Origin of the sequence: Duganella sp. Leaf126 (assembly GCF_001423125.1) — a bacterium.
Classification (GTDB): Bacteria; Pseudomonadota; Gammaproteobacteria; order Burkholderiales; family Burkholderiaceae_D; genus Rugamonas.
Genome location: NZ_LMNW01000012.1, coordinates 455456 through 570798, shown reverse-complemented (window position 1 = coordinate 570798; position 115343 = coordinate 455456). Strand labels below are relative to the sequence as shown.

99 protein-coding genes, 1 tRNA gene and 1 pseudogene (2 of these 101 running past the window's edge) are annotated in these 115343 nt (G+C 67.1%); 43 read left to right on the top strand and 58 right to left on the bottom strand.

The window, feature by feature from the left end:
• From ASF61_RS10220 to ASF61_RS10150, 15 genes are all read right to left on the bottom strand, one after another.
• Positions 1–1616: the 5' portion of a PEP-CTERM sorting domain-containing protein gene (locus ASF61_RS10220; RefSeq protein ID WP_156369518.1), read on the bottom strand. Its footprint begins 1099 nt before the window's first position; 1616 of the gene's 2715 nt are visible here — the first part of the coding sequence; it begins with the start codon at positions 1614–1616; its stop codon lies off the left edge, out of view.
• A 115-nt stretch (positions 1617–1731) separates the two neighbouring features.
• Positions 1732–3195, bottom strand: a complete 1464-nt coding sequence (locus tag ASF61_RS22710) for a tetratricopeptide repeat protein (protein ID WP_229205783.1) — start codon at positions 3193–3195, stop codon at positions 1732–1734.
• 3 nt (positions 3196–3198) lie between these two features.
• Positions 3199–4095 (bottom strand): ExeA family protein, encoded by an 897-nt coding sequence (locus ASF61_RS10210; protein ID WP_056154837.1) that lies wholly within the window; start codon positions 4093–4095, stop codon positions 3199–3201.
• 2 nt (positions 4096–4097) lie between these two features.
• Entirely contained in the window at positions 4098–5894 is a 1797-nt protein-coding gene (gene mshL / locus ASF61_RS10205; RefSeq protein WP_056154834.1) for a pilus (MSHA type) biogenesis protein MshL, read from the bottom strand.
• 182 nt (positions 5895–6076) lie between these two features.
• On the bottom strand, positions 6077–6481 hold the full coding sequence (locus ASF61_RS10200) for a hypothetical protein (protein ID WP_056154831.1): 405 nt from the start codon (positions 6479–6481) through the stop codon (positions 6077–6079).
• Positions 6478–7344, bottom strand: a complete 867-nt coding sequence (locus ASF61_RS10195) for a type II secretion system protein M (protein ID WP_056154828.1) — start codon at positions 7342–7344, stop codon at positions 6478–6480. The genes ASF61_RS10200 and ASF61_RS10195 overlap by 4 nt, the downstream gene beginning before the upstream one ends.
• Positions 7341–7982, bottom strand: coding sequence for a PilN domain-containing protein (locus tag ASF61_RS10190; RefSeq protein ID WP_056154826.1), 642 nt, complete (start codon positions 7980–7982; stop codon positions 7341–7343). Before ASF61_RS10190 ends, ASF61_RS10195 begins: the two co-directional genes overlap by 4 nt.
• Positions 7979–8884: a type IV pilus biogenesis protein PilM gene (gene pilM, locus ASF61_RS10185; RefSeq protein WP_307155902.1), complete on the bottom strand. Its 906-nt coding sequence runs from the start codon at positions 8882–8884 to the stop codon at positions 7979–7981. Before pilM ends, ASF61_RS10190 begins: the two co-directional genes overlap by 4 nt.
• A 151-nt stretch (positions 8885–9035) precedes the next feature.
• Positions 9036–9515, bottom strand: coding sequence for a hypothetical protein (locus tag ASF61_RS10180; protein WP_056154819.1), 480 nt, complete (start codon positions 9513–9515; stop codon positions 9036–9038).
• Entirely contained in the window at positions 9512–10459 is a 948-nt protein-coding gene (locus tag ASF61_RS10175) for a type II secretion system protein J (RefSeq protein ID WP_056154816.1), read from the bottom strand. Before ASF61_RS10175 ends, ASF61_RS10180 begins: the two co-directional genes overlap by 4 nt.
• A complete protein-coding gene (locus tag ASF61_RS10170; protein WP_056154813.1) occupies positions 10456–11091 on the bottom strand; it encodes a type II secretion system protein in 636 nt (211 codons plus the stop codon). The genes ASF61_RS10175 and ASF61_RS10170 overlap by 4 nt, the downstream gene beginning before the upstream one ends.
• A complete protein-coding gene (locus tag ASF61_RS10165) occupies positions 11081–11677 on the bottom strand; it encodes a Tfp pilus assembly protein FimT/FimU (RefSeq protein WP_156369517.1) in 597 nt (198 codons plus the stop codon). The genes ASF61_RS10170 and ASF61_RS10165 overlap by 11 nt, the downstream gene beginning before the upstream one ends.
• 30 nt (positions 11678–11707) lie before the next feature.
• Positions 11708–12238: a type II secretion system protein gene (locus ASF61_RS24375; protein ID WP_056154808.1), complete on the bottom strand. Its 531-nt coding sequence runs from the start codon at positions 12236–12238 to the stop codon at positions 11708–11710.
• Between the two features lie 299 nt (positions 12239–12537).
• The gene (locus ASF61_RS10155; protein WP_056154805.1) at positions 12538–13767 is read right to left on the bottom strand and encodes a type II secretion system F family protein; all 1230 of its coding nucleotides are present in this window, start codon (positions 13765–13767) and stop codon (positions 12538–12540) included.
• A gap of 1 nt (position 13768) precedes the next feature.
• Positions 13769–15472 carry a GspE/PulE family protein gene (locus tag ASF61_RS10150; protein WP_056154801.1) on the bottom strand — a complete coding sequence of 568 codons (1704 nt, stop codon included), beginning with the start codon at positions 15470–15472 and terminating at the stop codon, positions 13769–13771.
• A gap of 176 nt (positions 15473–15648) precedes the next feature.
• Here ASF61_RS10150 and ASF61_RS10145 point away from each other — a divergent pair, with 176 nt between their 5' ends.
• The 16 genes from ASF61_RS10145 (at position 15649) to ASF61_RS10065 (ending at position 36920) form a co-directional block, all read left to right on the top strand.
• Positions 15649–16365 (top strand): ABC transporter ATP-binding protein, encoded by a 717-nt coding sequence (locus ASF61_RS10145; RefSeq protein ID WP_056154798.1) that lies wholly within the window; start codon positions 15649–15651, stop codon positions 16363–16365.
• Entirely contained in the window at positions 16365–17345 is a 981-nt protein-coding gene (locus ASF61_RS10140; protein WP_229205782.1) for an ExeA family protein, read from the top strand. The genes ASF61_RS10145 and ASF61_RS10140 overlap by 1 nt, the downstream gene beginning before the upstream one ends.
• A gap of 94 nt (positions 17346–17439) precedes the next feature.
• Positions 17440–19290 carry a pilus (MSHA type) biogenesis protein MshL gene (gene mshL / locus ASF61_RS10135; RefSeq protein WP_056154795.1) on the top strand — a complete coding sequence of 617 codons (1851 nt, stop codon included), beginning with the start codon at positions 17440–17442 and terminating at the stop codon, positions 19288–19290.
• Positions 19287–21284, top strand: a complete 1998-nt coding sequence (locus tag ASF61_RS24370) for a lipopolysaccharide assembly protein LapB (protein WP_304438294.1) — start codon at positions 19287–19289, stop codon at positions 21282–21284. Before mshL (ASF61_RS10135) ends, ASF61_RS24370 begins: the two co-directional genes overlap by 4 nt.
• 5 nt (positions 21285–21289) lie before the next feature.
• Positions 21290–23002: a GspE/PulE family protein gene (locus ASF61_RS10125; protein WP_056154788.1), complete on the top strand. Its 1713-nt coding sequence runs from the start codon at positions 21290–21292 to the stop codon at positions 23000–23002.
• On the top strand, positions 23002–24204 hold the full coding sequence (locus ASF61_RS10120; protein WP_056154783.1) for a type II secretion system F family protein: 1203 nt from the start codon (positions 23002–23004) through the stop codon (positions 24202–24204). The genes ASF61_RS10125 and ASF61_RS10120 overlap by 1 nt, the downstream gene beginning before the upstream one ends.
• A gap of 7 nt (positions 24205–24211) precedes the next feature.
• Complete coding sequence (locus ASF61_RS24365; protein ID WP_200919832.1) at positions 24212–25969, top strand: hypothetical protein; 1758 nt, start codon at positions 24212–24214, stop codon at positions 25967–25969.
• The gene (locus ASF61_RS10105) at positions 25966–26697 is read left to right on the top strand and encodes a hypothetical protein (RefSeq protein ID WP_056154780.1); all 732 of its coding nucleotides are present in this window, start codon (positions 25966–25968) and stop codon (positions 26695–26697) included. Before ASF61_RS24365 ends, ASF61_RS10105 begins: the two co-directional genes overlap by 4 nt.
• A complete protein-coding gene (locus ASF61_RS10100) occupies positions 26694–27689 on the top strand; it encodes a hypothetical protein (protein ID WP_056154777.1) in 996 nt (331 codons plus the stop codon). Before ASF61_RS10105 ends, ASF61_RS10100 begins: the two co-directional genes overlap by 4 nt.
• Positions 27686–28429 carry a hypothetical protein gene (locus ASF61_RS10095; protein WP_056154775.1) on the top strand — a complete coding sequence of 248 codons (744 nt, stop codon included), beginning with the start codon at positions 27686–27688 and terminating at the stop codon, positions 28427–28429. The genes ASF61_RS10100 and ASF61_RS10095 overlap by 4 nt, the downstream gene beginning before the upstream one ends.
• The gene (locus ASF61_RS10090; RefSeq protein WP_056154771.1) at positions 28426–29148 is read left to right on the top strand and encodes a type II secretion system protein; all 723 of its coding nucleotides are present in this window, start codon (positions 28426–28428) and stop codon (positions 29146–29148) included. The genes ASF61_RS10095 and ASF61_RS10090 overlap by 4 nt, the downstream gene beginning before the upstream one ends.
• Positions 29145–29933, top strand: a complete 789-nt coding sequence (locus ASF61_RS10085) for an ABC transporter permease (RefSeq protein ID WP_056154768.1) — start codon at positions 29145–29147, stop codon at positions 29931–29933. The genes ASF61_RS10090 and ASF61_RS10085 overlap by 4 nt, the downstream gene beginning before the upstream one ends.
• Entirely contained in the window at positions 29933–30664 is a 732-nt protein-coding gene (locus ASF61_RS10080) for a hypothetical protein (protein WP_056154765.1), read from the top strand. Before ASF61_RS10085 ends, ASF61_RS10080 begins: the two co-directional genes overlap by 1 nt.
• Positions 30665–30739: 75 nt before the next feature.
• Positions 30740–31318, top strand: a complete 579-nt coding sequence (locus tag ASF61_RS10075) for a prepilin-type N-terminal cleavage/methylation domain-containing protein (RefSeq protein WP_056154762.1) — start codon at positions 30740–30742, stop codon at positions 31316–31318.
• A gap of 80 nt (positions 31319–31398) precedes the next feature.
• Positions 31399–36006, top strand: coding sequence for a PAS domain-containing protein (locus tag ASF61_RS10070; protein ID WP_056154759.1), 4608 nt, complete (start codon positions 31399–31401; stop codon positions 36004–36006).
• Positions 36003–36920 (top strand): diguanylate cyclase domain-containing protein, encoded by a 918-nt coding sequence (locus tag ASF61_RS10065; RefSeq protein ID WP_056154756.1) that lies wholly within the window; start codon positions 36003–36005, stop codon positions 36918–36920. The genes ASF61_RS10070 and ASF61_RS10065 overlap by 4 nt, the downstream gene beginning before the upstream one ends.
• Before the next feature lie 169 nt (positions 36921–37089).
• On the opposite strand, the gene ASF61_RS10060 is transcribed toward ASF61_RS10065, so the two are convergent.
• Both ASF61_RS10060 and ASF61_RS10055 read right to left on the bottom strand, forming a co-directional pair.
• Positions 37090–38244, bottom strand: coding sequence for an acyl-CoA dehydrogenase family protein (locus tag ASF61_RS10060; RefSeq protein ID WP_056154754.1), 1155 nt, complete (start codon positions 38242–38244; stop codon positions 37090–37092).
• Between the two features lie 10 nt (positions 38245–38254).
• Positions 38255–39445, bottom strand: coding sequence for an acyl-CoA dehydrogenase family protein (locus ASF61_RS10055; protein ID WP_056154750.1), 1191 nt, complete (start codon positions 39443–39445; stop codon positions 38255–38257).
• Between the two features lie 259 nt (positions 39446–39704).
• On the opposite strand from ASF61_RS10055, the gene ASF61_RS10050 reads away from it, so the two are divergent.
• Positions 39705–40325 (top strand): PEP-CTERM sorting domain-containing protein, encoded by a 621-nt coding sequence (locus tag ASF61_RS10050; protein ID WP_082491427.1) that lies wholly within the window; start codon positions 39705–39707, stop codon positions 40323–40325.
• A 120-nt stretch (positions 40326–40445) separates the two neighbouring features.
• On the opposite strand, the gene ASF61_RS10045 is transcribed toward ASF61_RS10050, so the two are convergent.
• Positions 40446–42734, bottom strand: a complete 2289-nt coding sequence (locus tag ASF61_RS10045; protein WP_056154743.1) for a carboxy terminal-processing peptidase — start codon at positions 42732–42734, stop codon at positions 40446–40448.
• A 501-nt stretch (positions 42735–43235) separates the two neighbouring features.
• On the opposite strand from ASF61_RS10045, the gene ASF61_RS10040 reads away from it, so the two are divergent.
• The 3 genes from ASF61_RS10040 (at position 43236) to ASF61_RS10030 (ending at position 47396) form a co-directional block, all read left to right on the top strand.
• A complete protein-coding gene (locus ASF61_RS10040; RefSeq protein WP_056154740.1) occupies positions 43236–45275 on the top strand; it encodes a methyl-accepting chemotaxis protein in 2040 nt (679 codons plus the stop codon).
• 134 nt (positions 45276–45409) lie between these two features.
• Positions 45410–45862: a copper chaperone PCu(A)C gene (locus tag ASF61_RS10035; RefSeq protein ID WP_056155457.1), complete on the top strand. Its 453-nt coding sequence runs from the start codon at positions 45410–45412 to the stop codon at positions 45860–45862.
• A gap of 196 nt (positions 45863–46058) precedes the next feature.
• Positions 46059–47396: an MFS transporter gene (locus tag ASF61_RS10030; RefSeq protein ID WP_056154738.1), complete on the top strand. Its 1338-nt coding sequence runs from the start codon at positions 46059–46061 to the stop codon at positions 47394–47396.
• Positions 47397–47417: 21 nt separating this feature from the next.
• Here the strand turns inward: ASF61_RS10030 and ASF61_RS10025 are convergent, their stop codons facing one another.
• The 3 genes from ASF61_RS10025 to ASF61_RS10015 form a co-directional block, all read right to left on the bottom strand.
• On the bottom strand, positions 47418–49550 hold the full coding sequence (locus tag ASF61_RS10025; protein WP_056154734.1) for a TonB-dependent siderophore receptor: 2133 nt from the start codon (positions 49548–49550) through the stop codon (positions 47418–47420).
• A 104-nt stretch (positions 49551–49654) separates the two neighbouring features.
• A complete protein-coding gene (locus ASF61_RS10020) occupies positions 49655–50488 on the bottom strand; it encodes an alpha/beta fold hydrolase (protein WP_200919842.1) in 834 nt (277 codons plus the stop codon).
• Positions 50489–50802: 314 nt separating this feature from the next.
• Positions 50803–51357 (bottom strand): thymidine kinase, encoded by a 555-nt coding sequence (locus tag ASF61_RS10015; protein WP_056154729.1) that lies wholly within the window; start codon positions 51355–51357, stop codon positions 50803–50805.
• Positions 51358–51555: 198 nt separating this feature from the next.
• On the opposite strand from ASF61_RS10015, the gene ASF61_RS10010 reads away from it, so the two are divergent.
• A complete protein-coding gene (locus ASF61_RS10010) occupies positions 51556–51969 on the top strand; it encodes an HNH endonuclease (protein ID WP_056154723.1) in 414 nt (137 codons plus the stop codon).
• Positions 51970–52064: 95 nt separating this feature from the next.
• Here ASF61_RS10010 and ASF61_RS10005 read toward each other — a convergent pair whose 3' ends face one another.
• The 3 genes from ASF61_RS10005 to ASF61_RS09995 all read right to left on the bottom strand — a co-directional run bounded on the left by ASF61_RS10005 (position 52065) and on the right by ASF61_RS09995 (position 55947).
• Positions 52065–54320: a penicillin acylase family protein gene (locus ASF61_RS10005; RefSeq protein ID WP_229205781.1), complete on the bottom strand. Its 2256-nt coding sequence runs from the start codon at positions 54318–54320 to the stop codon at positions 52065–52067.
• Between the two features lie 28 nt (positions 54321–54348).
• Complete coding sequence (locus tag ASF61_RS10000; protein ID WP_056154719.1) at positions 54349–55185, bottom strand: hypothetical protein; 837 nt, start codon at positions 55183–55185, stop codon at positions 54349–54351.
• Between the two features lie 267 nt (positions 55186–55452).
• Entirely contained in the window at positions 55453–55947 is a 495-nt protein-coding gene (locus ASF61_RS09995; protein WP_056155451.1) for an SgcJ/EcaC family oxidoreductase, read from the bottom strand.
• Between the two features lie 155 nt (positions 55948–56102).
• Here ASF61_RS09995 and ASF61_RS09990 point away from each other — a divergent pair, with 155 nt between their 5' ends.
• The 14 genes from ASF61_RS09990 to ASF61_RS09925 all read left to right on the top strand — a co-directional run bounded on the left by ASF61_RS09990 (position 56103) and on the right by ASF61_RS09925 (position 71823).
• On the top strand, positions 56103–56864 hold the full coding sequence (locus ASF61_RS09990; RefSeq protein ID WP_056154716.1) for a LuxR C-terminal-related transcriptional regulator: 762 nt from the start codon (positions 56103–56105) through the stop codon (positions 56862–56864).
• Positions 56861–59290: an ATP-binding protein gene (locus tag ASF61_RS23975; protein ID WP_229205780.1), complete on the top strand. Its 2430-nt coding sequence runs from the start codon at positions 56861–56863 to the stop codon at positions 59288–59290. The genes ASF61_RS09990 and ASF61_RS23975 overlap by 4 nt, the downstream gene beginning before the upstream one ends.
• Positions 59287–59757 (top strand): response regulator, encoded by a 471-nt coding sequence (locus ASF61_RS09980; RefSeq protein WP_056154713.1) that lies wholly within the window; start codon positions 59287–59289, stop codon positions 59755–59757. Before ASF61_RS23975 ends, ASF61_RS09980 begins: the two co-directional genes overlap by 4 nt.
• 185 nt (positions 59758–59942) lie before the next feature.
• Positions 59943–60398: a hypothetical protein gene (locus ASF61_RS09975; RefSeq protein WP_056154710.1), complete on the top strand. Its 456-nt coding sequence runs from the start codon at positions 59943–59945 to the stop codon at positions 60396–60398.
• A 398-nt stretch (positions 60399–60796) separates the two neighbouring features.
• The gene (locus ASF61_RS09970) at positions 60797–63739 is read left to right on the top strand and encodes a TonB-dependent receptor (protein ID WP_082491425.1); all 2943 of its coding nucleotides are present in this window, start codon (positions 60797–60799) and stop codon (positions 63737–63739) included.
• A 130-nt stretch (positions 63740–63869) separates the two neighbouring features.
• A complete protein-coding gene (locus ASF61_RS09965) occupies positions 63870–64757 on the top strand; it encodes a polysaccharide deacetylase family protein (RefSeq protein ID WP_056154704.1) in 888 nt (295 codons plus the stop codon).
• Positions 64758–64942: 185 nt separating this feature from the next.
• The gene (locus ASF61_RS09960; RefSeq protein WP_056154701.1) at positions 64943–65209 is read left to right on the top strand and encodes a hypothetical protein; all 267 of its coding nucleotides are present in this window, start codon (positions 64943–64945) and stop codon (positions 65207–65209) included.
• Between the two features lie 339 nt (positions 65210–65548).
• Positions 65549–66412, top strand: a complete 864-nt coding sequence (locus tag ASF61_RS09955; protein WP_056154698.1) for an STAS domain-containing protein — start codon at positions 65549–65551, stop codon at positions 66410–66412.
• Between the two features lie 7 nt (positions 66413–66419).
• Positions 66420–66770: an STAS domain-containing protein gene (locus tag ASF61_RS09950; protein ID WP_056154695.1), complete on the top strand. Its 351-nt coding sequence runs from the start codon at positions 66420–66422 to the stop codon at positions 66768–66770.
• Positions 66767–67237 carry an anti-sigma regulatory factor gene (locus tag ASF61_RS09945; protein WP_082491423.1) on the top strand — a complete coding sequence of 157 codons (471 nt, stop codon included), beginning with the start codon at positions 66767–66769 and terminating at the stop codon, positions 67235–67237. Before ASF61_RS09950 ends, ASF61_RS09945 begins: the two co-directional genes overlap by 4 nt.
• The gene (locus ASF61_RS09940) at positions 67225–68247 is read left to right on the top strand and encodes a SpoIIE family protein phosphatase (RefSeq protein WP_056154692.1); all 1023 of its coding nucleotides are present in this window, start codon (positions 67225–67227) and stop codon (positions 68245–68247) included. The genes ASF61_RS09945 and ASF61_RS09940 overlap by 13 nt, the downstream gene beginning before the upstream one ends.
• Positions 68244–69611 (top strand): sensor histidine kinase, encoded by a 1368-nt coding sequence (locus ASF61_RS09935; RefSeq protein ID WP_056154690.1) that lies wholly within the window; start codon positions 68244–68246, stop codon positions 69609–69611. Before ASF61_RS09940 ends, ASF61_RS09935 begins: the two co-directional genes overlap by 4 nt.
• Before the next feature lie 33 nt (positions 69612–69644).
• The gene (locus tag ASF61_RS09930; RefSeq protein ID WP_056154687.1) at positions 69645–71600 is read left to right on the top strand and encodes a response regulator; all 1956 of its coding nucleotides are present in this window, start codon (positions 69645–69647) and stop codon (positions 71598–71600) included.
• Positions 71587–71823 (top strand): hypothetical protein, encoded by a 237-nt coding sequence (locus ASF61_RS09925; protein ID WP_056154683.1) that lies wholly within the window; start codon positions 71587–71589, stop codon positions 71821–71823. The genes ASF61_RS09930 and ASF61_RS09925 overlap by 14 nt, the downstream gene beginning before the upstream one ends.
• 21 nt (positions 71824–71844) lie before the next feature.
• On the opposite strand, the gene ASF61_RS09920 is transcribed toward ASF61_RS09925, so the two are convergent.
• From ASF61_RS09920 to ASF61_RS09895, 6 genes are all read right to left on the bottom strand, one after another.
• Positions 71845–74052, bottom strand: a complete 2208-nt coding sequence (locus tag ASF61_RS09920; RefSeq protein ID WP_056154681.1) for an ATP-binding protein — start codon at positions 74050–74052, stop codon at positions 71845–71847.
• Between the two features lie 161 nt (positions 74053–74213).
• Positions 74214–75212, bottom strand: a complete 999-nt coding sequence (gene rfaD, locus ASF61_RS09915) for an ADP-glyceromanno-heptose 6-epimerase (protein WP_056154678.1) — start codon at positions 75210–75212, stop codon at positions 74214–74216.
• Between the two features lie 21 nt (positions 75213–75233).
• The gene (gene waaF / locus ASF61_RS09910) at positions 75234–76298 is read right to left on the bottom strand and encodes a lipopolysaccharide heptosyltransferase II (protein WP_056154675.1); all 1065 of its coding nucleotides are present in this window, start codon (positions 76296–76298) and stop codon (positions 75234–75236) included.
• Positions 76299–76410: 112 nt separating this feature from the next.
• Positions 76411–77667, bottom strand: coding sequence for an MFS transporter (locus ASF61_RS09905; protein ID WP_082491421.1), 1257 nt, complete (start codon positions 77665–77667; stop codon positions 76411–76413).
• A complete protein-coding gene (locus tag ASF61_RS09900; RefSeq protein WP_056154672.1) occupies positions 77664–78914 on the bottom strand; it encodes an SLC13 family permease in 1251 nt (416 codons plus the stop codon). Before ASF61_RS09900 ends, ASF61_RS09905 begins: the two co-directional genes overlap by 4 nt.
• Positions 78915–78925: 11 nt before the next feature.
• Positions 78926–79621: a hypothetical protein gene (locus ASF61_RS09895; RefSeq protein ID WP_056154669.1), complete on the bottom strand. Its 696-nt coding sequence runs from the start codon at positions 79619–79621 to the stop codon at positions 78926–78928.
• A gap of 44 nt (positions 79622–79665) precedes the next feature.
• Between ASF61_RS09895 and ASF61_RS09890 the strand changes: the two genes are divergently transcribed.
• Positions 79666–80241 carry a hypothetical protein gene (locus tag ASF61_RS09890; RefSeq protein ID WP_229205805.1) on the top strand — a complete coding sequence of 192 codons (576 nt, stop codon included), beginning with the start codon at positions 79666–79668 and terminating at the stop codon, positions 80239–80241.
• 146 nt (positions 80242–80387) lie between these two features.
• On the opposite strand, the gene ASF61_RS24560 is transcribed toward ASF61_RS09890, so the two are convergent.
• From ASF61_RS24560 to ASF61_RS09780, 23 genes and pseudogenes are all read right to left on the bottom strand, one after another.
• A complete protein-coding gene (locus tag ASF61_RS24560; protein ID WP_373994539.1) occupies positions 80388–81014 on the bottom strand; it encodes a helix-turn-helix domain-containing protein in 627 nt (208 codons plus the stop codon).
• Positions 81015–81101: 87 nt separating this feature from the next.
• Positions 81102–82418: pseudogene (locus ASF61_RS23235) on the bottom strand (sigma-54-dependent transcriptional regulator); the annotation flags it as partial.
• Positions 82409–83752, bottom strand: a complete 1344-nt coding sequence (locus tag ASF61_RS09880; protein WP_056154662.1) for a PAS domain-containing sensor histidine kinase — start codon at positions 83750–83752, stop codon at positions 82409–82411. The gene ASF61_RS09880 and the pseudogene ASF61_RS23235, both read right to left, overlap by 10 nt.
• A gap of 94 nt (positions 83753–83846) precedes the next feature.
• The gene (locus ASF61_RS09875; protein ID WP_156369515.1) at positions 83847–85016 is read right to left on the bottom strand and encodes a 4'-phosphopantetheinyl transferase superfamily protein; all 1170 of its coding nucleotides are present in this window, start codon (positions 85014–85016) and stop codon (positions 83847–83849) included.
• Positions 85006–86229: a cation:proton antiporter gene (locus tag ASF61_RS09870; RefSeq protein WP_056154655.1), complete on the bottom strand. Its 1224-nt coding sequence runs from the start codon at positions 86227–86229 to the stop codon at positions 85006–85008. The genes ASF61_RS09875 and ASF61_RS09870 overlap by 11 nt, the downstream gene beginning before the upstream one ends.
• Positions 86230–86240: 11 nt before the next feature.
• On the bottom strand, positions 86241–86738 hold the full coding sequence (locus ASF61_RS09865) for a transcription termination/antitermination protein NusG (protein WP_056154653.1): 498 nt from the start codon (positions 86736–86738) through the stop codon (positions 86241–86243).
• Between the two features lie 170 nt (positions 86739–86908).
• Entirely contained in the window at positions 86909–87517 is a 609-nt protein-coding gene (locus tag ASF61_RS09860) for a response regulator transcription factor (protein ID WP_056154650.1), read from the bottom strand.
• Positions 87518–87655: 138 nt separating this feature from the next.
• Positions 87656–88747, bottom strand: coding sequence for an HlyD family secretion protein (locus ASF61_RS09855; protein WP_056154647.1), 1092 nt, complete (start codon positions 88745–88747; stop codon positions 87656–87658).
• On the bottom strand, positions 88744–90288 hold the full coding sequence (locus ASF61_RS09850; protein ID WP_056154644.1) for a DHA2 family efflux MFS transporter permease subunit: 1545 nt from the start codon (positions 90286–90288) through the stop codon (positions 88744–88746). Before ASF61_RS09850 ends, ASF61_RS09855 begins: the two co-directional genes overlap by 4 nt.
• Positions 90285–91265, bottom strand: a complete 981-nt coding sequence (locus ASF61_RS09845) for an acyltransferase domain-containing protein (RefSeq protein ID WP_056154641.1) — start codon at positions 91263–91265, stop codon at positions 90285–90287. The genes ASF61_RS09850 and ASF61_RS09845 overlap by 4 nt, the downstream gene beginning before the upstream one ends.
• On the bottom strand, positions 91262–92167 hold the full coding sequence (locus ASF61_RS09840) for an alpha/beta fold hydrolase (protein WP_056154636.1): 906 nt from the start codon (positions 92165–92167) through the stop codon (positions 91262–91264). Before ASF61_RS09840 ends, ASF61_RS09845 begins: the two co-directional genes overlap by 4 nt.
• Positions 92164–92703 (bottom strand): hypothetical protein, encoded by a 540-nt coding sequence (locus tag ASF61_RS09835; protein ID WP_056154633.1) that lies wholly within the window; start codon positions 92701–92703, stop codon positions 92164–92166. Before ASF61_RS09835 ends, ASF61_RS09840 begins: the two co-directional genes overlap by 4 nt.
• An 8-nt stretch (positions 92704–92711) precedes the next feature.
• Positions 92712–93971, bottom strand: a complete 1260-nt coding sequence (locus tag ASF61_RS09830; RefSeq protein ID WP_056154629.1) for a beta-ketoacyl synthase N-terminal-like domain-containing protein — start codon at positions 93969–93971, stop codon at positions 92712–92714.
• On the bottom strand, positions 93961–94224 hold the full coding sequence (locus ASF61_RS09825) for an acyl carrier protein (protein ID WP_056154626.1): 264 nt from the start codon (positions 94222–94224) through the stop codon (positions 93961–93963). The genes ASF61_RS09830 and ASF61_RS09825 overlap by 11 nt, the downstream gene beginning before the upstream one ends.
• A gap of 20 nt (positions 94225–94244) precedes the next feature.
• A complete protein-coding gene (locus tag ASF61_RS09820) occupies positions 94245–95411 on the bottom strand; it encodes a polyketide synthase (protein ID WP_156369513.1) in 1167 nt (388 codons plus the stop codon).
• A gap of 24 nt (positions 95412–95435) precedes the next feature.
• Positions 95436–96497 carry an ACP S-malonyltransferase gene (fabD, locus tag ASF61_RS09815; RefSeq protein WP_056154620.1) on the bottom strand — a complete coding sequence of 354 codons (1062 nt, stop codon included), beginning with the start codon at positions 96495–96497 and terminating at the stop codon, positions 95436–95438.
• Complete coding sequence (locus ASF61_RS09810; protein ID WP_056154617.1) at positions 96494–97276, bottom strand: enoyl-CoA hydratase/isomerase; 783 nt, start codon at positions 97274–97276, stop codon at positions 96494–96496. The genes fabD and ASF61_RS09810 overlap by 4 nt, the downstream gene beginning before the upstream one ends.
• Complete coding sequence (locus ASF61_RS09805; RefSeq protein ID WP_056154613.1) at positions 97264–98514, bottom strand: hydroxymethylglutaryl-CoA synthase family protein; 1251 nt, start codon at positions 98512–98514, stop codon at positions 97264–97266. The genes ASF61_RS09810 and ASF61_RS09805 overlap by 13 nt, the downstream gene beginning before the upstream one ends.
• Before the next feature lie 2 nt (positions 98515–98516).
• Positions 98517–99992 (bottom strand): PfaD family polyunsaturated fatty acid/polyketide biosynthesis protein, encoded by a 1476-nt coding sequence (locus tag ASF61_RS09800; protein ID WP_082491416.1) that lies wholly within the window; start codon positions 99990–99992, stop codon positions 98517–98519.
• 431 nt (positions 99993–100423) lie between these two features.
• Complete coding sequence (locus ASF61_RS09795; protein ID WP_056154610.1) at positions 100424–101185, bottom strand: SDR family NAD(P)-dependent oxidoreductase; 762 nt, start codon at positions 101183–101185, stop codon at positions 100424–100426.
• Positions 101186–101289: 104 nt separating this feature from the next.
• Positions 101290–102897, bottom strand: coding sequence for a diguanylate cyclase (locus tag ASF61_RS09790; RefSeq protein ID WP_056154606.1), 1608 nt, complete (start codon positions 102895–102897; stop codon positions 101290–101292).
• 255 nt (positions 102898–103152) lie between these two features.
• Positions 103153–103237: transfer RNA gene (locus tag ASF61_RS09785), tRNA-Leu, on the bottom strand.
• Positions 103238–103309: 72 nt separating this feature from the next.
• Positions 103310–103741 carry a hypothetical protein gene (locus ASF61_RS09780; protein ID WP_056155440.1) on the bottom strand — a complete coding sequence of 144 codons (432 nt, stop codon included), beginning with the start codon at positions 103739–103741 and terminating at the stop codon, positions 103310–103312.
• Positions 103742–103860: 119 nt separating this feature from the next.
• Here ASF61_RS09780 and ASF61_RS09775 point away from each other — a divergent pair, with 119 nt between their 5' ends.
• Together ASF61_RS09775 and ASF61_RS09770 are read left to right on the top strand one after the other, a co-directional pair.
• Positions 103861–104613, top strand: coding sequence for a LexA family transcriptional regulator (locus tag ASF61_RS09775; RefSeq protein WP_056154603.1), 753 nt, complete (start codon positions 103861–103863; stop codon positions 104611–104613).
• Entirely contained in the window at positions 104610–104903 is a 294-nt protein-coding gene (locus tag ASF61_RS09770; RefSeq protein ID WP_056154600.1) for a hypothetical protein, read from the top strand. The genes ASF61_RS09775 and ASF61_RS09770 overlap by 4 nt, the downstream gene beginning before the upstream one ends.
• 22 nt (positions 104904–104925) lie before the next feature.
• On the opposite strand, the gene ASF61_RS09765 is transcribed toward ASF61_RS09770, so the two are convergent.
• The 4 genes from ASF61_RS09765 to ASF61_RS09750 form a co-directional block, all read right to left on the bottom strand.
• Positions 104926–106308, bottom strand: coding sequence for a multicopper oxidase family protein (locus tag ASF61_RS09765; RefSeq protein ID WP_056154595.1), 1383 nt, complete (start codon positions 106306–106308; stop codon positions 104926–104928).
• Complete coding sequence (locus ASF61_RS09760; RefSeq protein WP_229205779.1) at positions 106305–107732, bottom strand: TolC family protein; 1428 nt, start codon at positions 107730–107732, stop codon at positions 106305–106307. Before ASF61_RS09760 ends, ASF61_RS09765 begins: the two co-directional genes overlap by 4 nt.
• Positions 107733–107855: 123 nt before the next feature.
• A complete protein-coding gene (locus tag ASF61_RS09755) occupies positions 107856–108431 on the bottom strand; it encodes a hypothetical protein (RefSeq protein ID WP_156369512.1) in 576 nt (191 codons plus the stop codon).
• 73 nt (positions 108432–108504) lie between these two features.
• Positions 108505–108744: a hypothetical protein gene (locus ASF61_RS09750; protein ID WP_056154589.1), complete on the bottom strand. Its 240-nt coding sequence runs from the start codon at positions 108742–108744 to the stop codon at positions 108505–108507.
• A 149-nt stretch (positions 108745–108893) separates the two neighbouring features.
• On the opposite strand from ASF61_RS09750, the gene ASF61_RS09745 reads away from it, so the two are divergent.
• Entirely contained in the window at positions 108894–109739 is an 846-nt protein-coding gene (locus ASF61_RS09745) for an MBL fold metallo-hydrolase (protein ID WP_056155433.1), read from the top strand.
• Between the two features lie 21 nt (positions 109740–109760).
• On the opposite strand, the gene ASF61_RS09740 is transcribed toward ASF61_RS09745, so the two are convergent.
• The gene (locus ASF61_RS09740; RefSeq protein WP_056154586.1) at positions 109761–111209 is read right to left on the bottom strand and encodes a M20/M25/M40 family metallo-hydrolase; all 1449 of its coding nucleotides are present in this window, start codon (positions 111207–111209) and stop codon (positions 109761–109763) included.
• Positions 111210–111340: 131 nt separating this feature from the next.
• Between ASF61_RS09740 and ASF61_RS09735 the strand changes: the two genes are divergently transcribed.
• The 4 genes from ASF61_RS09735 to ASF61_RS09720 form a co-directional block, all read left to right on the top strand.
• A complete protein-coding gene (locus tag ASF61_RS09735) occupies positions 111341–111877 on the top strand; it encodes a GNAT family N-acetyltransferase (RefSeq protein WP_056154585.1) in 537 nt (178 codons plus the stop codon).
• 157 nt (positions 111878–112034) lie between these two features.
• Positions 112035–112520 carry a glycine zipper domain-containing protein gene (locus ASF61_RS09730; RefSeq protein ID WP_056154582.1) on the top strand — a complete coding sequence of 162 codons (486 nt, stop codon included), beginning with the start codon at positions 112035–112037 and terminating at the stop codon, positions 112518–112520.
• A gap of 133 nt (positions 112521–112653) precedes the next feature.
• Complete coding sequence (locus ASF61_RS09725) at positions 112654–113595, top strand: protein phosphatase 2C domain-containing protein (RefSeq protein ID WP_056154580.1); 942 nt, start codon at positions 112654–112656, stop codon at positions 113593–113595.
• Positions 113596–113843: 248 nt separating this feature from the next.
• A protein-coding gene (locus ASF61_RS09720; RefSeq protein WP_082491411.1) for an FHA domain-containing protein crosses the window boundary here: on the top strand, positions 113844–115343 show its 5' portion. Its footprint extends 57 nt past the window's final position; the window shows 1500 of its 1557 coding nt (coding positions 1–1500); it begins with the start codon at positions 113844–113846; its stop codon lies off the right edge, out of view.

The window sequence follows — 115343 nt, the reverse complement described above, 5'->3', positions numbered from 1 at the left end:
GCCTTGCTGCTGGCGAAGATGTCGCCGGCAGCCCGGACGTCGGTCGTGGCGGTGGCCGTCTCGACATGATCGCCACCAAGCGCCACCGAGACGGCGCGCACGGCTGCCGTGCCGGCCGCCACGCCGGCGCGCACGGTGTTGACGACCGTGTTGGCGACGGCCGCACCATAGCGCGGGCCGTTATTGCCGCTGGCCGTGGCCTGCGCCTGCACATCGACCGCCAGGGCGCCGGTGCCCGTCACCGAAGTATTGCTGGTGGCGGACCCGCCGCTGCTCAGGCTTGCGCCCTCGGCGCCGTCGCCGGACAACATCAGGGTGGCCGAGCCGGCGCCGTAGCTGCGCGACGAACGGTAATCGATGCCGGCGCCGCCAGCCGCTTCGGCCGTGCCGCGCACCACGCCGCTGCCGCTCGCGCGCAGCGAGGCCGTGGCGTTGCCGCCGATATCGCCATACCCGCCGGTGGCGGCAACGCGGCCGCCGACTGCCGCGCCGCGCAGGTCGGCGCTGGCATTGGCGCTGCCGCCCCTGCCCGCCACCTGGTAGCTTTCGCCGCCGGCGCCGCCCACCGCGCTCACCAGGACGTCGATGCGGGAACCGCTGCGCGCCGAAGTCAGGGTCAGGCTGCTGGTGGCGGCGCCGCCGTCGCCGTTCGAGACACCGGCAAACGAGGTCGGGGTACCGCCGGCGCCGCCGATGCTGGCGATGTCGAGCGTGAGCGCACTGGCGCCGGCGTCGTCCAGTACCAGGGTGGACACCGCGCGACCGCCACGGACATCGCCGGTCAGCTCCTGGTAGGGCGGGATCGTGCTGACGGCATCATTGCCACCCTGGCCGCCGGTGGCGCGCTGGCTCAGCGTGACGGTACCGCCGACGGTCGTCCCGCGCACTGCATTGGTCAGCGTGGCGTTGCCGCCGCGCCCGCCCCGCCAGGCCACATCGGTGCCGTTACCGCCGGCGCCGCCGGTAGCGACTGCCGAGGCACCGACATTGCCGGTCAGCGAGCTGGCACTGGCGGCAGCGCTGGCCGCACCGCCGACGCCCGCGTAGCCGCCGGCACCGCCGTTGGCATTGCCGCCGATACCGCCCGTGGCCTCGGCCAGCGCGGTGGCGTTGCCGACCGCCGACGTGCGCGCACTGCTGACGGCGGCGCCGCCGCTGCCGCCGTTGCCGTAGGCCGGATTGGCAGGCGTGAAGTTGAAATAGCCGGGCGAGCTGCCGGCATGGCCGCCGTCGCCGCCGAGCGCGCTGGCGCCGGCGTAACCGGTCAGGTCCAGCGTGGTGGCGCTGGCGTTGCCGCCCCTTCCGCCGCTGCCGCCGGTGCCGCTGCCGTTGCCGAATTCATCCGACCCGGGACCGCCCATGCCGCCATCGCCACCGCGCCCGCCGGTAACGCTCAGGCGGTTGTACACGGCGCCGGCATTGCCGGGATTGATGGTCAGCGACTGGCCGCCGGTACCGACGCCGCCGGCTGCACCGGGCGTCGTGGCGTCGGCGCCCTGCCGGCCGGCGGTACCGGTACGGACCACGTCGGCCGCGTAGGCATTGGTCACCGCCAGCGACAGCAGCAGGGGCGTCAGGCCGGCGGTCAGCACCTGCCGGGAAGAGAATTGTTTCATGCTCAGCCTCAATGGTAAATGTTTCGTGACACTATCTTAAAATAATCATCACGATCTTAATATTAAGGCACGACCATGGGTATCACCCAACTCTCCTATTGTTTGACTGGCACTCTCACTGTGGTGCGGAACGCGACAACTGGTCGAGCCGGCGGTCGATGAACGCCAGCAGTTCCGGCGTGATGCCGTTGCCGGTGCGGGCCCGGGTGAACGCTTCGCGCGCTTCGGCCGGACGCTGCGCGGCCTGCAGCGAGATGCCCAGCCCCATCCACCAGACGCCGTTCAGCGGCGACAGTTTCAGCGCTGCCTGGTAGTACTGCACCGCTTCGGCGTGGCGCTGCTCGCGTTGCAGCACGCCGGCCAGGAAACCCTGGTAGTCGGCGTTGGCGCCCGCATAGTGCAGGCTGGTCATCAGGGTTTGCAGTGCCGGGCCGCCGCGCTCGAGCTGCAGCCGCGCCAGGATCATGGCCAGTCCGGGCTGGCGCGGGTCGATGCCCAGCGCCAGACGCAACTGGCGCACGGCGTCGTCAGGCCGGCGGTTTTCCAGCAGCAGCGACACATAGGTCTGGCGTGCGGCATCATTGCGCGGATCGATTTCCAGCGCACGGTCGAGATCGGCCATGGCGGTGCTGACGCGGCCATCCTGCAAGGCTGCCAGGGCACGGCGATAGGTGTTTTCCGCCAGCTGCTTCGGTGTCAACTCGGTTCTGGCAGTGGCCGGAGCGTCGCCTTGGTCGCCATGGTCACTTCCCGGGCGCAGCGGTCGTGCGGCTGCCGGTGCCGTGCCGGTCTGCCCGGCAGCACGCGCTGCCGTGCGCGGCGCGGCGGTATTGCCGACGGCGGGCGGTGCCGTGCGCGGCGTGGCGGTGTTGCCGACGGCAGGCGCTGCCGTGCGCGGCGCGGCGGTGTTGCCTACGGCAGGCGCTGCCGTGCGCGGCGTGGCAGTATTGCCGACGGCGGGCGGTGCCGTGCGCGGCGTGGCGGTGTTGCCGACGGCAGGCGCTGCCGTGAGCGGCGCGGCGGTGTTGCCGACTGCAGTCGCTGCGTTTGCCGATCGTTCCACTGCCGAAGCCGGCGTTGCTGAGGCCGCAGCTGCTCTGCCCTGGCCGTTGCCGGCCGCTGCGCCGGACGATGCTGCGGGCAACTGTGCCGCCGCTGCCGTGTCCGGTGGCGGCACGGTTACGGGCGTCGCACCTGCTGTCGCCGCGGCATCGGCATTCACTGCCGGGCCGGTCTTCGCTTCAGCCTCGACGTCGCGCAGTGGCTGGACAGGCGCAGCAGGCCCGTTGCCATCCACCGCACCGGCGCCAGCGGCCGCCGCCACCGGCACCAGCGGCGTCGCCACCGCCATCACCGACACCGGCTGCGCTGCTGGCGCATGGGCGGCCCGCCAGCCATACCAGCCGGCGACTGCCGCCACGGCCACCACGCCCGCGCCGATGCCGGCCGCCGCCAGCAGGGCCGGACGCCGCTCGCGCTCGGGCGGCGGCACCGCTTTCAGTTCGCGTTGCTGCAAACCGTCTTCGCGGGCGCCGCCACGGGCATCGAGATCCTGCAGCATCTTGTTGATCAGACTCATCGTTCAGCGCCCCGTCAAGGTCCAGGTCAGGCCCGCCGCAGCCGCCAGCACGCCGAGGCCCGCAGCGATCCAGCCCAGCCGCGCCTGGCCGCGCGGCGGCACGGTATCGCGCGCCGCCAGGCTCACGTGGCGCCGCGTTACCTGCTGGCGCCCCTCGCCGAAACACGCCATCAGCGCCTTGTTGGCAATGATGTTGACCAGGCGCGGGATGCCGCCGCTGGCGCCGTACAGCCGCGCCACCGCACCGCGCGTAAACAGGCGGCTGCCATCGTAGCCGGCCACCCGCAGCCGGTGCGCCAGGTAGTAGTCGAGATCGTCGCGCTTGAGCGGTCCCAGGTGGTAGTGGAAGGTGATGCGCTGGGCCAGCTGGCGCACCGTATTGTCCCGCAGCCGCACATTGAGTTCGGGCTGGCCGAACAGGATGATCTGCAGCAGCTTGCGCTTTTCCGTTTCCAGGTTCGACAGCAGGCGCAGCGCTTCCAGGCTTTCCAGTGGAATCGCCTGCGCTTCGTCGAGCAGCAGCAAGACCTGCTGGTTTTGCCGCGCCAGGTCGATCAGGCGGGCCGTGATCGATTTGAGCAGCTGGTGCTGATCGACGTCGCGGTCGAGCGCGATTTCGAGTTCGTCGGCCAGCGCCAGCATCAGCGTACGCGGCTCGAGCAGCGGATTCGGAATGTAGGCGGTCACGAAACCGGCGCCGATGGTGGCGATGAACTTACGGCACAGCAGGGTCTTGCCGGTCCCCACCTCGCCGGTGATCTTGATGAAGCCTTCGCCGCTCTTCGCCGCCACCAGCAAGGTATTCAGCGCTTCCTGCGAATGCGGACTGGTGAAAAAATAACTGGTGTCCGGCGTGATGTTGAACGGGGCTTCACGCAAGCCGAAGTGTCTGGCGTACATGGTCACGGACGCCCTTCGCCGCGGTGCGGATCGAGCGCCTTGATGCGGCGGCTGCTGTCGAGCAGGTCGTGGTTCCAGTCCGACGTCGATTCGATCACGGTCGGCTTGATCAGCACCACCAGCTCGCGCTTCTGCACCACCTCCTCGGACGAGCGGAACAGCGCGCCGACCACCGGCAAGCCGCCGATGCCTGGCACGCCGGAACGGTCCGAGGTGGTCGACTGCCGCATCAGGCCGCCGATCGCGACCACTTGCCCGTTCTGGCCCCGCACGATGCTGTCCATCTCGGACGTCGAGGACGACGCCAGCGGCAGCGACAGGCTGCCCAGCGCCACGCCCAGGTTGACCGCCTTGTTAACGGTCGAAACCTGGCTCACCGACGGGTGGACGTGCAGGATGATGTTGCCGGCGTCGTCGATCTGCGGCGTCACGTCCAGTACCACGCCCGAGAAGAATGGCTGCAGCGTGACGCTCGGCGTGGTGACGCCGGTGCCGTTGGTGTTGCTATTGGTGGTGGTGCTGACGCCGGTGACGAAGAATTCGTCGGTGCCGATCTTGAGCAGCGCCTTCTGGTTATTCAGGGTGGCGATACGCGGGCTCGACAGCACATGCACGGTGCCCTGCCCCTCGAGGAAGGAAATCAGCGCTGCAAAATTGCTGGTCTGGAAAGCCAGCCCGAACAGCGAGCCCATGGCGTCGCTGGCGGCGCCCAGCGCCGAACCCGGTGTGGCGGTAATGCTGCCGTTGTTGACCGACACGCCGGCGTTGTTGGCGCCCAGCGGCGCCAGCGCGGTGCCCGGCTGCACCATGCCGGCAGCGATGCGGCTGTTGGTGCTGAGCTTGCCGAACGCGGCCCAGTTGATGCCGCTCTGGAAGTTGCTGTTCAATTCCACTTCGAGGATCTTGGCCTCCAGGATCACCTGGCGGTCCACCGAGACCTGGGTCGCGCGCAGGTACTCGTCGACGTTGCGCAGCTCGTCGGGCATGGCGCGGATCACGATCACGCCCGACTGCGGGCTGATGGTCACACTGCGGCCATCCTTGCCACTGTCGACGATGGCGTCGAGCGCGGTTTTCAGTTCCAGCCAGAAGTCGCTGGCGGACGTGGTCTGCACGGCGGCGGCGTCGCGCTGACCACGGTTGCCGTTGTTGCCGTTGCTGCCGTCGTTGTTGCTGCCGTTATTCCCGCTGTTGTTGCCGTTGCTCCCCGCATTGTCATAGCCATTGTTGCCGTTGCTACTGCTGCCGCTGTTGCTGGTCCCACTGTTGGCCACCGATGTCGACGACACGCGCAGGCTCGATACGCCCTTGCGGCTGGCCGTCAGGTAGTTGACCTTGAACATCTTAGTCTGCATCGTCAGCGGGCGGATATAGATGCGGGTGCCGTCGATCTTGTAGTCGTAGCCGTACAGCTCGCGCACCGCTTCGAGCGCCTCGAACAGCGTGACATCCTTGAGATTGGCCGTGATGGTGCCGGTCACTTCAGGATTGATCAGCATGTTGTAACGGGTGCCGGCGACGATCGAATTGTAGAACTGCTGCACCGGCACGTTGTTGAACGAGACGTTGAAACGTTCGTCGAGCACCGCGCGCGCCTTCGGCAACTGCGCGCCCAGCTGCGCCACCGGCGGCAGCAGCGCGCTGGCGACAGCGTCGGCCTGGGTCGGCGCCGGCGGCCGGGCCTTGAGCGCGTCATCGACCTCGGCGCCGATCTGGTTGTAGGTGTCGCGCTTGGGCGGCGTCTGGCAGCCAGCCAGTAGCAGCGTGGTCAAGACGACGAGGGACAGGTGCTTGGACATGATCGGTTCAATTCTCTGGTGCGGTACGGGTGGCGCGCTGGCGGCTCGGCGTGGCCTTGCCGGCGCCGGGATACAGTTTTAAGAACATGATCGGTTCAATCCTCTGCTGCGGTATGGGGGCGGGCTGGCGGCTSGGCGTGGCCTTGYCGGCGCCGGGATACAGTTTTAAGAACATGATCGGTTCAATCCTCTGCTGCGGTGTGGGTGGCGCGCTGGCGGCTGGGCGTGGTCTTGCCGGCGCCGGGATACAGTTTCACGACTTGGCGCGTGGGTCCGCGCTGCAGCACGACGTGGTCGCTGCCCACCTGGACCAGGGTCGCGCCATCGATGCGGTCGCCCACGCGCAGCGCCTGGCCGTCGATTACGGCCACCTGGCGACCGTGGTTGCCGTTGAGGACAGACTGCAATTGCGGGCCATGGCGCAGCGGCGCCGGCAGCGCAGGACCGGCGGGCAGGCGCACTTCGAGCGGCGGCCGGGTGGGATCGGCCAGCTGCGCCGCAGCCGGTATGCAGGCGCCGGCCAGCGCCAACATGACGGTCCATGGCACTGCGCTGCCTCGCAACAGGCGCACGGTGGCGCGGCTCATAATGTCATCCATTTTTCATCGAGGCTCAGGGTGGAGAGCGTGAGGGTGAGCGTGGCGCTCGGATACCGGGTGGCGTCAAGGCGCGCGCCGCCCCAGAACAGCTGGGCAGGCAGGGTTTCCAGCGCCTGCATGTAGTCGATCATGTCCAGGTAACTGCCCTGCACAACAATTTCCACGCTATGCCGGTACAGCAGTTCGCGCGGCGCGGTGGTGGCCGCCGCCGCCGCGGCGCCACCCGCTGGCTGCATGCCCGCTTGCACACCGGGCTGCGTACCTGCTGATAGCGCAGCCGCCGTTGTTGCCGTTGCCGGTATCGAGGCGGCGGCGCCCGCTGGCGCAGCTGCGGACGGCGCCATGGCGGGGACAGCCGCTGCCGTGCCTGCCGGCGCCGCGCCCGGCGCAGCGGACGACAGCGGCGAGGCAGCCTGGTTCATGCCGGTCACCGGCAACGTGCGCAGCGACACCAGTTTCAATTTGCCATTACCGCGTAACAGGTGCTCGAGCAGCGGCGCGATCTTCTGCGGCGCCACCAGCCCCTTCTGCACAGCCAGCAAGCTGGCAGTGATGCGGTCGCTGTCGTCGCGCACCTGCTGCAACTGCTGGCGCGACCGTGCATCGGGGTCAGCAACGAAGCCCCGGGCGCGGGCGACGATGTCGGCATCGATATTGCCGATCTGCTGTTGCTGCCGCGCGATGTCGGCCAGCAGCGCGGTTTGCCGGCCGATCAGCGGCTGAACCGCGAAGGTGTACAACAGGAACAGGACCAGGCCGGTTGCCGCCACGAACACCAGCGCCCGCTCACGCAGCGTCATGGCGTCGAGCCGGGTACTCAGCGTGAGCCACAGGCGGTTCAGTCGCTTCACTTGGCTGGCACTCCCGTCGTCTGCAGGCTGAACTGAACATACGGTGCCGCTGCGGCGCCAAGGGCCACTGTGCCGGCAGCGCTCTCGAGCGCCGCGTCGGGACGTGCGATATCGAGGCTGGCAAACGTCTTGCCCTGCATCACGTGCTCGGACTTCAGGCGACCGATGTATTGCGGAATCAGGGCAGGCTGGAGGGCGCGACCCTGGATGCCGATCTCGGCGCCGGCGATGGTCACACCAGTCAGCCACAGACCAGTCACATTCTGGCGCGCAAGCGCTCGAAAATACTCGGCGTAGCCGGCACTGTTGCCCAAGGTCCCCTGCTGCAGGAATTGCGCCACCCGCTGCAGCGACGCCAGTTCAACTTCGGCCTGCGCCAGGTCGGCGGCCAGGGTCGCGCTGTGCTGGCGTGGCGCAAACTGCGCGCTGGCTTGCTGCAGGCGCCGCTCGCGGTCGGCCAGCTGCAGCTTGCTGGTGGCGGCACGCTGCGCCAGCACGTCCACATGGTGGCTGGCGTACCAGGTCATCAGCAGTGTGCCCACCACGATGGCACCGAGCGCCTCGGCCATCGGCCGCGCCGTAAAAATCTTCTTTTGCTTGAGGAAGACCGGATTGAACAGGTTGATCTGCTGGCTCACAGCACCACCTCCTCGTGCCGCAACGCCGCGCCCAGCGTCAGAAAACAGCGGTGTTGCTGCGCAACGTCCTGCAAGGCGGGCACGCGCGATAGATCGAACACGTCTTCAAGGGCCATCGCCTCGACCGGGGTGTACAGGTTGGCGGCGAGGTAGGCGTGCAGGCCGGAGGCGCCGATCGGCGCCAGCAGCAGCTTGTTGACATTGACGTAGTTGAACTGGCGGTCGAAGTGGTCGAGCGAACGTTGCAGTTCGAGCGTGATCTTGTCGAAGCAGATCTGCTGCTGGTCGGTATCCGGCTCCAGCAACTGGGCAATCGTGACGTCGATCCTGCGCGACAGATACAGCTCGCCCTTGAAGGTGATCGTCAGCAGGCCACCGTCGGTGTCGAACGACAGCATGGCCAGGCCGCGGCCCGGCGTTTCCAGCAGCGCCGAAATATTCCGCTGCGCCAGTTCGGGAATATCGATCACGGTCAACGCCAGGTCGCTGTCGGCGAACAGGGCCTGACGCGACTGGATCAGCGCATTGCGGGCAGCCACCACGAACATCGAATGACCGCGCGACATGCCGTTGGCGTCGACAGGAATGTCGACCACATCGATGGTGGCGTCGTCAACATGGAAGTCGAGCATGTCTTTCAGGCGCCAGCGCACGGCGGTTTTCAGTTCGTCCGGCGGCACGTTCGGCGCTTCCACGGTCAGCAGCTGGTACTCGCCGCCGCCCAGCATCGTGCCGAACTGGTAATTGACAAGCTTGGACTCCCTGGCGACACGCTCGAGGGTGGCGACGGTCCTGCTGTCAACCGCCGGGTGGAAGGCGCACAGCCGCACCACCGGCCGGCCCTCGCGCACGCGCTTGACACGGGCGACGCACAGTCCGTCGTGCAGAAAGGCCACGGTCACCCAGCCATCCTTTTTTTTGGTTCTTGTAAAAAATCCCATGCCGGCGCTAGTTCGTCTTAATATCGTTGATTATAGTCAACTTATGCGCCACCTCGGCCTTATTTCACATTCATGCCGTGAAAATACACATTTTTCCGTGCAGCTTGTTTCTTTAAAGCTGCGCGCGTATCGTTCGCTGGATGTAGTCAGCGCTGTTGGTGGGCGCCGGACAGGCCTCGCCCGGCCTCCCGTTGCACGCGGTGACGGTGATGGTGAGACGATTGGCAGTGGGGTCGGTTGCGCCGTTGGACACGCCGTAACCGGGCGCCGCCGCGCACGTAACCGTCGCGGTAAATGTAGACAAGCTGCTGCCGGCAGGCAGCGCGAACGTCATCGGGCTGGCGCAGGACAGCCCGCCGCCTTGCAAGTGGGTGAACAATGCCCACTCCATGCCTGCACGTGCCGCCTGGTACGCGCGCGCGCCCAGTTCATCCTGGACACGCGCACCCTGCTGCGCGGTCGTGAGCGACACCGCCGCCACACCGAGTCCGGCCAGAACCACCAGCAGGAAGATGGCGGTCACCAGCGCCACGCCGGAAGATTTGTGCAGCAAACGCCGCTGCAGTGGTTGGTCCAGTCGACGAGTCTTCATGGCAGATTGTTCACATTGATCTGGTGTGTCAGCGTGACGGTTTCCAGCCTGCCATCGGACCCGGTGCGCCCCAGTGTCAGTGTCAGGCCCACCAGCGCCGACTGGCGGTTGGCATTGCCTGCGACACTGAGCGCGCACGCCACCACGTTGTTGGCCAACAGCACGCCGGCGCCGGCGGCAGGCGTGGTGGGGACGGGACTGAAGACCGGTGCAACCGAACGGGTCAGCGTGCCGGTACCACTGGCGTTGCCGGCACAGCGGAATACGACCGGCTTGCCCACTACCTGGAAACGCTGGTCCGGCGACGTATTCGGCGGCCGCGGCGTGGCCGCGTTGGCTGGCGCCGCAAACGGGTTGGCCACGGGCGAGACGGTGTTGCCGCCGCCGAGGTCCGCCGCCGCAACGCTGGCATACGCGATGGTCTGCAAGCCCGAGGCCATGCTGCTGCCCGTCACCCGCGCCAGGTTGCCGGCGGCGTAGGCGTCGGCATCCTGGAAACCGGCCCCGAGGTTATAGATGGCGATGTAATTCGGGCCTGCCGGCGTCATTGCCGCTGCTGCACCGACCACGCTGAAGCTGGCAGCTGCAGGATCGGTAAAACTGAGCGGCGTGCCGCTGACCGTGTTGTCTTCGACAGACAGGTAGCGGCCGCCGCCGAAGGTAGGAATGAATTCCAGGTACCACGCTCCGTCGCTTGCGGTGAACTGGGCACGCGCGCTGTTGGGCAGACTGGCGCGAATTTCGCGCGCCATGCGCCGCAATGCCAGGTCAGCCACGTCGCTCATCTCGGCGCGGCCCGCGCTGTCGATGTAATTGGCGACCGGGCGTTTGATGAACAGCACCATGGTGCCGGCAATGATGGCGGTCAGCACGATCGCGACGATCGCCTCGACCAGCGTGAAGCCGCGCGCGGCCCGATGGACACGGACACGCCCCCCGGTCATGGCAGCACCTGCGGTGCATAGCGGGTACGGTAGCCATCGAGCCGCACGAAGTCGCCGGCGCCGCTGCCGTAGGTCGTGATGATGGTGATCTGCAGGACGTTGAGCGCACTGGCGCTGGACGTGAGCGCGCTTCCCGCAGGCCCCAGCGGGGCCTGGGCGCCGACGTAATTGAGCGTGACCGTGGAGGTGATCGGCGCCAGCGATGTGTTGCCCATGGTCGCGCCGGTACCGTCCACCCCGAACGGGTTGCCGCTGATATCGCGGTCCACATTGTTGACCGCGAACGTCGCTTGCGGCTGGCCGGCAACGGTAGCATATTCGGCGACGTTGCCGTACGGACGCGTGGCGCCGGCCGCGCGCACCCCCACCTGAACCGGCGTGTTGCAGGCGGCCTGCGTGGTCGCGTCGACCGCGTTCGGATCGGACGATGCGCAGTAAGTGAAGCGCGCCAGCTGTACTTCTTCCATCAGCGCTTCGGCGATCATCAGGGCCTGCTTGCGGCGCAACGGATCGGCGCTGGCAGTGCTGTTGAGATTGAGAACCCCGATCACGCCGGCTGCCGCCACGCCCACGATCACCATGAACAGGATCAGCTCGATAATGGTGACACCACGCGCACGCTCAAAAAACATAGCCGCTTTCCGCTTCGACGTTGAGTGTAACGCGCTGGTTGCCGCTGCTGATGTTGAGGGTGAGCCGGGTAAAGCTGGAGGCGCCGTTGAGCGCGTCGCTGCCGTTGAATGGTCGTCCGGCCGCATCGAAGACGAAAAAGCCGCCTGTCGCCATTTCCGCCCGTGGGGCGCTGCTGGTCACCTGTACCGACAGCGGACTGCCGAGACAGGCCCAGTTGCTGACATAGCGTCCGCTGGCGCGGTCGGTACAAAAGGCGCGGGTGGCAGCGCTGCCGTCGTTGGCGCCGCCCGGGGCCTGGGCCAGGCTGGCCGGTGTGGCGCACGGCGCGGTCGTGGCATTGCCGTCGAAGCAGACGGCAAACCCGCCGGGCGTGGAGCGCACGGTGACCGGACGGTTCTGCGCGATCGCCAGCTTCTGGGCATAGCGGATCAGTGCGGCCACCTGGTCGGCATAGGCGCGGGCCGCGTACACCTGGTGGTCGAAAAAGCGGCTGCCGGCCACCGCGCCGAGCAGGCCGACGATCAGCATCACCGTGATCAGTTCGATCATGGTGAAGCCGGCTGCAGGCGGGCGCCGAGGCGTCAATTCGCGCTCCCGGCGCTCAAGGCGGTCCGCTTACGGGCAGTTGGTGACGCTGGCGTTGTTGGTGATCACCGGCGCCACGTTGGCGGCGGTGGACTGGGCGTAGGTGACCCAGCAAGCGCTGTGGTTGGTGTTATTGGCCGAGCTGGCCAACTGGATCATTATCGTGCCGGCAGGCACTGCCGGGTGGAAGGTGTTGGCGGCAGTGCCTGCAGCGAAGAACTGGTAATCGCGCTGGTTGAGACCGGCCGCAGCGAAGGTGTTGGCATCGGCAGCCGGATAACCGTTGACGATCGATACATCGAGTCCTTCCATCGGCACCGTGCTGGCCGCGGTCAGGCGGCCCATCATCACCTGGCCGCGTGCCATCGAGGTCATCGAGGCCAGTGCGCCGCTGGCGGCGTTCATCGAGGCGGCGCGCGCATCGGCGCCAAGATTGATGAAGCGTGGCAAAGCCGTTGCCGCCAGGATGCCGAGGATCACGATGACGACGATCAGCTCGATCAGGGTGAAACCCGACTGGGCGCCGCGGGCGCGGGTGGCGGACATTGCTTGCTTGTTCATAAAACCTCTCCAAGATCGGATAATGGGTGGAAACGCCGCAGCGGGCGCTCAGCGCTGCGCGGCTTTCAATGGCTGGCTCTGATTGGCGCACTGTTATGTCGGGCGCCGCCCTGCCCGGAACGATACAACCGTCTTTGTTTTCTGTATCGCCAGAGTTGTTGAGCAAGTGCAACAATTCTACCCTGAAATTCGGCTGTTCCGGATGAGAATCGAAAAATGTTTTCAGATGATTTAACAAATACGCGACACTTTTATGGCGTCACTTCAGGCGTCACTCCAGGGGTCACATCAGCAACGTCCTAATGACGCAGCGCCGCCTTGCCCAGATCCCAGATCGGCAGGAAGATCCCGAGCGCCAGCACCAGCACCACGATGCCGAGGCAGACGATCAGGACCGGCTCGATCTGCGCCGATAAGGTCTTGAGCTCGTAATCGACTTCGCGCTCGTACATCTGCGCCACCTCGTCCATCAGGTCGTCGATGGCGCCGCTCTCCTCGCCCACGGCGATCATCTGCAGCACCACGGGCGTGAACACGCCGGCAGCGGCGGCCGTGCGCAGGATGCTGTCGCCGCGTTCCACGCCGTCGCGCATCTGCTCCACGCGCGCCGACAGGTAGGCGTTATCGACGGTCTGCGACACCACGTTGAGCGCCTGCACGATCGGCACGCCGCTGCGCGAGGACAGCGCAAAGCTGCGCGCGAAGCGCGCCAGCGTGGCCTTGAGAATGATCTTGCCGGCCACCGGGATGCGCAGCTTGAACTTGTCCCAGCGATAACGCCCTGCCGTGGTGGCGATCCAGCGCCCGAAGCCGACGCCGCCCGCCACCGTCACCACCGCGATCGCCGGCCAGTAGTGCACCGTGAAATTCGAGGTGGCGATCAGCACCCGCGTCATCAGGGGCAGCTCGGTATTCAGGCTGGCAAACACGCCGGCAAAGGCCGGAATCACGAACATATTGACCACCACCATGGCGGCCGTCATGGCCACCAACACGAAGCTCGGGTAGCGCAGCGCGGTCTTGACCCGCTCGCGCATGTCGCGGTCGAATTCCAGGTGGTCGAACAGGCGTAGGAAAACGTCTTCCAGCCGCCCCGTCATCTCGCCCACGCGCACCATCGACAGGTAGAACGGCGTGAACACGTCCGGGTGACGGCGCATGGCGGCAGACAGTTCGCGCCCGGAGTCGAGCGACTCGCGCAAGTCCTTGATCACCTTGCCGAACGACTTGCTGACGGCCGACTCCTGCAGGCCGGCCAGGCCGCGCATGATGGGCACGCCCGATTTCAGCAGCGTGTACAGCTGGCGGCTGAACAGCTGCACGTCCATCGACGTCACCTTTTTTTCCAGCAGCTTGGCCCACCAGCCTTCGCCGTCGTCGGCAACGATTTTCTGCGTGACGCTGATGTCGATCGGCGTCACGCCGGTGTTGAACAGCTGGTCGGCCACGGCGCCGCTGTCGGGCGCTTCCAGCACGCCCTGCATCAGTTCGCCGCGCGCATTGCGGCCCTTGTAGGCGAAATACGGCACGTCAATCCTCGATCTGGTTGCTGATGCGCATGGCTTCAGCGATGGTGGTACGGCCCTGCACCACCAGCTGCACGGCGTGGCGGCGCAGGGTTTCGCCGGCCATCTGCTGCGCTGCCACCTTGAGGAAGTGCGACGGGTTCGGATCGTTGGCGGCATCGACCACGGCGCGCGTCATTTCCAGCAGTTCGTACACGCCGGTGCGGCCGCGGTAGCCCATGCCGTTGCAATGCGAGCAGCCCTTGCCGTGGAAGTAGCGCCCCATATCGACCTTGTCGTTCATCTCCAGGCTCAGCCACTCGCGTTCGGCCGGGGTCGGCTGGTGCGGCGTGGTGCAGCTCTCGCAGATGGTGCGCACCAGGCGCTGGGCCAGCACCGCCTGCAGCGAACTGCCGACCATGTAGCGCGGCACGCCCATGTCCATCAGCCGCAGTGGCGTGCTGGCGGCGTCGTTGGTGTGCAGCGTGGACAGCACCAGGTGGCCGGTCATGGCGGCGCGCAGGCCGATCTGCGCGGTTTCCTGGTCGCGCATCTCGCCCACCAGCACCACGTCGGGATCCTGGCGCAGCGCCGAGCGCAGCACGCGGGCGAAATCGAGGTCGATCTTCTCGTTGACCTGCACCTGGTTGATGCCGGGCAGCCGGTATTCGACCGGGTCTTCGACCGTGATCAGCTTTTTCTCGACCGAGTTCAGCTCGGCCAGCGCGCAGTACAGCGTGGTGGTCTTGCCGCTGCCGGTGGGGCCGGTCACCAGCACCAGGCCGTTCGGACGCTGGACGATGGCGCGGAATTTTTCCACCAGCGCGCGCGGCATGCCGATCGCATCGAGCCGCAGCTGGGCGCCGCCCTGGTTCAGCAGACGCATCACCACCGATTCGCCATACTGGGTGGGCATGGTCGAGATCCGCACGTCGATGCGCTGGTTGCGCACGCGCACCGCGAAGCGGCCGTCCTGCGGCAGGCGCTTTTCCGAAATATCGAGGTCCGACATCAGCTTCAGGCGCAGCGCCAGCGACGGTGCGATCTTGATGTCGGTCTCGGTCTGCAGGTGCAGCACGCCGTCGATGCGGAAGCGGATCTGCAGCCGCCCTTCCTGCGGCTCGATGTGGATGTCGGAGGCGCGCACCTGGGTGGCGTCGTCGAACACCGACTGCAGCAGCTTGACGATCGGCGCCTCTTCGAGGTTGGGGTTGGCAGCCAGCGCGCCGAAGTCGACCGACACGTCGCCGAGATCCTGCTCCAGCTCGCGCGCCAGGTCGGAAATGTCCTCGGTGCGGCGGTAGATGCGGTCGATGACGGCCAGCACCTCGGTCTCGTTGACCACCGCCAGCTCGATCGGCTGCTTGACGATGCGGGCAATCTCGTCGTACGCGAACAGGTCGGTCGGATCGGAGATGCCGACAAACAGGGTGCCGTTGCGGTCTTCCAGCGCCAGCGCGCGGAAGCGGCGCGCCTGGGTCTCGGGCAGGCGGCGCACGATGTCGGGGTTGATGTTGAAGAACTTCAGGTGCACGTACGGGATGTCGAGCTGGCGCGCCAGCGCATTGGCGATCTGCTCTTCGGTGACATAACCGTTCTCGACGAACACCCGGCCCAGCTTGCGCCCCGTGCGTTTCTGCTCGGTCAAGGCCAGGCCCAGTTGTTCCTCCGACAGCAGCTTTTGCTGCACCAGGATTTCTCCCAGCCTGACTTTCTCCGGCCTTGCCATACCCGCTCCTTGTTAAATCTGCCACGGCATTAATTAGTGCCCCAGGACAACTTGCCAGACATTCTAGACGAGAATGTGACATTTGCGATGAAGAAATACGAAACGATGTCGCATTCCGCGCATGGATACGCTACAGTGTCATTTCGTTTCCCACCGGCTACCATCCTCCCCGCTTCATGACTGAAACCGCCCTGCGCTTCGAGCACGTCGTCAAACGCTATGGCCAGGCCCGCGTACTGCAGGGAGTCGATCTGGCGGTCAAGGCCGGCGACTGTTTCGGTCTGGTCGGTGTCAACGGCGCCGGCAAGACCAGCCTGATCCGGTGTTTGCTCGATTTTTGCGCGCTCGACAGCGGTGACATCGCGATTTTCGGCCAGCCGCACGACCACCCGGACAGCCGCGCCGCGCTGGGCTTCCTGCCGGAACGCTTCATGCCACCGTACTACCTGACCGGGGCCGATTTCATCCGCTACCTGCTGACCCTGCAAGGCTTGCGCTACGACGCCGACGCGGTGGACGCCATGCTCGCCGCGCTCGACCTCGACACGGCGGCGCTGAAGAACACGGTGCGCCATTATTCGAAAGGCATGACGCAAAAGCTGGGCCTGGCCGCCTGCCTGCTGTCGAACAAGCGTTTATATGTGCTGGACGAACCGATGAGCGGACTCGATCCGAAGGCGCGCGCACTGTTAAAAGAGCAATTGCGGGCCTTGCAGCAGCGCGGCAGCACGCTGTTCATCACCTCGCACGCGCTGGCCGATGTGGACGAACTGTGCGACCGCATGGCCATCCTGCATGATGGCGCCATCCGCTACAGCGGCACGCCGGCCGCGTGCCGCGCGCAGTATGGCGCCGCCACCCTGGAACAAGCCTTTTTGGCTTGCATCGCCTGATGGTGACCGCGGCCATGTACCAGCAGCATTTCGGCCTGCGCGAAACGCCGTTCGGCATCACGCCCAATCCGGCATTTTTCTATTCCGGCAACACGCGCGGCGAAATCCTGGACGCGCTGCTGTATGCCGTGTGCCACGGCGAAGGCATCGTCAAGGTCACCGGCGAAGTGGGCGTCGGCAAGACCATGTTGTGCCGGATGCTCGAGCAGCGCCTGCCCGCCCATGTCGAAGTGATCTACCTGGTCAACCCGAACCTGGACGCGGTGGAAGTGCAATACGCGATCGCGGCCGAACTGGGCCTGGCCACGCGCGGCTACCGCGTCGATGAAGTGCAGCGCGCCGTGCATGCGCATCTGATTGCGCGCCACGGCCAGGGCCGCAACGTGGTGCTGCTGGTGGAAGAGGCGCAGGCGATGCCGCTGACGACGCTGGAAGCGATACGCCTGCTGACCAATCTCGAAACGGCCCGCAGCAAGCTGCTGCAGATCGTGCTGTTCGGCCAGCCCGAGCTGGACCGCCACCTCGATCTGCCATCGATGCGGCAGCTCAAGGAGCGCATTACCCACAGCTTCGAGGTGCCGGCCATGGCGCCGGCGCTGGTGGCCGACTTCCTGGCATTCCGGCTGGCGGCCGCCGGCCACGACGGTGCGCCGGTGTTTACCAGCGACGCCGTGCGGCTGATCGCCGACGCCTCGGAAGGCATCGTGCGGCGAATTAACGTGTTGGCCGACAAGGCGCTACTGGCCGCGTTTGCCGACGATGCCGCCACGGTGGAAGCGCGCCACGCCCGCCTGGCGATCGGCGAATCGCCGTACCGCTCTTACCGTTCTAGCCGCTCTCACGGCGGCAGCTGGCCGATCGCCCGCTGGTTCGGCAATGTCCAGCGGCGCACTGTTGCAATCGCGTGCACGCTGAGCCTGTTATTCGCGGCATTTGTGGCGCTTTATTGGAGTGTTCTTGCGAGAGCTTCTGAATTGTAAGATGATGATCGATAAAATTGCAAATTTACAACTTCCTGGCTTACAACTTCCTGATGCGGGCACGCCTGGCAAGTCGGCGGGGCGGAAAGACTCAATGAAAAAACTGGCGTGTTCCCTGATCCCCGCGGCCTGCAGCCTGCTGCTCGGCGCTTGCGCCACCCGTGCGCTGCCGCCCTCCGCCAACCACGTGTCGGAACCGCCGCGCGCAGCAGGGGCGATCCCGGAGCCGGTGCGCCAGAGCGCCATGCTGCCGCCCCCCAAGCCGGCCGCCAAGGTGGAAACTTTCAGCGTCACCGTGCACAAGGTGCCGGTGCAGTCGCTGCTGTTCGCGCTGGCGCGCGATGCGGGCCTCAATGTCGATGTTCATCCTGACATCACCGGCAACGTCACGCTCAACGCGCTCGACCAGACCCTGCCGCAGCTGCTCTCGCGCATTCAGCGCCAGGTGGACATGCGCTACGAAATCAATGGCAGCACCCTGACCGTGCTGCCGGACACGCCAGAATGGCGCAACTACAAGGTCGATTACGTCAACATTGCGCGCAGCACGACCAGCAGCGTCAATATCGCGACCCAGATTTCCACCACCGGCGGCGGCAGCAGCGCCGCGAACCCAGTGGCTGCCGCCACCGCCACCGGCCAGGGCGCGGGCGCAGGCAGCAGTGGCGGCGGCAACAACGCCGCCAACAACCCGAGCAACAACTCGACCACCGTGGTCAACAACCGCTCGGACAACAATTTCTGGTACAGCCTGGAAAAGAATATCCGCGACCTGCTGCGCCCGACCACCATCAATGACAAGCTGATCGATCCGCTGGCACCGGCCGCTGCCAATCCGGCACAAACCAACCAGACTGCCGGCGCCCAGGGCGCCAACAGCCAAAACGCGCCATCGCCGTTCGACGGCGGCGCCTTTGGCGGCAACCGCAACACCACCAATTCGGTGATCGTCAATGCCGAGGGCGGCCTGATCGCCGTGCGCGCGACCAGCCGCCAGCACGAAAAAATCCGCGAATTCCTCGACATCGTGCTCGGCGCGGCCAAGCGGCAAGTGCTGATCGAGGCCACCGTGCTCGAAGTCAAACTCAGTAATAACTACCAGCAGGGCATCAACTGGAACACGTTGTCCGGCGGCAATGTCGGCTTCACCATGCAGCCGATCGGGCAAAGCGGGCTGCCAAGCGGCGTCAACCCCCGCAGCAGTCCCGGCTCGTTCCTGCTGACCTACAACGCAGCGGGCAAGCTCGGCAACCTGTCGGCGGCGATCCAGCTGCTCGAATCGTTCGGCAAGGTCAAAGTGCTGTCGAGTCCGAAAATCAGCGTGATGAACAACCAGACCGCGCTGCTCAAGGTGGTCGATAACAACGTGTTCTTCACGCTCAAGGTGACGCCGGCCGTGCTGGGCACCAACGGCAACCCGATTTCGCAGGCCGTGTACGAGTCCAAGCTCGAAACGGTGCCGGTCGGCTTCGTGATGAGCGTGACGCCGCAGATCGCCGACAACGACGAGGTGACCATCAACGTCCGTCCGACCATCACCCGCATCGTCGGCTACGTCAACGATCCGAACCCGGCGCTGGCCGACGCCAAGGTCGTCAGCCAGGTGCCGGTGATCCAGGCGCGCGAACTGGAATCGCTGATGAAGGTGCCGAGCGGCCAGATCGCCGTGATGGGCGGCCTGATGCAGGACAGCGTGGACAACCGCAAGGATGGCGTGCCTGTGCTGTCGAGCATGCCCGTGATCGGCGACCTGTTCTCCTACCGCAATGAAACCAGCACCAAGACCGAGCTGGTGATCTTCATGCGCCCGATCGTGATCAAGGACGCCAGCGTCAACGGCGATTACAAGGATTACCGCAACCTGCTGCCGGGCCAGCCCGACAACGAACCGTACCCGGTGCCGTCCACCTACCCAGTCCCTACCGCCAAGGCCAACGGATCATGAGCTTGTTAATGCAGGCGCTCAAGAAAGCCGAGCGCGCCAAACAGAATGCCACCGGCGACGTCGAGGTGGACCGTCCGTCACGCGAGTTCGACGAGCTGCTGGCACTGACGCCGGACCCGGCGCCCGCGCCCGCGCCCGGCAACGCTGGCGGGTTCGGGGGCGCAGGGAGTATGGCCGGTGGCGGCGCCTATCCGGTTGCTGCCGGTGCGGCCGGTACCGACGCGCGCTACGGCGCTGCTGGCGCCGATGCTGCCAATGGGGCCGGTGTTGGCAATGGGGCCGGTGGTGCCGGTCCTGGAGTAACGGATCGTGGCAGTGCTGGCGGCAGCGCCGGACTCGGTCACGCTGCTGCCAAAGCTGGCGCTGCCGGCGATCCTGCCGGCGGCGGGCGTGCCGGTGAAGAAGGCGGCGCGGCTGGCAAATCCGCGCTGAGCCTGGACTTCGCTCCCGCGTTCAGCCTGGAGCCGCCAACGTCACCGACCATTGCCGCCGCTGCCAGCGTTGCAGCGCGGCCGATGCCGGATCCGGCGCCGGCCAGCCCGATCCACGATGCGGGCACGGGCTTTACCCTGGCGCCCGACCCGTCCGCGCCCGACGGACCGGGAATGCGGTCCGCGCCTGCCGGCGCGGGACCGGCGTCGTTCCCGCCGGCGGCTGCAGCTGCACCGTACGGCAGCAATGCAGCGCAGGGGGCGACCGCCGGTGCTGCAGACTTCGGACCTGATTTTGCATCCGGTGCCGGTCGCGGTGTCGGACGCGGCGCCGGTGCCACCATTGCATCCGACGTCGCCCTCGATGCGATCACCGGCGAACCGCTGCACGCACGCACAGCAAACCCGGCTGCCGCAGCCGGGCCCCGGCCGGCGCCCGGCGCCAGCCGCAACCAGACCAGTCACGCCGGCAATGACGCTGCGCCCACGCCGCGCCGGCGCGCGCGCCAGGCCGCCAGCGCCGGCGCCGAACCGCCGGGCATGGACCCGGAACGCCTGCGCCTGATCGGCTTGCTGACGGTGCTGGTCCTGATCATCGTCGGCTTCGCCTATTACTACTGGCAAGCGGTGATGGCGCCCGGTGCCGGTGCGCGTCTGCCGCCGGTGGCGATGCCGCCAGCGGGCGCCACCGGCGCCACCGGGTCCGGCGCAGTGCAGATCGTCGGCCCGGCCGACACCGGCAACAGCGCCGACGGCGCAGCGGAGTCCGCCGATCCGTCGGTGGCCGGCATGCTGGCGCCCTCGCCCACGGGCGGCATGAACCGCGCCGCGCGCGACGACCTCGAACGCCGGCTCGAGCGCACCGAGCAGGAACTGGCAGCGACCCGGCAAGCCATCCAGGCGCAGGCCGCCGCGCCGCGCCAGGACCGCTTGCCACCCGTGGCTGCGCCCGACAATACCGACATCCGCGTGGCCCGTACCGTGCAGCCTGCGCGCATCGCTCCGGCCCTGGAAAACGCCTACCAGGCGCTCGGCAGCGGCGACCTGGTCAACGCCCAGCAGCAGTACGAAGCGGCGCTGCGCCAGGATCCGAACAGCCGCGATGCCCTGCTCGGCATGGCAGCGGTGGCATCGCGCCAGAACCAGGGCGCGCAGGCGTCGGCCTACTACCTGCGCCTGCTCGAACTCGACCCGAACGACGCCACCGCCGTCGCCGGCCTGGTGGAGCTGCGCGGCGGCGACGCCGGCCAGAACGAGCGGCGCCTGAAAGCCATTTTGACCGGCAATCCCGACGCGGGCCCGGTGCTGTTCGCACTCGGCAACCTGTATGCGCAGCAAGGCCGCTGGCCCGAAGCGCAGCAGACCTATTTCCGCGCCTACACGGCAGCGCCCGACAATGCCGACTATGCCTACAACCTGGCCATCGGCCTCGACCGCCTGAACCAGGGCCGGCTGGCGCTGACCTATTACCAGCGTGCCCTGGCGCTGGGCCAGGACAAGCCGGTCGCGTTCGACCGCAGCGCACTGCGCCAGCGCATGCATGAACTGAACGGAGCGCACTAGTTTTCATGGCAGAACAAGTCAAACTTCCGCTCGGGAAGCTGCTGATCCAGAAAGGCGTCATCAGCGAAGACCAGCTGCGCATCGCCCTGATCGAGCAAAAGCGCAGCAACGAGCCGCTCGGCAAGCTCTTGATCACGCTCGGCTTCGTCACCGAAGCGACCGTGCGCATGGCGCTGTCGGAGAACCTGAACCAGCAGAGCGCCGACCTGACCAGCCTGGTGGTCGATGCGATCGCGTTGAAACTGATCCCGAAGGAAGTGGCCAAGCGCTACCGCGTATTCCCGATCGTCTACGAGCGCCAGACGGACAACCTGATCCTGGCCATGTCCGACACCAGCAACATCGTCGCGCTCGACCAGATCAGCGCCATGCTGGTCAAGGGCATCACCATCACGCCGCTGCTGGTCAACGAGTCGGACATCTCGCGCGCGATCGACCAGTACTACGGTTTCGAGCTGTCGATCGACGGCATCCTGCACGAGATCGAAACGGGCGAAGTCAATTACGCCAGCCTCGGTTCCACGTCCGACGAGTACAGCCAGCCGATGGTGCGGCTGATCGACGCCATCCTGGCCGACGCCGTGCAGAACGGCGCCTCCGACCTGCACTTCGAGCCAGAACAGTCGTTCTTGCGGATCCGCTACCGCATCGACGGCATCCTGCGCCAGATCCGCAGCCTGCACAAGTCGTACTGGCCGGCCATGGCCGTGCGACTGAAGGTGATGTCGAACATGAACATCGCCGAAACGCGGGCGCCGCAGGATGGCCGCATCTCGATCAAGTTCTCGGGCCGGCAGATCGACTTCCGCGCTTCGGCGCAGCCGACCACGCACGGCGAGAACTTCGTGCTGCGCGTGCTCGACCGCCAGAAAGGCATCGTGCCGCTCGACGGCCTCGGTCTGGGCGAGACGGAACTGAGTCTGCTGAAACTGATGATCGCGCGGCCCGACGGCGTGATCCTGGTGACCGGCCCCACCGGCTCGGGCAAGACCACCACGCTGTACTCGATCCTCAACCACATCAACACCGAGAGCGTCAACATCATGACGCTGGAAGACCCGGTCGAGTACCCGATGAACATGATCCGCCAGACGTCGGTCAACGAGTCGGCCAAGATGGGCTTTGCCGACGGCATCCGCTCGATGATGCGGCAAGACCCGGACGTGATCCTGGTGGGCGAGATCCGCGACCGCGAAACGGCGGAGATGGCGTTTGCCGCCGCCATGACCGGCCACCAGGTGTATTCGACGCTGCACACCAATTCGGCCATCGGCGCGATCCCGCGCCTGCTCGACATCGGCGTGCTGCCCGACATCATGTCCGGCAACATCATCGGCATCATCGCCCAGCGCCTGGTGCGCAGGCTGTGCCCGCACTGCCGCCAACCGCACCTGGCCGACGACATCGAGCGCCAGCTGCTGGGCCTGTCCGAGGACGCGCCGCCGCAGACGCTGTACCGCGCGGTCGGCTGCGAGCGCTGCGCCCACCAAGGTTACAAGGGCCGCATCGCCATCATCGAACTGCTGAAGATGACGGCGGCCCTGGACGAACTGGTGGCGCGCCGCGTGTCGTCGCGCGAGCTGAAAACGGCAGCGGCGGCCGGCGGCTTCCACAGCCTGATCGACGACGGCGTGCGCCGCGTGCTGGAAGGCGTGACCACGCTCGAGGAAGTGGGCCGCGTGGTGGACCTGACCGAACGGCTGGGGGGAATGCGCTGATGCCGCAATACCTGTACCGCGCCATGAACGCAGCCGGCCAGATCCAGCCCGGCAATATGGACGCGTCCAACGAGCCGGACCTGGAACTGCGGCTGCACCGCATGGGCCTGGACCTGATCGACTGCCGCGTCTCGCGCGCGCGGGTGGTGGCGCTCAAGCGCGTGATCACGCGGCGCGACCTGATCAACTTCTGCTTCCACATGGAGCAGCTGACCGGCGCCGGCGTGCCGATCCTGGAGGGCTTGAACGACCTGCGCGAGAGCATCGACCACCCGCGCTTTCGCGAAATGATCACAGGCCTGATCGAAAACATCGAAGGCGGCCTGCAGCTGTCGGCCGCCATGGCCGCCTACCCGGAAGTGTTCGACCACACGTTTACCAGCCTGGTGATGGCCGGGGAACAGAGCGGCAAGCTGACCGAGGTGTTCAAGAACCTGTCGGAAAGCCTGAAGTGGCAGGACGAGCTGGCGTCGCAGACGCGCAAGATCGTCATGTATCCGGCTGCGGTCGGGCTGTTCGTCACCGGCGTGACCTTCTTCCTGATGATCTACCTGGTGCCGCAGCTGACCAGCTTTGTCAAAAACATGGGCAACACGCTGCCGCTGCACACCAGGGCGCTGATCTGGGTGTCCGGCATCTTCATCGATTACTGGTACCTGATCGTGGCGCTGCCGGTCGTCGGCTACCTCGGCCTGCGCGCCTGGCTGGCGCGCAGCGAGCAGGCGCGCTACATCGCCGACGGCGCCAGGCTGCGCGTGTGGCTGATCGGCCCCGTGCTGCACAAGATCATGCTGGCGCGCTTTGCCACTTTTTTTGCGATGATGTACGCGTCCGGCATCTCGATCCTCGAATGCCTGCGCCTGTCGGAAGGCATCGTCGGCAACCGCGTGGTGGCGGCCGGCCTGCGCCGCGCCGGCCAGCTGATCTCCGAGGGCCAGGGCATCACGGCGGCGTTCCAGCACACGGGCATCTTCCCGCCGCTGGTGATCCGCATGCTCAAGGTCGGCGAAACCACCGGTGCGCTCGACGGCGCGCTGCGCAATGTCGCCTACTTCTACAACCGCGAAGTCAAGGAGATGATCGAGAAGGTGCAATCGATGATAGAGCCGGCCATGACCGTGATCCTGGGCCTGATGGTGGGCTGGATCATGTTGTCCGTCATGGGTCCGATATACGACACGATCAGCAAGATCCAGACCTGAGGCGCCCGTGCTGAACCGACATGTACTCTATCTGAGCAACGACTTCCTCGGCGCCTGGCGCTGGGAGCGCGGCCGCCTGCTGGGCGGCGCCAGCTTCACCAACGACAGCGCCGGCGTCGATGCGCTGCTCGACCACCTCGACCAGCACCGCAATGTGCCGGTGTACCTGCTGACCGACCTGATCGAGGAGGATTTCCAGCGCGTGCACCTGCCGCACGTGGGCGGCCGCGCCGGCGCCCGGCTCACGCAGCGGCGCCTGCTCCAGCAGTACCGCGAAACGCCGTTCCGCTACCACGAGGTGCAGGGGCGCGAGCCGGACGGCCGGCGCGACGACATCGTTCTGCTGTCGGCGCTGACCAATCCGTCGATCGTGCTGCCGTGGGTGGAGGCGCTGGAACAGGAGCGCATACCGCTGGCCGGCCTGTATTCGACCACGCTGCTGAGCGAGCACCTGGTCAACAAGCTCGGCCTGCGCGATGACCACCTGCTGCTCGTTACCCAGCAGTCGGCCGGCTGGCGCCAGAGCTATTTCCAGCGCGGCCAGCTCAAGTTCTCGCGCCTGACGCCTGCCATCGACCGCGACGGCAACGCCATCGACGTCGGCGCTGAAACGGCCAAGGCCCAGCAATTCCTGACCAGCGTGCGCCTGTTCGCGCGCGGCAGCGTGCTGGAAACCGTGGTGATCGCCCCCGCCGGGCAACTGCCGGCGCTCGACGCCCAGTGCGCGGACGGGCCGGAAACCGCGTTCCGTTTTCTGCCGCTGGCGCAGGTGGCGCAACAGCTGGGCGTGGAAGCGGCTGCGGACGGCGCAGGCGCCGAAGGGACGACCGGCGCACACTGGACGGCCGGGACATTCGGTACGGCCGGGATGGCCGGTGCGGACGGGATGGCCGGTGCGGCCGGTGCAGACGGGATAACCGGGGCAGCCGGAATGACAGGTCCGGCCGGTCCGGCCGGGGCCGATGGTGCAGCCGGCATCCGCCCGGGCAGCGGGCCGCTGGCCGACACCATGCTGCTGGCCCTGCTGGCGAAAACCTGTCCCGCCAGCCACTACACGCTGGGACCGCTGCGGCGCTACTACCAGCTGTGGCTGGCGCGCCGGCGCCTGTATGCGGCCGCCGCCACGGTGGCGGTGGTGGCCGTCTGCGCCATCGCCATCAACCTGTGGCAAGCCTGGGAAGCGCGCGCCGACAGCGCGCGCCTGGCGCAGGAGGCGCAGCAGTTCGACCGCCGCTACAACGCGGTGATGGCGGCCATGCCGCCGCGCGTGACGTCCACCGCCAATATGCGCGCCGCCGTCAACGTCGAGCGCATGCTGGTCACGCAGGGTCCGTCACCGTGGCAGATGGTGGCGATGGTCAGCGCGGCGCTGGAACAGGCGCCGCAGGTGCGCCTGCTGCAGCTGGGCTGGAAAGTCGATCTGCCGGGGCAGCCGGCCAGCGCGCCGGTCGTGGTCGGCAACGGTGGCGCCGGAGCCGGTGCGGCGGGTGCGCCGATGTCGTCGCTGCTGGCCGGGATTCCGGCGCGCCCGCCCCAGTCGCTGCTGCTGGAAGCGGAAATCCTCTCGCCCGAAGACGATTACCGCAACGCTGTCGAGACCATGAACCGGTTCGCGCAACAGCTGGCGCGCCATCCGCGCCTGGTCGTGCAGGTGGACAAACCGCCGATCGACACCCGTTCCACCGTGCGGCTCGACGGCAAGGCGGGCGCCGCCGCCGTCGCGCCGCGCGCCACATTCACCCTGAACCTGGTGTGGAAACCATGAATCCGAATCCCGCCACCGTCACCGCCGCCGGCGCCGCCGCCCGCAAGACGGCCAACAGCGTCGCCCTGCCCTACTGGATCGCCGAGATGGCGCAGATCCGCACTGCCGTGCTGACCGCGCTGGCTGCCGTCGTCATCGGCGCCACGCTGGTGGCGGTCACGCTCGGCAAGCGCCACGATGCCGACGAGGATCTGCGCCATGCGCAGCGCCTGCGCGACGCCGCCCATTCGCGCTACGCCCACGTCGATATCGAAAAGCGCGACATCCGCAATTTCCAGCAGCGCTACCTGGAACTGCGCCAGCGCGGCCTGATCGGCGAAGAGCGCCGGTTGGAATGGGTCGATGCGATCCGCCAGGTACAGGACGAGCTGCAGTTACCGCCGCTGAGCTACCAGATCGAACCGCAGCAGGCGGTGCGCCTGGAAGCGGCGCTGGACCTGGGCGACTACCAGCTGCGCGGCAGCCGCATGCGCCTGCACATGGAATTGCTGCACGAAATGGACCTGTTCGAGTTCCTCGGCGGCCTGCATGCGCGCGGCTTTTTTGCTGCGCAGGATTGCTCGCTGAAGCGGCTGGCGGCAGCGGCCGGCGGGCAGCGCGATCAGGCCGGTGGCGCCGCCGCTGCCGGCGGCAACCTCGGCGTCGATTGCACGCTGAACTGGATCACCATGGTGCCCGCTGCAAGGCCGGCCCAGCCGGTGGCCCTGGCAACCGGGCGCCAGCCATGAGGCGCGCCGTGCTGCTGGCGGCGCTGTGGCTGACCTGGTCCGCGGCCCACGCCCAGAACGGGTTGGGCCGGCTGTTCAACACGCCGCAGGAACGCCAGGCCATCGACGCCGCGCGCAACAGGCCGGCCCCGGCAGCGTCGCAGACGTCCGCTGACGCGGCCTACCCGGCGCCGCCAGTGTTCGCCGGACTGGCCGAGGACGTCCGCACGCCCGCGCCCGGCGCAACGCCCCTGCCGCCCGACGGCCGCGCAGTCCGCCATGCAGCAACCCCAGGCGCCATGCCGTCCGCAACGCGTCAGGGCCAGGCGCCCGACATCGTGCCGGACCTGCCGCCCAATATGCCGCCCGGCATGGAGGCCGAAATGGCCGCCATGGTCCGCGCCGCCCAGCAGCAGGGGACGGGGCAGCAGCAGCCGGCGGCGCAGGCGCAGGCACCGTTGTCCGCGATGCAACAGCCCCACATGCCGCCATCGGCAACAGCAGCTCAGCAGCAGCCGGCGGCGCTGGCGCAGGCACCGTTGTCCGCGATGCAGCAGGCCCAAAGGCAGCCATCGGCCGCAGCGGCTCAGCGGCAGCCGGCGGCGCTGGCGCTGGCGCAGCAGTCCCAGGCATCTCAATCAAACATGGCGACAGATCAGCGGCAATTGATGCCGATGGCGCAATCGTCACAAGCGCAGCCGCAGCAGCCGCAGGTGTCGCAGCAGCAGCAGCAGCAGCAGCGCCCTATCGGGCAGCCGCAACCGTATCCTCAGCCAGCGCAGCAATCGCCGCCGGGCGCCAAGCAGCTGACGATGAACGGCGTGCTGCGCGGCAGTAATGGCCGCAGCACGGTGTGGCTCAATGACACGCCGCAGCGGGGCGCGGCGGTCGCGGTCGGCAAACGCGACGGCAAGGCGGTCACCGTCACCCTGCCGTCCGGCAAGCGCGTGCTGCTGCGGCCGGGCCAGCGCTATGACCTGGCCGACGACCGCGTGAAAGACGTCGGCCAATGATGGCTGCACCGCCTCGCCGTCCGTTTTTGGCGCGCCAGCGCGGTGCCGCCCTGCTGCTGCTCCTGCTGGTGCTGGGGCTGGGGGCGGCGTCGGTCCTGATCGGCATGTTCAGCCAGCCCAAAGGCGACCTGCGCCGCCAGGCGCTGACACGCGCCGCGCTGGCCGACGCCCGTGAAGCGCTGATCGGTTACGCGGTGGTCCATCGCCGGCTGCCACGGCCAGCCGTGTCCGCGCTGGACGGGCGCGAGCGCAACCAGCCGTGCGCCGACGACGCTGCCTGCACCGGCCTGCTGCCGTGGATCACGCTCGGCATCACGCCCGGCGACGGCTGGAACAAGCTGCTGCGTTACAGCGTGTCGCCGGAGTTTGCCAATGGTAATCTCGAGCGCGCGCCCGAAGCCACCAAGACGCTGGTGGACCGCAGCGACGACGGCAGCATGTTCTACCGCGTCGGTTCGGCCGACTGCGTGGTGGACGACCGCTGCGCACCGGCCGTGATCCTGTCCAGCGGCCGCCAGCTGGGCACCAGCCTGGCCGGCATCGAACAGGCCGCTGCAGCAACCGACAACCGCGACGAACAGGCCAACCAGGAGGCGGTGCGCGACTTCATGGCGCGCGCCGCCACCGACGACGCCCGCAGCCCCGGCGGCAGCTTCAGCAACGAACTGGGCTGGGTGCCGCTGCGGCTGATCCGCGACCGCCTGCGCGCCACCGCCCCTGTCACCAAGTCCCCGCAATGAATTCGACCACGCCCCGTCACCACCGTTCCGGCCAGGCCGGCTTTACCATCGTCGAGATCGCCATCGTGCTGCTGGTGGTCGGCCTGATGATCGGCGGCCTGATCGCGCCGCTGTCGTCGCAGCTGGAACAGCGGCGCGTGGCCGACACCCAGCGCGCGATGGAAGAGGCGCGCGAGGCGCTGTTCGGCTTTGCGCTGCGCAACAACTACCTGCCCTGTCCTGCCATTTCCGCCATCGACGGCCGCGAAGACCGCGCCGGCAGCATCTGCAACAAGCGCTATGGCTATCTGCCGTGGGCGACGCTGGGCGTGCAGCGGCTGGACGGCTGGGGCCGCATACTGGCGTACTCGGTCACGCCGGCGTTCGCCAACAGCGTCAGCTTCTTCACGCTGGGCAGCCCGCGCGACATCACGGTGGCCACGCGCGGCCTGGACGGCCAGATCATTCCGGCGTCCGACGCCAACGACATCCCGGCCGTGATCGTGTCGTTCGGCCGCAATGGCTACGGCGCCACCAGCGACCAGAACACGCGCCTGCTCGACGCCGGCATCGGCAACATCGACGAAAAGACCAATCTCGGCGGCGAAGGCGTGGCCTTTGTCAGCCGTCCGGCCAGCACCGATCCGCGCGCGCCCGGCGGCGAATACGACGACCTGGTGCTGTGGATGTCGCCCAACATCCTGTTCAACCGCATGGTCGCGGCGCAGAAGCTGCCATGACGCGTACCCTGAACCGCCGCCACGGCGCAATGACGGTCACGATCGCCCGCTACACGCTGCTCGAAGCGCTGCGCAATCGCCTGCTGTGGCTGCTGATCGCGGCAGCGCTGGGCGCGGTGGGGCTGACCGGCTTTTTACAGGCACTGGCGCTGACCGAGAGCCACCAGCTGCAGGCGGCGCTGCTGGGCGCGGGGCTGCGCCTGGCTGCCGTGTTCCTGGTCGCCACCTTTGTCGTCACCAGCATGGTGCGCGAGGCCAACGACAAGGGCCTGGAACTGCTGCTGGCCCTGCCCATGCCCCGCGCCGTCTACCTCGGCGGCAAGCTGGCCGGTTTCGGCGCCCTGGCGCTGCTGCCGGCGCTGCTGTTCGGCGCCCTGGCGCTGGCGCTGGCGCCGCCCGACCAGGCTGCCTTGTGGGCGTTTTCCCTGTTGTGCGAATGCTGGATCGTGGCGGCGTTTTCGCTGCTGTGCGTGCTGACCTTGCAGCAGGTGCTGCCGGCACTGGCGGCCGCCACCGCGTTTTACCTGATGGCGCGCGCCATCGGCACGCTGCAGCTGATGAAACAGGCAGGCGCCGCCGATGGCGCCGGCCAGCAGCTGCTGGCGGCCGGCATCGACCTGCTCGGCTTGCTGCTGCCGCACCTCGACCGGTTCACCCGCAGCGACTGGCTGGTGTACCACGGCGGCGCCGCAGCCGACCTGCTGACGGTCGGCGTGCAGACCGTGCTGTACGTGGCGCTGCTGGCCGGCGCCGGCCTGTTCGACCTCTACCGCAAGCAACTGTGATGGCAGCCGCCCAGAAACCGCTACACGTGGTGCCGCGCGGCGTCTGGCTGCTGCTGGTGCTGGCTTTGCTGCTACAGGTCGCCTGGCAGGCGGGCCGGCCGCCAGCGCACGCGCACGCGCGCGCGCTGCCGCCGGCGCCGTCGCCAGCCGCCCTGCAGCTGGCCGCGCTCGGCGAACCGGTGGCGCTGGCGCGGCTGACCATGCTGTATGTGCAGGGTTTCGACGAACAGGCCGGGCTCAGCGTGTCATGGCGCGACCTCGACTACGAGACCGTGATCGCCTGGCTGGCGCGCGTGCTGGCGCTCGACCCGCGCGGCCAGTCGCCGCTGCTGGCCGCCAGCCAGGTGTACGGCGCCGTCAGCGACCCGGTCCGCACGCGCCGCATGCTCGATTTCGTCCACGCCCGCTTTGCCGAAGACCCGAACCGGCGCTGGCCCTGGCTGGCGCACGCGGCGCTGGTGGCGCGCCACCGGCTGCATGACCTGCCGCTGGCGCTGTCGTACGCACGCGACATCCGCTTGCACGCCACCGGCCCCGGCGTGCCGGACTGGGCCCAGCAACTCGAGATTTTCGTGCTGGAAGACATGAACGAATGCGACGCCGCCCGCACGCTGATCGGCGGCATGCTGGCCAGCGGCCAGGTCAGCGATCCGCGCGAGCTGGCCTTCCTGGCCCGGCGTCTCGATCAAATCGGTGAGTGTAAGCAACAGAACCGCCCCACCCGGCCCTAGCGCTGCGGTAATATAGTGACCGTGTTGCAGCCTTTACCGCAACCGTTTCAAGCCGATTCAACTAAAGGAATTCCCATGCGTGCGTCCCGTCCCTTGCTCCACCCGACCCGGCAAACCGGCTTCACGCTGGTGGAAATCGCCATCGTGCTGGTCATCATCGGCCTGCTGCTGGGCGGCGTACTCAAGGGGCAAAGCCTGATCGACAGCGCCCGCGTCAAGAACATCATCCAGCAATCGACGTCGCTGACGTCGGCCGTCAACGCCTACCAGGACAAGTTCCGCGCGCTGCCCGGCGACGATGTGCAGGGCACCACCCACGCCCCGGGCGCCACCGGCAACGGCAATGGCGACGGCCAGATCACCGAATACCTGCTGGCGCCGCAACACCTGGCCCTGGCCGGCTTCATCACCGGCTCGTTCAATGGCACCACCGACTTCATGACCAGCGCCCAGGGCGGCGCCGTCTACATCTACAATGACGCCATCGGCGGACGCGGCGGCAACGGCGTGCGCCTCGACAACCTGCCGGACAGCTTCGCGGAACAGATAGACAGCAAGCTCGACGATGGCAAGTTCGACACCGGCTCGGTGCGCGCCACCGCCCCCTACACCAACAACGGCAGCGTGATCCAGCGCACCGCCGTGTTCTTCTGACCCGGGAGTCCGCCGACGCCCGGGCGCGCGGCCACGCTGCCGCGCCGCCGCCCCCGCCACCACCACCAGGAGTGTCGTCCGTGCCACAAAAAGCCCGCCTGCCGTCGATCCGTGCGCAGATCGCCCTGCTGGTGCTGGCCTGTTCGCTGCCGACGACGATCGGCTTCGGCGCCGTGGTGCAACAGTTCTACAGCCGCGAACGCGATGCGCTGATGGAAGACACGCGCAAGGCCGCGCGCATGGTGGCCACCGCCATCGACCGCGACCTGGTGCAGAGCGAAGGGGCGGCCCGGGCGCTGGCGATCTCGCCCAGCATCCGCGACAACGACATGGCTGCGCTGCGGCTGCAGGCCGGCGGCCTGCTGGGACCGCAGTTCCCGGCCTCGCAGTTCCTGCTCAGCGACAGCAGCGGCCAGGTGGCCATGCACATGGGCGCGCCGCTGCCCGACACCTTCAATCCGATCAACAACGCCAGCCGCCTGCAGCCGCTGTTCGACACGGCGCGGCCGCAATTGTCGGTCGTCTACGTGGCCGGCAGCGCCCTGCTGGCGATCGATGTGCCGGTATTCGTCGAGAACCGCGTGGTGTCGGCCGTGACCGCGCTGCTGAAACCGCAGCAGCTCGATCACATCCTGCGCGACGAACGCATCAAGCTGTACCAGACCATGGCACTGTACGACCGCCAGGGCCGGCTGGTGGCGCAGTCGGGAGGACCGCGCCAGCTGCTGGGCCAGGCCGCCGATCCGGCGCTCCGCGCGCGCCTGGCACAGGCGTCCGATGCACTGTTTTCCACCACCGACACCGAGGGCGTGGCGATCTACCAGGGCTACAGCCGCTCGCCGGTCAGCGGCGCCACCGTGGTCATCTCCACGCCGCAGGCCAAGGCGCTGGAAGAGCTGCTGCACGCGGTGACTACCATCGCGCTGATCCTGGCGCTGGTCCTGCTGGCCGGCTTTTCGCTGGCCTGGCTGGTGGGCGGACGGATTGCCCGCTCGGTGCGGGCGCTGGTAGGGCCGGCCGAGGCGCTGGCCGGCGACCGCCCGTTCACGCTGGAGCCGATGACGTTCCGCGAGGCCGACGCCGTGGCCCAGGCCTTCAACGCGCTGGCCGCCGACCTGAAGGCGCACCGGCACGGGCTGGAACAGCTGGTCGGCGAGCGCACCGAGCAGCTCGAGCGCTCGCGCAGCCAGCTCGAAACGCTGTACGCGACCGCTCCCGTCGGTCTCAGCTACGTGGACAACGAGCTGCGCATCATCCGCGTCAACGATTTCCTGGCCCGGGTCACGGGCCAGCCAGTGCTGGCTCACATCGGCCGCCACATCGGCGACATGGTGCGCGACCCGGCCCTGCGGCGCGCGATACTGGCCGACTACCGCACCGTGCTCGACACCGGCCGGCCGCTGGTCGGCGTCGAGCACACGGGCGCCGGCGCCGAGGCCGCCGTGGTCCGGCATTTCGTCGCCAGCTATTATCCGCAGTTCGGCCCGGCCGGCACGGTGACTGCGATCACCGGCCTGCTGCTCGACGTGACCGACCAGAAACGCATTGCAGCGGAACTGCACCGCTCGCAACAATTGCTCGGTTCGGTCGTGGAAAACCTGCCGGCGGTAATTTTCGTCAAGCGCGCCTCGGACCTGCGTTTCGAGATGGTCAACCGCTACGCCGCCGTGCTGGCCGGCCGCAGCAGCGGCGAAGATTTCATCGGCAAGACCGACTTCGATTTCTATCCGCCCGAGCTGGCCGAGCGCTACAACCAAGCCGACCGCGCGGTGCTTGCCTCCAGCGCCAACGAGATCACGGAAATCGCCGAAGAACCGATCGTGGGCGCGCGCGGCGCCACGCGCTACCTGACCACGCGCAAGGTGGCGCTGCGCGACGAGGATGGCGTGGCCACCCACATCCTGGTCCTGGGGATGGACATCACCGAACCCAAGCAGGTCAAGGAAACCTTGCGCGCCACCGTCGCGCAACTGGGCAAGAGCGAGCAATTCCTGCGCACGCTGACCGACAGCCTGCCCGGCATGGTCGCCTACTGGGACGCCGGGCTGCGCTGCCGCTTCGCCAACCGGTATTTCCTCGACTGGTATGGCATGGACCAGCAGCAGATGCTGGGCGCCTTCATGCCGGACGTGATGAAGGAAGCCGCGTATGCCCAGAGCGCCCCCCATGTCCAGCGCGCGCTCGAGGGCGAACCGCAGGGCTTTGCCGGCGAGCTGCACTGGCCGTCGGGGCAGATCGGCTACACCTGGGTCAATTACATTCCGGACGTCGGCGAATTCGGCGAGGTGCGCGGCTTTTTCGTGCTGGTGTCCGACGTGACCGAACTGAAGGAAGCGGAACTGCACCTGCAGGAAGTGAACGAGGAAATGGTGCTGGCGCGCGACCGCGCCGAAGCCGCCAACCGCGCTAAGAGCGAGTTCCTGGCCAATATGAGCCACGAGATCCGCACGCCGATGAACGCCATCATCGGCCTGGCGCGGCTGCTGCAGGAAGCACCGCTGGCGCCGCGCGAACGCGGCTACCTGGACAAGATCCAGGTCGCCACGCAATCGCTGCTGGGCCTGGTCAACGACGTGCTGGAACTGTCGCGCGTGGAAGCGGGCCAGTTGCAGCTCGAACATGCACCGTTCCAGCTGCGCCACATCCTGGACAGCATCAGCGTCCTGATCAGCGGCAGTGCAGCCGACAAGGGCATCGCGCTGGTGTACGACATCGACCCGCACCTGCCTAACGAGCTGGCGGGCGACCCGATGCGGCTGCAGCAGGTGCTGCTCAACCTGCTCAGCAATGCGGTCAAGTTCACTGCCGCCGGCGAAGTCGTGCTGTCGGTGCGCGCCATCGGCGGCGGCCATGACTGGCAGGCCGGGCGCGCCATCCTGCTCGAGTTCAGCGTGCGCGATACCGGCATCGGCATCCCGCTGGCCCAGCAGGAACATATTTTCGCTACCTTCTCCCAAGCCGACAGCAGCACCAGCCGCAAATTCGGCGGCGTGGGCCTGGGCCTGGCCATCTGTCGCCAGCTGGCCGACATGATGGGTGGCGCGGTGCACGTGCGCAGCGAGGTGGGCCACGGCGCCGAATTCCTGTTCACCTGCCCGCTCGAATGCACGGCGCCGCCGCAGCCGCCGGAGGTGCCGGCAGCAGCCCAGGGCATGACGGTGCTGGTCGCCGACGCCAATCCCGGCGTCCGCGGCGCGATCGCTGCCGCCTGCCACTGGCTGGGCTGGCAGGTCGACGAAGCGGCCGACGCCGGCCAGCTGCGCGCCATGCTGGCCGGTGGCCGCGACGACGGCCTGCCGTACGAACTGCTGCTGCTCGACCGCGATCTGCCGGGTCTGGACGGCGACCTGCCCGGCGCGCTGGCGCCCGCGCCGCTAGCCGACGCGGCAATCCGACGGGCGGTGCCGCCGATCCTGCCGCCGATCGTGCCGCCAATACTGCTGATGGTGTCCGAGCACGAGGCGGCGACGGTGCTGCGCGACCTCGACGGCAGCGGTGCGGCGGGGGTGCTGTCCAAGCCGGTCAGCCCGCACCGCCTGCTCGACCGCATCCGCGCGCTGATGTCGGGCGACCATGGCGACGGCGCCAGCGCCAGCGTGCCGCCGTCGCCGCTGAACGGCCGGCTGGCCGGCATGCGCATCCTGCTGGTCGAAGACAACGAGATCAACCAGGAAGTGGCGCAGTACATGCTGCTGCACGCGGGCGCCAGCGTGGACCTGGTCGGCAACGGCCAGCTGGCGGTCCAGCGATTGCTGGCCGACGCCAGCCGCTACGACGTGGTCCTGATGGACGTGCAGATGCCGGTGATGAACGGTTACGACGCCACCGTCGCCATCCGCGCCGCCGGCCTGACGCTGCCGGTGGTGGCCATGACCGCCAACGTGATGGAGGAGGACCGCCAGCGCGCAGCCGACGTCGGCATGGATGCCCACGTGGCCAAGCCGGTCGATGTCGAAATGCTGATCGCCCTGCTGCGCGACCTGGCGCCGCACGCGGCCGGGCCGGCGGCGCCCACCGCCACCGTGGCCGCCGCACCGGTGGCACCGGCTGCCTACGCGCTGCCGCCGGACCTGCCCGGCATCGATCTGGACACGGCGCTGGCCCGCATGGGCGGCAACTTCGATGCGCTGGCGGCGCTGCTCAAGCGCTTCGAGCGCACCCAGGGCGACGCGGTGCTGGCCGTGCGCGCCGCGCTGGTGGCCGGCGAGGATCAGACGGCCCGGCAACTGCTGCACCGGCTGCGCGGGGTGGCCGCCAATCTCGGTGCCAACGAGGTGGCGCGCATGGCCGCGCAGGTCGAATGCGCCCTGCACGCCAACCACGCCGACAGCGCCGTGCACGCCGCGCTGGACCAGCTGGCGACGGCGCTGGCGGTGGTGGCGGACGGCATCCGGTTGCTGAACGTGGACGAACAAATTATTCCATATAGCAACACCGATCGTGCCGAGTTGGTGCAAAAACTGGCGCACTTACAAAGTTTGCTTCAAAATAACAACTTAAAGGCATTGGAAGACTTCGCAGCGCTGCGTCCCGCCCTCGCAGACATGGAGCACGCCGTTCCGCTGGCGCAGGCTGTCGACAACCTGGACTTCGACGCGGCCGCCGCGCTGGTGCACGCGATAATGCAAGGGGTGCAGGGGAAGACCGACGGTGAGGCCGCAATGAAGCAGCGAAAGGATAATGCATGAGCTGGACCGATCTGGCCCGCAACGGACGGATCCTGGTGGTCGATGACGCCATGGAGAACATCCAGGTCCTGCACCAGGCGCTGCGCGACGAGCACGAAGTGCTGTTCGCGCTGTCCGGCGAGAAGGCGCTTGAAGTGGCGCTGGCCCAGCAGCCGGACCTGATCCTGCTCGACGCCATCATGCCCGGCATGGACGGTTACGCCGTCTGCGCCGCGCTGGACGCTTCGCCGCGGCTGCGGGACATCCCGATCATCTTCGTGACCGCCTTGAACCAGCCCGAGGACGAGACCCGGGCCCTGGAAGCGGGCGCCGTCGATTTCATCAGCAAGCCGTTCAATGTGGCCGTGGTGCGGGCCCGCGTGCGCAGCCAGCTCACCATCAAGCGCCAGGCCGACGCCATGCGCGAGCTGAGCCTGACCGACGGCCTGACCGGCGTCGCCAACCGCCGCCACTTCAACGACCGTATGGAATCCGAATGGCGCCGCTGCGCGCGCGCCAACCTGCCGCTGTCGCTGATCATGATCGACATCGACCACTTCAAGCTGTACAACGACCGGTACGGCCATCAGGCCGGCGACCTGTGCCTGCAACAGGTGAGCGCCGCCATGAAACGCTGCGCCGCCCGCCCGCAGGACCTGCTGGCCCGCTACGGCGGCGAAGAATTCATCCTGCTGCTGCCGCAGGAGGGCCGCGACGGCGCCGAAGCGGTGGCCCAGCGCATCCAGGACGAGGTGCGCAAGCTGGCCATTCCCCACGAACCCTCGTCCACCGCCGCCACCGTCAGCATCAGCATGGGCCTGGCCACCGCCCTGCCGCCGCTCGACCTGCACGAAGCCAACGCCCTGATCCGCACCGCCGACGCCCACCTCTACCAGGCCAAGCAAAGCGGCCGCAACCGGTACCACAACAACTGAACGCCACTTTCCAGATTTCAGTGTCAGATCCTGCCGGCGCGCCCAGTTAAAAGCTTCATCGCCGTCGTCCCCGCGAAGGCGGGTACCGAGGTTCCGCGGGATGCGTCGACTTATCAGCCAACTTGGCCCCCGCCTGCGCAGGGACGACGCTTTTAGGCTGACAAAATCATTATTTTTCGCTTGCCTTCGCGGCATCAGGATCGGCCCCCGAAGCGGTGTAGCGCTCGAGGTGGTGGTCGGTGTCGCCGAGCGTGTGTTCGATGGCGGTCAGGCGTTTGAAGTGGTGCGAGGCGGGCAGTTCGTCAGTGACGCCCATGCCGCCGTGCAGTTGCACCGCCTGCTGGCCGATGAAGCGGGCTGCCTGCCCCACCCTGACCTTGGCGGCCGACAGGATGCGGCGCCGTTCGCGCGGGTCGCCGCAGGACATGCGCGCGCTGGCCAGCATCGCCATCGAGCGTGCCTGCTCGAGGTGGATGTACATGTCGGCCATGCGGTGCTGCAGCGACTGGAAGCTGCCGATCGCCACGCCGAACTGCCGGCGCGTCTTGACGTAGTCGAGGGTGCTGGAAAACAGTGCGTCCATCACGCCCAGCGCCTCGCTGCACAGCAGGCTGACGCCGTGATCGGCGGCCTCGTCGAGCAGGTCGAAGCCGCCGCCGAGCCGGCCCAGCAATGCCGAGGCCGGCACCGCCACGTGGCTGAACTGCACCGTGGCGGCGCGCTGGCCGTCGAGCGTGCGGTAGTCGCGCCGCGTCACGCCGGGCGTGTCGGCCGGCACCACGAACAGACTGATGCCGTTGGCGTCGCGCTGGCTGCCGGCGCTGCGGGCCGAGACGATCAGCGCATCGGCCTGGGCGCCGTGCAGCACCACGGTCTTGGTGCCGTCGATGCGGTAACCCTCGCCGTTGACGGCAGCCAGCGTCTTGATGTCGGCCAGGTCGTAGCGTGCGTGCTTTTCGCCGAGCGCGCAGGCCAGCTTGACGCGGCCTTCGGCCACGTCCTGCAGCAGGTGGTACTGGTTGCCGGCCAGCCTGAGAAAATAGGCGCCCCACACGGTGGCGAAATACGGTTCCACCACCAGGCCGCGGCCCAGTTCCTGCATCACCACCAGCAGGTCGACCGCGTCGCCGTCGAATCCGCCCTGGGCGGCCGGCACCGGCAGCGCCAGCATGCCGAGCTCGGTCAGTGTGTGCCAGGCGTCGTCGGAAACGCCGGCGGCCGACTGCACGATGCGCTGGCGCACCTCGAAGCCGTAGTCCTTGTCGATCCAGCGCCGCAGGGCGTCGCCGTACTGCTGCTGTTCTTCGCTGAAATTGAAGTCCATGCCGTTTCCCTTACAATCCCAGGATCATCTGGGCGATGATGTTTTTCTGGATTTCGTTGCTGCCGCCATAGATCGACGTCTTGCGCATGTTCAGGTAGTTGGCGCCCAGCGCGGCCCCCGTGTCGTCGCCGGTGACCGCATGCTCGCTGTCGCCCTCGAGGTAGGCCGGATCGAACGGCAGCATGTCGGGGCCCAGCACGTCGATCATCAGTTCCGTCAGCCACTGCTGGACTTCGGTGCCGCGTATCTTGAGCAGCGACGCCTCCGGGCCCGGCGCATGGGCGGGCCGCGTGATCACCCGCAGCACCGTGGTTTCCAGCGCCATCAGTTCGATCTCGACGTTGGCCACCTTGCTGGCGAAGACGGGATCGTGCAGCAGCGGCTTGCCGTGCCGCGTGTGCTCCATGGCCAGCTTTTTCAGGAACGCCAGCTCGCGCTTGGAGCGGCCCACGCCAGCGATGCCGGTGCGCTCGTGGCCGAGCAGGTACTTGGCATAGGTCCAGCCCTTGTTCTCCTGGCCCACCAGGTTGTGGGCCGGCACCCGCACGTTCTCGAAGAAGACTTCGTTGACCTCGTGTTCCTCGTCGAGCGTGATAATCGGACGCACCGTGATGCCGGGCGACGTCATGTCGATGAGCAGGAAGGAAATGCCTTCCTGCTTGCGCACGTCCGGGTTGGTGCGCACCAGGCAGAACATCATGTCGGCATGCTGGGCCAGCGTGGTCCAGGTCTTCTGGCCGTTGACGATGTAGACGTCGCCGACGCGCACGGCGCGCGTCTTGAGCGAGGCCAGGTCGGAGCCGGCGCCCGGTTCGGAATAGCCCTGGCACCACCAGTCGTCGCAATTGAGGATGCGCGGCAGGTAGTGGGCTTTCTGGGCCGCACTGCCGAAGGCCATGAGCACGGGCGCCACCATGTTGACGCCGAACGGCAGGATTTGCGGCGTGCCGGCGCGGCCGCATTCTTCTTCCCAGATATGGCGCTGGGTCGGCGTCCAGCCGGGACCGCCGTACTCGACCGGCCAGCCCGGCGCGGACCAGCCCTGGCGCGCGGCGATCTGGTGCCAGCGCACGTAGTCGTTGCGCGTCAGCCGCACGTGGTTGCGCACCTTCTTCTGCAGGTCCGGCGGCAGGTTGGCCGCAAGGAAAGCGCGCACCTTGTCGCGGAACGCCAGGTCTGCCGCCGAATAGCTCAAATCCATGCTGTCTCCGAGGTCTGCATCATTCCATCAATGTACCACTTAGCCGGACTCTGGCGGAGAAACCTTGCATCGGAAACCTTGCATCGATCTAATGCTTCCATTCCTGGCGGAAATTTATGAGCAAAACGATCTGTCGCGTGGCGATCACGCTTGTCCGGACGGTGACCGATTAATGGTTGCCAGTTAACCTGGCCACGGTTATATTGCATCCGTTGCATGACTTCAATGCAAGAATCCCCTCACCGACAGCAGGACCTAGATGATGAACTCCCTGAAAAAATTGGCTGGCGCGGCCGCAGTAGCATGCGCATTGACCGTCGCACCGTTCGCCCACGCGGGCCTGGTCACCTTCGATATCAAGTGGGCCAGCGCGGGCGGCGTCGATGCCGCCTTTGCCGAACTGACGCTCGACTCGACGCTGATCGACACCGCGCCGCTCAGCCCGCGCACGATCGACATCAGCCGCATCGACAACCTGAAGCTGACCGTCAGTGGCGCAAGCGTCGGCAACGGCGTGTTCAGCAAGCAGGACTTCTCGTCGATCCTGTTTTACACGGCAGCGCCGCTGGACTTCCGCCGCAACCTGATCGGGCAGCGCGTGGTGGTCGGCAGCGATCCGCGTAACGATACGACCTATGGCGATGCGGACGGCATCTCGGGCGGCTTCGCCTTCTTTGCCAACCAGATGACCACGCCGAGCGGCCTGCGCCCGTTCGCGCTGATCACCGACCGCACTGCCGAAAATTCGGACTTCCTGACCGTCAGCTCGATCGTGGCGCGCGACGCCGTCTCGGCCGTGCCGGAACCGACCACCTACGCGATGCTGATGGCCGGCCTGGCGCTGGTGGCAGCGCGCGCCCGCCGCAAGAGCCGTCGCTGACACCTCGTCAACACGTCGAGTTCACGCCCGTCAGGTCAGCCTTCTTACATCGACCAGCAACATGACCCATAAAAAAAGCCCCGCGCCAGGTGATGGCGCGGGGCTTTTTTGTGCAGGTGCTTACTTCCCGCTGGTGGTGCTGGCCGCACTGGCCGAGCTCGAATAGCTGGGCGCATACGGCAGCACCCGCGCCGCCATGCGCGCGTCGGCCTTGAGCAAGCCCACCTCGTCGGCCAGCACGTGCACGGCTTCGTTGAGCAGCACGTCCTTGGCGGCCTTGGCCTGCTTTTCCGCCTCCAGCTCGGCCGCCAGCGAACGCTCGGCGCCCTGCAGGCCGTCGTCGGCGCGCAAGGCGCCCTTCATGTCCGTGACCTTCGGTACCGGCGCCGTCTTGCCGTTGGCCGGCTTGGCGGCAATCGCCTTGTTGAGCGCGTCTTTCGGATCAGGCAGCAATACCGGGTCGTCCGCACCCGGCGCTGCCAGCAGGCGCGCCTCGCGCAGCTTGGCGCGCGCTTCCTGTTGTTCGCGCTCCTTGCGGCGCACGGTCTCGTTGAGCGAAATCGCGTTGTCCTTGCGCTGCTTGTTGACCAGGGCAATGTCCTCGGCCAGGTACTGGAAGTCCTTGTCCTTGGCGATGCGGGCCGTGTGCTTCTTATCGAGCACCGGCAGGATGTCCTTGAGGTCGCCGGCCGGGATATAGGTTGCCGGCGTGATCTGGGTCCATGGCAGCGCGTTGTCGTAGCTCGATTCGCCGAACGATTCGGCGTCCGTCATGGTCGGCAGCTTCAGGTCGGGCGTGACGCCGCGCAGCTGGGTGGTGCCGCCATTGATGCGGAAGAACTGCGCGATGGTGAACTTGACCTCGCCGTAGCGCACCTTGTCGTCCTGGGCAAAGCGGTCCAGGCTGAACAGGGTTTGCACGGTGCCCTTGCCGAAGCTCGGTTCGCCGATGATGACGCCGCGGCCATAGTCCTGGATGGCGGCCGCGAAGATCTCGGACGCCGACGCCGAACCACGGTTGATCAGCACGCCCATCGGGCCGTCCCAGGCCATGCCGGCGCGGGTGTCGCTTTCGACTTCCACTTTCTTGTCGGCGCTGCGCTGCATGACGACCGGGCCCTTGTCGATGAACAGGCCGGTCAGCTCGACCGCTTCGTTGAGCGAGCCGCCGCCGTTGTTGCGCAGGTCGATCAGGAGGTTGTCCACCTTGTCTTTCTTGAGCTCGCCCAGCAGCCGTTCGACATCGCGGGTTGCGCTCTTGAAGTCCTTGTCACCCTTGCGGCGCGCCTCGAAGTCCTGGTAGAACGTCGGCAGCGAAATCACGCCCACGCGGCGCTTGGTATTGCCATCCTTGACTTCGTAGATGGTTTTCTTGGCCGACTGCTCTTCCATGCTGATCTTCTGGCGCACCAGCGAGACCACCGTGTGCTTGCCGTCCGGGCCGGCATCGGCCGGAATGATCTCGAGCTTGACCGTGGAATCCTTGGGACCGCGGATCAGCGCCACCACGTCGTCCAGGCGCCAGCCCAGCACTTCGGTCATCGGGCCCTTCTCGTCCTTGGCCACGGCCACGATGCGGTCGCCGACCTTGATCTTGCCCGACAGGCCGGCCGGGCTGCCCGGCACCACTTCGCGCACGACCACGTAGTCGTCGCGGCTTTGCAGCACGCAGCCGATGCCCTCGAGCGACAGGCGCATGGCGATGTCGAAGTTGTCGGCAGCGCGCGGTCCCAGGTAATTGGTGTGCGGCTCGATCGACATGGCGTAGGCGTTCATGAAGATCTGGAACGCGTCTTCGCTGGTGGGCTGGCGCGACGGGCTCAGGTAGCCTTCGTAGCGCTTGTCCAGCGTTTCGCGGATGCTTTTATCGTCCTTGCCGGCCAGCTTCAGGCGCAGCCATTCGTTCTTGACGCGCTTGCGCCACAGTTCCTTCATCTCGGCGTCGCTCTTGACCCAGTCGGCTTTCTCGCGGTCGAGCTGGTAGGTCTCGTCGGAGCCGAATTCGAACTTGCCGTTCTTGACCAGGTCGCGCGCATAGGCGATGCGCTCGCGCATGCGGGTCTGGTACAGGTTGAAGATGGCAAACGGCACGCTGAGATTCTGGCCGTTGATGGCGTCGTCCAGGCGGGTGCGCACGATGGCGTACTGGTTCAGATCGGCCTGCGTGAAAAACAGTTTTTCGGAGTCCAGCGATTTGAAGTAGCGGTCGAAAATCTTTTCCGACATGGCATCGTCCAGCGGCGCTGCCTTGTAATGCAGCTTGGTCAGCACGCGCGACGCCAGCACGGCGGCCTCGGCCTGTCCAACCTGGGGCTTGAGCGGCGCATCTGCCACCTTGTCCGGCACGGCTGCGCCGGCCTGGAATGACAGGGCCGCGATCATGGCCACCAACAGCATTTTTTTCTTCATCGGCTAACTCCGGAATGTTTGGACAGGTACGACAGGCGGTAAAAATAATAAAAGGAAATCGAAGCGACAAAAAAACCACAACTGCATCGCGTGTAATTGTCTCCGCCCTATCGATTCATTTTACAGGATAGCAGTTGGGACACCATACTGTGCAGAAGGAGTTTCCCGGCTGAACCTTAAGCACGACTGAATGGCTGGCGGGAATACGTAGAACTCCTTATTTAACTGCTGCAATATATTATTTAAGTCATTGTTTCTAAGACGAAAACTCACAATGATGGGTGAAAATATGATTGCTTTTAGGAAAACTTCTGCTAAAATAGATCTGACGCATTTCAGCTTTAGTACTTCAGCTTCATGACGACGCCGCCCTTGCCGCCGGTGTTGATCAGCCCGCCTCAACTCGTGAGGCGCTTGTTTTTCCTTGCCTTACGCAGCGCTCCCACACCTTGGGGGCATATTCCGTTTCCGAACGACTAATAAGATCGACTATTACACCCGATGAGTAAATCCCTGATGAATCCCCGCGACTGGGGAGTTGGTACCAAAATCACCGTCTTCACGTTTGCCCTGATCACCGTGATCATGGCCGTGCTGCTGAGCCTGATTAACCTGAGCACGTCTTCCATGCTGGCCGAGCGCGCCCGATCCAATGTCGCCAATTCGCTGCACGGCATCAGCAACACGGTCGAAGTGTTCAACAACGCCATGACCAACGAGGCATCGAGCTTCGCGCGCCTGTTTGCGTCCGAATTCGACGAGGGCAAGTTCACCCTGGACCCGGCACGTACCATCGAAATCGCCGGCAAGCCGACGCCAACCCTGATGCACGGCGACAAGGTCCTCAACCTCAACTTCTCGGTGCCGGACAAGTTCACCAATGAAACCGGCGTGATCGCCACCGTGTTCGCCGCCGACGGCACCGATTTCGTCCGCGTGACGACGTCGCTGAAAAAAGAAAACGGCGACCGCGCTGTCGGCACCAAGCTCGACCTGGCACACCCGAGCTATCCGCTGCTGCGTAACGGCCAGAGCTATATCGGCCTGGCCACGCTGTTCGGCAAGCAGTTCATCACGCAGTACGACCCCATCAAGGATAGCGCCGGCAAGGTGATCGGCGTGCTGTTTATCGGCCTCGACATCTCCAAGAACATGGAAATGCTCAAGCAGAAAATCAAGCAGTACAAGATCGGCGAGACCGGCTACATCTACGTGATCAATGCCGCCAAGGGCGACAAACAGGGCACGGCGCTGGTGCACCCGCGCCGCGAAGGCGACAACCTCATCGACATCAAGAGCACCGACGGTCGCGCCATCATCCGCGACATGCTGGAAGCCAAATCGGGCAGCATGATCTACAACTGGTCCGAAGGCCCCAACCAGGCGGCCCGCGAGAAAATGGTCGAATTCCACACCTTCAAGGACTGGAACTGGCTGATCGTCGGCGGCACCTACACCGATGAAATCACCGGCGAGGCCGTGATGCTGCGCAACCGTTACGCGCTGGTGGGCCTGGCCGCGCTGGCGATCTTTGCCGTGCTGCTGTTCCTGCTGGTACGCAAGGTGGTGTCGCGGCCGCTGGCCCGCGCCGAGCAAGCGGCCGACCGCATCGCCCGCGGCGACCTCGATGTCCACCTGGACATCGACAGCAAGGATGAAATCGGCAAGGTGCTGCAGGCCCTGAACGGCATCAGCAGCAACCTGTCGGGCGTGGTGGGCCAGGTGCGCGCAGGCGCCGAGCAGATCACCACGGCAGCCACCGAGATCTCCAACGGCAACCTCGACCTGTCGAGCCGTACTGAGGAACAGGCGTCCAGCCTCGAACAGACGGCCGCGTCGATGGAAGAGCTGAGCGGCGCCGTGCGCCAGAACGCCGACAACGCTGCCCAGGCCAACCAGATGGCGATGGCCGCGTCCGGCGTGGCAGCACGGGGCGGCGAAGTGGTGGCGCAGGTGGTCGATACGATGGGCTCGATCAACGCATCGTCGCGCAAGATCGTCGACATCATTTCTGTGATCGACGGTATCGCCTTCCAGACCAATATCCTGGCGCTCAATGCGGCCGTGGAAGCGGCGCGCGCCGGCGAACAGGGGCGCGGTTTCGCCGTGGTGGCCTCCGAAGTGCGCAACCTGGCGCAGCGCTCGGCCACGGCCGCCAAGGAAATCAAGGAACTGATCGACGACTCGGTCAGCAAGGTGGACGCCGGCAGCCGCCAGGTGGCCGAGGCGGGCAATACCATCCGCGAGGTGGTCGAGAGCGTGCGCCGCGTGACCGACATCATGGCCGAGATCAGCAGCGCCAGCGACGAGCAGCGCACCGGCATCGGCCAGGTGCACGACGCCATCCACCAGATGGATGAAGTCACGCAGCAAAATGCCGCGCTGGTCGAAGAAGCGGCTGCCGCTGCGGCGGCATTGCAGGACCAGGCCCACGACCTGGTCGAAGTCGTGCGCATCTTCAATCTCGGCAGCAATGCCGGCGCCGTGCACTCGCTGGTGAAGCCGGGCACGAAGTCCCCTTCGCGCCTGGCGCTGAACTAGCCGCCGGTCACACGCGCCGGACCGAGCCGCCCGCGCGCCCGCGCCGGCGGCTTTTTTTCTTTATAATCACGGCAACACCTCATCCACTCACCCGGCCACCACGCGCCCACCGGCTTGCCGCAAGGATTATGACCATGAAAACCATCGCTGCCCTGATTGTCGGTTCCACCCTGCTGGCCAGCCTGCCGGCCTGGTCGCAGGTCACCGTCGATCAGCCCTGGGTGCGCGCCACCGTGGCTGCCCAAAAAGTCACGGGCGCGTTCATGACGCTCACGGCCGACCGCGACAGCCGCCTGGTGGCGGTCAGTTCGCCGGTCGCCGGTGCGGTGGAGATCCATGAAATGAAAATGGCCGGTGACATGATGCGCATGCGCCAGGTGTCCGCCCTGGAACTGCCGGCCGGCAAACCGGTGGCGCTGACCTCGGGCGGCTACCACCTGATGCTGTTCCAGCTCAGGCAGCAACTGAAGGACGGCGACAAGGTACCGCTGGTGCTGGAAGTGGAAAACGCCGCCAGGGTGCGCAGCAACGTCAAGGTCGAGGCGATCGTCAGGCCCCTGGCCGCAGCTGCTCACGCCGACCACTGAATCTGTTTGCACCTCTTCTGCTCATGTCATCATACAACTAAGATAACATGAGAAAACGTTTAACCGCTTGATTTTTAAGGCTTAACTGATTCTTGCGCGCTGCTTTGGTGGAGTGATACTTATTTTAGATATCGAGTTGTATGATGTCTGATATGTGCGATATGATCGGCACATACCGATAAGAAGGAGATCACGCATGGTAACGCAGCAACCACAGGCAACGCGGGTACGCTGGATGATACTGGCCGTATTGTTCGCCGTTACGACGATTAACTACGCCGACCGGTCCACTGTCGGCATAGCCGGCCCGGAGCTGACCCGCGTGCTCGGCCTGGACCCGCTCCAGATGGGCTATGTGTTCTCGGCCTTTTCCTGGTCATACGTGGTAGCGCAGCTGCCGGGTGGCTGGCTGCTCGACCGCTTTGGCACCAAGATCGTGTATTTCTTCAGCATTTTCCTGTGGTCCGTATTCACCATGCTGATGGGCACCGTGGGCTTTCTGACCGGCGCCGCCGCGCTGGTCACGTTGTTCTGCCTGCGGCTGGCCATCGGCGCGGCCGAAGCGCCCTCGTTCCCCGGCAACAGCCGCATGGCCTCGTCATGGTTTCCCACCGCCGAGCGCGGTACAGCAGCAGCCATCTTCAATTCGGCGCAGTATTTCGCCACCGTGCTGTTCAGTCCGCTGATGGGCTGGCTGGTCCATGCCCATGGTTGGGAGAGCGTGTTTTACGTAATGGGCGCACTGGGCATCGTGATGTCGTTCTTCTGGCTCAAGCTAGTTTACGGACCGAAACACCATCCGCGCGCCAACAAGGCCGAGCTCGAGTACATTTCGGCCGGCGGCGCCCTGGTCGACCTCGAAAGCCGGGACAAGAGCGCCGCCGGCGGTGGCATCGACATCTGGTCGGCGATCCGCCAGCTGCTGGGCAGTCGCATGCTGCTGGGCGTATATATCGCCCAGTACTGCATCAATACCCTCACCTATTTCTTCCTGACCTGGTTTCCGATCTACTTGGTCAAGGAGCGTCACATGACGATCCTGAAAGTGGGCCTGGTGGCGGCGCTGCCGGCCTTGGCCGGTTTTCTGGGCGGGGTGCTCGGTGGCGTGATATCGGACCGCCTGATCAAGCGCGGTTACTCGCAATCGAAGGCGCGCAAGCTGCCGATCGTCGGCGGCATGCTGCTGGCGATGACGATGATCGTCTGCAATTACGTCGATGCAGACTGGCTGATCATTACCGTGATGGCGCTGGCGTTTTTCGGCAAGGGCATCGGTGCGCTCGGCTGGGCAGTTGTGGCCGATACGTCGCCGAAAGAAGCCGGCGGCCTCAGTGGCGCGCTGTTCAACAGCTTCGGCAACATCGCCGGGATCACGACCCCGATCGTGATCGGCTACATCCTGCAGACCACCGGTTCCTTCGCCGGCGCGCTGGTGTTCGTCGGCGCCAACGCGGCGTTGGCCATCGTGTGCTATGTGTTCATGGTGGGCGACATCAAGCGTTTCGAGTTCAAGACGCCGGTCACCCGCGCATGATGGCGTAGGCGCCCGGCGCAGTCAGTACCTGTACTGCGCCTTCAGCGTCACCCGGCGCGGTTCACCGGGCGCCACCCACAGCTGCTGGTAGGAACTGGCGTAATACACCTTGTCGAACAGGTTGTCGATGTCGAGCGAGAAGCGCAGCTGGCGCGTGGCGTCCACCGACGACACCAGCTTGGCCGTGGTGTAGGCAGGCAGGCTGAAACTCTGGCTGATCGCGACGTCGCCGTTGCGTTCGCCGACATAGTTGAGGCCGCCGCCGAGCGAGGCGCGCCTGCCGGCCACGCTCAGCTGGCGCACCAGCAACAGGTTGGCGGTGTGCCGGGGTACATTGGCCACCCGGCCGCCCACGGCCAGCACGTTGTCGCGCAGGATGGTGGCGTCGGTGTAGGCGTACGAGAACGACAGCCGCAGCTTGCGCGCCAGCTCGCCTGCCACATCGAGTTCCACGCCCTTGCTGCCGACTTCGCCGGCGGCCAGCGAGAAATTGGTATCGGCCGGGTTCACGGTCAGTACATTCTGCTTCCTGATCGAGTACATGGCCAGCGTGCTGTTCAGCTTGCCATCGGCCGTGTCGAACTTGACGCCCGCCTCGTAGGCGCGGCTGCTCTCCGCCGGAAACGCGTCGTTGCTGATGCTGATGCCGCTGTTGGGCCGGAACGACTTGGCGGCCGACACATACAGCGACAGCTGTTTGTCCGGCTGATACACCAGGCCGGCGCGCGGGCTGGTGGCCCAGATGCGCTGCTGGTTGACCCGCCCGGCCAGCAGCGCGTTGGTGATGCGCTGGCGGTAGGCGTCGCGGCGCACGCCGAGCAGCGCCTTCCACTGCGCGCCCAGATCGACCTGGTCCTGCACGTAGGCGCCGGTGGACCACTGCTGCTCGCGGGTATCGATCGAGCGCGCCAGGTTGGTCGGCTGCGCACCGCCGTACACGGGCTCGTAGATGTCGATGCTGTACGGCGCGGCCGCGCTCGGATTGCGGCGCAGCTGCAGGCGGTCGTCGACGAAGCGGTAGCCATCGACGCCGACCAGCACATTGTGCTGCACGGCGCCGGTGCTCAGCCGGCCAAGTACTTCCAGCCGTCCCGACCAGTCCTGGCCCGAAAAATCGCGGTAGCGGCGCTGGCGCCGCAGGGTGCGGCCGTCGGCCTGCAAGGCCGAGGCCTCGCTGGAAAAGCCGGTGAACCGGCTGCTGCGGTAGGACAGTCCGCTCTGGAGCGACCAGCCCGGCGCGAAGTCGTGCTGCAGGAAGACCTGGTGGCCGGTGGACTTGATGGTCGTGCGGCCATCGCCGGGTTCGCCGAGGAAACGCGATGCCGGTATCAGGCCCAGCACGCCGTTGACCGCGACCACGCCGCGGTCGAGCGCACCGTGCTGCAGCACCTGCTCGATTTCGTACGACAGCGTGGTGGTGTCCGAGATGCGCCAGATCACCGACGGCGACAGCAGGTGATGCTCGTTGCGCACCACGTCGCGGAAACTGTCGCCCTTTTGGTAGGCGCCGTTCAGGCGGTACGCGACATTCTCGCCCAGCGGCCCGGTCAGGTCCACTGCAGTGCGATAGGTGTCGTGACTGCCGATCGACTGCTCCACCATGTACGACGGCTGGAACAGCGGCTTCCTGGTGGTGATGTTGATGATGCCGCCCGGCTCGCCCCGGCCGTACAGCGCGGCAGCCGGTCCCTTGAGGATCTCGATGCTGCTGACATTGGCCGTGTCGCGCTGGCCGTTGTAGCCGCGGCTGGAGCTGAAGCCGTTGACCAGGAAATCGGAACCGTAGCTGGGGTCGCCCGTGAAGCCGCGGATCGCATAGCTGTCCCAGACGCCGCCGAAATTGCTCTGGCGCGCGATGCCGCTGCCCAGGTCGAGCGCATCGGCCAGGCGCGTCACGCCGGCGTCGCCGAGCATGTCCGCGGTCAGCACGCGCGCGGCCTGGGGCAGGTCCTTGAGGTCGGTCTCGGTCTTGGTGGCGCCGGTCGCCGACAGGCTGCGATACGGCTGGCGCGCCGCCACCACATCAACGACATCGCTGACTTCGGGCTGCCGATCAACAGCAGCAGCAGCAGCGTCGAGCGGGCCGGCCACGGCCAGCCAGGGATAGGCGGCGGCCAGGCACACGGCCAGCCGCGAAGGACGAACTACGAACATGAAGGCTCCAGGGATGACATCGCAACAGCGTGGCATTCTACACGGAATGCAACTCAATTGCATTATCGCGCCAGAGCCCTGCCCTCGTCACATGCGCGACGCCATCATGCCTTGAAGAACTTCAGCAAGTCGGCATTGATCACGTCGGCGTGCGTGGTCGGCATGCCGTGCGGGTAGCCCGGGTACGAAATCAGCTTGCCGTTCTTGACCAGCTTGACCGACTTGGCGCCGCTGTTGGCGAAAGGAACGATCTGGTCGTCTTCGCCGTGCAGTACCAGCACCGGCATGTCCAGCGCGCGCAGGTCGTCGCTGAAATCGACCTGGGCGAACTGGAAGATGCAGTCGTACGCCGCCTTGACGCCGCCCATCATGCCCTGGCGCCACCAGTTGGTGCGCATCGCTTCCGACACTTTGGCGCCCGGGCGGTTGAAACCGTAGAACGGCACGGTCAGGTCCATGTAGAACTGCGACCGGTTGAACGCGGTGCCCTTGCGGATATCGTCGAACACGGACAGCGGCACGCCGTCCGGATTGCTGGCCGACTTGACCATGATCGGCGGCACGGCGCTGATCAGGACCACCTTGGTGACCAGGCCCTTGCCGTGCTGGCGCGTGTAGCGCGCCACTTCGCCACCGCCGGTCGAGTGACCGACGTGGATCGCTTTTTTGACCTTCAGCGCGGCGACCAGCTCGGCGGTGTCCGCGCTGTAGGTGTCCATGTCGTTACCCTTGTCGGTCTGGGTGGAACGGCCATGGCCGCGGCGGTCGTGGGCGATCACGCGGTAGCCGTGCTGCAGGAAGAACATCATCTGCGCGTCCCAGTCGTCGGCGCTCAAGGGCCAGCCGTGGTGGAACCACACCACCGGCGCGTCTTTCGGGCCCCAGTCCTTGTAGAAGATCTGGGCGCCGTCCTTGACGGTGACGTAGCCGCTGTCCATGGTGGCGCCGCGCAGCGCTGCAGCACCGGCAGCGGCCGCCGACGACGCCGACGGCAGGGTGGCTGCCACGGCGGCAGCCGCCACGCCGAGGCCGCCGGCGATGGCGGACCGGCGCGAGGTAATGGTGTCGAGAGGGGTAGTTTCGGATTTCACGTCGTGCTCCTGATGGCTGTCATTCGGATGGTGGGGACTGTCCACGCCACGCGTGGACCGACTCCGCCATTGGACACCATCGCACCCTACCTTGTATTCTGTCTTAAGATAGGGCAACTACACCGAGGGGAAGCATGACCGCCAGGCCAGGACCGACGCGGCTAGTTGTAGAAACAGCGTGCGCAGACCTGGCGGTACAGGCTGTTACCGCCGATCAGCACCTGGTCGCCCTCGCGCACGCGCACGCCGTGTTCGTCGGTGCGGATATTCATGGTCGCCTTCTTGCCGCACTTGCAGATGGTCTTGATTTCTTCGAGGCTGTCGGCCAGCGCCAGCAAGGCGGCGGAGCCGGGGAAGGGATTGCCCTGGAAATCGGAGCGCAGGCCGAAGCACATCACGGGCGTGTTGGTCGTGTGCACCCACCAGTGGAGTTGGTGGACTTGCGATACGGTCAGAAATTGCGCTTCGTCGATCAGCACGCACGCGACCTTGACGTCGCGCAGCAGCGCGGCAAAGTCGGTCTCGGCCGTGTAGGTCGTCGCGGTGCTCTTGAGCCCGATGCGCGATGCGATCACGCCGAATCCGTCGCGGCCATCGAGCGCGGACGTGAGCAGCAGCACGTCCATGCCGTTTTCCTTGTAGTTGTGCGCGACTTGCAGCAGGTAGGTGCTTTTGCCGGCGTTCATCGCCGAGTACCTGAAATGTAGACTTGCCATGGGATTCCAATCAACGCGCCGGCCAGCGGCGAAAAAAGTGTGCGCGATTATAAACCCTGGGCACGGGGCGCCGGCCACCGCAGCACCGGCGCCACGACAGCGCCCGGATATAGGGGCGATAACGGCCGGTATTCCGCGCTCGGCCGGTCGCGGTTCGCTGTTACCATGTGATCATCACAACAACCATACCCAGCAACGATGGAAATCGTCTTCCTCATCGCCGGCGTCCTGGCGCTCGGCGTACTGTATTCGGTCACGGTGGCCAGCGCCAAGCCGATTCCCGGCAGCGGCATGTACAAGATCTCGCGCGACGGCCGGGTGCTGATGTGCGCCGGGCCGAAGGTGACGGCGGTGCGCCCCACCCTGTATCCGGACGGCTTGCGCGTCAAGCTGCGCGGCGGCAACCGGACCGGCGAATTCTACGTGCACGAGCTGGTGGCGGAAGTGTACCTGCCCAACCCCCGCGGTTACACGCTGGTGCGCCACAAGGATGGCAATGTGCGCAACAACAACATCGACAACCTCGAGCTGATCGCAGCGCCGCCGGCCGCGCCCGCGACCGCGCCCGATGCTGCGCCGCCGGCGCTGCCCGACAATCTGGTGCAGACCTGAGACGCCGATAAAGGCCGGCAGTTTCGATCCCGGCCCGAGCTCCTGCCCCGGCCCGCAGCCCCGGTTACGCTCCCTCTGCGCCCCGTCTGCGCCGCCTACGGCCGCGCCGCAGGCGACGCCGGCCGGTCCGCAGGCTGGCCCGGATGGTAGCGCCGCTCGAGATGGCGCTCGACATCTTCGCGGTAGAACAGCACTTCCTTGAACTCGCCCCGGGCGAACATTTCGGCCTGGTCGGCGAAATGGGGCGACGCCGGGTCGCCGCTCTGCCCGCCTACGAGGATGCTGCGCGCCTTGATGCGCGGCCCGAACTCCACCACGGCGACAAAACTGTTGCCGCGCTCGCCGTAGATGCGCCGCGTGGTCTGCGGCGACGTCATGCCGTAGGCAGCCAGCGCGCCCCAGTTGGCGGACGCATACGGGATCGGCAGGCTCGGCTTGCTGTCGTCGAACGGCTGCACCAGGTCGCCCGTCAGGCGCTGGTAGCGGTTGATCTCGCCCCACGGCGTCTGCCAGGTGCCGAAGTCCCGGGTGAGCTTGGCGGACGCCCGCACCAGTCCTTCCAGGCGCTGGCGCGGCGTCAGTGCGGCCTGGAGATAGTCGAGCACGAGCACGTCGCGGGTCTTGGCGATTGGGCCGAAGGCGGCCGTCAGATCCTGCGCCCAGTAGATCGCCAGCGAGGTCGGTACCGAATCCAGTGCGTAGCCCAGGTCCCAGCCGCGCAGGGCCGCCATCTGCGGCGCCAGGCCGGCCCGCAGCGGATCGTCGGCCGGCAAGGCGTCGTAGGCGGCGAACAGCGGCGGCAGCAGCGGCTCGAAGGCCGGCAGCGCGGTATCGTAGGCAGCAGCGATCAGGCTGTCGATGGTGAAGTCGCGGCGGTTTTCCATCACCCGCACGGCGTGGATGCCGCGCGGATTTTCCGGGTTCATCGACATATACGCCGGGTAATCGCTGGCCCTGGGACTGTACGGGCCGGCCGCCGTGAACGGCCAGTTGTTGGTGTTATAGATCCAGCCATTCTGCGGATTGAACAGGGTGATGGTCTCCTCGACCTCGTGCAGGCCCTGCCACTCGGTAGCCGGATCGCTGCCATCGACCGGGTGCCGGAAGTCGATGGCCGGATTGCGGCGCGGGATGAAATTGCCGTGGAAATAGGCGATATTGCCGTCTGCATCCGCATACACGGTGTTGTTCGACGAGTTGGTGCGCAAGGTCATCGAGTCGTAGAACTCCTGGTAGTTGCGCGCCTTGGTGCGGATGAAGGACTGGGTCAGCGCCTTGCTCGGCTCGTTCATCAGGCGCACGGCGATCCACTTGCCGTCCCTGGCCCGCACGATCGGGCCATGGTGGCTGTAGTACACGGTCACGGTCTTGCTGGCCATGCCCTGGGCCGTCTTGTACGGCAGCACGATATCGACCGCCTTCAGCGGCCGCTGCTCGGCGCCGTACTGGTAATAATACTGCCCGTCCCTGTCGATGATGGTTTCCAGGTATTCGTCGATGACATCGCCGCCGCCGGACGTATGCATCCAGCCTACGCGGTCGTTGAATCCCTGGTACACGAAGAACTGTCCCCAGGTCACGGCGCCGTAGGCATTCAGGCCCTCGCGGCTGTGCACCTGCACTTCGGGACGGAAATAAAACGACGTGTGCGGGTTGATCATCAACAGCGCATGGCCGTTTTTCGTGATGGCCGGGGCAATGGCGAAGCCGTTGGAGCCGCCCGGCTCGTGGTCCAGGTCGCTGCCTTCGGCGGCCAGCAATACCGGCGCCATCAGCGGGTGGGCGCCGCCGGCATACAAGGCTTCGAGCTGCTTGAGGTCGATGGTTTCGATATCGCCGCCGATGCTGCCCTCGCTGAACGCGAGCGCCATCCACGGCTCGAAATGGGTGATCAGCGCGGGCTTGACGTCGGCGTGGGTGGCCAGGTAATAGTTCAGGCCGTCCGCGAACGCCACCATCAGCTTTTTCAGCAACGCGGGACTTTGCTGGTATTGGGCCTTGAGGAACTCGGGCGTGATGAACAGCTTCATCCGCAAGTCGCGGTACAGTTCGGCCTCACCCTCGACTTCGGCCAGGCGGCCCAGGGCATTGATATAGTTGCGCTCGATGCGGTGGAAGTCGTCTTCGGCCTGCGCGTACAGCAGGCCGAAGACGGCGTCGGCGTCGCTGTGGCCATACACGTGGGGAATGCCCCAGCGGTCGCGCAGGATGGTCACCCGCCTGGCCTGGGCCTGCATGCGGGCCAGGTCGGCGCCGGATGGCGGCGCCGGCACCGGTTTGGCGGCCAGTGCGGCATTGAGCGGAACAAAGCAGATCAAGGCCAGCGTGGCGCGCCATCGGTGAATCGACAAACTCCAGTCAGGATGAGGCCAAAACAGATCAGGCCGACACCAGCTCCGAAATACGCCGCTGCAGCGCGGTGATTTCTTCGAGCAGCGCCGCGTTTTTCTCGCGCAGCGCGGCATTTTCGCGCCGCAGCTCGTCTGCCTCGCCGGGATTGCGATTGTAATCGCGCTCGCCGTCTTCGCGCGCACCCTTGGCTTCCTTGGGCGGTTTGCCGGCCGTGCGCAGCTCGCGCACTTCCTTGGCCGCCTTTTGCAGCTCCTTCTTACCACCAGCGACCGCAGCGATCTGCGCCTCTTCGGGCAGCGAGGCCACGGTGGCGGCGGCATTGATCGAGATCGTGCCCGAACGCACGGCTTCCACCAGCTCCGGCGTGGCGGTCTTCTGGATCTTCTCGATCTGGCTGATGGTGGCGCTCGACAGGCGGGCAGCGCGGGCGATGTCTTCGCGCGAGCTCAGCGGCATGGCAGCCGGCTTCGGTTTCGCCTCGCCGTCGGGCGGTGCAATGGCCGCGTCTTCGGCAGCGGCTTCGGCCGCCAGTTCCAGCGCGCGGGCCCGGACGATTTCCTTCTTGCGCAGCGCCAGCACGCCGCGCTGGTAATCGGAAATGCTGCGGCGCCCCAGGTTGTTGTCGATCATCCACAATTTGACATCGTCGAGATCGCGGAAGCTGGTGTTTTCCACCGCCTTGAACGGAATCCCGTGTTCCTGGCAGATCTGGTAGCGGTTGTGACCGTCCACCAGGATGTCTTGCCACAGGACCAGCGCGTCGCGGCAGCCCTCGGACAGCACGCTGCGCTCCAGTGCTGCGTATTCGGCCTCGGTCAGCGGTTCGATGTAGGCGCGCAGCACGTCGTTGATTTTGATTTGCATGGTTTTCCTTGAGTACAGGCGGCGGCGGGCAAAATGCGCCTGCCAGCTGCGCCACGCGACATGCTACACCATCCGGCGCGCCGGCAAGCGGGGGCCGCTGGCGCGGTCTACCAGGTCGCGCCATGCGCGATGTTGCAGTGCAGCTAAGACTGGCTTAAGAATTGCCCTTTATTATCTCAATCAGTCAAACATGCTTTCTCCAGCTATTGACCAACGGCCCCGGGTGGTTGCTGCCACCGCGGGGCTTTTCTCGTTGTGACGATGCGCTTAGTTGACGGCCACCTCCGGCATGGCAGACGAGTGGTGGTTCAGGATCTTCCAGTCGCCATCGATCTTTTTGTACACATAGGTGTAGCGCGCCTGCACATCGCGCGGTTTGCCGTCGACGGTCAGGCGAAACGTGTACACGCCGGTGTCGAGCGCCGAGTCGGGACCGAGCACGCGGATCTGCCGCATATTGATGGTGCCGACCGGTTTCATCTTGAGGAACTTGGTGAAATAGTCTTCGATGGCGGCCGGCGTGGTGCGCACTTCGTTCGACACGGTCGGCTCCAGCACGCCATCGCTGGCGTACAGGCTGGCGACCTTGGCAGCGTTGCCGGTGGCCAGGGTGGCGTTCCAGCGGTCGAACAGTGCCGCGATCTCCGCTTCCTGGGCATTGGCAGGCGCGGTGGCCACGCCGGTGTACAGCTTCGGCGCGATGTCGGCAACGGCAAAGCTGGTGGTAGCGGCCAGGGCCAGGGCGATCAGGACTTTTTTCATGGTGAACTCCAGGTGGTTGGGAAAGATCGGCAGGCTGCGACTGCCAATGACCGCAGTATGGCCGCCGGGCCCACCGCCAAAATCTGCCGGCCGGGGGTTGCGGCATATGCCGGGCGGCATATAATCGTCGGCATACACATGAAACTGGTTGAACGATGACTACTGCTCCCGTTGACAGCGCCCTCGCCGTACGCACCCGCTACCGTCACAGCGAAAGCAGCGCCGCCCGCTGGCGCCTGCTCACCGACGCGGCCGACGCACTGGCCCGCGACGGCGCCCGTGCCGGCGCCCTGTCCACCGTGCTGTCGAAAGTGCTGGCCTTCCTGTCGCTCGAGGACGGGGTGATGCTGGTGCTCGGTGACGATGCACTGCAGGTTGCGGCCAGCCAGGGCCAGGTGCCGCCCGTCGGTGCGCGCATCGCCCACGCAATGGCGCTGCACACGGTACTGCAACCGGGCCCGGTGGCGCCGCTGGTGCGGCAGGACGTTCCCAGTACGCTGCGCATCGGCCGCGAGCAGCGTGCCGGCCTCGAGGTGCTGGTGCCGCTGTGCGTGGACGGCAGGCACCGCGGCATGCTGGCCCTGTTGAGCAGCGCTGCGGCGCCGCCGCCCCATCCCGACGACCTGCTCACGCTGCAGGCGCTGGCCACCCTGCTGGCAGCCGCGCTGGCCAACCACCAGGCGGCGCCGCGCGTGGGGGCGACCGAGGCGGCGGCCGTGCTCAAGGCGCTGACGCCGCGCGAGCTGCAGATCCTGGCCCTGCTGCCGCAAGGCTGGACCAATGCCGCCATGGGCGCACACCTGGGCATCGCGGCCGGCACGGTGAAGGTGCATGTGGAACGCATCCTGCACAAGCTCGATCTGAACGACCGCACCCAGGCCGCCGTCCGCGCCGCCGACCTGGGGCTGGGATCGTGAGCGCGCCGCAGCGCCCGCACGGGCTGGCCCGGTTCCATCCGCGCCACTGGTCGCTCGGCTTCAAGGGCGGCTCCATCATTGCCGCGTCGCTGCTCCTGCTGCTGGGGTCGGCCGCCACCAGCTACACGCTCGAACGCAACACGGCCGCCGCCACCGCCGACATGCTGCGCACCATGCAGGCGCAGGCCGACATCCAGCGCCTGCACACGCAGATCGCCGAGGCGGCCACGGGCGTGCGCGGCTACCTGCTGACCGGCCGCGACGACTTCCTGGTGCCGTATCACCTGGCGGCCGAACAGCTGCCGGCCACGCTGGCCAGCCTGCAGGCGCGCGCGGTCGATCCCGAGCAGCGCGCCAGCCTGGCGCGCATCACGCCGCTGCTGCGCAGCAAGCTCGAGAGCCTGAACCTGCTGCGCGGCCAGCGCAAAGCCAGCACGGCCGAGCTGCAGCAGCACCTGCTCAGCAGCAAGCAGATCCTCGACCAGCTGCGCAGCGAAATCGGCGTGATGAACGTGCGCGAAGCAGTGCTGGTGGAGCAGCGCACGGCAGCCCTGCAACAGGCGTCGAACCGCAACCTGTGGATGTCGCTGATCGTGATCGGCGCCGGCATGGCCGGCGCGCTGGCCACGCTCACCTTCACCCTGGAACTGGTGCGGCGCGTGCGGCTGGCGGCCGAAAATGCCGAGCGCCTGTCCAACGATCTGCCGCTCAAGCCGACGCCGTCCACCACCGACGAACTGGGCCAGCTGGCCGACCGCCTGCACCAGGCCAGCGTGCTGCTGGCCGGACGGGCGTCCGCAGCGCAGGCCGCCAGCCGCGCCAAGACCGAATTCCTGGCGCGCACCAGCCACGAACTGCGCACCCCGCTCAACGCCATCCTCGGCTACGCGCAGCTGCTCGAAGCGGGACTGCGCGAACCGCGCGCGCGCGAACACGCCGAACATATCCGTCAGGCCGGCCAGCACCTGCTATCGCTGATCAACGAGGTGCTCGATATCGGCCGCATCGAAGCGGGCAAGCTGACCCTGGCCTGCGCGCCGGTCGCGCTGGCGCCGCTGCTCGACGAAGCGATGATGCTGATGGCGCCGCTGGCGCGCCAGCGCGGCGTGCAGCTGTGCCGCGACGATGCCGGTGCGGTTAGTGCTGGTGCTGGTGCTGTTGCTGTTGCTGTTGCTGTTTGTGCTAGTGCCAGTGCTGCTAGTGCTGGCGCCGTTGGTGCCGTTGGTGCCGTTGGTGCCGCAGGTGCTGGTGCGGGTGCTGGTGCGGGTGCCGCTGGTGCTGGTGCTGGTGCTGGTGCTGGTGCTGGTGCTGGTGCTGGTGCTGGTGCTGTTGCCGCTGGTGCTGGTGCCGCTGGTGCTAGTGCTGGTGCTGGTGCTGGTGCTGGTGCCGCTGGTGCTGGTGCTGGTGCTGGTGCTGATGCTGGTGCTGGTGCTGGTGCTGGTGCCGCTGGTGCTGGTACTGGTGCTGGTGCTGGTGCCGCTGGTACTGGTGCTGGTGCTGGTGCAACTTGTGCCGCTGGTGCTGGTGCTGAGTCTGCTGATGCTGCTGGTGCTGCTGGTGTGGCTGGTGTGGCTGGTGCTGCGGGCGTCGCTAGTACTGCGCCAGCGCCCGACCTGGCCCAGGTCGCCGTCATGGCCGACCGCCAGCGCCTGCTGCAGGCGTTGCTGAACCTGCTATCGAACGCCATCAAGTACGGTCCGCGCGAGGGTGCGGTCACCATCATGGTGGCGCTGGACCGGCAGCAGGCCCGCATCGCCATCGACGACAACGGTCCCGGCATCACGCCGTCGCTGCGCAGGCGCCTGTTTGCGCCGTTCGACCGCCTCGGCGCGGAACGCGGCAAGACCGAGGGCGCCGGCCTGGGCCTGGCCGTGTCGAAAGCGCTGATGCAGGCCATGGGCGGCGATGTCGTGCTGGGCGACAAGACCGGACCCGGCAGCCGCTTCGTGCTGACCCTGCCGCTGGCAAGCGCCGAAGCGGCGCCGGCCGCAGACGACATCGATGAACCAAACCAGCCCACCCAGCCGGCACCGCCCGCCGCCCTGCCCGCCGATGCGGCCACCACCCACCACCTGCTGTGCGTCGATGCCGACCCCGCCACCCGCATGCTGGTCGCCACGCTGGCCCGGCGCCGCCCGCACTGGCGGATCAGCGCCGTGGCCGACGCCGCCGCTGCGCTGGCGCAGGCGCAGGCCGACCGGCCCGACCTGGTGCTGCTGGCGGCTAAACTGGACCACCCGGCATGGCGCGCCCTGCCGGCCCGCGTGGTGCTGCTGGGCCCGGCTGCAGGGTCGGCTGCAGGTTCGGCAACAACAGCGGCTGCGCCTGCAGCAAGGGACGCCGGCCGCCAGCCCGACCGGCTCGATCAGCCGCTCGATATCCCGGCGTTCTACGCCCTCCTCGACACGACAGGACACACCCCATGATGGAAAACCAGGTACTCGCCTCGCGCATCCTGATCATCGACGATCAGCCCGCCAACCTGCGGCTGCTGGAAGACATGTTTCTTGCCGAAGGACTGACCCACGTGGTCGGCACCACCGACGCCCGCACCGCGCTCGACCTGTTCACCGCGTTCGACCCCGACCTGATCGTGCTCGACCTGATGATGCCCGACCTCGACGGTTACGCCGTGCTCGAGCGCCTCAAGCGCCGCGGCGATCCTTACGATTTCCGCCCGGTGCTGGTGATCACGGCAGATGCCACGGCCGACGCCAGGCGCCGCGCCCTGTCGCTGGGCGCCAAGGATTTCCTGACCAAGCCGTTCGACACGCTGGAAGCGATGCTGCGCGTGTGGAATCTGCTGGAAACCCGGGTGCTGTACAAGCGGTTGCAGGCGCTGGCGCCGCAAGCCGAACTGGCCCCGCAAAGCTACTGCAGCCGCCTGCCCTGACGCCGCCGCATCCCAGGCACTCATGCTGCGACGCAATAAACAACCCGCCTGCGCGCACGGTTGAACCGGCCCGCTGCGGCAGCCTATGCTATTCTTGCCCCATAAAAATCGCCCGCGCAGCGGCTGCTACCGTTGCCCGGCAAGTTTGGTGCGATGCGCCAAACCAGTTCACCCAGCGAGGTTCTATGGCGACATCCTACAGCTATACCCATGCAGGCCACCACATCGTCTGCACCCCCAAACGCACGGCCGATCACGGTTACTATGCGAGTTTCCGCATCTATCGCGGAACGTCGCCGGCCGGCGACCTGGTCTACGAGCAGTCGTACCCGGCAGCCGAATTCGGCTCGGTCGACGGCGCCAACCGCTATGCCAGGGAAATGGCGACGTACTGGCTCGACCAGTGGCCGATCAAGGGCGCATTCACGCGCAAGCGCGACGGCCGCGCCATCAGCTACCTGGGCACCTACAGCGTCGGCCACGGCGCCGACTGGAACGCCCGCGTCTACTGCGACGGCAACCTGATGGCCACGCCTGGCGGCGCGTTCCAGTACGACATTCTGAGCAATCCCAACATCCACCAGGCAGCCGAACACGTAATACTGGCTTCGATCGAAGACAGCATCGGCACGCCGCGCTGAGTCCCCATCGACGGCAACTGGCGCGTGCTGCGCCAGTGCACCGCTTCGCTTTGTAGCCATACATCCATCGGCAAAATCAGAATTTTTCAGAATTAAATACGACTTAAACCAGGTTCATGCGCAGTGAATGTTCGCTCTCCAGACGGTGCAAAATGCACAGCAACGGAGCATATCTCGTTCATTCTGGTGCATTTACTTTTGAAAATGTTGTATTTCACCGACTTTTATACCAGTTTATTGACAGTATTTTCGGCCCCATGTTTTGATGGCCAGGCAATGCTTTGATCGAGCGATCAATATTGATCACAGGTCAAGTGTGAGCAGGCGACACGCGCCGACCTGGCGCGTTACTCAAAATAAAAGCTCAGGCAGGCAAGAGCTTCACCAAGGGGTATCAGATGTTGAGAAAAACCGTAGTAGCCCATGCGTTGTCGGTCGCCTTCATGGCAATCATTGCGTCTCACGCGATCGTGACGGTGGCCCATGCGCAATCGACCAATGGCAGCGTCTCGGGCAAAGCTGCCGCCGGCAGCGTGGTGGTCATCGAAAACAAGTCGATCGGTGTGTCGCGCACCGTCACTTCCGGCAAGGATGGCATGTATCAGATGTCGCAGATGGCGCCGGGCACCTACACCATCACCGTCAAGCTGCCCAATGGCGCGGAGCAGAGCGATACGGTCGTGATCAATCCGGGCCAGGGCAGCACTGTCAATTTCAGCGATGTGGCGTCGGTGACCGTGTCCGGCTCGCGCGCGGCGCGGATCGACTTCAAATCCCCGGAATCGACCACGGTGCTGAGCAAGGTGGCCATCGACCGCATCCCTGTGACGCGCGACGTGACCGCTGTGGCGCTGCTGGCGCCGGGGGCGACCCGCGGCGACAGCCGCATCGGTCAGACCAACCTGCGCGCCGGCAATGTGCCGTCGCTGGGCGGCGCCTCGCCGGCCGAGAACGTGTATTACATCAACGGCTTTAACGTCACCAATTCCCTGAACGGTGTGGCATTCAACCAGGTGCCGTTCGACGCCATCGGCTCGCAGGAAATCAAGACCGGCGGCTATGGCCCCGAATATGGCCGCTCGCTTGGCGGCGTGCTGTCCGTTACCACCAAGCGCGGCACCAACGAGTGGAAGGGCGGCGCCAATGTCATTTACGCGCCCGACTCGCTGGAGGGCTCCGCGATCTATACCGAACCGACGGTCAAGACCGCCGACGGCAAATACGTGCAACTGAAGCGCCCGGGCGGTACCGACGATCTCCAGGGCAATGTCTGGCTCGGCGGTCCGATCATCAAGGACAAGCTGTTCATCTTCGGCCTGGTACAAGGCGCCGACATCAAGCGCGACACGTACGGCAAGACGCAGCAGGATGTCACCACGTCGAAGTCGCCGAAATACCTACTCAAGGCGGACTGGAACATCAATGACAGCAATACGCTGGAACTGACTGCGTTCAGCGACAAAGCCAAGGACAAGGTCGATACCTGGCAATCGCCCAACGCCTACGCCGAAGGGCGCGGCGACTTTGTCGGTCATGACGAGTACACGACCGGCGGCGAAAACTATATCGCCAAGTACACCACCTGGCTGACCGACGACTTTACCGTGTCCGCGATGTACGGCCTGGGCCGCTACAACCGGAAGTCGAATATCGCCACGTCGGCCTGCCCGATCGTGCAGGACCTGCGCGGCAGCACCACCAACTACGGTTGCCGCACGGCCAGCACCATCACCGATCCGAATGCCAACGACGAACGCAAGGCATTCCGTCTCGACGCCGAATGGACGCTCGGCGACCACGGCCTGCGCTTTGGCCTGGACAGCGAAAAATACAAGGTGGTCGACGGCACGTCCTACTCGGGTGGCATGCTCTACCAGATCAGCACGCTCAACGCCGGTTCCACCGCCATCAATGGCTACCGCAATACCAGCGGCGCGCCTATCGATATCGTGACCAGCCGCGTGTTCGCCAACGGCGGCGCCTTCGAGACCGAGAATGCCGCTTACTACATCGAAGATAACTGGCAGGTCAGCAAGAACGTAGTGACCTCGCTCGGCATCCGCAATGAATCGTTTACCAACAAGAACGCGGTCGGCGCCACCTTCATCGAGGTCAAGAACACCTGGGCCCCACGGCTCGGCCTGACCTGGGACGTGCGCGGCGATTCGCAAACCAAGCTGTTCGCTAACGCCGGCCGCTACTACATCCCGGTCATGTCGAATACCAATGTGCGCCTGTCGGGCGCGGAAACTGATTACCGCGACGTCTACGTGTATGGCGGTTCGCTCGGGACCGACCGCTTCCGCCTACCTGCGCTCGGGACCAAGCTCGGTGATCGCCTGGTGTCGGGCAACGGCGAAGCGGGCGATCCCCGCTCGGTGGTCGACCCCAACATCAAACCGATGTACCAGGACGAATACATCCTCGGCATCCAGCAGGCGCTGGCCAACCGCTGGGTCGTCGGCGCCAAGCTCACGTACCGCAAACTGCAAAGCGTGATGGACGACATGTGCAATGGCACCGGCGCAGCCAGCTGGGCGACGGCAAATGGCTACACGGCCGACCAGGCGGCCATCCTCGGCGACGCCATCGACCATTGCTTCCTGTACAACCCGGGCAAGGACCTGACTGCCAACGTCGATTTCGAGGACGGCAAAGGCCTTACCCAGGTCCGGATTCCCGCATCGGCGCTGGGCTTCCCGAAACCGGAGCGTACCTACAAGTCGCTGGAGCTGACCTTCGAACGCCCATGGGACGGCAAATGGTCGCTGCAGGGTTCCTACGTCATGGCCTTCAGCAAGGGTAACACCGAAGGCTACGTCAAGTCCGACATCGGCCAGGACGACGCCGGTATCAGCCAGGACTGGGATTACCCGGGCCTGATGGAGGGCGCCTACGGCTACCTGCCCAACGACCGCCGCCATACCGTGAAACTGTTCGGCGCCTATCAGGTGGCCGACGAGTGGCGCCTCGGCACCAACCTCGTGGTGCAGTCGGGCCGTCCGAAGAACTGCCTGGGCTACTATAACGGCAACCTCGACACCGTCTCGATCGGCTACGGTTCGGCTTCGTTCTACTGCAACGGCGTGTTCAATCCGCGCGGCTCGCAAGGCCGCCTGGCATGGACCACCGAAGTCGGCGTGCAGGCCAATTACCAGCCGAAATGGCAGAAAGGCCTGACCTTCACGATCGACGCGCTCAACATCTTCAACGAGCGCACCGTTACCTCGATCAACGAGCAGGGCGAAACCGCACTGGGCACCCCGAGCGCGACCTACATGCAGCCGCAGTCATTCCAGAGCGCGCGCAAATTCCGCTTCACGGCAGCCTATGAATTCTAAGCTGCGTTCGCACCGGTCTTGAGCCGAAGCCGCCCCGTCGCCAGACCGGGCGGTTTTTTTTCGGCCAGGCAGCCCGCCCCGACGATAGTTCGGTTAGCATGCGTCTGCCCCGACTACAAGACTGCCACCGATGAAATTCACTGCCACTGTTGTTGCTGCCCTGCTGGTGTCCGGCGCTGCCTGCGCCCAGCATTTCGATGTTGCCGTCACCGTCGATGACCTGCCTGCCCACGGCGAGTTGCCGCCTGGTATGACGCGCCTCGGTATTGCCGAGACCACGCTGCAGGTGTTCCGCCAGCACGGCGTAAAGCAGGCGTATGGCTTCGTCAACGCCGGCAAGCTGGACAACGCGCCCGACGATGCCCGCGTACTTGATGCCTGGCGCGCTGCCGGTCAGCCGCTCGGCAACCACACGGCGACGCACATGGGCCTGTCGCAGGCGCCGTCGCTGGCAGCCTGGCAGGCCGATGTCATCGCCGGCGAAGCGGCAGTGGCGCAGCGCATGCAGGGGCAGGACTGGCACTACCTGCGTCTGCCCTACCTTGACGGTGGCGACCGGTTCGCTGCGGCGATGGCCTTTCTGCGCGCGCGCGGCTACCGCCTGGCCGACGTCAGTCTCTCGTTCGACGACTGGGCTTACGCCGACGCTTACGCGCGCTGCGTCACGCGCGGCGACCAGGCCACCATCGCCGCCATGAAAACCCAGTACCTGGCGGCGGTCGACCGCAGCATCGCGGGCATGAAGGCCGATTCGCAGCGCGTGTACGGCCGCGTGATACCACAAGTGCTGCTGACCCACCTGGGCGGCTGGAGCGCAGTCACCCTGCCGGACGTGCTGCAGCGGCTGGACCGCGCCGGCGCCCGCTATGTCACGCTGCAACAGGCGCAGGCCGACCCGGCCTATGCCGAGCCGCAAGGCGGCACCGTGATCGACCGTACCGCCCACGGTCGCGGGATCAGGCTCGACGTGCAGCCGCCGCCGGAGGGCAGCCTTGATCTCCAGCGCGTTTGCCGCTGAGCCGGGCCATCGGGTTCGCGCGCGCCCGGCGCCTGCTGCCGGGCCGCTTGTTGGCCTTCCCGCCAGGAAAGAATCGATACAGCCGACTTCAGAGTAGTCCTACAGCGAGGCCGCAGGCGCGCCGATAGCGCGCGGGCTGAGGAATGCTTAAAGTGTGGTTCGTTTTACACCAAAAGGAGCTCAACATGAAACAGCATCACGCACCAGCCAAGTTCGCCCTCGCCTTGATCCTGACCGCCGCCGCTGTTACCGGTTGCAAGAAGCAGGAAGTCAATCCGCCAGCACCTGAAGTTGTAGCACCGCCGGCCAATACTGCACCGACCGGTTCGCCACCAGCAGACAGCACCATGCCGCCACCAGCCACCACGCCGCCGGCCGATGGCGCCAGCGGTACCACCACGCCGCCAGCCGGCACCACGCCAGACCCGGCCGCCCCGCCACCAGCGCGTTAAGATTTTCCGCAGCAGGCCGGCCGCAGAGCGCAGCCGGCCTGCTGCCACCGTTTCAAGATCAGGGGATAGCCACCCCTGCTCCCCCGTCTGCTCCCCCGTCTGTTCCCGATCGCTGCCGTGGTTCTCCGGACTGTGCCAAGCTCCGGCAACGTGTCCATTGCATCACCTCCCCTACACCGATTCTCCTGCTGATGTTCCTGTTTTTACCTGGTTTTCCCATGCCGGCGCCGGTTGAAACGTGAAAAACTGACCAGTCTGCACTGCTGCACGATACAGTAAATCGTGGATTTGAATCAATTGTTATACTCGCGGGAAATATCAATCTACACTGGGGAATTGATGAGCTCTAACGACATCGCACGCCGCCTCGGCGCCGTCATACAAGAACACCAACAGCCGATCCTGGACGCCTGGATCGGCCACCTGAGCAGCCTGTCGTTCCGCAAGGATGCTGCCGCTGCCGAACAGCTGCGCCGCCATTGCACCCAGTTGCTGGCGTTGCTGCCGGGCGCCACCGTGGCCGGCGGCACCGACAATATCGAGGGCCGGGCCTGGGATGAAGTGCGCAACCTGCTTGGCGAAATCTCGACCGAGCGCGCCAAGCAGGGCTCGACACCGAGCGAAACCGCGACCTATGTGTTTTCGCTCAAGCAGACGCTGTTCGTGGTGCTGCGCGACGCGCTGGCCGGCGAGCCGGCCGTGCTGGCCCAGGCGCTGTGGGCCGCCACCACCCTGCTCGACCAGCTGGGACTGTACACGGTGGAAGTGTTCCAGAAGAGCCGTGACCAGATCATCGTGCGCCAGCAGCAGGAGTTGCTGGAACTGTCGACGCCGGTCGTCAAGCTGTGGCACGACGTGCTGGCGCTGCCGCTGATCGGCACGCTCGACAGCGCACGCACCCAGGTCGTGATGGAAACGCTGCTGGAGAAAATCGTCGAGACCGGCGCCGCGATCGCCATCATCGACATCACCGGCGTGCCGACCGTCGATACCCTGGTGGCGCAGCACCTGCTCAAGACCATCGCCGCCGCCCGCCTGATGGGCGCCGACTGCATCATTTCCGGCATCCGTCCGCAGATCGCCCAGACCATCGTGCACCTGGGCGTCAACCTGGAAGACGTGGTGACCAAGGCCACCCTGGCCGACGCCTTCGAAGTGGCGCTGTCGCGCGTGGGCGCACGCGTCACCCGCGTCGCCGCCTGAGCCGGCCATGGAACGGATCCCCATCCTGCGCCTCGGCGACCTGCTGCTGGTGTCGATCCAGGTCGATATGCATGACCGCCTGGCCATGACCTTGCAGGACGACCTGACCGCGCGCATCGTCAGCGACCGCGCCAAGGGCGTGCTGATCGATATTTCGTCGCTGGACCTGGTCGATTCCTTTATCGGCCGCATGATCAGCAACACGGCCGCCATGGCGCGCGTGCTCGACGCCCAGACCGTGCTGGTCGGCATGCAGCCTGCCGTCGCCATCACGCTGGTCGAGCTCGGCCTCACCCTGCCCGGCGTGAAAACCGCCCTCAATGTCGAAAAGGGCATGGCCATGCTCGGCAAGCGATGAGCAGCCTGGCCAGCGAAGACATGGTGCGCTTCGGTTCGCCGCTGCTGAGCGAACCGGGCGCGCGCGTGTCCAGCACCATCGTCCTGCCGATCCACACCGACGAACACGTCGTCGGCGTGCGCAAGCTGGTGCGCGAACAGGCGCTCGCGCTGAAATTGAGCCTGGTGGACCAGACCAAGCTGGTGACGGCGGCCAGCGAGCTGGCGCGCAACACCATCAAGTATGGCGGCGGCGGCATGGTGCAGGCGCAAATGCTCGACAGCGGCCTGCGCCAGGGCGTGCGGCTGGTGTTCGCCGACGACGGCCCGGGCATCGCCGATATCGACCAGGCCCTGCGCGACGGCTTCACCAGCGGCGGCGGCATGGGGCTGGGACTGGGCGGCGCCAAGCGCCTGGTCGACGAGTTCGCCATCGATTCCCGCAGCGGAGAAGGTACGGCAGTAGCCATTGTTAAATGGAAAAAATAAACCAATCGGTCGATACCGCCACCTGGATCACGGTCAGCCACGCCAGCGACATCGCAGCCGCCCGCCGCGCCGGCCAGCGCCTGGCCGACCTGGCCCGCTTCGACGAGGTGCGTGCCGGCCAGCTCGCGCTGATCGTCACCGAAGCGGCCACCAATATCCTGAAACACGCGGGCGACGGCGTGATCGTGCTGTCCACCGTCTATGCCGCAGGCCTGCAAGGCATCGACGTGCTGGCCTATGACGCCGGTCCCGGCATCGGCAACCTGGGGCAGGCGCTGCGCGACGGCGCCTCCACCGCCGGCACGGCCGGCAATGGCCTGGGCGCCCTGCTGCGCCTGTCCGACCAGTTCGACGTGTATGCGCCGCGCGGCAAGGGCGCGGTATTTTTCATGCGGCTGTGGCGCACGCCGTCGCCGGACCTGCGCCTCGACTGCGGCGGCCTCGCGCTGCCGCTGGCCGGCGAGACCGCCAACGGCGACGCCTGGGCCGTGGCCCCGGTGCGCGGCCACACCGCGCTGATGATGGTCGATGGCCTCGGTCACGGGCCGGAGGCGGCCAAGGCTGCCGCGGCCGCCATCGCGGCGCTCGAACTGCAACCGGCACTGCGTCCGGCCCGGCAGATCGACGTCTGCCACACGGCGCTGCGCAGTACGCGCGGCGCGGCGCTGGCCATCGCGCTGCATGATGCGGCGGCCGGGCAGCTGCACTTTGCCGGCATCGGCAACATCGCCGCCTGCGTGATCGACGCCGGCGGCCGCCGCCAGCTGGCGTCGTACAACGGCATCGTCGGCCACAATCTGCGCAAGGTGCAGGAATTTACGATCGATTGCGCTGCCGGAGCGCTGGTGGTGCTGGCCACCGACGGCATCGGCACCCAGTGGGATCTGCAGCAGTATCCGGGGCTGGCCGGCTGCGATCCGTCGGTGATCGCGGCCGTGCTGCTGCGCGACTACGCCCGTCCGCGCGACGACGCCAGCGTGCTGGTGTACCGCATACCGGGCGGTGCATGATGAGCGGGCACCGCATCCTGCAGGTCGGCCTCGACAGCGAACCGGACGTGGTGGCGGTGCGCCAGCGCGCGCGCCAGATTTCGGCCCTGCTCGGCTTTGGCGCACAAGACCAGGTGCGGATTGCCACGGCCGTGTCAGAGGTGGCGCGCTGCGCGTCGGCGCGGCTGGCACGCGGCCGTGCCGTATTCACGCTCGAGTCCGGCGCTGCGACCGGCCTGCAGCCGGCCCAGCAACAGCTGGTGGTCACCATCCGCACCGACGACAGCCAGGCACCTGCCACCGACGCCGAAGCGGAATCGCCGCAGGCGCAGCTGGGCAACGCGGTCGCCACGGCGCAGCGGCTGATGGACAGCTGCAGCGTGCACGACACCCCGGGGCAAGGCTTGCAGGTGCAGATGGTCAAGGCCCTGGGGCCGCGCCAGCATCTGGACCGCGACCGCCTGCTGCAGCTGGGCAGCGAGCTGGCGGCCAGCCCGGTGCAGAACACGGTAGCGGAAATGCAGCAGCAAAACCGCGAGCTGGCGGCGGCGCTGGCCGAGCTGCGCGACCGCCAGGAAGACCTGATCGCGCTCACCCACGAACTGGAAGACACCAACCGCGGCGTGGTGGCGCTGTACGCCGAGGTGGAAGAAAAGGCCGAGCGGCTGCGCAAGGCCGACGAGATGAAATCGCGCTTCCTGTCGAATACCAGCCACGAACTGCGCACACCGCTGAGCTCGATCAGGGCGCTGTCCAAGCTGCTGCTCGACCGCATGGACGGCGAGCTGACCGTGGAGCAGGAGCGCCAGGTGCAGTTCATCGCCACCGCCGCCAGCGACCTGTCGGAACTGGTCAACGACCTGCTCGACCTGGCCAAGATCGAGGCCGGCAAGGTGGAGCTGACGGTGGCGCCGATCGATGTCGGCAACCTGTTCTCCGCGCTCAAGGGCATGCTGCGGCCGCTGGCCCACCACGACCACGTGGAACTGGTGTTCGCGCCCCCGCCTCCCGGTCCGCTGCTGCGGTCGGACGAGGGCATGGTGGCGCAGATCCTGCGCAATTTCATCTCGAATGCGCTCAAGTTCACAGAACGCGGGCAGATTTGCGTCGCACTGCGCGAGTGCGGCCTCCCCGGTCATGTTACCTTTGCAGTCAGCGATACCGGCATCGGCATCAGCCCCGACAACCTGCTGCTGATCTTCGAGGAATTTTCGCAGATCGAGCATCCGCTGCAGCGCCAGGTCAAGGGCACGGGCCTCGGCCTGCCGCTGTGCCGCAAGCTGGCGACCTTGCTGGGCGGTTCGGTGGAGGTCGAAAGCGCCAGCGGCAAGGGATCGACCTTTTTCCTGCACCTGCCGCTGGCCGGACCACCACCCCAGCACTGACACGCCCAACCGCCTACCACGAAAGACCGCTCCGTGAGCAATAGTGACATCCTGATCCTCAACGTCGACGACAACGACGGCGCGCGCTATGTCAAGACCCGCATCCTGCAAGGCGCCGGCTTCGAGGTGATCGAGGCGGCCAACGGCACCGACGCGCTGACCATGGCGCGCCGCCTGCGGCCCACGCTGGTGCTGCTCGACGTCAAACTGCCCGACATCAACGGCATCGAAGTCTGCCGCCAGCTCAAGTCCGATCCGGCCACCTGGACCATCCTGGTGCTGCAGACCTCGGCCGCACTGACCGGCCGCGACGACAAGATCCGCGGCCTGGAAGGCGGCGCCGACAATTACCTGGCCGCTCCCATCGAGGCGGACGAGCTGATCGCCAACGTCAACGCCCTGCTGCGGCTGCAACGGGTCCAGGCCGACCTGCGCAACAGCGAGGAGCGCTTCCGCCAGCTGACCGACAATATCGAGGACGTGTTCTGGATGTTCAGCCTCGACGGCAGCGCGCTGCTGTACGTCAGCAACGCCTACGCCGGCATGTGGGGCCGCCAGCCGCAGGCGCTCGAGCGCACGCCCGGCGACTGGCTCGAGGCCATCCACGCCGAGGACCGCGCCCCCGTCGCCGCGCGCTGGCAGCTGGCCGGCGCCGGCGAGCCGTTCGACGAGGAGTACCGCCTGACTCTGGCCGACGGCGGCGTGCGCTGGGTCCGCGACCGCGCCTTCCTGGTGCGCGACGCGGCCAACGTTCCTTACCGCCTGGCCCGCATCACCAGCGACATCACCGAGCGGCGCGACATGGAAGACCGGCTGCATGCGGCCGACGACAACAAGAACGACTTCCTGGCCACGCTGGCGCACGAGCTGCGCAATCCGCTCAGCCCGATCCGCAACGCGGTCGCGCTGATGGGCGAAGCGGCGCCGGACAACGAGGCGCTGCACCGCAAGGCGCGCCAGATCATCGTGCGCCAGGTGGCGCACCTGTCGCGCCTGGTGGACGACCTGCTCGATGTCGCGCGCATTTCGCAGGGCAAGCTCACGCTGCAGCTGCAGCGCACGGAACTGCACGCGGTGGTGGACGTGGCGCTGGAAACGGCGCAGCCGATGCTGGCCTCGCGCCAGCACAGCCTGACCGTGGACGTGCCGCCCGAGCCGATGTGGATCCACGGCGACCCGGTGCGGCTGGCGCAAGCGATCGGCAACCTGCTGCACAACGCCGCCAAGTTCACCAACCGCGGCGGGCAGGTGCGCCTGCAGGTCAAGCTGCTGCCGGACCGGCGCGTCTCGATTGCCGTCCACGACAACGGCATCGGCATCACCTCGTACAACCTGCCGCGCATCTTCCACATGTTCGCGCAGGGCGCCACCGCGCAGGACCGTGCCCATGACGGCCTGGGCATCGGCCTGTCGCTGGTCTCCACACTGGCCAGGATGCACAATGGCAGCGTGCACGCCAGCAGTCCCGGCATCGATCTGGGCAGCAGCTTCGAACTGGTCCTGCCCCTGCTGGTGGACGAACAGGCGGCGGCTGCGCCAGCGCCGCCGCCCGTCGAAGCGGGTCCGGAAGCGCTGGCCGCAGCGCTGCGGCCAGCGCGCAAGCCCGGCGTGCGCCGCCTGCTGCTGGTGGACGACAACGTCGATTCGTCCGAAGTGATGGGCGAGCTGCTGGGCATCCTGGGCCACGACGTGATGCTGGTCCACGACGCCGAGCGGGCACTGGACGTGGCGCGCGACTACCTGCCCGACACCATCATCCTCGACATCGGCATGCCGAAGATCGACGGCTACACCCTGGCGCGCATGCTGCGCGCCGACCCGCTGTTTGCCGGCACCCGGCTGATCGCCCACACCGGCTACGGCGCCGAGCAGGATCGCCGCAAGACGCGCGACGCCGGCTTCGACTTCCACCTGGTCAAACCCGCCAACCTGGACGAACTGGGACGCAGCCTGGGCGCGTTACCGGGCCACGCGCATGAAAAAGAGTGATCTGCTGGCCCGCTTTGCGGTCCACCGCGGGCTGGCGCCAGGTGCGCGCGCAGCGCACGGCGACTTGCTGCAACTGTTCCGCACCGCGTACCCGGCCGCCAGTTTCGACGACTGGGATACCCCGCTCGACGCGGAATGGGCAGAGAGCTTCTTCCTGCGCCACCGCGACGACCCCGAGGTCGACCTGCGCTGGCTGATGGCCGGGCTGTGGCAGGTGAACTAGCCAGACCCGGCTACCGTAACGTTACGCCGGGCCGGCGTCCGGCGCTGCCGGCAGGCGCAGCGTGAAGCGCACGTGCGGCGCCTCGTAGCTGTATTCGATGGTGCCGCCGTGCTCGATCATGATCTGGCGCGCGATGTACAGGCCCAGGCCCATACCGCCCTTGTTGCGCACATTGTTGGCCGACAGCCGCTTGAACGGGTTGTACAGCGTGCGCGCCGTGTCTTCGGGAATCTCGTCGCCAACATTGCGCACGTCCAGCGTCACCCCGCCGGCGTCCTGCAGCAGCCGCACGTCGACCGCTTCGCCGATCTTGCCGTGATGGTAGGCGTTGCTGATCAGGTTGCTCACCACCTGGGCCAGGCGGTCGGCATCGACCGGTGCCAGCACCTGCGCCGGACTGTCGAGGTTGAGCACGATATTCGGCTTGGCGGTACGGAATTCGTCGGCCAGGTCGGTCAGGATGGGGGCCAGGTCGACCGCCGCCACCGGTCCGCGCAGGCGCATGCCGCCGTTGATCATGCTCATGTCGAGCACCTGCGAGATCAGCCGCTCCATGCGTCCGCTCGACGCCTTGATGCGGCGTCCCGCGGTTTCCTGCGACCCGCCGAGCTCGAGCACCGTGGCAGCCATGCTGATCGACTGCAGCGGGTTGCGCAAGTCGTGGCCGAGGATGGCGAACAGCTGGGCGCGGGCGCGGTCGTTCTGTTCGTGACGCGTGATCGAGGCGCGGTGCATTTCGACCAGCAGCTGGCGCGCGATGGCCAGCCGGGTCGGCTCCCACGGTTCGGCCTGGTCCACGACGGTTTCGCGCCATTCGGCAAACGAGCCGCGCGGCGTCAGGCGCGGCCCCAGCGGGCCATGGGCGATCACCTTGTCCGGCTTGCCGCCCCAGCGCACCAGCTCCACCTGTTCTTCGCGCAGCGCCAGCAGCCAGCCGTTGGCGGCGGCGTCATAGCGCAGGCCCAGCAAGCCCACCCATTTGCCGCAGGCCTGCTGCTGCGCAGGCGGCCAGTCGCGGCGCGCGGCGCGTTCGACCACGTCGGTGTCGGCCGCCTGCATCGATTCGACTGCCGCTGCCGCCACGTCGGCCGGCACCGGGCCATGCGTGGCTACCCGCCCGCCGTACATGATGACCAGCGCCCCGGCGCCCAGCGACGCGGCGATTTCGGCAGCGCAGGCCGTGAGCGCGGCAGCCACGTCGTCGGAATGCAGCAGCGATTGCATCACGCGCGTGCGCACCTCGGCCGCCCGCTCGGTGGTGGCGGCGCGCTCGCGCGCTTCCAGCGACTGCACCGACGCCGCCAGCACCTGCGCCATCACGTCGGCCGCCATGCGGATCGCGTACGGCACGCGGCGCGGCGCCATGTGGTGGCAGGCGATCATGCCCCACAGCTTGTTGTTGATGACGATGGAAATGCTCATCGACGCCTGCACGCCCATGTTGCGCAGGTATTCGACGTGGATCGGCGAGACGCTGCGCAGCACGCAATAGCTCATGTCGAGCGGCGCCGCGCCGGCGCGGCCGGTCATCGGCACCGGCGTGTAGCCCATGTCGCCGATCATGCGCAGCGTATTGATGATGTACAGGCGACGGGCCTGGGCGGGAATGTCGCTGGCCGGGTAGCGGCGGCCCAGGTAGGGATCGAGGGTGTCGATGCGCGCTTCGGCCACCACTTCGCCGCTGTCGTCCTGGCGGAAGCGGTACGCCATCACGCGGTCGAAACCGGTAATCTGGCGGATCTGGTCGACGGCCGACTGCAGCAGCGCGGCCACCGACTTTTGCCGTTTCAGGCGCTCGATGGCGGTATGGGCCTTGAGCGCAAACGTGGCCACGCTGGCCGCTTCGCGCTCGCGGCATTCGTATTCGACGATGATCAGGCCCTCGTGGCCGTGCACGATGCAATCGAACTCCTGGCCGCCGACCATGGTTTCCAGCATCGACGCCGGCGCTTCACCGCCGTCGAGGTCGTCCAGGCACTCCTGTATTTTTTCCACCACGTCGGCGTCGAGGCCGAGCTCGTCGGACGAGGCCAGCAGCACCGGCGGCGCCTGCCAGCGCAGGATGGCGGCGGCATTGGCGCTCCACGATACCAGCTGGGCCGCGTTGTTAAACACCAGCAACGCGCCATGCGGCTGTATGCTGCCGGGAATGTGGATCGGTTCGTCGGCGCAGTTTTCGAGCGTGACCGGCACGTCGACAGTACGGATGGAAAAATCAGAGATGGTCATCGGCTTTCGGAGCGAAGGGTGGGCCGTGGACAGCCTGCCTCCGCGGTACGACATTATACCGCCGGCACCTCGCAGCAGAGTGACCGCTCAGCAACAGATGGGCCCGTCCATGCAGTTATTTACGTGCCGCTGAACCAAGCTTGCCAAAGCGTCTAGCCGTGTCAGGCCGGGTTCGCCTTGAGCCAGGCGATGTACGCGGTGACCCCGGCATTGACATCGTGAAACGGCCGGTCGTAACCGATCGCGCGCAGCTTGGCGATGTTGGCCTGGGTGTAGCTCTGGTACTTGCCCTTGAGCTTGTCCGGGAACGCCACGTACTCGAGCAGCCTGTTCTTGACGAGTTCGTCCAGCGTCAGCGCACCCGCTGCCGGCGTCAGGTTGTTCACGACAGCCACGGCGATGTCGTTGAACGGCTGCGCCCGTCCGGTGCCGAGGTTGAAGATGCCGCTCTTGTTCGGGTGGTCGAGGAAGAACAGGTTGACGCTGACGACGTCGTCGATGTACACGAAGTCGCGGGTCTGGGTCCCTGCGGCATAGCCGTCGTAGTCGCCGAACAGCCGCACCTGCCCGTCGGCCAGGAACTGGCGGTACTGGTGCAGCGGCACCGAAGCCATATTACCTTTATGGAATTCACGTGGCCCGTACACGTTGAAGTAACGCAGTCCCACCACCTGCGGTCCGCGGTCGCCGTGGGTGGTCCAGAAGTTGCGCACGTACTGGTCGAACAGGAATTTCGAGTAACCGTACACATTGAGCGGGCGCTCGCCCGCGCGGTCCTCGATAAAGCCTTCCTCGGCGCCGTAGACGGCGGCCGACGACGCATAGATGAACGGAATTTCTTCTTTCTGGCAGAACTGGAACAGGGCCACGCTGTAGCGGAAATTATTGCGCATCATGTACTCGCCATCCATTTCCATGGTGTCCGAGCACGCGCCTTCGTGGAACACGGCCGAGAACTTGCCGGCAAATTCGCCGCGGCCCAGGCGCTCGATGAACTCTTCCTTGCCCATGTAATCGACCACATCGGCATCGACCATGTTGAGGAATTTTTCCGGGCGCTTCAAATTGTCGACCACGAAGATCGCTTCGCCGCCGCGCCGGCTCAGCGCGTGAACGATGTTACTGCCAATAAAACCTGCTCCGCCGGTCACCAAAATCATAGTCTGTCCTGTTCTGAAAAATTATCGGGCCGCCGGCGGCGCGGGCAGCACCGCGTGCAGCGGCGTCCATGCCATGTCTACCGTCAGCTTGTGCATGCAATCCTGGTGGCCCAGCGGGCACACGCGCTGCTGGCACGGTGCGCAATCGAGGTGCAGCCACAGCACCCTGGCGATGTCCGACAGCGGCGGCGTATGGCGCGGGTCGGTCGGGCCGTACAGCGCCACCACCGGGCGTCCGAGCGCGGCAGCGATATGCATCAGGCCCGAATCGTTGGTCACCAGCGCCGCTGCGCTGCCGAGGATGGCCAGCGCGTCCGCCAGCGACGTCGCACCCGCCAGGCTGCGCACGCCGGGCGCGGCCGCCGCGATCTCGTCGCAGACCTCGGCATCCTTGGCCGAACCCATCAGCACGATGGCGATATCGGGCCGCGCCGCCTGCAGCATGCGCGCCAGCCCGGCGAAGTGGCTGCTGGGCCAGCGCTTGGCCGGGCCGAATTCGGCGCCCGGCGCAAATGCGACCAGGGTGGTACCGGGCGCAATGCCGACCCGCGCCAGCGCGGCAGCCTTGTCGGCCTCGCTGATGGTCAGCACCGGGAACGGCACGTCCTGCGGCGCCGTCCTGCTGACCGGGCCGGCCAGGGCGGCATAGAACGGCAGCATCGGCCGCTTGGCGTGCGGGTCGTCGTGGTGCATCACGTTGATCAGGCCATAGCGCATCTCGCCCTTGTAGCCGACCCGTTTCGGGATCTTCGCCATCCACGGGATCAGCGCGAATTTCAGCGTGTTGGGCAGGATGTAGGCTTCGTCGTAGCCGCGCTCGCGCAGCATGCGCGCGTAGGCGCGGCGTTCGGCCCACTGCAGCTTGCCGTGCTTGAACGGCGTTTCGAGCACCTCGCTCACTTCGGCGGCGGCGCGCCACACGGGCGCCACCCAGGCCGGGGCTAGCACGTCGATGCGGCGCTGCGGGTTGGCCGTCTTCAGCGCCCGCAGCAGCGGCTGCGCCATCACGGCGTCGCCGATCCAGTTGGGCGAGATGACCAGCGTGCGCAACTTGCCGGACGACTGCGGTTCGATTGATTTTTCCATAAGTTCCAGAGAGACCGGGCGACCGGCAAACCGGAATTATATATGGAGGACCAGGCGATGGCAGAGCGCCAGCAGATGGCCCGGCATCATCGGGCCGGTTGCCGCCGGCGCCCTACCCCGGCTTGCTGGCGCCGGCCAGCGCCGGCAGCAGCGCCGCCAGCGACAGCAGAGCAAAACTGCCGTGCAGCAGATAGGTCAGCGCGTAGCCGTAATGCGCGACCAGGAAGCCGGCCACCACGTTGCTGGCCGCCGCCCCCACGCCCTGCACCACCATCACCGTTGCCAGCGCCATGTTGAAGTGGCCGCTGCCGCGCGTCATCCGTTCGACCAGGAACGGCGTCAGGATGCCGAGCAGGCCGACGCCGATGCCGTCGAGCAGCTGGACCGGGTAGATCATGGCGAAGTCGGAAAAACTCCAGGCCAGCACGCCCCGTATCGGCAAGCTCAGGACCGCCAGCACGGCAGCCGCGCGCACCCAGTCGCGCCGGATGATGCGCTGCGCCATCAGCGCCGCCGCCAGCGCCGCCAGTTGCGACACCATGGTGATGACGGCGGTGGTCTCGAACGGCCGCTGCATCTGCTTGGCGAACTGCTGGGCGATCAGGCGCGCCAGCGGCGCGTTGCCGAAGTGGAACAACAACAGGGCCACGCTGAGCAGCAGCAGCGACCGGTTCGACACCAGCTCGCGCCATGACGGCGTGGCCTGCGCCGCGCCGTCGGGCGCTGCGGCCAGCCCGCGCGCGGCCGCATGGTCGATGCTGCCCGGCGCGATGGCCAGCGTGGCGACGATGGCGGCGATGGTCGTGATCAGCATCAGCCCCGCCACCCCGGGCAGGCCGAACCAGGCGCTGGCTGCCCAGGTGCCGCCCAGCAGCACCACGTTGCCGGCATGGTTCCAGGACTCGTTCTTGCCCAGCTGACGACCGAAATGCTTCGGCCCCACCAGTCCCAGCGTGATCCCGGTCAGCGCCGGGGCGATCAGCACGCCGGCCAGCGCGGCCAGCGCCTGCGTCACGAACACCACGCCCTTCTGCGGCCAGGCGATGCACATGAAGCTCATGGCAGTAATCAGCGCCACCGGCAGCACGATCATCATGCGCTTGCTGCGGGTGCGGTCGGCAAAGGCGCCGGCCGGCACGCCGGCCGCTAGGCCGATGGCGCCGCCGATCGTGGCCAGCATGCCGAGGTCGATCGGCTGCCAGCCCTTGGTGGTCAGGTAGGCGTCGAGGAACGGTCCCAGGCCGTCGCGCGCGTCGGCCAGGAAGAAATTGAGCAGCGCCAGCGCCCACAGGGTGGCGGCGGCAGGACCGGCATGGGTGCTGCCGGACGGCTGCTGGCTGCCGGCGCGACCGGCCTGCACCGCGCTCATGCCATCACCTGCAACAGCAGCAGCGCGGCCAGCAGGCTGGCCGGCATGACCAGCACCCCGAGCTTGAGGAAGCGCGCACCGCTGAATGCGAGACCTTCGCGGCGCAAGGCGGTCAGCCACAGGATGGTCGCCAGCGAGCCGCTGACGGACAGGTTGGGACCGAGGTCGATGCCGATCAGGGCGGCGGCGCGCAGCGACGGATCGGCCGCCACGTGGTCGAGCGTGGCCGCGCCCAGCAAGCCGGCCGGCAGGTTGTTGAACAGGTTGCAGGAAAACGCCAGCACGACGCCGGCGATGCCGTCGGCCAGCCTCGGCTGCGCCGCCTGCAGGCGCTGCAGCTGGGCGCCGAGCGCTGCCACCACGCCGTGCGCCTGCAACGCTTCGATCAGCACGAACAGACCGGCCACCATCAGCAATACGTCCCACGACAGCGCCCGTACAGGGCCCAGCGGCGACTGCCGCCCGGACACGCTGGCCAGCAGCAAGGCGCCGACACCGGCTGCAAGCGTGACCGGGCCGAGCGGCCAGCGCAGCGCCGAAGCCAGGCCCAGCAGCAGCGCCGTGCCGGCCAGCGCGGCCAGCGTCACGCGCCCGCCCGCCGCCAGCAGCGGCACGTCGACCGTGCTGCGGATCGTTGCCGGCAGATCGGCGCGCAGCCGGTAGTACAGGATGGCGTAGGTCACCACGATGGCTGCGACCGACGGCAGCAGGAACAGCGCCAGCCAGTCGGCCAGGCCCGGCATGTGGGCGCCGAACATCACCAGGTTGGCGGGATTGGACACCGGCAGCACGAAGCTGGCGGCATTGGCCACGAAAGCGCAGAGCAACAGGTAGGGCACCGGCTCGGCATCGACCGCGCGCGCCACCGCGTACACGGCCGGTGTCAGCACCACGGCGGTGGCGTCATTCGACAGCAGCACCGTCACCACGGTGCCGGCCAGATACACCAGCAGGAACAGGCGATGGCCGGAACCGCCGGCGGCGCGCGCCGCGTGGGCGGCCAGCCAGTCGAACACGCCATGGCGGCGTCCCAGTTCCGCCAGCAGCATCATGCCCGCCAAAAACAGGTACACATCGGCGCCGCGCGCCACGCCGGCCAGGGTCTGGGCGGTGTCGATCAGTGCGAATCCGAGCAAGGCGGCGACGGCCAGCCCCGCCCAGACAGCCTCCGGCAAGCGCCAGGGGCGCACGACGATACCCAGCATGGTGATGGCGGTGATGGTCCATAAAATTGCGTTACTCGACATGGGCAGCTCGGTCAGGGTTGGGAAGTGGTAGTCGGTGTCGGGGTGGGTTGGGACAAGACGGAAATCGCTTCGATGGCCAGTCCGGACGCCGCGCGCGTGCCGATGCCGGTGGCGGCAAACGGCTGGCCGGGCGCCAGTTGGGCGTCGACCAGGTCGGGCCGGAAATACACGATGGCGCCATCGGTGAGGATCACGCCGTTGGCGTCGTTGCGTGGGCCGTAGAGGACGGCATCGATCACGCCCCGTACGGTGAACTGCTGGAGCGGCGCCCGCGCCGGCGGTGGCGCCGGTGGCGCGGGCGCGTCATTGCCCGGCTGGTCGACAGCGTTGCCGGACACCAGGTTGATCAGGGCCTGCGCGCGCAGCACGTGGCCGATGGCCGGCTGGCCGAGCGCGCGCACGCGGTCGTCCACGACCACGGTGCGCGCAAGGCGCGCTGCCAGATGGGGCGGCAACAGCACCACCGTCCCCGTGTCGAGCCGCACGCCATTCGGTTCGCCGTAGGGCGTGATCAGGATGCGCTGCACCTTGCCTTCGATGACGGTCAGCGCCGACCTGCTGCCCGGGCCGCCGGGACCGGCCGGCCCGGCAGCTCCGGGAGCGTCGGACAGAAGCGGCGCTGGCGGCGCGGCGCCGGCCACCTGCGCCACGCCGCCCAGCAGCGCCGCCAGCAGCGCTGCTGGCAGGCGGTCACGGATCCACATCATGCACGCCCGCCTCGGTCAGATCTGACCGCCTGCTGGCGGCGGTGGTGGCGGTGGCGCATCGGCGCCGCCCGGTGGCGGTGGCGGCGGCGTACCGGCGCCGGCTGGCGGTGGCATGCCTGCGCCAGGCGGCGGAGGCGCCATACCCGCGCCCGGTGGCGGTGGTGCCATGCCGGCGCCTGGTGGCGGCGGTGGTGTGCCCGCACCCGGTGGCGGTGGCGCCATGCCGGCGCCTGGTGGCGGCGGTGGCGTGCCCGCGCCCGGTGGCGGAGGCGCCATGCCGGCGCCTGGTGGCGGCGGTGGCGTGCCCGCACCAGGTGGCGGTGGTGCCATGCCTGCGCCTGGAGCGGGTGGCGGTGGCGCCATACCGGCGCCCGCTGGTGGAGGCGGTGGCGGCGCTGTCCCGTCACGCGGTGGGGCTGGCGGACGCACGTGCTGGCCGGATGCCGGTGGTGCGGCACGGCGTGGACCGGCAGCGCCCGGTGGTGGTGGCGGTGGCGGCACGTCGGCCTGGGCCAGCAGCGGCGCTGCCGGTGGCTGCGGTGCGGCAAACGCCGCGGCGCTGGCGGCAGACAGCGAGATGGCCAGCATGGCAGGTGTCAGATGACGGAACTTCATGTTGATCTCCTTGTGTTGTGAAAGGTGGGTAGCTATCTCTATGCAGATAGCGTGCCAGGACTTTTTTGCTGCTGCGCGGGGCTGCTACCCCGGTTTCGGCGCCCCGCCTGTCCGTTTTCGTGACACATCGTGTCTCCGTGGCGGACAGGCGTCACCGATCGAGTCCGTATTGCGTCAGTTTTCGGTACAGTTGCTGGCGAGATAGTCCCAGCCGGCGCGCGGCCTGGCTGCGATTGCCATCGCTGGCCGCAATCGCCCGCGCCAGCATGGCCGCTTCCAGCTGCGCTACTGCCTGCTCCAGGCTGCCGTCCCAGTCGATCGCAGGCAACGCGCCCGCCGCGTGTCCAGCGGCACCCGCTGTCGATGAGGCCGGGCCGGCCGTGGTGGAGGCCGGCGCAAGCGACGCGCCGTGGCCCGCCGCCGCAGCGGCAACCGCCGCCGGTCCGGCTGCGCCAGCCGTAACGAATGCCGGCGCAAGCGACGCGCCGTGGCCCGCCGCCGCAGCGGCAACCGCTCCCGGTTCAGCTGCTCCGACCGTGATGAATGCCGGCGCAATCGACCCGCCATGGCCCGCCGCCGCAGCGGCACCCGCCGCCGTCCCGGCTGCGCCGGTCGTGACGAATGCCGGCGCAAGCGACGCGCCGTGGCCCGGCGCCGCGGCGGCACCCGCCGCCGGTCCGGCTGCGCCAGCCGTGACGAATGCCGGCGCAAGCGACGCGCCGTGGCCCGCCGCCGATGCGGCCGGGTCGCCCGGGGTGGAAGGCGGCGCAAGCGACACGCCGTGGACCGGCGCCGTAACCGCACCCGCCGCCGCTCCGGCTGCGCCGGCCGTGACGAATACCGGCGCAAGCGACGCGCCGTGGCCCGCCGCCGCAGCGGCAACCGCCGTCGATCCGGCCGGGGCGTACGTGACGAGTACGGGCGCTACAGACGCGCCATGGCCAGGGGCCGACGCACTGCTATCGGTCGCCGGTGCGGACGCCATCGCCGCCGCACCGGCGGCCATGGACGCGGGCGCCGGTTCGGCGCCGTTGCCGCCGAGGGCCAGGTGCTCGACCTCAATCAGGTCGCCCTCGCTGAGCGCAATGGCGCGCTGGACGGTGTTGCGCAGCTCGCGCACATTGCCCGGCCAGTCATGCGCGCGCAGTGCCGCCAGCGCGGCAGCGGACAGCTGCTTGGTGCGGCCACCTTCACGGCGCAAGAAGTGCGCAATCAGCAACGCGATATCGTCTTGCCGTTCGCGCAGCGGCGGCAGCACGATGGTGATCACCTGCAGGCGGTACAGCAGGTCGGCGCGGAAATTGCCCTCGGCAACTTCGCGCTCGAGATCGCGGTGCGTGGCCGCCACCACGCGCAGATCGACCGGCTGCGCGTGGCGTCCGCCGAGCGGCGTCACCACGCGCTCCTGCAGCACGCGCAGGATCTTGGCCTGGGTCGGCAGCGCCATGTCGCCGATCTCGTCGAGGAACAGGGTGCCGCCATCGGCTTCGCGGAAACGCCCCGGGCGGTCGGCCGTGGCGCCCGAGTAGGCCCCCTTGACGTGGCCGAACAACTCGCTCTCGAGCAGGTCGGCCGGGATCGCCGCGCAATTGACCGCGACGAATGGTCCGCCGGCGCGGCTGCTGTTGCGGTGCAGGGCTTGCGCCACCAGTTCCTTGCCGGTGCCGGTTTCGCCCAGCACCAGCACCGAATTGTCGCTGTCGGCCACCAGGCCGATGCGCTTGAAAATGGCGCGCATCGCTTCGCTGTTGCTGACCATGGTGTCGGCCGGATCGTCCGCCGGCTCGTCGCCGGACACGGGCGGCGCCGACTGGGCGACGGTCCTGGCGCGCAAGGCGCGCTCGAGGGTTTGCGCCAGCGCGCTGCGTCCGATCGGCTTGGTCAGGTGATCGAACGCGCCCAGGCGCATGGCTTCGATGGTATTGGAACCGCTCGCGTAAGCGGTCAGCATGATGCACGGTACGTCGGGCGCGACGCCGGGCGCGGCGCGCAGCAGGGTCAGGCCGTCGTCCCCGGTCAGCCGCAAGTCGACGATGGCGACCGCGATGCCGCCCTCCCCCAGCGCGCGCAGGCCTGCTTCGGCGCTGTCGGCCTGGCGCACGCGGTAGCCGAGGTCTTCCAGCGTCTCGGCCAGCGTGGCGCGAAACGCGGTATCGTCATCGACGATCAGGATCAGTTCCATGGCAGCTCCACCACGATCCGCGTGCCCGGCGCATGGGCGGTGTCCAGCGCCACCGTGCCGCCATGCGCATGCACGACTTCGCGCACCACGGCCAGCCCGAGGCCGGTGCCGCCGGGACGACCCGTCACCAGCGGATCGAACAGGTTGGCCTGCAGGGCCGGCGGCACGCCGCGCCCGTCGTCGGCCACCCACAATCGCAGCACGGCACCGTCGCGCGCCGCGCCCAGCGTCACCTGCCCGCCGGCCGTGGTGTGGGCCAGCGCATTGATCAGCAGGTTGTCGAGCACGCGCGCCATCTGGGCCGGATCGAACAGCGCCACATCGGCACCGGGCCCGGCACCGTCTTCGACAGCGGCGCCGCCGCCATCGAGACCGGCACCCAGCACGAGCACCAGCCGCACATCGAGATCGTCGGCAGCGTCGGCGTGGTCCTGGCGCCGCTGTTCCAGCCAGTCGGCCAGCACCACCGGCACGCGCTGCGGGTGGAAGGGCTGGGTCAGCGCCAGCAGGCTGGCCACCAGGGTTTCCAGGCGCTGCACCTGCAGCAGCGTGGTGCGCAGCGCCGCCTCGGTGCGCGCCGGCCGGCGCTCGGGCGAGGCGGCCAGCGCGTTGTCCACCTTCATGCGGATGGTGCCCAGCGGGTTGCGGATCTCGTGGGCCAGGCCGGCCGCCAGGCTGCCCAGCGCCGCCATCCGCTCGCTGGCGCCGAGCAGGCCGGTCAAGCGCTGCACCTCGCGGCCCCAGCGCGTGAGCAGCACCGCGAACCAGGCGCCCGCCAGCACCAGCGAACACAGCAGCACGCTCACCGCCACCACCAGGTGGTCGATCGCGGTGTCGGCCAGCGTCGCCACGCGCGTGATGGTCCAGCCGGCAACGCCGTCGGCCACCGGGCAGGCGCCGTAGACCACGGCCTCGCGCAAGCCCGGCCGCACGTCCAGCACCGGTCCGGCGCTGGCCAGGGCCCGTTGCGCCAGCGTGCCGATGCGCGGCAGCTCGGCCACCGGCGCGTCGTCCTTGACGCCGCTGCCGTCATAGGTCGGAAACGCGTACGCGTACACGCCGCGCTGGGCCTGCCACAGGCCGCCCTCGACGCCGTTGTCCTCGCGCAGCGCCATATCGACCACGGCGCGCTCGATCGCTTCCGTCTGCGCATCGCCCGCGCCCAGGCGCTGGGCGCCGGCCCGCATGATCTGGCAGATCACGGCCGCGCGGGTACGGGCGTCGGCAATCTGCGCTTCCGAGCCTTGCCGGCCCAGTTGCAGCAGCAGCCAGATCACCAGCACCACCATCGCCGCGATGGCGGCCCACAGCCACGACAGATCGCGTTTCAACATTCCATTCAGCACTATATGTCCTTTAGGCAACCATGCCTGAAGCGCATTATGCCGTGTCGTGGCGGGCACGACAGCACAGTAGCCTGAAAGTAAGTTAACGCTGCGTGGTCAGTTGCACCAGGTGATCGAAGCCGAGGTGGACGACCGTCACCTGCGCTTCGGTACGGCACAGCGCCAGCCGGTACGCGCGGTCGCACGCGAGGTGGGACAGCCGCAAACGGGACGCGGTGCGGCCGCCGCCATCAGGATCCTCATCGAGCGCGATGGCGCCATGGCGATCGACCACGCAAAACGAGGCCAGATCGCGCTGGAAGCCCAGTCCCAGCGCTTTGACGTAGGCCTCCTTGGCAGTCCACAGCAGGAAGAAATAGGCCGCCTGCGCGGCTGCCGGCTGCCGGGCCAGCGCCGCGTACTCGCGCGGGTGGAAAAAGCGCCAGGCCAGTTGCAGGTCACAGGGCCGCAGCTGCTCGACATCGACGCCGACCGCCGCCCGCGACAACGCGCACACCACCTGCCGCCCCGCGTGGGCCAGGTTGAATTCGGGACCACCGGCCTGCAGGCGCGGCTTGCCGAACCGCCCCGTCACCACGCTGGCGCCGTGCGCGGCGCCGCGCAGCCGCAAGCCGTGACGCAGCAGCAGCCGGCCGACCAGGGAGCGCAGCCGGTCGAGCGGCTGGCGCAGGCGGTCGATGCGGGCGATGGTGTCCGCGTCGAGCAAAGCGTCGGCCCGATCGCCGCGATGGTCGGAATAGCCGCGTTGGTCGGAATAGCCGGGGTAGCCGGGGTAGCCGGGGTAGCCGGGGTAGTCGGGGTAGCCGGTGTAGTCGGGGTAGCCGGTGTAGTCGGGGTAGCCGGTGCAGCCGGGGTAGTCGGTGTGGTCGGAATAGTGGGGGTAGCTGGAGTAGTCAGCGTGGTCGAGGTGGCCGCAGTGTTCGGGGTAGCCGGGTTGGCCGGCGTGGCAGCAGTGGTCGAGGCCGGAATGGCCGGAATGGCCGCAAGGGCCGGGATGGCCGTGATGCCCGAGCCGGCAGCGATCGTCGGGCCGACCGGCGCGACCGCAACCAGCCATGGCGCGCGCGCCAGGGGCACGGTGTGGCGCCGGGTCTCGAAAGCCCGGGGGGCGAGCGGCGGTGCAGGCGCCGCGCAGATCTCCGCAGTGGTCTGCAGCGGCTGCGCCAAGCCGGCCGCGCAGCGCTGCTTCCAGCGCCGCCGGATCGCCGTCCGGCAGCGCCGTGCACAGCACCAGGCAGGCGTCAGCGCTCACGCAGCGGCGCGCCCGGCACGGCCGCCAGGGCGCGCGCCGGCATCAGGTGGCTGTTGCGCACCATCGGCAGCGACAGCATGTTGGTCGCCACCGCCATCAGCAGCATGGCCGTGAAGGTCTGGCTCGAAATGATCTGCTTGTCGAGCAGGATGTTAGCGAAGATCAGTTCGATCAGGCCCTTGGTTTGCAGCAGCCAGCCGATCACGCGCGCATCGCCGGCGGGCCAGTCCAGCATCCGCCCCGCCAGCCAGACACCCAGCAACTTCCCGGCAATGCTGGCCACGAGCAGCAGCGCTGCCGCCACGAACACGGTTTCCGCACCGACGGTCCAGGTGGTCTTGAGGCCGGTGCTGAGGAAAAACACCGGCATGAAGGCGAACAGCACCTGGCTGCGCAGGGCGTCCATGCGGGCGCGGTCGAACCAGCCGGCGTCGAGCACCACGCCGGCCAGGAACGCGCCCACCATGTAGTGCAGGCCGGCCCAGTCCGAGACGAAGGCGCACAGCAGCAGCCAGACCAGGCTGGCGTACCAGCGGTCATCCTCGCGCAGGCGCCCCATCAGGCGCCGCACCAGCCACGCGGCCACGCCGAAGCCGCACAGGAACAAGCCCTGGCGGCCGATGCGTTCCCAGTCGAGCAGGATCAGCGCCAGCACGCCCCAGATGGCGAGATCGTCGAAACTGGCGTAGCGCAGCAGGCGCTGCCCCAGCGTGCTGCGCAGGATGCCCAGCTTTTCCAGGAACAGCACCAGGATCGGCAGCGCCGTCACCGCGCAGCCCATGCCCACGCCGGTGACGAACTGCCAGGTATGGGCGCGCGCGCCGATCCAGTCCGACTGCCAGCCGAGCAGCAACAAGGCCACACCTATCCCCAGCAGCAGCGGCGTGACCAGGGCCATGCCGGCCACCACCAGGCTTTCGGCCCGGTGCTGCCAGGCCTGGCGCAAATCGAGTTCGACCCCGGCGATCCAGACGAACACCATCACCGCCCACCAGGCGATGCCGTTCAGCGCCAGCGTCACCGGCGGCGAAAACACAAAGGCGTGGTACGCGGGATACGCCGCACCGAGCACACCGGGACCGAGCAGCACCCCGCCCACGATCTGCACCACCACCAGCGGCGCCACATTGTCCGAATTGAGCAGCCGCCATACGAGATAAGGCGCGGCGAAGATCATCAGCATCGCCAGCAGATAAATTTCGGTAATCGACATGGCGCCGTCCCTCACGCGGCGTTGGCCAGCGGCCGCACGTGCGCCGCGTCGATCTCGACGCTGAGGCCACGGCCGATCAGGTGCAGGTTGATCACCAGCCGGCGCTGGCGCCCGACGCTGACGAACTGGCCCTGCGCATGCTTGAACGGTCCGGCGATCACCTCCATCGGCTGCCCCGCCACCAGGTGCCCGTGCAGGTCGAGCGGCGCGCCGCTGCCGACCATGATGCGGATCGCCTGCACGTCGTTGGCGTGCACCTGGGCGTGGCGTCCGCAACTCATCAGGAGACCGCACGAGCCGCGCACCGTGCGCAGCGCCCCCACCTGCTCGGGGCGCGGCTGCACGAAGATATAGCCGGGGAACAGCGCCGTTTCGGTCGGCCGGGCCGGCGCGCGGTGCCTGGGCAGGTAGCAGTGGATCTGGCGCTGGTGCAGCACTTCCTGCACCACGTTTTCCTGGCGGCTGCGGGTGCGCAGCACCAGCCACGGTTGGGGCGAAGCATCGTACATGGAACCTCCATTGGTCGGTGATGTCGATGCCCATTATCTTTTTGCCGAACTGATAAGAACAGATGGCAAGGGATACCTGTCCGATGGCAGGTGTCTTCCGGCACCATGGCCGGCGGCAGGCGAAAAAAAAGACCCGGTGCAGGGTCTCGTTGCGGTCGCAGCCAGCAGGCTCACTTGGCGGCGGTGCCGTAGCCGCTGTCGCGGATCTTGAGCGCCATCTCGAGCCGCGAACTGACCGAGATCATCCGCATCAGGTCGAAAATATAGTTCTTGACGGTGCCGCTGCTGAGGTTGAGCGTGGTGGCGATCTGCTTGTTCGAGTAGCCGATCAGCAGCAGGTCGACGATGTCGCGCTGGCGCGGCGTCAGCCGCAGCGGTGCCGGCAGACCGGCATCGTGGCCCGTTTCGAAATATTTTTGCCGCGCACAGACGGCGCGGATTGCGGTCGGGATGGCCGTAAAGGCGTGCGCGCGCGAAATGAAACCGTGGGCACCGAGCCGTTCGCACAGGCGCGCCGTCTCGGCGTCCGGCGCGTCGGCGATGACGATACGCGACACCCGCGGATGGTGCTGGCGCAGGTGCCCGAGCAGGGCCAGCCCCGAGTTGTCCGGCATAAGCAGACTGAGCAGAACAAGGTCGGGCGGAGCGGCATCCGCCTGCGCGATGGCGCCGGCGACGGTGTGGACGATATCGACCTGCCAGTCGGCGAAGCTGGCGCGCACCATCTGCGCCAGGCCGCTGGAAATGACGGGATGATGATCGACGATCAGGCAAATCATGGTGCGCACGCCTCGGTGTTCGGATGCCTAGATTGTAACGACAGGCAAAGTTGGAAGAAATAAAAAAGTAGACGGTGCGACAATTTTGCGACCCATAGTAATCACGGCGCTTGACAAGCGCGCCGCGCCACCACTGGCCTAGCGCACGGCAACGCGCGCCGTCACGGACAGCCCCGGCCGCAATTTGGCGAGCCACTGTTCCTGGCCGCCGTCGAGGGCGATCCGTACCGGCACCCGCTGCACGATCTTGGTGAAGTTGCCGGTGCCGGGTTCGAACGGCAGCAAAGAGAACTGGGCGCCGGTGCCGGGCGCAAAGCTCTCGACCGTGCCGCGCAAGGTCTGCCCGCGCAGGGCATCGACCTCGAGCTGCACGGCCTGGCCGGCAAGGATGCGCTCGCTCTGCGTTTCCTTGAAATAGGCCACCACGTACAGCCGTTCGAGCGGCACCAGCGTCATCAGTACCGAACCGGGCTGGACGACATCGCCGCGATGCACCTGCAAGGCGCCCACCGCGCCATCGACCGGCGCCGTGATCACCGCGTGATTCTGCTCCTGGCGCGCCAGCGCCAGCGCGGCGTCGGCGCGGGCCACGCCGGCCTGCGCCTGGGCCAGCGCCGCGCGCAGGCCGGCGCGGCGGGTGCGGGTGAGCGCCAGCTGGCGTTGCGTCACCGCCAGCTGCGCGGTGGTGCGGTCGGCGTCGGCGCGGGCATCCAGCGCGCCGGTGCGCGCCAGTTCCAGTTCGCGCTGGGCCACGGCGCCGGCCAGCGCCAGCCGCTCGTGGCGCGCCTGTTCGGCAGCGGTGCGCGCCACCCGCGCGCGCGCCGCCACGATGCCCGCCTGCACGGTGCCGATCTGCGCCTGCGCCAGGGCTTCCTCGGCATCGAGGCTGGCCAGCGCGGCATGCGCCGCCTGCACATTGGCGCGGGCGCCCAGCAGGTCGGCCTCGGCGGCGCGGGTGCGGGCTGCCAGGTCGTCGGGGTCGAGCCGCAGCAGCGCAGCGCCGGTGCGCACGCGCTGGTGGTCGCGTACCAGCACTTCCAGCACCCTGCCCTTGACCTGCGGCGCGATGCTGGTGTCGTCGGCGCGCAGATAGGCGTCGTCGGTCGATTCGTGGTTGCCGGCAGCGGCCAGCCAGGCCGCGCCGGCGCCGCCGAGCAGCAAGGCTGCCAGCAACGGTGTCAGCGCGCGGCGGCGCCGGGTGGTCGGAAGCGGGGATTCGGTAGCAGTCATGATTCAATCGCGTGAGGGGTGGAAGACGGCGGCGCCGGCCGGCACCAGGGCAACAGCAGCACGGTCGCCAGCAGCAGCCACGCCATCTGGCGGAACACATCGTCGAACGCCAGCACCAGCGCCTGCCGCTGCAGCTGGCGCTCGAACAGCGCCTGCGCGGCCAGCAGCGCCTGGGCGGCGTCGGTGGTATGGGCGGCCAGCGCCAGCCGCACGCCGTCGAGGGCCTGCCGCGCCTGGTCGCCGCGCGCGCCCAGCGCCTCGCCCAGCCGCAGCAGGTGCAGCCGGCCGTGATCCTGCAGCCACGTGTTGACCAGGGCGATGCCGAGCGCGCCGCCCAGGTTGCGCAGCAGGTTGAACAGGCCCGACGCCTCGTGCAGCGCCTCGTCGGCCAGGTCGGCCAGCGCCAGGTTGGCAGCCGGCACCACACACAACATGCCGGCCACGCCGCGCAGCACGTGGGGCCAGAACAGCTCCCTGAAGCCCCAGTCCGGGCCGATGAACGAAAACAGCCACAGGCTGGCGGTAAACAGCAGCACGCCGATCAGCATCACCAGGCGCGGGTCGCAGTGCTTGAGCAGGCGCATGGTCAGCGGTGCGCTGACCAGCATGCCCAGTCCGGTCACGCACACGGTGGTGCCGATATCGAGGCTGTTGAAGCCGCGCACCCGGCCCAGGAAGACCGGCACCAGATAGGTCGCCGCGAAGATCGCCGCGCTGGTGGCCAGCGCCAGCGTACTGGCCAGCACGAAGGTCGGGCGCCGGAACGGCGTCAGCCGCACCACCGGCGTGGCCGAATGCAGCGAACGCTCCACGAACAGCAGGAAGGCCACCAGCGCCACCCACGCCGCCACGGCAATCCCGGTATCGTGGAACCAGTCATGGCGCGGCCCCTCTTCGAGCACGTAATCGAGGCAGCTGAGGAACAGCGCCATGGCCAGCAGGTGCGACCAGTCCAGCGTGCGCAGCAGCGACGGCTGCGCCGTGTCGAAACGGATCAGCATTGCCGACAGCACGGTCACCGCGATGCCGGGCACGATGTTGATGTAGAAAATCCAGCGCCAGCCGATCAGCTCCGTGATCCAGCCGCCGATGGTGGGCCCGGTCACCGGCGCCAGCATGGTGACCACCCCCAGGATGGACGACGCCAGCGCGCGGTCACGGCCCGAGAACAGCAGATAGCCGGTGGCCCACACGGTGGGCACCATGGCGCCGCCGACGAAACCCTGGAACACCCGGAACGCGATCATGGCGTCGATATCCCACGCCAGTCCGCACAGGGCGCTGGCCAGCGTGAACAGCCCGGCCGATGCCGCGAACAGCCAGCGCGTGGACAAGGCCCTGGCCAGGAACCCGGCCAGCGGTATCATCACCAGTTCCGCCATCAGGTAGGCCGTTTGCACCCAGCTGATTTCGTCGGGCGCCGCCGACAGGCCGGCCTGGACGGCGTTGAGCGACGCTGCCACGATCTGGATGTCCACCAGCGCCATGAACTGGCCGAACGCCATCACCGCGAACAGGAACAGGCGGGCACCGCGCGTCATGCTGCAGCCGTCGGCGTGCCGGTGTTTGCCGCCGGTGCCCCGCCACGGCGCGCTGCAGCCAGGTCGAGCACCTGCTGCAGGCGCGCCACATCGCCGCCCCACGGCGACAGGATGCCGTGGATATGCCACTGCGCCGGCAGCTGCGCCATCCCGTGGCGAACCCAGTTGGCCAGCGTGGCCGACGGTCCGACATCGACCAGCACACAGGGCGCCTGCCGGTCCAGCGCCGCCAGCGCGGCCGGAAAATCGAACGGCTGGCGGATCACGTTCCACAGCGTGTCCGCGTGCGGATTGCCGGCGTAGCGCCGCATCCAGTGCCCGTGCATCGGCGCCATCAGGGCGCTGTGGAACGGCACCCGCACCGGCAGCCGGCTGAAGGCCACGCCACGCCCGCGCAACAGCGTTTCCAGATGCTCCAGGTCGTCGCGCCGGCCGCTCAGGACGGTGGCGCTGGCCATGCCCACGCCCGCAATCGAGGCCAGCCGCCGCACCTCGGGATCGCCCGCGCACCACGCGCGCGGCGCCATGGCCGCCAGCATGAAGCCCGGCGCCACGCAGGCCGACGCCCACTGCGCCTGGCGTGCCATCATGTCGAGCGCGATCTCGATGGTGATGCGTCCCGTGAACGCCAGCGCCGCGAATTCGCCGGCGCTCGACGCGATCACCCGGTCCGGATGCAGGCCCCGCTGCCGCAGCACGGTCGCCAGGCAATATTCGATCATCACCACCAGCGGGTGACTGAGGTGGATATCATCGAGCGGCGTGGCCGCTGTCAGCGACCCGTACAGGCGGGCCAGCAGCGACACGCCCTCGCGCCGGGCAAACTGCGCATCGAGGTGCATCATCAGGTTGCGAAAGGCCGGGTCGGCATCGAACAGCGCGCGCCCCATCTGGTAATGCTGCGAGCCCTGGCCGGGGAACAGAAAGACCAGTTCGGGGCAAGGCTCCGTGGAAGGGTATCTGGCGTTGATGGTCATGGATGTTGGAGAAAATCGACGATATGGGCGATCACGCCCGGTTCCTTGAGGATGCGAAAATGTCCGAGCCCGGTGGTGACGTGCAGCCGTGCATGCGGCAGGTGGCGCAGCGTGGCCTCGGTGCACGCCAGCGGAATGTGGCGGTCGTCCGCATCGTGCACGAACAGGCAGGCAGGGTTGCGCGTGGCGCCGTGGTGCGGCAGGCAATGGCGCATCGATTGCTGTGCAAACGGCAGGCCGCCGATGTCCTCGAACCAGCGCTGCAGCAGCGGCTCCACCGCATGCGGCAGCCACAGGTAGTCGGCAAAGGTGCGCAGCGTGGTGGCGATATCGGGATACGGCGCCAGGTAGACGCACTTGTCCACTGCCACATCGGCCTGGTACAGGGCCAGCATGGCGAGGTAGGCGCCGGCCGAGTGGCAGACCACGGCATGCAGCGGGAACGCCTGTTCGGGACGCTTCAACTGCGCCAGTACCTGGCGCAGGTGCGCAACCGAGCGCTGCGAAAACGCGCTGCCGGCCGGCGAGTTGCCGTGGTTGATGGCGTCGAACGCCACCGCGCGATAGCCGGCCTGCGCCAGCGCCGGCGCCAGTGCGCGGAAGCTGGCCGCACTGCCTTGCAGGCCGTGCACCAGCAGCACCGTGGGACCGGCGCCGAAGCTGTAGCCGGCCAGCACCGCATCGCCGCAATCGAAGTCGCGCCGCCGGGCGCCAGCGAGAAAATCCTGCTCGCGCGGCGACAGGCGCCGGCGCGGCGTGTGCGCCAGCAGCTGGCGGAACGCCGTGGCCGCCGCCGCCGGCGCCAGCCTGCCGGCCACCTGGAAGAACAGCCGCAACGGCGCCAGCACCAGCCATGGCAGCTTGACCACCATGGCATTCGGTCGTGTGCGGGCCGCCGTCATGACTCGGCCTCGCGCCGGATCAGGCGCAGGATTTCCTTGCGCACCAGGCCACTGAACGGCTTGATCAGCCACCAGTAGCCGAAGAACGCCAGGCGGCTGCGCGCACCGATGCACAAGACCCGCGTTTCGGTAGCGACTTCCACCCTGCCGGCGTCGAGCTGCCGGAAGCGGAACGCGAATCCCACTTTTTGCGAGGCGCCGGGCAGCGCGTCGCGGAACTGCGCGGCGTGATCGATGCGGCGGATGCGGTTGCCGTCGCCGCCGCGCCAGTAGGCCACCAGGAATTCGGCGGGCCGCCGCTGTGCCAGTTCGGTCCAGTGCATCGCCGAGCAAAACGCGCGCGCGCGCCAGCACCCGCGCGGCAGACCACGCAGCCGGAACAGCAGCACGATCGCGCGCGACTGCGAGAGGTCGACGTTGCGGGCGATGTCGTACACGCGCCCGATGTCGCCGCAGTGCACCACGGTGCGGTAGCGGTGGGCGAACGTGTAGCGCGGCAGGTAATAGTCGAGCAGGCCGGAAGGCGGGGCGGACATGGACGTACTCACAGGCGTTGCCAGCACAAGGCGGAGTTGACGCCGCCGAAGCCGATGCTGATCGTCAAGGCGTGGCGGATCTCGCACGCCTGCGCGCTCTCGCGCACGAAGCGCCATCCGTCCTGTACGGGATGGTCGAGGTTGCGGCACGGGTGCACGCGAGCGGCGCGCATCTGCAGCAGCGTGGCCACCACCTCCACCGCACCGGCGGCCGCCAGTCCGTGACCGGTCAGCGACTTGGTGGTGTTGATGCAGGCGTGCAGCAGGCCGCTCTCGCGCAGCGCCAGCAGCTCGGTGTCGTCGCCGATGGGCGAGCCGCTGGCGTGCGGATTGACATAGTCGATCTGCGCTGCAGTCAGCGCCGAGCGGCGCAGCGCGCGGCGGATGGCGGAGCATTCGCCGCCGAGCGAAGGATTGGGGTGGCGGTTACCGTCCATATTGAACGCGCCGCCGAGACAGCGCGCATACGGCTGCACGCCGCTGCGCCCGCAACCGGCTGCCCGGTCGAAACGTTCGACCACCACTGCGCCACAGGCTTCGCCGTACACGAAACCGGCGCGGTCGCGGTCGAAGGGCCGGCACGCTGCTGCCGGGCTTTCGGCCGCGCCGGACGACGCCATGGCGCCCATCGAACTGAGCGCCTGCAATTCCCAGTACGACAGGTCGGTCAGCGCACCGAGGGCGATGCAGACATCGGCCTGGCCCGAACGCACCGCTTCCACCGCCTGCAGCACCGCCACCTGGCCGCTGGCGGACGCCGCACCCAGCGTGTAGGCAAAGCCGCGGATGCCGAACGCCTCGGTGCACAGCCCGCACAGATCGCTGTCGAGAAACGTGTGGCCATAGGCCGGCGCGATGAACCACGGCTGGCCGGCCTGCGCGGCCTGCGCCAGCACCAGTTCGCGCTGCTGGACATTGCTGCCGCCGACGATCAGGCCGATGCGTTCGGGCCGGACCTGGTCCAGCCGCGCTTCGCGCCATGCCTCGTCCAGCACTGCCAGGGCCGCGCGGGCCGACAACGAGGCGGTCCGCAGCCCCTTGCGCGGCAGGGACGCCGGCAGCTGCAGGTCGGCGATTTCCGCGCCGATGAACGGCGGCTGCGTGTCGTCCGCGCCGTCGTGCGCGGCGCCGGCCGGCAGCTGCCGGCCGGGCCGGCGCAGCACGTCGAACGCGTGGCGCCCTGCGAACAGCGCTTGCTGGAACGCCTGCTTGCCCTGGCCGATGGCGGTTACCACGCCGAGACCGGTCACGACGGCGTCAGGCGACACGTTCGCTCCGTTCGGCCAGCAGCCGGGCCAGCAATTCGGCCAGCTCGCCGATGTTACGCGGCTGCGACAATGCCACCAGCGGCACGCGCAGGGCCAGCGTGGCGGTGGTCAGCATCAGGATTTCGGCGCGGTCGATGGAGTTCGCGCCGAGTTCGCGCAACGAGTCGGCAGCGCCCAGCGGCTTTGCGGCCAGATCGGGCAACACCTCGCGCGCATGCCCGGCAATAATATCGACAATCGCTTGCTGGTCCATGGATTTCCTTTTCATATGAATTAGGCTGAAATGACGGCCATTTCGGGCGAGGTGTAGGTCACTTCCCTGACCTTGATGATGCCGGCGATGCCGGCAGCCGCCTCCAGGTGGCCGATACTGGTCTTGACGCTGCCGATCGCGCACGAGCGGGCCGGCAGCGCCACGCCGTGCGCCTTGGCCTGGCTGGCATAGGCGCGGGTCAGCGCATGCATTTCGATCGGGTCGCCCTTGGGCGTGCCGGTGCCGTGCGCTTCGATGTACTGGATGGCGGCAGGCGACAGCCCGGCATCGCGCAGCGCCAGCTCCACGCAGCGCGCCTGGGCGAACGGATTGGGCGAGGTGACGGTGGCCACCTTGCCGCCGTGGTTGACGGCCACGCCCTTGACCAGGCCATAGACCTTGTCACCATCGTGCAGCGCCTGCTGCAGCGGCTTGAGCATGATCAGGCCCGCACCCTCGCCGCGCACATAGCCGTCCGCGCCTTCGTCGAACGAACGGCACACGCCGCGCGGCGACAGCATGCCAGCCTTTGAGAACGAGATGAAATGGGTGGGGTTGAGCAGCACGCTCACGCCGCCGACCAGCGCGCTCTTGCAGTCGCCGCGGCGCAGCGCATGCACGGCTTCGGCCAGCGCCACCAGCGAACTGGAACAGGCCGTGTCGAACGGAATGCTGGGGCCGCGCAGGTCAAACTCGTACGAAATGCGGTTGGGGATCAGCGTGGTGTGCACGCCGGTGGACATATGCGCTTCGATGGCAGCCGGCGCCCGCTCGACCTGCATCTTGTAATCGAAGTTGCATACGCCCAGGTACACGCCCATGTCGCTGCCGCGCAGACCGGAAGGAGCATAGCCGGCGTCCTCGAAACACGACCATGCCAGTTCCAACATGATGCGCTGCTGCGGGTCCATCAGCTCCGCTTCACGCGGCGAGATGCGGAACAGCGCGGCGTCGAACAGATCGACGCCGGCCATGAAACCGCCCCATTTGCTGACGGTCTTGTTCTCGTCCTCGCGCCTTGGAGAATAATACTGCTGCCAGCGCCAGCGGTCGGCCGGCACTTCGTCCACGCAGAAGCGGCCGTCGCGCTGCGCGCGCCAGAACGCCTCGTAATCGGGCGCGCCGGGCAGGCGGCACGCCATGCCGATGATGGCGATATCGTCGGGGGTATCGGTTAGCACAGACACGTTGGCTCCTTGTGCAGCGTCGGGTCAGACCGGCTGCAATTCATCGAGATCGAAATAGCCCTGGTAGCCGTCCAGGTACACGGCCGGGCGGTGCTGGAACAGCACCACCGCTTCGGTACGCGTGGCCAGGGTGGCCCCGGCCACCATGGCCGAACGCACGCGCGTACCGACCGGGTGCCGCAGGTTCCAGGCGCGCACGCGCTCCCCTGCAGTGGCGGGGCTGCCGATGGCCGGCACCGGACGCGCAGCGCTGCGGATTTTCTTGAGCAGATTGGTCAGCACTTCGCCATGGCCCAGCTCCACCATCTGCTGCCCCGGATCCTGCGCCAGCAGATAGGCCATCGATTCGTGCCAGCGCACCGTCCCCGTGATCTGGCGCGCCAGGTTGGCGGCCACCGCGCCCGGTTGATACGGTTGCGCGGTGACGTTGGCGATCACCGGAATTGCCGGCGCACGGAAATCGAAACTGGCCAGGAATGCCTCGAACTGCTGGCGGGCCGGCTCCATGTAGCGCGAATGGAAAGCGCCGCTGGTATTGAGCGGAACGACGTGGCCGTGGGCTTGCTCGGCCAGGGGCGCGAACGCAGCGACCTGGTCGCGCGCACCGGAAATCACGGTTTGCGACGGCGCGTTGAGGTTGGCGATGTCGATGGCGTCGAGGCCATGCTCGTGCAGGATGGCGGTGATCCGGTCCAGGTCCAGGTTCAGCACTGCGGCCATCGCGCCATCGGCAGCGGCGTGCATCAGCTCCGCGCGCCGGCGCACCAGCCGCAGCCCGGTCTCGAAACTGAACGCGTCGGCAGCCAGCAGGGCATTGAATTCGCCCAGGCTGTGGCCGGCCAGGGCATCGGGCTTGCCGTGGCTGGCCACGTAGTCGTACCACGCCAGGGCGCTGACCACGAAGATGGCGGGCTGCGTATACAGGGTCTGCTTGAGGCGCTGCTGCGGATCGTCGACGCACAGTTCGCGGATCGAGTAGCCGAGCACGTGGTCGGCCTGCGCGGTCAGTTCGGGAAAGCGGTCGAACAGCTGACGGCCCATGCCCTTCGCTTGCGAACCCTGGCCGGGAAATAAACAGGTTTTCATACGACCTCCCAAGGAAATTGGCCGGTGGCGGCGTACCGGGCCAGCTTGTCGTGCATGGCCGGATCGGAAAACAGTTCGGCATTGGCAGCGACGGCCTGCGCACGCGCGGCTTCCACAGCGCCATCGATGCCGGCCAGGTAGTGCTTGTAACGGCGAATGGCGTCGGGCGACAGCAACCGCAGGCGCAGCAGATGCTGGCGCAGCAGATTGCCGCTATTGGCGGTGCTGGCATCGGCCAGTCCCCAGGCCAGCGCCTGGTGCGAGGCAGCCGGCTGCGTCATGACGGTCATGGCATGCGCACGGGCCTTGCCCACACGGTCGATCAGGAACGGCAGCACGCAGGCGGGCATCAGGCCAAACAGCAATTCCGGCAAGGCGAACGTGGCGTCGTCCGCGCACAGCACCAGGTCGCAGGCGGCGACGAAGCCGACGCCGCCTGCGGTGACCTTGCCGCGGACGTGGGCAATGCTGATGAAGGGTCCGCGCTTGAGCTGCAGCCACACGCCGTACAAGGCATCGGCGCTGCGCGCTGCGGCACTGCGGTCGGGCCTCGATTTCGCGGCGTCCTGCAGGTCGGCGCCCATGCAGAACAGGTGCGGCAGTCCTTCCAGCACCACCAGTTTTGCCCATGCCGTGCAGTCGCGCAGCACTGCCCCGCATTCGGCCAGCATGGCGTCGTTGATGGCGTTTTCGGCGTCGGGGCGGTGCAGCTGCAGGTAGCACACCTCGCCCTCGCGGCGCACGATCACGCTCGTGTATGCCCGGTCTAGTTCGCCCATGCGTACTCCCGGTGGTAGTCGCGGATGCGGCGCAGGAACAGCGTGGCGCCCTGCCCGTCCGCGGGCGCCGGTATGTACCGGTCATCGAGCGTGGCGTTGCGGGTGCCGAAGCGCACCACGCCGCCGGCGGCCAGGATGGCGTCGTAGTCGGCCATCGGCAGCCGGTAGCGCTGTTCGAGCCGCCGGCCGATGTCCATGGCGCGCAGGCGCGCCTGCCCTTCCCTGGTAGCGACACCGCTGAAGAATTCCGAGCAGCAGCCGGACCCGTAGGAAAAACAGCCCACGCGTTGCGGCGTGTCGAACTGGCCGTTGGCGATGGTGCTGGCCAGCGACACCATGGCCGCCGCACCCATGGTGTTGCCCACCCGCTGGCAGTAATCGAGGCCCGGCGCCACGCGGCGCGTGAAGTCCAGCTCTATCTCGGCCGGACCGGCGGGCGCCAGCTTGCGCATCAGGCTGCGGTGCGCGCCCTTGACCATGCCGCCGAACGGGGTATGGAAGGCCAGGTAGCGAAACGAATTCGCATAGTCGGCCTCGGGCACGCGCTTGCGGTATTCGCGCCACGCATGCTCGCAGCAGTCGAGATAGGACAGCAGCGACAGGTCGGCGTCGCCGGCCTCGCTGTCGGCCGACGGGCGGCAGGTGTCCATCACCTCGTAGCCGTAGTAGCCGTTGGCGCCGACGTCGATGCGGAATACCTGCGGATCTTCGCCGACCAGCATGGCCACGGCGCCGGCGCCGCCACTCGGTTCGGCAAACGACCAGTCCTGGTCGTGCGTGTCGTCGTCCATCAGGAAACGGCTGATATCGGTGGCCACCACCAGTACCCGCGCGCCGGGCGAGGTCTGGGCCAGGATGAAGTTGACCGCCATCTGCAAGCCGGCCACGCCCGAATAACAGGCGTTTTTCAGCTCGAACAGGCGGCAGTTGCGGTTCAGTCCCAGCAACTGGTGCACATAGGTGCTGAGCGACTTGCCGAAGTCGAACGAGGACTCGGTGCAGGTGATGACCATCTCGATCCGGTCCCGCTCTTGCGGCGAAAGCGCATCGATCAGCGGCTTGGCTGCGTTGACGGCAAAGGTGACCGGATCTTCGTTCGGCAGCGCCACGGTTTTTTCCAGCATCAGCAGATTGTCGAAGCGGGCCAGGTCGAGCTGGCGATGCCGCGCCAGCGCCCGCACATCCACACAGGCGGTACCGGCGTAGACGTTCATCGCCTCTATTCCGACATGGTGCATGGTCATGTTCCTTGTTCGGCAGTGAGCGCGGTCAGACGCGCGAGCATCAGGGCGCCGGCATCGGTCATCAGCTGGCGGCCGATGCGGTCGACGTGACGGGCGCGCCAGTTCTCCAGCGCGGTGCCCTTGACATAGCGGTTGAAGGCGCCGAGCGCCGGGCCGGTGTGGATCTGGTAGTCGACGCGGTGGGCCGTGTCGCCGGTGATGGCCACCCGCATCGAGTGACCGAAGTACCAGCGGAACACCAGCGCCATCTTGTGCTTGGCGCTGGCCTCGGCCTTGGCGAGTTCGTCCTGGCGCCCGCACCCGGCCAGGAAATCGCGCGTCTCGCGCCAGACGTCGGTCAGCGGTTTGCGGAAGTATTTTTCTTCGAGCTGTGCGCGCACGGCGGGCGGCAACTCGTCGAGCGACTCGTACTGGTTGTAGAGCATGTACAGGCGGTTGGCGCGCGCCGGAAAAAATACGCCCTTGCGCAGCACCTGCACCTGCGCGCCCATCTCGAACATGTCGCCGGCCGGGGCATAGGCCGTGTCCTGGATGTCGATATCCTGCAGCAGGTCCTTGACCACGTCGTTGGTGCCTGCCTCCACCGTGCACTGGTTGATGGACCCGGTCAGCACGAAATCGGCGCCCATGATGAAGGCTGCCGCCACCGCCTCCGGCGTGCCGATGCCGCCGGCCAGCCCCACGCGCAGCGCTTGCGGGTCGCATCCGAGTTCGTGGCGCAGCCGCTGGATGGCCGACAGCAGCACCAGCGCCACGCCCTGGTCGGTGTGGCCGCCGGAATCGGCTTCCACGCAGATGTCGCTGGCCATGCTTACGCTGCGCGCCAGCTGCGCCTGCTGCTCGGTCACCAGTCCTTCCGCCAGCAGGCGGGCGACGAGGCGCTCGGGCGCCGGCTGCATGAATTCGCGCGCCACTTCGGGACGCGACAGCTTGGCCAGTATCTTGTTGCGGCAGATGACCGTGCCATCGGGCTGCTGCACCAGGCCTTGCAGCCGGAAGTGCACCAGCGCCGGCGTGACCTGCATGAAGGCCGATGCTTCGATGGCGCACACGCCCAGTTCCAGGTACAGCGCCACGGTGGCACGCTCCATGGCGTCGTCGGCGACCTGGGCGATCAGGTTCATTCCCCAGGCCTGGTGCGGCGCCAGCTGGCTGCGGATGGTGGCGACATCGGCGCGGATCTGGTCCAGACTCATGCCGCCCGTGCCCAGAAAACCGAGCATGCCGGCCCGCCCCATCGCCACCACCAGCTGCGGTGACGCGATGCCGCGGTACATGGCACCAGCCAGGTAGGCATAGCGCAAGCCGTAATCGCGGCGGAACCGGGCGCTGCCCAGGCGCATGGCGATGCGGTCGGCAAGGTAGGCGCTATCGGCGGGGTTGGCGGGGTTGGCCGGATCGTTCGGCACGGCGCGGCGCTGCGGCGCCAGCGTGGAGAGACCGGGCGGATCGTCGAGTGAAAAGGCTTCCATGGACAAGCTCCTGCACACGCGCGGAGGCCGGCGTGGGGGTAGGTTGGACGGGACGAGTGGATGCGCAGCGCTGGCGCGGACTCAGGGGATTACTGGGAGAGGTAAGACAAAGGGGTGTTACGTCGGAATGCTGCAGCGGGAGTACTACAGCGATAACACTACAACGGGAGTACTACCAAGGGATGACTACAGAGGGCCGTTCGCCAAGAAACGAGGTGAAGCCGACACTGCCAAGGGCCGTTGCGCCATCACTGCAGTGTGGCGGGAAACCATGCCGCAGGTTCCACGGCTCCGCCCTTTCGCAAGCTTGCGATAACGGCTATCGTATGCGGGCGACATCGCGGCGTCAAGAACCGATGGGGCCTTGTGTCAAAAAAACAAAATCCCATCGGCGGCATGCCTGGTGCCGGGTTATGGCACCCGACCGGACCTTATTGCGGCGGCTGACCGTTGGACGCCATCAGGCCGGCGTCGACCGGCAGGTTGACGCCGGTGATCAGGCGCGCGTCGTCGCTGGCCAGGAAGGCCATCACGGCAGCGACGCCATCGGGGCCTTCCGGTGCGCCCAGCGGCATGCGTTCGTTGAACTTGGCCACCAGCTCCGCATCCTCCTGCATGTCCTTGGTCATGCCGGTGTCGGTAAAGCTCGGATTGACCGCGTTGACGCGCACGCCGTCCTTGGCCGCATCGAGCGCCATCGCGCGCACCATATTGCTGACGGCGCCCTTCGAGGTGTTATAGGCGAACATCTGCCAGTCGCCGCTGAGGCCCGACACGGACGACGTCATGACGATGGCGCCGCGCGATTTCACCAGTTCGGGCATCGCCGCTTTGGCCATGTGGAAGTAGCCGCCCACGTTGACCGCCATCACGCGGTCGAAATCCTCGGCGCTGGTGTTCATGATGTCGCCTTCGCTGCCGATGCCCGCGTTGTTGATCAGGACGTCGAGCTTGCCGAAGCGCTCGACCGCTGCTTTTACTACCGCGTCTGCGGTGGCGCGGTCGGCGGTGTCGCCGGCGTGGACCAGCACGCGGTCCTGCGGGAATTGGTCGGCAGCGGTTTTCAGGCCGCTCTCGTTAATGTCGAGCATGACGACACTGGCGCCCTCCTCGATGAAGCGACGTACGGCAGCGAGACCCATGCCGGAAGCGGCACCGGTAATGAGCACAGTCTTGTCTTTGAAGCGGTTCATCTGTTTCCTTCCGAAGTGAGAATATGCGGGTGATGCATAGTGTGCCGCAGCGCTGCCGGACACTTTGTGCGCCACACCACAATGCTCGCTTCACTTCTGCCAGTCTAGATCGGCGCCAGCTCCGCGCAGGTGGCTGCACCGGACAACACCACGCGGTTGCGGCCCGCGTTCTTGGCCAGGTACAGCGCTGCGTCGGCTGCGGCCAGCAGCTGGTGGGCCTCGGCGCCGTCATCGGGAAACGCCGCTACGCCGGCAGAAAGGGTCACGCCGGGCGGGCCGCCGCTGGCCGTATGGTCCATGCCGGCGAATTCGATGCGCCAGTCGTTGACGCGCCGGACGGCCGCTTCGGCGCTGCTCGCGCCCATCAGGATCACGAATTCTTCGCCGCCGAACCGGCAGGCCGAATCGGCCGCGCGCGAGCGGTAGGCGAGCAGTCCACCCAGCGCCTTGAGCACCGCGTCGCCGGCGGCGTGGCCATAGGTGTCGTTGATCGCCTTGAAGTGATCGATGTCGATCATCACGACGGTGAAATGCTCGCCCGACCGCGCGGCCTGGCTCACATGCTTTTCCAGCATTTCGTCCAGAAAGCGGCGGTTGAAAAGATTGGTCAGCGGGTCGCGCACGACCTGCTCCTGCAGCTGCCGGCGCATGGCCTCGATCTCCACCAGCTGGTCGCGCAGGCGGCTGTTGGCGTGTTCCAGCGCCAGCGCATTGATTTTCAGGTCGGAGATGTCGCGCACCAGCAGCACATGGCCGAACGGCACGCCGTCGTCGTGCCGGATCGCGAAAATGCGCATTTCCAGGTATCGCCCGTGCGCCAGCTGCAGCTCGAAGCGCGCCGCACCCTCTGCGATGGCTTGCCAGTCGAGCGTGAGCTCGGGCAGCTGCGCATCGAGCGGTTCACCCATGGTGACGTGGTCGGTCCGGGCCAGCAAGGTGGTGACCGCCGGATTGATGTCGACGATGCGGCGCCGCTCGTCCACCACGACATAGCCATCGGGCACCGCAGCCGCCACCTTTTCGCGCGCCACGGTGATCAGGTCCATCAAGCCGCGCCGGAACAAGGCCAGCGACATCAGCGCACCGGTGGAGGCAATGCCCAGCGGCGTCAGGTCCACATTAAACGGCAATAACCGGAAGACGAAGGTGAAGTTGCAGATCAAGGGAAGCAGGATCGCGATCAGGATGTAGGCCGTCTGGCGCCGCAGTAACTGGGTGCTGCGCAAATAAAAGCCGTGCAGGGTGACCATGGCCTTGCCGATCAGCGCATACGAATACATCGCGTGCACCCAGTACACGGGCCCACCGTAAAAGTCGCCGTCTTCGACGCGGCCGCGCCAGTCGCCGAAGAAATAGTCGTGCAATGCCGGATCGGCCACGCAGGTGAGCACGACCACCGGCTCGATCGCCAGCAGCGCCAGATGCCGCCGCTTCAACCTTGTCATCGTTCCGGAAAACGTCAGCGCGAACACCAGCGTGGCAGGCGGCACCAGCACCACGCCGGGGAAGATCAGGCGCGCGCGCAGGAACATCTCCTCGGCTGCAGACAGGTCGGAAAAAGGAATGACAGAGCTGATCAGCCACCAGGCCGAACTGACGAGTATCAGCGTCAGCGCGGGCGCTCCCGAGGCCGCGCGGCGCTGCCAGGAAGTATGCGCCAGCAGCAGCATGGCAAACGCACTGCATGCCAGCAGAAATTTGTAGGCGACCATCTGGCTTCCGGAGTGAATAAGGGGTAACGGGAGTAACCGGTGTCGCGACAGCAGGTCCAATCGGCTCCGTTGCACCCGGCGCGGCCGGCGACCGGTGCGTGTCGCCACTGTAGCACGGCAACTCCCGCACGCAACACCAACCACCCTAAAGTGTTGCCCGGATGCACGTCGGAGGCGTGCAAGGGTGCGCCGGCATCGCGCGCTGTTTTCCCCAGCCCCGCGCTGCATGGCGTCGTCTGAAGTGTAAGTGAAGGCTGGTGCTCCGGGCCGGAATCGAACCGGCACGCCTTGCGGCGGCAGATTTTAAGTCTGCAGTGTCTACCAATTTCACCACCGGAGCACGGCAGCGCGACATTATGACACAAGCGGTGCGCGCCTGCGATATCAACATTGCGGAAAGATCACCACCTGCTCAACCGCGCCGCACGTCGCGCACGACTTCCGCCGCGTCATGCACCAGTTCACCGAGATCCTTGCCGCGCCGGCGCTCCAGCCATAACACCATCGCGCCCAGCGTCCACCACGCTGGCAAGCCTGCCAGCACCATCACCGGGCAAGCCACCGCCACCACGCCCAGCATGGCCGGGGCGCCGTACAACACGGCCAATACCCGGGCCGATTCGAACAACGTTGGCCACCAGCTGTGAAGTGCGACCAATAGCAAGGGGCCCAGCAAGGCGGCGGTGCAGATCGAACAGGCGAAGCGCACCAGTGCCTCGCGACGCGTACGTGGCCACATGAACAGGAACGTGAGCGCGGTGGCAGCTGCGCCAGCTGCCACAGGCACTGTGAGGATCTGGGCCAACGCGCCGGCGCTGAACGGGGTGATGTCGGGAACGGGCATGATGGCTCTCTCTTGAAGGCGGTGAAAAATCTCCGGGTAACAATTGAATAATAGCACCGCTATTATATAAATCAATAGCAAAGCTCGTTATTTATGTTAGTCCATGCTAAAATTCGCTTATGAAACCTACCGCGAAATCACTGGAACCCTGGCAGCTCGACGACGCTGCGCGCCTCAAGCGGCTGCTGGCCGGGCGCAAGCCGAAGATCTCCCAGGCGGAATTCGGCATGCAGTTCGATATCGGCTCGCAAGGGATGGTCTGGCAGTACCTGGCAGGCCGGCGTCCGCTCAACATCAAGGCCGCGACCGCGTTCGCACGGGGCCTGGCCGTTCCTGTCGATGCGTTCAGTCCCACCATTGCCGCGCAGATTGCCGAGGCCTCGCGTTCGGTCGCCGGCATGGAAATGCCGGAAGCGCAGACGGTCACCGACGACGACGACCTGGCGCCGCCGACGGTGCCGATCGAGCTGGTGTCGCTGCATCTGCAGGCAGGCATCGACGGCATCGAAACCGTGCCGCTGTACGAGGAAAATGGCCAGCACCATGTGCCGCGCCAGTGGCTCCAGGAAAACGCGCTGTCGCCGCGCGCCCTGCTGGCCATCAAGATCAAGGGCGAAAGCATGCAGCCCATGATGTACGAAGGCGATATCGCGGTCATCAACACGGTGGACAAGACGCGCAAGGCCGGCGGCGTGTTTGCCATGAACTACAACGGTCAGGCCGTCATCAAGCGGCTGGTCTATCAGCGCCGCGAGTGGTTTCTGGCGTCCGAAAATCCGGCCTTCCGTCCCGAGCCATGCAAAGGTGCGGACTGCTTCGTGATCGGCCGCATCGTACGCTTCGACGCGCGTAACTTCAAGGACCGGCTGTGAGCGATACGACCGAACTGACCGCCGCCATCCTCACCATCGGCCGGCTGACGCTGGCCGTGGTACTGGTGCCCGCCGACAGCACCTACCCGGAACCTGGCGCACGCCTGGTGGCCGAGGCGCAGCGCGTGTTCCCTACCCTGCCGATCATGCTGGTGTCGCCGCGCGAGGGCGGCTTTTCGCGCAGTTACGCGCAGTTCGATACGACCAACCTGGTCGGCGCCATCGACACCGACCGCATCGCATGGCGCCGCTACAGCGCCGTGGCGGATACCAGGCCGGCGCCTTTTTGAGATCCGCAGGTCCGGTCGCCTGCTAATGGTGATGGTGTCCGTCGCCGTCGCGCCGGATGTCGAGCGCATCGGCCGCCGGCCGCCCTGCCGCGCGCTCGGGCGCGCCCGGCGCCCGTGGCGCTGGAGGCGTCTCTCCGGTCCACTCGTAGGCAACCGTGCCTTGCGGATGACGGTACCAGCCGGGATCCCGATAGTCGTTGCGCGCCAGGCCTTCGCGGACCTTGACGGTAGTGAACATGCCGCCCATTTCCAGGTTGCCGAACGGGCCGTCGCCGCTCATCATCGGCAGCGTGTTTTCCGGCAGCGGCATCTTCATGCTGCCCATCGAACCGCCCTTGTCGCCCATGACCATGTAGCCGGGCACCAGCCGGTTGATCTTTTCGGCCACGCCCCGGTGATCGACGCCGATCATGTTCGGCACATCGTGTCCCATGGCGTTCATCGTGTGGTGCGACTTGTGACAGTGGAAGGCCCAGTCGCCGGGCGCATCGGCGACGAATTCGATGGCGCGCATCTGGCCTACGGCGATGTCGGTCGTCACCTCGGGCCAGCGTGCCGACGGTGCCACCCAGCCGCCATCGGTGCCGGTCACTTCGAACCGGTGGCCATGCAGGTGGATCGGGTGATTTGTCATGGTGAGGTTACCGACGCGCACCCGTACGCGGTCGTCCTTGCGCACGACCATCGGATCGATACCGGGAAACGCGCGGCTGTTGAAGGTCCATAAATTAAAGTCGAGCATGGTGTTGACCTTGGGCGTGTAGCTGCCCGGCGCGATGTCGTAGGCGCCGATCAGGAACACGAAGTCGCGGTCCACCGCGTGTTGACGGGGATTCTTCGGATGCGTGATCCAGAAGCCCATCATCCCCATCGCCATCTGCGCCATTTCGTCGGCGTGCGGGTGATACATGAACGTGCCGGCATGGCGCGCTACGAATTCATAGACGAAGGTCTTGCCGGGCTTGATGCCCGGCTGGGTCAGGCCGGTCACGCCATCCATGCCGTTCGGCAGCAGCTGGCCGTGCCAGTGCACGCTGGTGTGCTCGGGCAGCTTGTTGGTGACGAAGATGCGCACGCGGTCGCCCTCCACCACCTCGATGGTCGGGCCGGGACTCTGGCCGTTGTATCCCCACAGGTTGGCCGTCATGCCGGGCGCGATTTCGCGCACCACCGGCTCGGCCACCAGGTGGAACTCCTTGACGCCGTCCTTCATCCGCCACGGCAGCGTCCAGCCGTTGAGCGTGACCACCGGGTTATAGGGACGCCCATTGGGGGGCGCCAACGGCGGCGCGGTGGCGGCAGACGGTTGCACCGGCGCTTCGGGCAGCGACGCCGCACCGGCCTTGCTGACCATGCCGGCGCCGATCAAAGCGGCGCCGCTCAGGAACGATCTGCGGTTGGTCATGGTTGTTCTCCTTGCGTCGATGGATTTGTAGCGGGCGCGGGCAGGCCGGCTTGGCCGCCGAGGGCAGCGTCCAGATTGGCCTGGGCGGTCCAGAAGTCCTGCTGGGCCGCGATGTAGCCGCGCACGGCGCCGGCCTGCTCGCGGGCGTCGGCCAGCAGCTCGAACACGCTGAGCAGCATGCCGTTATAGCGCAGCAGCGTTTCATCGGCCAGTTTTTTACGTGTCGGCAGCACCTGGTCGCGGTAGTGGCGCGCCAGCTCGTAGGCGGCAAGATAGTCGGCATGGCTTTCGCGCGCTTCGCTGCGGGCATGCACTACCGCCTGCGCCAGCCGATTGACCGCCTGCATATACGTTGCTTCTGCGCGTGCCACGCGGGCGCCGCCCCAGTCGAACAGCGGAATCTCGAGCGACAACTCATAGCCGCGGGTATTGGTGGCGCCTGCGCTGTTGGCCACCAGGCCGAGGTCCACCACATTGATGAAGCGCGTGGTATTGGTCAGCCCCAGCGAACTGGCGGTATGGGCCACGTCGAGCCTGGCGGCTTCGATATCGAGCCGCTGGTCGATTGCCAGCTGTTCGACCTGCGCCAGCCGGGCCGGCGCCGCCGGCAGATCCGGCAGTTGCGCCGGCAGCCGGTACGCCGCTTGCGCGCCTGCGAGTCCCATCAGGCGGGCCAGTTTTTCGCGCGCGTTGACGGTGGCCTTGCGCGCCGCAGTGACGTCGGCAACGGTCTGCGCGTGATAAGCCTGTTCGCGCGCGACGTCCATTGCGCTCCAGTTGCCAGCGTCGCGCATGCGCTGCGCCAGTTCGGCACTGGCCTCGGCCGATGCCTGCACCTGCTGCGCATAGTCGGCGCTCTGGCCGGCGGCGACCGCCGCCACCCAGGCGCGGCGCGTCTCGGCGGCCAACCGCACCGCTTCGTTGGCGACCAGCAGCCGGCTTTGCTCGTAGCGGCCTGCCTCGATGCGGCCGGCCAGCGGCGTCGTGATCAGGCCGAGCAGGTTGAACGTCAGCGTGCGTTCGATCTCGATCGCACCGCCACCGTGGCTGCGCTTGAAATCCAGCACCGGGTTCTGCAGGCGGCTGGCCTGCACCAGGTCAGCTTCGGCAATGCCAAGCGACCAGTAGGTCGCCTGCAGGTCGCGGTTGTTGAGCAGCGCGACCTGCACCGCGTCGTCGGCGCTCAGGGGCTGTGCCAGTTTGGCGGCGACGACGGTGGCCAGCGCGCGCGCATCGTCCTCGTTGCGCGGCAGGCGGCCGGCCACGCTGGCCGGTGCGCCGGTGCGCTGTGTGCTGAGCGCAGCAGCGGCGTGGAAGCCGCCATCGCCGGACAGCGATGTGCAGCCCGACAGCAGCAGCACTGCGGCCATCACGACCGGCACGGCAGCTGGCACAGCGACGCCAGGTTTATGCAGACAGATCATGTCTTACACCTCGGTAGTAATTTTATAGACGGTATTGGTAGTCTGCGCATGCGCGTCCCTGATGGGACGGCAATGGCAAGGCCAGGGATACGGTCCGTGGACGGACCTGTGGCGTGGAATGGCTTATGCCTGCGGAGGGCGTTCGGGATGGGCCAGGTGGACGGCCGGGAGATAAGCGGAATATGACGCGATCACGTTCGACACGGCAGGCAGTGCAGGCACGGCCAGTACCGGCGCGGGCAGCGGCGCGCCGGCGATGCAACAGCCGGCGCCGCCGCACTTGGCGCCGTGGGCGTGACTGTCGCTGGGGTGACTGTCGTCAGCTTGCCTTGGGCCGGCATGACTGTCTTCGGCGTGACTGTCTTCGGCGTGACGGTCGTTGACGTAACTGCCTTTGGCGTGACTCCCGTTGGCGTAACTGTTGTTGGCGTAACGATGGCTGGTATTGTCGTGGTTGGCGTACGCGCCCGGGGCCGCACCGTGATCAACGGGGCGGGAAGCCGGTGCCGCCCGTTCGTGCGCCAAGGCCGCCGCGGCCAGCATGGCTGCATGGTCGTGCGGGCCGGCGGGCATGATCATGTGCCCGGCATGCGATGGCGCGGACGGCAGGCAGGCCATCATCGCGGCCGCAGCGTAACCCTGGTAAGGGAATGCCAGCAGCAGACAATACACGACGAGGGAACGAAGGAAGACGGTCATACTGTCATGGTAACACAGCGCCCCGGCATGGAGACCGCGCAGGCCGCCCGGCTGCCGGGGCCGCGCCACAACCCTATGCCAGGCGCACCAGCGGGTTGGCGATGATGTTGTCGATCTGGCGTATGGCCTCTTCGCAGGCGGCGGTGACCGCGTCGTCCTCGCTGTCGCGCACGAACTGCATGGTGGCGCCTTCGAAGACTTCGATACCGTCGGCGTTGGCGCGCTCGATGTCGCAGCTGGCCGTAAACTTGTTGTCGCTGGTCGGCAGGACGGTGGGAACGATCTCCCAGCCCTTGTAGTGAATCTTGTCCATGTATGGCTCCTTTTGATGGCTAAGCAGCCTATCACGAAGGCCGCGCCATGCTGCGCACGGATCGCGCCGACAACAACGTTCCGCTATCGAAAACATGCGGGCGGCGTTCCAACGCAGTTTCCGATATAAATTTTATTATAATGAGCGCCATGAATCCACAGATCCAAGCGTTCTTCGACGCCGCTACCGGCACCGTCACCTATGTCGTCCACGATGGCCGCGACTGCGCCATCATCGACCCGGTGCTCGATTACGATCCCAGGTCGGGCCGCACGGCCACCACGTCGGCCGACGCCGTGGTCGCGTTCGTCCGCGATCACGGGCTGACACCGGTCTGGCTGCTGGAAACCCATGCCCATGCCGACCACCTGTCCGCCGCGCCGTATCTGAAGCAGGTGCTCGGCGGCCGCATTGCCATCGGCAGCCATATCGCCGACGTGCAGCAGGCATTCGCGCGCGTGTTCCCGCAAGCGCCAGGGGTGCGGCGCGAGTTCGATCACCTGATCGCGCCGGACGAGGTGCTGACCATCGGCACCTTGCAGCTGCAGGCGCTGCATGTCCCCGGCCACACGCCGGCCGACCTGGCCTACCGGATCGGCGACGCCGTATTCGTCGGCGACACCCTGTTCATGCCGGATGTGGGCTCGGCCCGCTGCGATTTTCCCGGCGGCTGCGCGGCCACGCTGTACCGCTCTGTGCGGCGGCTGCTGGCGCTGCCGCCGGCGACGCGGCTGTTCATGTGCCACGACTACCCGCCGGCCGGCCGCCCGGCGCGGTGGGAAACCACGGTGGCCGAACAGCGTGCACACAACATCCACATGCACGACGGTGTCACGGAACAGCAGTTCGTCGAGATGCGCACGCGGCGCGATGCCACGCTGCCGATGCCGGTACTGATCCTGCCGGCCATCCAGGTCAACATCAGCGCCGGGCAGTTGCCCGAGGCCGAAGCGAACGGCGTGCGCTATCTGAAAATCCCGCTCGACGCATTTTGAGGCGCGCCGTTACGCTGCTCGTTACTGCGGCTCCACGGTGCGGCCGATATCCTGGTCCATGTTGGCGAGGTACCAGGCCAGCGACGTCATGACGGCGACCTGGCGTTTGAGGTCGGTCGGATCGACCTTGTCGAGCGTGTCGGCGGCCGTGTGGTGGTAATTGAAGTAGGTGGTGAAGTCCACCAGCGGCTGGAACGACGGCACGCCCGCGCGTTCGAGCGGCATGATGTCGGAGCCGGCAGCGGCGTCGCGGCGGTCGAACACGCCGGCGCCGATCTGGTCCAGCGATTTTTGCAGCGGAGCGAAATACTTCACCATCGACGGCCGCACGCTGCCGATGAAACCGAGCGGCCGGCCAGCGCCATTGTCGGACTCGATGGCGGCGAAGTGCTGCGCCAGCTTTTGCTGGTTGATGTCGAAGTATCCCTTGCCGCCGCGTGTGCCGTTTTCCTCGTTCATCCAGGCGATCACGCGGATGGTGCGGCGCGGCTTGAGACCGAGTTTTTGCAGCGTGTCGATCACCGCCATCGCCGCAGTCACGCCGGCGCCGTCGTCATGGGCGCCAGTGGCCAGATCCCAGGAATCGAGGTGGCCCGAGACGACGACCACTTCTTCCGGCTTCTCGGTGCCGGGCAAGTCGGCAATCACGTTGTAGCTGTCGGCATCGGGCAGGTTCTTCGGCGTCAGCGTCAGGTGCATGCGCACCGCGCCGCGCTTGAGCAGGCGTGCTATCAGCATCGCGTCTTCCGCCGTCACGGCCGCCGCCGGAATGCGCTTGTCGTCCGCCATGATGGTGGCGCCCGTGTGCGTGAGGCGGAAATCGGCGCCGCCCACCGAGCGCACCAGCGCAGCGACCGCGCCCAGTTCCTGCGCCAGCCGCGGACCGTTGGTGCGGAAATTGGAGCCGCGTCCATAAGCCTTGCCGGCCTGGCCCGCCTTGGCCATGGCATCGTCGAAGGCGACGTCGAACAGCACGATGCTGCCCTTGACTTCCGCCTTGCGCGCTGCCAGTTCGTCGAAGTCGCGCACCACGATCACCGGCGCCGTCAGGCCCGCCGCCGGTGTGGCACCCGAGCCGCCCAGGGCCGACAGCACCACTTTCTGCGTGATGCCCGACGGCCGTCCGGCGTAGTCGACCAGCTGCGCCTTTTCCTCGCCGCGCACCCAGTGCGGCACCTTTACCGGTTGCAGCGTGACCGTGGCGCCGATCTTGCGCATGGCGGCGGCCACCTGCTCCACGGCAGCGGCAGCGCCTTCGGAACCGGACAGGCGCGGCCCGATCAGATCGGTCATGTCGGCCAGCCGCTCGTAGGCCCAGTCTTCCTTCATCGCACCGTCGCGGATGTGCGCCAGCGTGGCGGGATCGTTGGCGGGCGCCGCCAGCGCGGAGACGGAGGTGGTGAGGCCCGCCGTGGCGATCAGCAGGCTGCTGGCGAGGATGGTCAATGTGGACGGGAAGACGGATTTCATGCGGGCCCTGTAAGAGTGAAAGGATGGCAGGTCAGCGTGCAACCATAACCGATCGTGTCGCCCTTGTCATCCATATTGAATTGTCATGATGCTTGCATTACCATGGCCTTCCACCGCCAGAGGACAGTCTTATGCTCAAGGGTCAGATCTGCATCGTGCGCCACGTGACCGGCACCGACCTCAATATCTTCATCGCGCTGGTCAACGACCTGCCATCGCGCGGCGATTATTTTTCCAGCCATTTCAAGTCGCCCGAGACGCTGCGCAAGGAGTTCCTGCAGCACAGCTTTGTCACCGACGACAGCGAACTGTTCGTGATCGAAGACAGCCTGCATCACATCGTCGGCGTGATCACCCACTTCAAGAGCCGCACGCCAACCACGCGCGAAATCGGCTACCGCCTGTTCGATCCCAAGCTGGCCGGGCGCGGTTACGTCAGCGAGGCATGCCAGCTGCTGATCGACTACCTGTTCCGGGTGCACCAGTATCAACGGCTCGAGCTGCTCACGGCGCCCGAAAACATCGGCTCGGTGCGGGTGGCGCAAAAGTGCGGCTTTACCGCCGAGGGCATACTGCGGCAGAGCTTTTTCCTCAACGGCCGCTTCCAGGACGTGGGCATTTTCAGTCTGCTGCGCCCCGAATGGGAAGCGCGGCGCCAGCAATCCTGACCGTCAGCGCCGCTGACAGCGCGCTTGTAAGTCAATTGTTACAAGCGGTCTTGAATGTAAGCAGGTGTTTAACTGATTGCGTCTTTTTTCCGACGCTTTATAGTGACATCACCGGCAGACGTATCATTCCGATCCGCGCCGCAGCAAGGGGATTACCATGTTGAGCAAAAAATTGATGGGCACCGCGTTACTGGCCGCAGCCGCAGTATCGTCGGCGGCTTACGCAGGCGACCGTGAGTTCAACACGGTGGCCGGCGCTGTGGTCGGCGCTGCCATTGGCAACAGCGCCGGTGGCCGCGACGGCGCCATCGTCGGCGGCCTGGTGGGCGCGGCGGTCGGCAACGGCCTCAGTAGCCGCGACCATTACCGCCGCGACGACCGCTATGTCGAAACCCGCGTGTACTCGCAGCCGGCGCCTGTGTACTACGAAGCGCCAACCACCTATTACGCACCGGCGCCCCGTTACTACGTACCGCCCCCACCGCCACCACGCGTGGTCTACGTGGAACCGCCGCGCCCCGTGTACCGCGAGTACCGCGAAGTGCGCCGCGATTACTACTACGACCGTGGCTACCGCGATTATCGCCACGACCGCCACGACCGCTACGACAGGTACGACCGCTACGACGGCTACCGCCGCTAAGTCTACCGCGTCGTTCGGCAGCCGTCCGCGACTGCCCGCCCGCTCCCGCCTCCCGCTCCCTCGGTGATCGCCGGGAGCGGGCTTTTGCGCTAAGCTGTGGTCTTTCGCCTCCAGCGCCCCGGCGCCGTTCCCGATGACGCGCATTACCGACCTGCTCGATTTCGGCCCGGGCCTTGCGATTGCCGCCCGCAGCCTCGCCAGCATCGCTCCCTCGTACGCGCCGGAAAACCAGGACAACCTGCTGCTGATCGACGCCACCGGCCGCGCCGTCTGCTTGCGCGACCAGGCGCCGGTCAGCGTGCAGGTGGCCGGCTGGCCGGCCGGTCATGTGCGGGTGGCGGTGATGGACGGCATGGGCGGACACGGTCACGGACGCCAGGCTGCCGAAGCCGTGGCGCAGGGCCTGCTGCGCGTGCCTGCCTGCAGCACCCAGGCGCAGCTCGACCGGCAGCTCGACGCCCTGCACCAGAGCTTGCAGCAGCAGTTCCGTCAGGCCGGCGACAGCCTGCGCCGGCCGGGCACCACGCTCACGCTGCTGGAAATCGCACCGGGCCGGGCGCCGCTGCTGTTCCATGTTGGCGACTCGCGCCTCTACGAAATCTCGGTGCTGGCTGCGCGTCCGCTGACGGTGGACCATGTCCCGGCTACCTGCCGTGCCTTGCACGGCCTGCTCGACGAACAGCGCTGGTGGCAGCAGGTGCATGGCGAACACCGGCCGCAGATCTCGCAAGCCTACGTTCTCGGCAACGCCTTGCGCGACCCGCAGGTGCTCGACGATGCGCTGCTGCCGCTCGACGCGCAGCGCCTGCCGCCGTTTCTGCGCGCGCTGAGCGACCGCCGCGCGCTGAGCGTGCGCGACGACGCCTTATACCTGCTGGCGACGGACGGCTTGTGGTCGTGCGGCCGGCCGCTGGAATGGACCGCGCGCTGGCCGGCGCTGCTGGTGCGCCCCGGCCATGCGCCCGATGCCGCGCTCGACGCCCTGTTCGACGACTACGGCGCGCACCCGCCGGCGGCGCTGCAGCTCGACAACGTCACTGCGATCGCGCTGCGGTTCCAGACGCCGGCTGCGTGACAACCTTGATGAAATGGCACGGCGCGCAGCATCAATCCGCCCCCATTCCTGACCACCGCAACGGCTGCCGGCCAGCCATCTGTTGCAGTCCGTCCGCAACAGCCTGCGGCAGGTGGAAATATCGGGGCTGGCTGCAGCTTTGATTGGCAATGTGCGGCGAAACCGCGTAAACTGACGGGTATCCCATCGGTTGGCCAGTCATGAAAAAATGCAGTAATGCCCAGCATCCGCATTGCACTCATTGGGTCATGCCGGGAAATCAAGCTTGCGAAGGCGGCCACGCCCAGGCAGATTCCTCGAGCTACGCCCTGCTGAGCGCTCTGCGCACCACGTGCACCACGCGCTCCGGTTCGCCGGCAGCGGCGGAGGCGGACGCGCATGCTGTTCCAACTACTGCACTTGCCGCCGCCGATGGCTACGCGCGGCCGCTGCAACGCGCCCGCGCCGAGCGCCCGCAGCTGCATATCAGCGGCTTCGACCCGCGGGCGGCCGGCGGCCGGCAAACCCTGAAAATCGAGCTGCGCGGCATGCCCGAAACCTGCGCTCCTCAACTGGCGCTGGCGCTGCAGTCGGAACTGATCCCGCACGGCGCGGCGCGCCAGCAGTTCGTGCGCGCCGTCGGCGGCGACTGGCGCCCCGTGTTCGTCGAGTTCTCGTCGCGCGACAAGGAGCACGGCCAATACCAGATCAGCATCGAGCTACTGAGCCAGCCCGCCGGTCACGGCAGCAGTGCACCGGCCCGCAAGTGGGTGTGCACCTTCGTGATCCTGGTGCCACGCCTCGATGCCACGCTCACCGAGATCCACCGCATCTTCCTCAGCACCCACAAGAACGTGCGGGTGATGGCGGACGATGCGTCCATCGCACGCGTGAGCGCCAGCGGCGGCGACAGCCTCGATATCGACGTCACCGCCCGCAATGCCGGCATCGCCCACCTCGACCTGAGCGCCGCGGCGGGCAAGGTGGACCTGGGCTTTTCCACCATCGCCTGGGATGAAGACCTGATCGAAATCGACATGCCGATGGCCGGCGACGTGCATCCCCACGCCAGCACCGCCGCTTCGCTGGTCAATGCCGCTCCCGAAGCAGGCGCCCAGCGCCAGATCCGCCTGTTCGCGCTCGATGAATGCGTGTTCGGCCGCTTCGAACTGGTCGATCCGGAAGCCCATGCGCTGCTGACCCATTATTCGGCCGACGGCCAGGACACCAACGGCCTGACGCGCCGCCTGTCCGGCCGCCACGCGGTCATCCGCCGCGCCGGCGCCGGATTCGAGATCGAGGATGTATCACGCTACGGCATCCTGCTCGACGGCGTCTGGCCCGGCAAGCACAAGCCGGTCGCGCTGCGGCTCGGCATGCGCATTGAGCTCACTGCCAGCATCAAGGGCGTGGCGCTCCTGCAGGTCACGGCCATCATGCCGCACGGCGTCATCCTGCACCGCATCGACCATGGCGCCAGCGCCGAGTGCTATGTCGTGCTGGCGCCCGACACGCGCCCTGGTTTCCCGCTCAAGGGGTTTGCCGCCGCGCCGCATGCGGCAGCGCTGCCATTGCTGTTCCACGCCGCCGGCGGTTTCTGGCACCTTGACCAGCTGACCGGCCAGGAAACCGCGCTGACGCCCACGGTGTCGCTGGAAAAACTGAGCCGCATGCCGCGCCACAGCCGTTTCGCCAGCGACGCGTATCCCGAGCACTGGATCATCCGCACCAGCGGCAGCGAGGACGACCTTCACCTGGATGCGGGCCAC

Bases quoted from the DNA above. Each gene is read 5' to 3' on its own strand.
- ASF61_RS22710 (WP_229205783.1), bottom strand. From the start codon at position 3,195: ATGAGTCTGATCAACAAGATGCTGCAGGATCTCGATGCCCGTGGCGGC.
- ASF61_RS10210 (WP_056154837.1), bottom strand. From the start codon at position 4,095: ATGTACGCCAGACACTTCGGCTTGCGTGAAGCCCCGTTCAACATCACG.
- mshL (WP_056154834.1), bottom strand. From the start codon at position 5,894: ATGTCCAAGCACCTGTCCCTCGTCGTCTTGACCACGCTGCTACTGGCT.
- ASF61_RS10200 (WP_056154831.1), bottom strand. From the start codon at position 6,481: ATGAGCCGCGCCACCGTGCGCCTGTTGCGAGGCAGCGCAGTGCCATGG.
- ASF61_RS10180 (WP_056154819.1), bottom strand. From the start codon at position 9,515: ATGAAGACTCGTCGACTGGACCAACCACTGCAGCGGCGTTTGCTGCAC.
- ASF61_RS10175 (WP_056154816.1), bottom strand. From the start codon at position 10,459: ATGACCGGGGGGCGTGTCCGTGTCCATCGGGCCGCGCGCGGCTTCACG.
- ASF61_RS10170 (WP_056154813.1), bottom strand. From the start codon at position 11,091: ATGTTTTTTGAGCGTGCGCGTGGTGTCACCATTATCGAGCTGATCCTG.
- ASF61_RS24375 (WP_056154808.1), bottom strand. From the start codon at position 12,238: ATGAACAAGCAAGCAATGTCCGCCACCCGCGCCCGCGGCGCCCAGTCG.
- ASF61_RS10150 (WP_056154801.1), bottom strand. From the start codon at position 15,472: ATGGCAAGGCCGGAGAAAGTCAGGCTGGGAGAAATCCTGGTGCAGCAA.
- ASF61_RS10145 (WP_056154798.1), top strand. From the start codon at position 15,649: ATGACTGAAACCGCCCTGCGCTTCGAGCACGTCGTCAAACGCTATGGC.
- ASF61_RS10140 (WP_229205782.1), top strand. From the start codon at position 16,365: ATGGTGACCGCGGCCATGTACCAGCAGCATTTCGGCCTGCGCGAAACG.
- mshL (WP_056154795.1), top strand. From the start codon at position 17,440: ATGAAAAAACTGGCGTGTTCCCTGATCCCCGCGGCCTGCAGCCTGCTG.
- ASF61_RS24370 (WP_304438294.1), top strand. From the start codon at position 19,287: ATGAGCTTGTTAATGCAGGCGCTCAAGAAAGCCGAGCGCGCCAAACAG.
- ASF61_RS10125 (WP_056154788.1), top strand. From the start codon at position 21,290: ATGGCAGAACAAGTCAAACTTCCGCTCGGGAAGCTGCTGATCCAGAAA.
- ASF61_RS10120 (WP_056154783.1), top strand. From the start codon at position 23,002: ATGCCGCAATACCTGTACCGCGCCATGAACGCAGCCGGCCAGATCCAG.
- ASF61_RS10105 (WP_056154780.1), top strand. From the start codon at position 25,966: ATGAATCCGAATCCCGCCACCGTCACCGCCGCCGGCGCCGCCGCCCGC.
- ASF61_RS10100 (WP_056154777.1), top strand. From the start codon at position 26,694: ATGAGGCGCGCCGTGCTGCTGGCGGCGCTGTGGCTGACCTGGTCCGCG.
- ASF61_RS10095 (WP_056154775.1), top strand. From the start codon at position 27,686: ATGATGGCTGCACCGCCTCGCCGTCCGTTTTTGGCGCGCCAGCGCGGT.
- ASF61_RS10090 (WP_056154771.1), top strand. From the start codon at position 28,426: ATGAATTCGACCACGCCCCGTCACCACCGTTCCGGCCAGGCCGGCTTT.
- ASF61_RS10085 (WP_056154768.1), top strand. From the start codon at position 29,145: ATGACGCGTACCCTGAACCGCCGCCACGGCGCAATGACGGTCACGATC.
- ASF61_RS10080 (WP_056154765.1), top strand. From the start codon at position 29,933: ATGGCAGCCGCCCAGAAACCGCTACACGTGGTGCCGCGCGGCGTCTGG.
- ASF61_RS10075 (WP_056154762.1), top strand. From the start codon at position 30,740: ATGCGTGCGTCCCGTCCCTTGCTCCACCCGACCCGGCAAACCGGCTTC.
- ASF61_RS10065 (WP_056154756.1), top strand. From the start codon at position 36,003: ATGAGCTGGACCGATCTGGCCCGCAACGGACGGATCCTGGTGGTCGAT.
- ASF61_RS10060 (WP_056154754.1), bottom strand. From the start codon at position 38,244: ATGGACTTCAATTTCAGCGAAGAACAGCAGCAGTACGGCGACGCCCTG.
- ASF61_RS10055 (WP_056154750.1), bottom strand. From the start codon at position 39,445: ATGGATTTGAGCTATTCGGCGGCAGACCTGGCGTTCCGCGACAAGGTG.
- ASF61_RS10050 (WP_082491427.1), top strand. From the start codon at position 39,705: ATGATGAACTCCCTGAAAAAATTGGCTGGCGCGGCCGCAGTAGCATGC.
- ASF61_RS10045 (WP_056154743.1), bottom strand. From the start codon at position 42,734: ATGAAGAAAAAAATGCTGTTGGTGGCCATGATCGCGGCCCTGTCATTC.
- ASF61_RS10040 (WP_056154740.1), top strand. From the start codon at position 43,236: ATGAGTAAATCCCTGATGAATCCCCGCGACTGGGGAGTTGGTACCAAA.
- ASF61_RS10035 (WP_056155457.1), top strand. From the start codon at position 45,410: ATGAAAACCATCGCTGCCCTGATTGTCGGTTCCACCCTGCTGGCCAGC.
- ASF61_RS10030 (WP_056154738.1), top strand. From the start codon at position 46,059: ATGGTAACGCAGCAACCACAGGCAACGCGGGTACGCTGGATGATACTG.
- ASF61_RS10025 (WP_056154734.1), bottom strand. From the start codon at position 49,550: ATGTTCGTAGTTCGTCCTTCGCGGCTGGCCGTGTGCCTGGCCGCCGCC.
- ASF61_RS10020 (WP_200919842.1), bottom strand. From the start codon at position 50,488: ATGGACAGCGGCTACGTCACCGTCAAGGACGGCGCCCAGATCTTCTAC.
- ASF61_RS10015 (WP_056154729.1), bottom strand. From the start codon at position 51,357: ATGGCAAGTCTACATTTCAGGTACTCGGCGATGAACGCCGGCAAAAGC.
- ASF61_RS10010 (WP_056154723.1), top strand. From the start codon at position 51,556: ATGGAAATCGTCTTCCTCATCGCCGGCGTCCTGGCGCTCGGCGTACTG.
- ASF61_RS10000 (WP_056154719.1), bottom strand. From the start codon at position 55,185: ATGCAAATCAAAATCAACGACGTGCTGCGCGCCTACATCGAACCGCTG.
- ASF61_RS09995 (WP_056155451.1), bottom strand. From the start codon at position 55,947: ATGAAAAAAGTCCTGATCGCCCTGGCCCTGGCCGCTACCACCAGCTTT.
- ASF61_RS09990 (WP_056154716.1), top strand. From the start codon at position 56,103: ATGACTACTGCTCCCGTTGACAGCGCCCTCGCCGTACGCACCCGCTAC.
- ASF61_RS09980 (WP_056154713.1), top strand. From the start codon at position 59,287: ATGATGGAAAACCAGGTACTCGCCTCGCGCATCCTGATCATCGACGAT.
- ASF61_RS09975 (WP_056154710.1), top strand. From the start codon at position 59,943: ATGGCGACATCCTACAGCTATACCCATGCAGGCCACCACATCGTCTGC.
- ASF61_RS09970 (WP_082491425.1), top strand. From the start codon at position 60,797: ATGTTGAGAAAAACCGTAGTAGCCCATGCGTTGTCGGTCGCCTTCATG.
- ASF61_RS09965 (WP_056154704.1), top strand. From the start codon at position 63,870: ATGAAATTCACTGCCACTGTTGTTGCTGCCCTGCTGGTGTCCGGCGCT.
- ASF61_RS09960 (WP_056154701.1), top strand. From the start codon at position 64,943: ATGAAACAGCATCACGCACCAGCCAAGTTCGCCCTCGCCTTGATCCTG.
- ASF61_RS09955 (WP_056154698.1), top strand. From the start codon at position 65,549: ATGAGCTCTAACGACATCGCACGCCGCCTCGGCGCCGTCATACAAGAA.
- ASF61_RS09950 (WP_056154695.1), top strand. From the start codon at position 66,420: ATGGAACGGATCCCCATCCTGCGCCTCGGCGACCTGCTGCTGGTGTCG.
- ASF61_RS09945 (WP_082491423.1), top strand. From the start codon at position 66,767: ATGAGCAGCCTGGCCAGCGAAGACATGGTGCGCTTCGGTTCGCCGCTG.
- ASF61_RS09940 (WP_056154692.1), top strand. From the start codon at position 67,225: ATGGAAAAAATAAACCAATCGGTCGATACCGCCACCTGGATCACGGTC.
- ASF61_RS09935 (WP_056154690.1), top strand. From the start codon at position 68,244: ATGATGAGCGGGCACCGCATCCTGCAGGTCGGCCTCGACAGCGAACCG.
- ASF61_RS09925 (WP_056154683.1), top strand. From the start codon at position 71,587: ATGAAAAAGAGTGATCTGCTGGCCCGCTTTGCGGTCCACCGCGGGCTG.
- ASF61_RS09920 (WP_056154681.1), bottom strand. From the start codon at position 74,052: ATGACCATCTCTGATTTTTCCATCCGTACTGTCGACGTGCCGGTCACG.
- rfaD (WP_056154678.1), bottom strand. From the start codon at position 75,212: ATGATTTTGGTGACCGGCGGAGCAGGTTTTATTGGCAGTAACATCGTT.
- waaF (WP_056154675.1), bottom strand. From the start codon at position 76,298: ATGGAAAAATCAATCGAACCGCAGTCGTCCGGCAAGTTGCGCACGCTG.
- ASF61_RS09905 (WP_082491421.1), bottom strand. From the start codon at position 77,667: ATGAGCGCGGTGCAGGCCGGTCGCGCCGGCAGCCAGCAGCCGTCCGGC.
- ASF61_RS09900 (WP_056154672.1), bottom strand. From the start codon at position 78,914: ATGTCGAGTAACGCAATTTTATGGACCATCACCGCCATCACCATGCTG.
- ASF61_RS09895 (WP_056154669.1), bottom strand. From the start codon at position 79,621: ATGATGTGGATCCGTGACCGCCTGCCAGCAGCGCTGCTGGCGGCGCTG.
- ASF61_RS09880 (WP_056154662.1), bottom strand. From the start codon at position 83,752: ATGTTGAAACGCGATCTGTCGTGGCTGTGGGCCGCCATCGCGGCGATG.
- ASF61_RS09870 (WP_056154655.1), bottom strand. From the start codon at position 86,229: ATGTCGATTACCGAAATTTATCTGCTGGCGATGCTGATGATCTTCGCC.
- ASF61_RS09865 (WP_056154653.1), bottom strand. From the start codon at position 86,738: ATGTACGATGCTTCGCCCCAACCGTGGCTGGTGCTGCGCACCCGCAGC.
- ASF61_RS09860 (WP_056154650.1), bottom strand. From the start codon at position 87,517: ATGATTTGCCTGATCGTCGATCATCATCCCGTCATTTCCAGCGGCCTG.
- ASF61_RS09855 (WP_056154647.1), bottom strand. From the start codon at position 88,747: ATGACTGCTACCGAATCCCCGCTTCCGACCACCCGGCGCCGCCGCGCG.
- ASF61_RS09850 (WP_056154644.1), bottom strand. From the start codon at position 90,288: ATGACGCGCGGTGCCCGCCTGTTCCTGTTCGCGGTGATGGCGTTCGGC.
- ASF61_RS09845 (WP_056154641.1), bottom strand. From the start codon at position 91,265: ATGACCATCAACGCCAGATACCCTTCCACGGAGCCTTGCCCCGAACTG.
- ASF61_RS09840 (WP_056154636.1), bottom strand. From the start codon at position 92,167: ATGACGGCGGCCCGCACACGACCGAATGCCATGGTGGTCAAGCTGCCA.
- ASF61_RS09835 (WP_056154633.1), bottom strand. From the start codon at position 92,703: ATGTCCGCCCCGCCTTCCGGCCTGCTCGACTATTACCTGCCGCGCTAC.
- ASF61_RS09825 (WP_056154626.1), bottom strand. From the start codon at position 94,224: ATGGACCAGCAAGCGATTGTCGATATTATTGCCGGGCATGCGCGCGAG.
- fabD (WP_056154620.1), bottom strand. From the start codon at position 96,497: ATGAAAACCTGTTTATTTCCCGGCCAGGGTTCGCAAGCGAAGGGCATG.
- ASF61_RS09810 (WP_056154617.1), bottom strand. From the start codon at position 97,276: ATGGGCGAACTAGACCGGGCATACACGAGCGTGATCGTGCGCCGCGAG.
- ASF61_RS09805 (WP_056154613.1), bottom strand. From the start codon at position 98,514: ATGCACCATGTCGGAATAGAGGCGATGAACGTCTACGCCGGTACCGCC.
- ASF61_RS09800 (WP_082491416.1), bottom strand. From the start codon at position 99,992: ATGGAAGCCTTTTCACTCGACGATCCGCCCGGTCTCTCCACGCTGGCG.
- ASF61_RS09795 (WP_056154610.1), bottom strand. From the start codon at position 101,185: ATGAACCGCTTCAAAGACAAGACTGTGCTCATTACCGGTGCCGCTTCC.
- ASF61_RS09790 (WP_056154606.1), bottom strand. From the start codon at position 102,897: ATGGTCGCCTACAAATTTCTGCTGGCATGCAGTGCGTTTGCCATGCTG.
- ASF61_RS09780 (WP_056155440.1), bottom strand. From the start codon at position 103,741: ATGCCCGTTCCCGACATCACCCCGTTCAGCGCCGGCGCGTTGGCCCAG.
- ASF61_RS09775 (WP_056154603.1), top strand. From the start codon at position 103,861: ATGAAACCTACCGCGAAATCACTGGAACCCTGGCAGCTCGACGACGCT.
- ASF61_RS09765 (WP_056154595.1), bottom strand. From the start codon at position 106,308: ATGACCAACCGCAGATCGTTCCTGAGCGGCGCCGCTTTGATCGGCGCC.
- ASF61_RS09760 (WP_229205779.1), bottom strand. From the start codon at position 107,732: ATGATCTGTCTGCATAAACCTGGCGTCGCTGTGCCAGCTGCCGTGCCG.
- ASF61_RS09755 (WP_156369512.1), bottom strand. From the start codon at position 108,431: ATGACCGTCTTCCTTCGTTCCCTCGTCGTGTATTGTCTGCTGCTGGCA.
- ASF61_RS09750 (WP_056154589.1), bottom strand. From the start codon at position 108,744: ATGGACAAGATTCACTACAAGGGCTGGGAGATCGTTCCCACCGTCCTG.
- ASF61_RS09745 (WP_056155433.1), top strand. From the start codon at position 108,894: ATGAATCCACAGATCCAAGCGTTCTTCGACGCCGCTACCGGCACCGTC.
- ASF61_RS09740 (WP_056154586.1), bottom strand. From the start codon at position 111,209: ATGAAATCCGTCTTCCCGTCCACATTGACCATCCTCGCCAGCAGCCTG.
- ASF61_RS09735 (WP_056154585.1), top strand. From the start codon at position 111,341: ATGCTCAAGGGTCAGATCTGCATCGTGCGCCACGTGACCGGCACCGAC.
- ASF61_RS09730 (WP_056154582.1), top strand. From the start codon at position 112,035: ATGTTGAGCAAAAAATTGATGGGCACCGCGTTACTGGCCGCAGCCGCA.
- ASF61_RS09725 (WP_056154580.1), top strand. From the start codon at position 112,654: ATGACGCGCATTACCGACCTGCTCGATTTCGGCCCGGGCCTTGCGATT.